Below are 114,781 nucleotides of genomic sequence, written 5' to 3'. Positions count from 1 at the left end.
AAGACCGAGGAGAAGGAATTCCTCGACATCTACGGCAGCGACGTGCTGGTCATCCCGACGAACCTGCCGGTCATCCGTCAGGACAGCGAGGACCTGATCTACCGCACCGTCGCCGGGAAGTACGCGGCCGTCGTGAAGGAAACGGTCGACATGTACGCCACGGGCCGCCCCGTCCTGATCGGGACGGTCAGCATCGACAGCAGCGAACTGCTGAGCCGCCTGCTGCACCAGGCGAACATCCCGCACAACGTCCTGAACGCCAAGTACGAGGCGCAGGAGGCGAGCATCGTGGCGCAGGCGGGCCGCAGCGGTCAGGTGACCATCGCGACGAACATGGCGGGCCGCGGGACGGACATCATGCTGGGCGGCAACGCGGAATTCATGCTCGGTGAACGGCTCGAAGCGATGGGTCTGTCGCGCTACGACCAGAACGTCGAGAACTTCGTGAAGTCCGTCATGCGGCGTGACGGGAACGCGCAGGCGCTGGGGGCGCTGCTGCCGGGCGTGACGCCGCAGTTCGTGGCGGAGGCCGAGGCGGCGCGCGACCACGCCGAAGCGGACCGCGCGAAGGTGCGCGCGGCGGGCGGCCTGCACATCGTGGGCACCGAGCGGCACGAGTCGCGCCGCATCGACAACCAGCTGCGCGGCCGTGCGGGCCGTCAGGGCGACCCGGGCAGCAGCCGCTTCTACGTGTCGTTCGAGGACGAGCTGATGCGTCTCTTCGCGAACGACCGCGTGGTCGCCATGATGGACCGCCTCGGGATGGACGACAGCCAGCCGATCGAGGCCCGGATGGTGACGGGCGCCATCGAGAAGGCGCAGGCGCGCGTCGAGGACCGGAACTTCAGCACCCGCAAACAGCTGCTGGAGTTCGACAACGTGATGAGCAAGCAGCGCGAGACGATCTACGCGCAGCGGCGCGAGGTGCTGCTCGGCGCAGACGCCGACGTCGAGGAGAGCACCGAGGGCATGATCGTGAACTCGGTGGACGCCCAGCTCGCCGAGCATCTGCCGCTCGAAGCGGACCCGGAGGCGTGGGACATCGACGCGCTGCGCGCGGCCCTGACGGACGCCATCCCGGCCCTGGAGACCTTCGACTTCGAGGGTCTGCGCACCCTCGCGCCCGCCGAAGCGCACCGCCGCGTCATTGAGGCTGTCGCGGACGCCTTCGACGCCCGCAAGGAGGAGCTCGGGCCGGAACTGCTGAACGGCGTGTCCCGCTACGTGCTGCTGCAGGTGGTGGACCAGCACTGGAAGGAGCACCTGCACGGCATGGACGTGCTGCGTCAGGGCATCGGGCTGCGCAGTTACGGGCAGCGCGACCCGTTCAGCGAGTACAAGTTCGAGGCGACGAACATGTTCAACGAGATGATCGACAACCTGCAGACCGAAGTGACGAAGTACATCTTCCGCATGCAGGTCGGAGGCGAAGCAGCCGTCTGATCGGGTTTTGAGCTGAACTCCAAGAGTTCGGCCGAGCGGCAGGCACACCAACAAGGACGGTCGGGAGGGGCTGGAAGCGGGCAGGCGTCCTGCAGGGCGTATCGTCGTGAACGGACACGGCTGGCCACTCCTCCCGTTCTGCCCAGGAAGCGGGCAGGCGTCCTGCAGGGCGTCCGTTCTGCCCAGGAAGGGATGTCGGCGCTGTTCCCGGCATCCCTTCCATCTCCTCCAAACCGTACTTTTTGGTACTCGCTCCGCTCGGCTGAACTCTAAAAGTTCAGCTCAAAACCGCATCAGAAGCGGCCGTTCCCGGAGTCGGGAACGGCCGCTTCAGTGGTCGTCGGGCTGGCCAGGGAGCGGACCGTTCAGCCGCGTCCAGGCTCAGGTGAAGAGCGGCAGGTGCCCGAGGGCCGTCACCTCGGGGCGTTCCTGCCCCTCGGTGAACACGGCGACGACGGCCGCGACTTCCCCGCCGACCTCCTCGATGATCTGACGCAGCGAGGCGAGCGTGCCGCCGCTGCTGACGACGTCGTCCACGATGGCGACCTTCTTGCCGCGGATCTTGGACACGTCCAGGCCGTCCAGCACCAGCAGTTGCGGTTTGCCGGTCGTGATGGACACGACCTCGCGCGCGACCGGGTCGATCATGTACGGTTTCTGCGTCTTGCGGATCACGATGTAGGGGCGTCTGCTCTCGCGGCTGAGGACGTGCGCGAGGCTGAGCGCCTTGACTTCCGGCGTGACGAGCACGTCGATGTCGGCGGGGAGGAGTCTGGCGAGTTCGATGCCGGCCGCTTCGGTGACGTCGGTGTCGCCGAGCATGTTGAACAGCGCCACGGAGACGCCGGGCGCGACTTCGACGATGGGCAGGTCGCGGGTCACGGTGCCCACCTGTACTTGATGTGTCTTCACGGTGAGCCATTGTAGCGGGTGGGAGGGGACGCCGTGCCCCCGACCCGCCCGCCGCGGGGACAGGCTATCCCGGCCTGCCCTGGACGCTCAGGGTTCAGCCGGGAACGGCGAGTGTCGGCACCTCTGCCAGACCGGTTCAGTCGATGACCTTGAAGCCGAGCGTTTCGGCCTGCTCGACGAAGAAGTTGATGTTCTCGGTGAGGGTCTGCGCGCCGAGGCTCTTGCGGTCGTACTCGCCGGTCGCGGCGAGGATGAGCGTCTCGGCGAGGCAGGCGGGCACCTGTCCTTCCCCGAAGTGCAGGTTGACCTGTGAGGTCATGTTGCCGGGCGGGCGGACGACGCCGCCCGGGATGACGCGCACGCCGGGGATCTGCGTGACGCTGTCGTCCACGTCGGCGGGGCGGCCCTCGTCGAAGATCCAGGTGCCTTCCTGCACGTGCTGCGGGAAGATGACGGGGTTGGGGTCGCTGGTCGCCGTGAAGATCAGGGACGCTTCGCGCAGCGCGTCGTAACTGGTGGTGGTGACGATCTCGGTGGTGGGGTTGGCGCGGCGCAGGGTGGTGGCGCTGCGTTCGAGGCGTTCGGCGTCCCGACCGACCATGATGACCTTCGCGACCTGCGGGGCGATGGTGCGGGCGATGCCGAAGGCGACGACGCCGTTCGCGCCGACCACGGCGGCCGTCGCGGCCCCCAGGTCACGGCCCGCGCCCTGGAAGTGCGCGAGGATGCCTGGAATGGCGGCCTTGATGGTGCCGGACGTGTACGCGCCGCCGTTCGTGACGGTGATGTCCGGCACGGCGGCCTGCACGTCCTGGCCCTTGTTGCCGACGACGCTCCAGAAGGCGCCGAGGCCGAACACGGACGCGCCGAGTTCCCGCGCGAGCTTCGCGCCCTCGATGGCGCGGCGCGTGGCGAGGTCGGGGTTGTCGCGGAACACGTCCGGCAGGAGCGGGCTGGAGATGAGGTACGCGCGGATCTGTTTGCCCTCGCGGGTGCGGATGCCGCTCAGTTCCCCGACCTTCATGGGGCGCAGGCTGTCGGCCATCTGGCGGACGGTCCCTTCGCTGATGATGCCTTTGTCCACCAGGGGTTTCATCCACGAGAAGCGGCGCGCCTGCCAGAAGTCGTCCAGGGTGAGCGGGTGGATCATGAAAGCGGCGACGACCACGTCGTCCTTCTTGCCGGCCATGGGGACGTCCTCACCGACGTGCGGCTCGGTCCGGTCGAGGACGCGGCCGAGGTTCTCCTTGAAGCGCCACGTGCCGGACAGCAGCAGCAGCAGTGCCGCGAGTTTCGCGGCGACGCCGAGCGGGCTGACGGCCACGAGGACCGCGAGCACGGCAAGTCCGGCGATGGTGGCGACGCTGACGTAGCCGCTCAGGCCCAGCACGGCGGCGTACGCGACGAGCGGCAGCAGCGTGATCCACAGGCTGACGCCGCCCGCGACGCTCAGCCCGGCCAGGATGCCGAGCAGCACGAGGTTCCCGCGTCCCCTGGGGAGGGTGTCTCCGTACAGGGCGCGCGGCGGGTTGAGGTGCCCGAGGTACGCGGCGAGGCCCGCGAGGACGCACAGTTCCGGCGCGTGCGCGTACCCGGTCTGCGCGATGCTGGAGGCCATCAGGACGGCCGTGAAGCCCTTGGCGGCGTCGAGGGCGGCACTGGTGAGGGCGGGGCCGGGCCCGACACGCAGCAGGACGTTCTCGACGCCGAGGTTGTATGCGCTGACGTTGCGGGTGTCCATGCCGAGGCGTCCGAGCAGCCAGTGCCCGAGCGGGAGGCTGCCCGTCAGGTACGCGAGGGCAAGGAGAAGGAACGAGAGAAACAGCATGCGGGCATTGTAGCGGGGAGGCCCGCGCGGACCGGAAGGCGCGTCATGATCCCGCCGCCCGGTCCGAGAATGTGGCGGCAGCAGAACGCCGCCCCGGCAGGTACCGGGGCGGCGAGGGATGGTGCGGTGGTGTCAGTCGGCGCGGAGGCGACGCGTCTCAGTCGGCGTGGAGGCGACGTGTCTCAGTCGGCGTGGAGGCGACGTGTCTCAGTCGGCGAGGCCGACGAGGCGTTCGCTGGCGCTCCACAGGGCGTCCGCGCGCTCCGGGTCGCGGGCGTACGGCATGTACCCGGTGAAGGGCGTGGCCGGGTCGTACGGCAGGGCCTCGCGCACGTCCTCCAGGTACAGGCCGCCGATCCCTTCGAGTTCCGGTCCGACGGCGGCCCACACGCTGGTCGCCGCGCCCTGCTGCGGGGACTTGAAGCCGGGGTTGACGTTGCCCTGCTCGTCCATCCAGCCCATCGCGATCTGCTCCTCGCGCGGGAGGAAGCGCTGCAGGTTGGTGAGGATGCCGCCGGGGTGCACGGCGTTCGCGGTCACGCCGCGGGCCGAGTAGCGGCGCGTCAGGCCAACCGCGAAGAGGGCGTTGGCGGTCTTGGACTGCCCGTACGCGTCCCACTTGTCGTAGGGGCGCTGCGCGTAGCTCAGGTCGTCCAGGTGCACGTCGCTGCGGCGGTGCCCGATGCTGCTGAGCGCGACGACACGGGCAGGCGCGGCGGCGAGCAGGGCGGGCATCAGGAGGGCCGTGAGCAGGAAGTGCCCGAGGTGGTTGGTGCCGAACTGCGTCTCGAAGCCGTCGGCGGTGTGGCCGTAGGGGGTGGCCATGGTGCCCGCGTTGTTGATGAGGAGGTGGATGCGGTTCGCGCGTTCGAGGATGTTCGCGGCGCTTGCCCGCACCTGCTCCAGCGACGCGAGGTCCAGTTCCACCACTTCCAGCTGTCCGGGGCGGGCGTCCACGCCCTGCAGGGCCGTGGCGGCCCGCGCCGGGTCACGGACCGCGACGATGACGCGCGCGCCCGCGGACACGAGTGCGCGGGTCGTTTCCAGGCCGATGCCGGACGCGCCGCCCGTGATGACGGCCGTGCGGCCCTGCAGGTCGTGCCCGGCGATCACGTCGGCGGCGGTCGCGTCACGGGTGAAGGGGGACGTGACGGTCACGCGCCCGCCTCCTCCCCGGCGGTGCCGGTCGCGGCCTGCAGGGCCGTGCGGGGCGCGAGGCCCTGGCGGGCCAGCACGTCCTGCAGGCCCTGCTCGCGCACCTCCATGCCGCCGCCCTTCGCGAAGTACCGGGCGAGCGTCTGCGCCCAGTCGCCGCGCGCCGTGATGGCGGCCATGTCGGTCTGCATGCCGTCCAGTTCGGCGGGTTCCGGTTCGCGGTAGCGGTTCTCGTGCAGCACGAGGGCCCGCTGGATACGGGGACGCATGGCGGGCGTCTCGGCGCTGCGGCCCAGCGTCAGGCCCGCGAAGGGCAGCACGCCTTCCGGCAGGCCGAGCAGGTCGACGAGGGCCTGCAGGTTGGTGAGCACCCCGCCGATCCAGCAGCCCTGGTACCCGAGGAGTTCCGCGGCGAGCAGCATGCTCTGCCCGGCGAGGACGGCGTCGCCCACCCCGAAGTGCACGGCGACGCCCGGCCACTCGCCGCGCTCGTACCCGTGGTGTTCGAGGAACACGTTGAGGCGGTGCACGTCGAGGCACACCACGAACGACACGGGCGCCGTCGCGAAGTGCGGGTTGACGGTCAGGTCCGCCACCTGCTGGCGCAGGGCGGGGTCCGTCAGGTGAATGAAGCTGTACATCTGCGCGGTCGCGTCGGTCGGGGCGCGCTGCGCGGCGTGCAGCACGGCGTCCAGGTGCTCCTGCGGCATGGGGTCGGGGAGGTACTGGCGCACGGTGCGGTGCGCGTCCGAGAAGGCGCGCAGCTGCTCGGCGCTGAGGAAGGCTCCGGGGAGGGTGGGGGTCGTCATGCGGTGAGTGTACGGGCGGGCCGGGCCGCGCCGGGCTGGCGAGACTCACAATTGCAGGGCAGGCCGGAGCGCGCCGGGCCGGGCAGCGGGGCGCGCAGGCACGCGTGACGGGCGCCTGCGCTGGCGCGTCCGGCTCAGGGACCCTGCCTGATCTTCGCTACTTTTCCTGAGTGCGTGCATGTTAAGATACCCGTCAAGAGGCCGGGGCCTCTGCCCGGCCACAGGCGCGGCAGTCCCTGTACCGTCCGCAGCAGGCCGACCCTAGACCCCACCGCTGGAGACCAACGACACCTATGGATTATTACGAGCTGCTGGGCGTGGCCAGAACGGCCGACGCCGACGAGATCAAGAGCGCCTACCGCAAACTGGCCCTCAAGTACCACCCGGACCGCAACAAGGAGCCCGGCGCGGCCGAACAGTTCTCGAAGATCAACGAGGCGTACGCCGTCCTGAGCGATCCCGAGAAACGCGCGCACTTCGACCGCTTCGGTTCCGCACCGGGCGCCGCCGGAGGCATGGGCGACCCCTTCGGCGGGCAGGGCTTCGACCCGATGGACCTGTTCGAGCAGCTGTTCGGCGGGGCGGGCTTCGGCCGTCAGGGCCGCCGGGGCCCGGCGCGCGGCGACGACCTGGAGACGGAACTGCGCGTCACGCTCGACCAGGCGCGTGAGGGCGCCGAGGTGTCCGTGCAGGTGGACCGCCTCACGAGCTGCGAGCACTGCCACGGCACGCGCAGCGAACCGGGCGGCAAGCCTCCCAAGACCTGCGGGACGTGCGCCGGGGCGGGCGTCGTGAACGCGCAGGCGCGCACCATCTTCGGGAACGTCATGACGCAGCAGCCGTGCCCCACCTGCCGTGGCGAGGGCGTCATCATCGAGGACCCGTGCACCGTGTGCCGTGGGCGCGGCCGCACCCTGAAGGGCGAGACCGTCACCGTGAAGCTCCCGAAAGGCATCGACGAGGGGTACCGGATCCGCGTGTCCGGCAAGGGCAACGAGGGTCCGGGCGGTCCCGGCGACCTGTACGCGCACATCGAGATGGAACCGCACCCGGAACTGCGGCGCGAGGCGGAACACCTCGTGTACGTGGCCCGCCTCCCCTACCCGCGCCTCGTGCTGGGCGGTCAGGTGAGCGTGCCTACCCTGGACGGCCCGCACGTGCTGGACGTGAAGGCGGGCACGCAGCACGGCGAGATGGCGCGCCTGCGCGGCCAGGGCATGCCGCGCCTGCAGGCGAGCGGCACGGGCGACCTCGTGGTGGTGTTCGAGGTGGACGTCCCCAAGCCCGGTCAGCTGAACACCGAGGCCAAGAACGCCCTGCGCGAGTACGCGGACCTGATCGGCGACGAGGTGCACGAGCACCGCGAGGGCTTCTTCGAGAAGATCGGCAAGGCCATTCGCGGCGAGTGATCCGGGCGCGGCCCCGGCCGCGTCACCTCACGGCAGGAACATTCAGGAGGCCCCCGCAGCGCTGTGCAGCGGGGCCTCCCGCCGTTCAGTGGGCGGGTTTCGCGAGTTTCGCTGCGATGAGGAGCGCCCCGACGTCCTTGCCCGCGAAACTCAGGGTGCCTTCCGGGTACGCGCCGGGCTTCAGGACCGTGAACTTCACGAGGGCGCCGGTGGGGATGGTCTTCTTGATCCATTCCATCGTGCCGGGCAGCGTCTGCACGCCCGTGAGCTTCCCGGCGAGGGTCTTGCCAACGCCCATCCCGCCGAGGTCCAGCAGGAAGGTGCCGCTGTCGTTGAAGAAGGTGATCTGGCCCTGCACGGTGAGCGGGGCGGACGCCGCGGCAAGGGCAGGCGGCACGGTCAGGGCGAGCAGGACGGCGAGGGCGTGCAGCGGTCTGGGCATCAGGGGTCTGGGCATCGGTGACTCCACGGGCGAGAGGGGCGGGGCAGGCGGGACGCGGCGCGCCCTGCGGCAGAGTTCATGGACGCGCGGTCCGGACCATTACTGAGTTGAGGTTCGCGGTCAGGATACCGGGCGTCCGGGGGGCGGGCTGCGAAGTACTTCACCGCCCTCCGGCGTGCCGTGCGGGGGTGTCACTCAGGCCGGGACGTCGCGTGCCGTCCGGAGGCGGTATGCTGCTCGCGTCACTTTCAGGCCGAGGCTTGATTCAACCCACCGTTCCCTGACCGCCGGAGGTCTACCGACGTGAACATCAACCGTGGCCCACTCCTGGTCTTCTCGGGGCAGAGCAACCGACCGCTCGCCGAGGAGATCTGTCAGCACCTGGGCATCTCGCTCGGCAAGAGCGAAACCATCAAATTCACCAACGACAACCTGATCGTTCAGTACGAGGAGTCCCTGCGCGAGGGGGACGTGTTCATCGTGCAGAGCTTCAGCACGCCCGTCTCGGACGCGATCATGGAACTGCTGCTGATGATCGACGCCGCGAAGAGTGCGTCGGCGGGCCGCGTGACGGCCGTCATCCCGTACTACAGCTATGCGCGAAGCGACAAGAAGGACGCGCCGCGCATCAGCATCGCGGGTCGCCTCGTGGCGGACCTACTGCAGTCGGCGGGCGCGGACCGCGTGCTCACCATGACGCTGCACAGCCCGCAGGTGCACGGGTTCTTCAAGGTGCCGGTCGATCACCTGTCGAGCGACCTCGTGATCGCGAACCATCTGCGCACCACCGTGCCGGACGCCGAGGAGGGCGTGGTGCTCGCGCCGGATTCCGGCAGCATCAAGCGGGCGAGCTCCATTGCGCGCCGCCTGAACTGCGGGCTCGCGTTCATCGACAAGCAGCGGCTCACGGACACGCAGGTCGAGTCGCGCGCACTGATCGGTGACGTGAAAGGCAAGAAGGTCTACATCATCGACGACGAGATCAGCACGGCGGGCAGTCTGGTCGAGGCCGTGAACTTCGCGAAGCGCATGGGCGCGGAGGAAGTGTACGTGGCCGTCACGCACGGCGTGTACACCGGCCCGGCCATCGAGCGGATCGCGGCGCTGGACGCCGTGCAGGTGGCGAGCTCCAACACGGTGCTCGTGCCGCAGTCGAAGATCGACGGGTCGGGCGGGAAGCTGCACGTGCTGTCGGTGGCGGAACTGTTCGCGAACGCCATCAGCAACATCCACACCGGCGAGAGCGTCAGCACCCTCTTCGAGTGAGCGTGGACGCCCCACGGCGATGCGGGGCGTAAGACAACCAGTGGAGGGCGGGCCGACCGGAGTGCCGGGTCGGCCCGCTTCCTCGTGTCGCCTGTGTCGTGTCGCCTGGGGGGTAAGCTTCATACGGTTTTGATCCGATTCCAGGGATGCCGGGAACAGCACCGACATCCCTTCTTGGGCAGGACAGCGCCCTGCAGGACGCTTGCCCGCTTCTTGGGCAGAACAGCGCCCATGACTGGCACAGCTCCGCAGGAGAGGACGCTTGCCCGCTTCCTGGGCAGAACGGGAGGAGTGGCGTGGCCAGCCGCGTCCGTTCACGACGACACGCCCTGAAGGACGCCTGCCCGCTTCCACCTCCTCAACACCGGACTTGTTGGTGCCCTTGTCGCTCGGCTGAACTCCAGAAGTTCAGCTCAAAACCGTATCAGGCCTGACCGACGGCGCGGATGGAGGTCTGCCACGCCTGGAATTCGCCGGGGGTACACAGGAGCAGCAGTTCGTCCCCGGCGGCGAGGCGCAGGTCGGGCGTGGCGAGGCGGGCCTGTCCGGCACGGACGACGCTGAGCAGTTCGATGCCGAGCGGCAGGGTGATGAGGTTCACGCGGGCGCCCTGCCAGCTGCGCGGCAGGTCGTGCCGGTACAGCTGGCGACGCTGCGGCACTTCCGCCTCGGGCGTGGCCGGGGAAGCGGGCGGGGCGTCGCCGGTGGCGGGTTCCGGCAGGGCGGGGCCGGATGTCATGGAGCCGGGTGTCCCTGGGATGGGCGTGCCGGTCGCGGCGCGCGTCAGGGCGGCGGCCTGCAGGGGGCGCAGGGGGGCGTTCACGCGGCCGAGGACGGTGGGGAGCGCGGCGGCGTGCGCGCGGGAGTCGCTGCGGCGGCTGACCTGTCCGGGCAGCAGGCTGGCCTCGCCGCTCAGGGAATGCGCGAGGGCCGTCGAGGCGAGCGCGGCGGGCAGGAGCGCGTCGCCGCCCCACGTGACGGCGAGGAGCGCGGCGGCGACCGGGACGTTCAGGGTGACGGTGAGGCAGCTGGCCGCCCCGATCAGGGCCGCGACGGGGAAGTCCACGTTCAGGCCCCACGTGCCGAGCAGCGACGCGAGACCCACGCCGAGCAGGCCGCCCATGCTGGCCGACACGAGCACGCCGCCCCCGAAGGCGAGCGGCATGCCGAGCGCGAGGAGCAGCCAGCGCCACGCGGCCATACCGCCGCTCTCCTCGCCGGTGAAGCCGCTCACGGACAGCTGCAGCCACCCGGCGCCGTCCCCGAGGACGGACGGGGTACTGCCGAGCGCGATGATGGCGACGGTCAGGCCGAACATCGCGCCGAGCAGGGCGCGCAGCGCGGTGGGGCGCCAGCCGCTCAGGCGGTCCTGCAGGCCGGTGTACAGGGTGTGGACGGACGTCGTGACGAGCGTCAGCACCCAGCTCAGGAGCGTAACGGTGGCGGCCAGCAGCAGGTACACGGGCAGCTGGCCGGCGGTCGGGGTGAGCGTGCCAGTCAGCGCGAACAGCGGGTCGAAGCCGCCGATGAGGCCCGACACGGCCGACGCGCACACGGCGGCCAGCACGCAGGGCATCAGGACCTCGAATTCGAACTCGAAGCGGCGGTACAGCACTTCGGCCATCAGGACGGCGGCGGCGAGCGGGGCGTGCAGCACGAGGCCGAGCGCGGCGGCGACGCAGGCGAGCGTCAGGATGCGCCGTTCGGCCGGGTCGAGGCGCGCGAGCCGCCCGAGGAGCAGCGCGGCGAGCCCGCCGAGGGCCGTGAAGGTGCTGTCCCGCCCGACGAGCAGGCCGCCCGCGTGGCCGGTCACGGTGGCGAGCAGGCCGCGCAGCTGCGGGAGGGGGCCGCCCCACTCGCCGCGCGCGTGGTACCCGGCGACCACCGCGTCGAGCGGGTCGGACTGACGCCCGCGCGGCATGAGCAGCGCGTACAGGGCCGCCAGGAGCGGCAGCACGAGCAGCACGGTGGGCGCGAGGTCCCCGAAGGCGATCAGCAGGCCGCCCTCCCCGGCCGTGCCGGGCGGCCGGTACCCGAGGAGGCGCGCGCCGAGGTTCAGGGCGCCTTCCAGCACGGGTCGCCACGCGCTGCCGAGCAGGCCGACGAGACCCCCGGCCAGCAGGCTGTACACCACGAGGCGGCCAGTCTCCAGTCGGATCAGGATGGTGCGGGGCAGCGGTGAGCGCACAGCAGGCAGTGTAGCAGCGTGTCCGCGCCAGCGGCGTGTCCGTCCTCCCGGCGCGCGGGTGCGCGTGCGGGGCGCTTGACACCCGTACGGGGCGTCCAGCATCCTGTTGCCAAATCTGCAGGCAACGCTTGACCCCTCGTTCAGGGACACGACCTTCCTTTCCTCACCGGCCGGAAGTCGTGTCCCTGCTTCCGTGCCGTCCTCCCGCCTGTCTTCAGGAGTTCCGCATGACCGTGTTCACCACCCTGCCCGCCCGTCACGACCACACGCCCACCTTCACGGACCGCCTCAGCGCGCCGCGCGGGGAGAGCGTCACGCTCCGCATGCACACCACCCTGCCCGTCACGGGGGTGGGGTTCATGGTGGTCCGCAGCGGAGAGCTGGAGGCGCACGCGGCGAGCGCGGTGCCTGGACGGCCCGGCTGGTTCGAGTACACCCTGACGCTGGAGCAGGACGTGACGCGGTACGCGTGGCAGCTGGCCCTGCCGGACGATCACGTGAACCTCACCATGAGCGGCCTGCACCGCACGCGCCGCGCGTTCCGCGACTGGTTCCAGTACCTCGCCGGGTACCGCGCGCCGGAGTGGGCGTGGGGGAGCGTGTTCTACCAGATCTTCCCGGACCGCTTCCGGAACGGAGACGAGACGAGTGACGTGCAGGACGGAGAGTACGAGTACGCGGGCGCGAGCGTCTTCAGGGTCCCGTGGAACACCGTGCCGGACCGGCGGGGCGACATTCACGGGCATTACGGCGGGGACCTGCAGGGCATCACGGAGAAACTGCCGTACCTGACGGAGCTGGGCGTGAACGCGCTGTGGCTCACGCCGATCTTCGTCAGTCCCAGCAATCACCGGTACGACATCAGCGACTACCGGCAGATCGACCCGCACCTGGGCGGGCAGGCGGCGTACGACGACCTGCTCGGCGCGTGCCGTGACGCCGGGGTGCGCGTGGTACTGGACGGCGTGTTCAACCACGTCGGAAACGAGAACGCGATCTTCCGGGCGGCGCTCGCGGACCCGGCCGCGCCGCAGCGCGCGATGTTCACGTGGCGTGAGGTGAACGACGCTTCCAGGCTCCTGCCGTACCACACGTTCATGGACGTGCCGACCCTCCCGAAACTGGATTACGCGTCCGAGGCGACCCGGCAGGAGTTCCTGGCGGGCGAGCTGAGCGTCGTGCGGCACTGGCTGCGCAGGGACGCGCGGGGCCTCTCGATGGACGGGTGGCGGCTCGACGTGGCGCACATGATCGGGTCGGGCGGCACCGACGACCAGAACCTCGAACTGCACCGCGAGCTGAAACGCGCGGCGCGGGAGGAGCGCGGGGACGCGTACGTGTTCGGGGAGCGCTTCTTCGACGCGGAGCGCGCCATGCAGGGCGACGGTGAGGACGGCGCCATGAACTACCACGGGTTCGGGCTGCCGCTCATGCAGTGGCTGAGCGGGCAGACGCACTTCTTCATGCCGAGCCGCCTGACGGGCGCGGAACTGGCCGAGCAGCTGTGGGACGCGTACCACGCGCTGCCGCCGCAGGTGGCGCTGAACATGTTCAACCTGCTGGACTCGCACGACACGCCGCGCGCCCTGTTCCAGCTGGGCGGGGACCGCGTGAAGCTGCGCGCCGCGCTGACGCTGCTGATGGGGTACCCGGGCGTGCCGTGCATCTATTACGGTACGGAGATCGGCCTGAGTCAGGAGGTGGCGGCCGCCATGCCGTTCTGCCGCGCGCCGATGCCATGGACGGACCACGGGGGCGACCCGGCCGCCTGGGATATGGACCTGCGCTCGGACGTGCAGCGCCTGATCGCGCTGAGGCGGGCGACACCGGCCCTGCAGCGCGGGTCGATGCGGGTCCTGGCCGCGCAGGACGACACGTTCGGGTACGTGCGCGAACTGGACGGGGTGAGCGTGGCGGTCCTCGCGTCGCGCGGCGCGGCGGAGCCGGTCACGGTGACGCTGCCGGCCGGGGAGTGGCGGGACGCGCTGAGCGGCGAGCCGGTCGGGTCGGGCGTGCAGGAGATCGTGCTGAACGCGGGCCGCATCCTGATCAGCGGCGACTGAACCGCCTGCGGGGCCACCACCTCAAGGACGCGCGGCGCACCGTGTGGTTCTAGACTTGAGGCATGCGCCTCCTGCTTCGTCTGCTGCTGACCGGTCTCGTGTGCCTTTCGCTGGCGGCGTGCGCGCCCGCTGCGCTGCGGGTGCAGCCGGGCGTGCCGTTCCTGGCGGGCACGACCTTCGACGTGCCGAGAGCGCCGGGCGGGCTGTTCCGGAAGCCGGGGCCGTCGTCCGTGCGGGTGGCCGCTCCGGCGGGGCTGTCGGTGGCGGTGCTGCTCCTCCCGCAGGGTGGTCCGGCGACGCTGCTGCAGGGTCGGGACGGGCTGTACCCGCTGCCGGTCCTGTCGCGGGACGCGGCGCTGTACACGGTCGCGAGTACTGTCCCGCTCACGTTCCCGCCGGAGGCGCTGGCGGGCGTGCGGTCGGACCGCGACCTGGGGAGCGTGCTGGAAGCCGCCACGCGGGACCTCCCGCCGCGCAGTTACAACGTCACGACGGACGACCTGACCGTGCGGCCCTTCGGGCAGGTGCAGGTGTACGCCGACCCGGTCGGGGCAGGGGTGCGGCTGGACGGCCGGGCGGTGGGGAACGCGCCGGTCGTGCTGGACGTTCCGGCAGACACGTACCGGCTGACGGTGGTGGCGTCCGGGTTCGTGCCTGAGGAACGGACGGTGAGGGTACAGGCGAACGGTCTGACGAGCGTGGACGTGCGGCTCGCGCCGAGGCCCGTCACGACCGGGCAGCTCGAGGTGTCGAGCAGCGTGCCCGCGCAGGTGAGCGTGAACGGGCAGCCGGTCGGGGGGACGCCCGCGTCCCTGACGCTGGACGCAGGCACGTACACGGTGACGGTCCGGGCGGGCACGGCGGCGGACACGGTGACGGTGTCCGTGCGGGCGGGCGCGACGCTGCGGGTGCGCTGCACGTCGGCCCCGGGCGGGCTGAGCTGCGGACTGTGACGCGGACGGCGTGAACGGGGCGCGGGTGGCCCGTGATCCGGCAGTTCATGGGCCGTGTGCGGTGCGTGGCGGGTCTCCCCTGCTAGACTTCTGGACGTGGCTGCCAAGCGCCAGAACGAAATCGTGACCGCCCCTCCGTCTGTGGACAGAATGCAGGAGGGTGGCCTGACGCGCCTGGAGGTGCGTCGCCTCGCCACCATCGAGCACCTGGACCTCGACCTGCGGCCCGGCTTCTCGGCCTTCACGGGCGAGACGGGCGCCGGGAAGAGCATCATCGTGGACGCGCTCGGCCTGCTGCTGGGACAGCGGGGCGGCGGCGACCTGATCCGCACCGGCGAGGACGACCTGCTCGTGACGGGCTTCGCGGGCGACCTGACCGCGTCGCGCCGCGTGACCACGCAGGGCCGCAGCACCGCCCGCCTGGACGGCGAGGTCGTCAGCCTGCGCGAACTGGGCGAATGGGCGTCCACGCACCTCACCATCCACTGGCAGCACAGCGCGCAGAGCCTGCTGAGCGCCGCACACCAGCGCCGCCTGCTGGACGCACGCCTGCCCGCCGAGAGCGAACGCTACGCGGCCGCGTACCGCGAGTGGCAGGCGGCCCGCACACGACTGGACGACCTGCGCCGCTCCGAACGGGAGCGCGCGCAGCGGCTCGACCTGCTGGACTTCCAGGCGCGGGAACTGCGGGAGGCGGCCGTGCAGCCGGGCGAGGAGGAACCGCTGCAGCTGGAACTGAACCGCCTCGCGAACCTGGAGAGCACCTCGCAGGGCGCGGCGGGCGCGCTGGAACTGCTGGCGGACGGCGAGGTGAGTGCCGTGCAGCTCATCTCGGAGGCCGTGCGGTCCCTGAACGCGGGCGCGAGGTACGACGAGACGTCCGCGCAGCTGCAGACCGAACTGCGAACCGCGCTGGAGGCCGTGCAGGCCGTGGCGGGCGAACTGCGGGGCCTGGCGGAGGACAGCGCGCCCGACCCGGAGGAACTCGACCGGGTGGAGACGCGCCTGAGTCTGCTCGCGCGCCTGCGCGGCAAGTACGGCCCGACGCTGGACGACGTGCTGACCTTCCAGGCGCAGGTGGAGGACGAGCTGCGCGGCGTGCTGCGCGACGAGCAGGACGCGGGCACCCTGGCGGCCGACGTGGACGCGCTGGAGGGCGCCGCGCGCCGCGAGGGCCTCGCGCTCGGCACGGCACGCCGCGCGCTGGCCGGACCGCTGGCAGAGGCACTGCTCGCCGTGATCCGTGAGCTGGGCATGCCGCACGCGCGCCTGAACTTCCAGTTCAGGGAGCTGGACACGCCCGGCCCGCACGGGCTGGAGGAGGCCACGCTGTACTTCGGGGCGAACCCCGGCGAGGAGGCCGGGCCGCTCGCGGACGTGGCGTCGGGCGGTGAGCTGTCGCGCGTGATGCTGGCCATCAGCACCGTGCTGGGCGCGACGACGCCCGCCGTGGTGTTCGACGAGGTGGACGCCGGGATCGGCGGCGCGGCGGCCCTGGCGGTCGCGGCACAGCTGTCGCGGCTCGCGCGGGAACGGCAGGTGCTGGTCGTGACGCACCTCGCGCAGCTCGCAGCCCGCGCGGACCACCACTACAAGGTCGAGAAGGCCCTGGAAGGCGGGCGCACCCTGACGCGCGTGCGCCTGCTGAGCGAGTCGGAACGGCTGGAGGAACTCGCTCGGATGCTGAGCGGCAACACCTCCGACGTGGCCCTGCAGCACGCGCGGGAACTGCTGCAGACGCGCGACTGACCCCACGCAGGGGCGGCCCGGGCAGGCATGCGCCCGGGTGCGCCCCGTCACATTCACGGAGCCTAAAGTTCCCTTCAGTCAGACGTCAGCCCGGACCGGTAGGCTGGCCTCATGAAGAAACGCGTAGCCGGAAGCCTGCTCCTCGGACTGGCCCTCATGACAGGATGCACCATGCAGACGCCCACCAACCTCTCCGTCCACGAGGCCCTCTTCTACGGCGGCAGCCAGCAGCGCGTCGCGTGGGTGTACGGCACGCTCGGCGGGAACGCGCAGGGCAGCGTCAAACTCGGTGACAAGGTCGTGACGCTGCGCCCGCAGGTGAGCGGCGACGCGCTCGGGCTGGACGGCACGCTCAGCGTGGACGGCAAGGCCACGTACTCCGGCACCACCTCGGCCACGGCCGCCCGCGTGAACGTCACGCGCGGCACGGGCGGGTACAGCGTGCAGGCGCTCGGGAACGTGGACGCCGTGTACGCCAGCGAGAACGGCATGTGGTACCGCCTGACGGGTCCCGTCACGCAGGGTCAGACGGTGCTCGCCACGCCTGCTCCCGCCAACGCACTGCGCGGCGCGGGCGACCTCACGGACGCCGAGGCCGACGCGCTCGGCACGCAGCTGAAGGCGCAGGGCCCGCTGATCGTGGCGGTCCTGCCGGACAGCTCCCTGCCGGACGCGGCCCTGAAGGTCGACCCGGACCAGAACCCGGACCGGCACACCCTGACGGGCCTGTACGTTCAGGCAGGCATCCCGCAGTCCCCCACCGCCCCGCCCGTGACGACCACGCCCGGCACGACCAGCCCCTCCACCGGCACGCCGGGCACGCAGGCGAGCGGCGCCGCGCGTCAGCTCGCGGGCGGTACCAACGCCTCCGCCGAGGGCTTCGCCGTGATCGTCGCCCGCGACAGCGGCTCGCTCGGTACGCTGTACGCCACCGCGTACGGCCGTCAGACGAACCGCCCCACGCCCCCCGCCCTCGCCAGCGGGCACAGTGCCGTCGGCGTGTTCCTCGGCCAGCGCCCCACCGGCGGGTACAGCGTGTCCCTGAACAATGCCCGCATCGTGGGCGGCGTGCTGGAACTGTCCCTGAACGTCAGCGCGCCCGGCGCGGGCACCATCACCACGCAGGCGCTCACCAGCCCCTGGATCATCGCGGACGTGACGGGCACCTTCAGCAGCGTCGTCGTGAAGGACGCCGCCACCGGCCGCCCCCTGAACGGCAACTGAACGGCACCGGGCGGGCGTCCCTGAGCGCCTGACCCGGCACCTTGCCCTGCCGCTTCTCCATGGGCCGGTCTGTCCGGACCTGCCCGCACCTTCAGGCTCCCGCTCCACGGGCACCGGCGCATAATGCCCCGGTGCCCGTCCTGCCGCCTGCCCCGCCCGCCCCCGCGCCTCCGCCCGAACGTGAACCCTGGGACCGCAACTACCGTCTGGGCGTCTGGAACGGGTGGCTGGTCGCGGTCGGCGACGGCTTCCTGACAGTGACGGTGGTGGTGGCGGGCTTCGCGTCGCGGCTCGGCGCGAGCAACGCCGTGATCGGCCTGCTGCCCGCCATCGCGCAGGGCGGGTGGATGCTGCCGCAGATTCTGGTCGCGTCGCGGGTGCGCGGCCTCGCGTACAAGCTGCCGGTGTACCGTTCGGCGGCCCTGGTCCGCACCCTGAGTTACGTGGCGATGGTGCTCGTGACGGCGCTGCTGTCGTCCCGCCCGGCACTGTGCCTGACGCTGTTCATCGTGGCGATGACTGTGAACGCGCTCGCGTCGGGCGTGTCGGGCCTGCCGTTCCTGGAGGTCACGTCGAAGATCGTGCCGCCCTACCGCCGCGCGGCGTTCTTCGGAACGCGGAACCTCGTGGGGGGCCTGCTGGCGTTCGTGGCGGGCCTCGTCGTCAAGTGGGTGCTGGCGTCGGGGTTGCCGTTCCCGTACACGTACGCGCTGGTGTTCCTGCTCGCGACCGTGTTCTACGTGACGGGTTACGCGACGTTCGGGCGGGTGACGGAACCGCCGGACGAGCCGCTCGCACCGACGAACGTGATGCAGGAACTGCGGCTCATTCCGGTGACGTTGCGCGCCGACCCGCACTTCCGGGCGTTCCTGGCGGTGCGGCTCACGCTGGCGTTCGCGTCGGTGGCCGACCCCTTCTACGCGGTGTACGCCCTGCGGTCGCTGGGCGTGCCGTCCAGTGAGCTGGGCGTGTTCCTGCTGGCACTGGCGGGCGCGGCGCCCCTGTCGAACGTGCTGTGGCGGCGCGTGGCGGAACGCAAGGGGTCGCGGCGCATCATCCGGTACTCGGCGGCAGCCGCGTGCGCCGCGCCGCTGCTGGCCCTGACGATCGGGCACGCTCAGGCGGGCGCGTACCTGCTGGTGTTCGTGGCGCTCAGCGTGGCCGCGCAGGGCTTCAACCTGGGGCACACGAATCACCTGCTGAACATCGCTCCGGCCGCGTCGCGCAGCCGCTACATCGGGAGCCTGAACACCCTGGTGGGGCTCGCGCTGTTCGCGCCGGTGCTGGGCGGCCTGCTCGCCGACCACTTCGGGTACCGGACGGTGTTCTGGCTGAGTGCGGCCCTGTACGCGGCCGCGTGGGCGCTCTGCAGTCAGCTGCGGCGCGACGCCTGACGCCGGACCTTGCCCGCGCGGCGGGACGGGCAGGCACGCTACGCTGGGCGCATGAACGCTCCCCTGGTATATCTGATCGGGTGGCCCGCCGTGGGGAAGTGGTCGGTCGCGCAGGAACTGGCGCGGGAACGCGGGTGGCAGGTGGTGGACAATCACCTCGTCGCGGACCCGATCTTCGCGGTGATCGGCGCGGACGGCGTCGCCCCGAAACCGCCGGGGACGGGCGCGCTGGTGCAGCGGGTGCGGGCGGCCGTGCTGGAGGCCGCCGCGACCCTGGCCCCGCCGGGTGTGGGGTTCGTGTTCACGAACGTGCTGTTCGACGAGCCGGAGGACCGGGAGACGTACTCGCAGGTGCGTGACGTGGCGGCCCGCCGGGGCGCGGTGTTCGTGCCGGTGGTGCTGCAGGCGCGCGACGAGGCGCTGCGTGAACGGATCGTGTCGCCGGGTCGCACCGTGAGGCGCAAACCGCGCAGCGGGCACGTGCTGGACCGTTACCGGGACCGGCCGCCGTTCGTGCCGACGCACCCGCACACGCTGGTTCTGGACACCACGGCCCTGAGCGTGCAGGACGCTGCGGGGCGCGTGCTGCGGCACGTGGACGCCTGCCTGGAGGCACGCGGCTGAAGTGCCGGGGACAGGTTCAGGCGAGCGGCAGGGCGTCCGACAGGCCGTAGATGTCCAGGTACCGCCGGACGCGCTGCTCCAGGGTGGGGAGCGGGGCGACCTCGCCGCACACCCAGTCGGGCGCGTAGCTGCGGCACACCTGCGGGCGCTGCTCGTAGATGCCGCACAGGCAGCCCAGGCCCGGCCGTTCCGGCTGCAGGTGCGTGCACGGCACGCCGAGCGGCTTGTGGAGCGCGGCGATGTCCGGCGCGGAGCAGCACGCGCCGCACGCGGTGCAGTCGCGCGTCAGGGCGGACCGTGCGGGCATCCCGGCAGGCACCGTGAACAGGTCGTGGGCGGGGGGGTGGTCAGGCACTGGCGTTCAGCTGCCGAAATTCCCGGCGCAGAAGGTGCCGGTCGCCTGGGTGTTCACGCCGCCCGCCGGGAAGAACGTCAGGCCGGTCGCGCGCTGCACCTCGTCCACCGTCGTCTCGTAGCGGGGGAAGCGGCTGGATTTCGGCACGGCGCGGTTCGGGATCAGGAAGGCGCGGGCCGAGTTGCCGCTCACGACGATCTTGTACAGGGAGCTGGGGACGGCCACGCGGTCCGGTCCGATGGTGCGGACGCGGCCCTCGAAGACGGGGCCGGTCAGGACGTACGCCTCGCCGAGGCTGCGCACGCAGGCGCGCGTGGCGTCCTCCAGGCCCGCCCAGAAGCCTCGGTTGAGTTCGCCGTTCTGCGGGACCATGTTGGAGAGGTAGAAGGACTGCGTCATCTGGGTGTCGCCGCCTACGAAGTCGGCGGCGGGCGCCATGTGGCCGCGGTCGTAGCCGGACGCGCGGTAGTCGGTGAGTTCGGCGCGTTCGCCGCTCTGCAGGTCGGGGTCGGGCGCGAAGTTGTCGCTGCGGGGCGTGTCGCCCTGCAGTTCGGCCACGGTGAGGTGCTCGCCGACCACCAGGGGCACCTTGCGGGCGGGGTCGTACACGCTTACGTAGTCCAGGCGGCACAGGACGCGCGTGCCGTCCACCCCGGCGGTGGGCTGTCCGGCGCGGAATTCGTCGGTGCAGCTCTGTGTGCCGCCCGTCTGTCCGCCCTGACGCTGGTTCTTGAAGCACCCGGCGACCGCCACCAGGATCACGACGGTGACGGACGCGAGAGAGCGGAGCTGACGCTGGTTCATGCCCCCAATCTAGCCTGCCGGGCGCGGCGAAAGGGCGCGGCCCGGCCCTCAGGGGAGGGGTCCGGGCCGCGCGAGCGTGCGGGTGACCGTGACTTCCGGGGTCAGGGGAGCGGGAAGCCGCCCGCGAAGGCGTGCACTTCGGCCTGCACGTCCTCGCCTTTCAGGGCGCGGTCGATGAGGCCCGCGATGGTCAGCATGTCGGCTTCCACCATGCCGCGCGTGGTGACGGCGGGCGTCCCGATGCGGATGCCGCCGCCGTGCAGGATCTTCTCGGTGTCGTACGGGAGGGTGCTCTTGCTGATGGTGATGTGCGCCGCGTCGAGCAGGCGGGTGGCCTTGGTGCCGTTGAGGCCCTGCGGGCGGATGTCGAGCACGAACATGTGGTTGTCGGTGCCGCCCGACACGACGCGGTACCCGAGGCGCTGGAATTCTGCGGCCATGGCGCGCGCGTTGTCGATGACCTGCTGGCTGTACACCCTGAATTCCGGGCGGAGTGCCTCGCCGAACGCCACGGCCTTGCCGGCGATGACGTGTTCGAGCGGACCGCCCTGGTGGCCGGGGAAGATCGCGCGGTCGAGTTTCGCGGCGATGTCGAGGTCGCTGGAGAGCAGCAGGCCGCTGCGCGGTCCGCGCAGGGTCTTGTGGGTGGTGCTGGCGACGACGTGCGCGTGCGGCAGGGGACTGGGGTGCAGGCCCGCCGCGACGAGGCCCGCGATGTGCGCGATGTCCGCGAAGAGGATGGCGCCCACCTCGTCGGCGATGGCGCGGAACGCGGCGAAGTCGATGACTCGGCTGTATGCGCTGGCCCCGGCGATGATCATCTGCGGGCGGTGTTCGAGCGCGAGGGCGCGGACGTTGTCCATGTCGATCAGTTCGGTGTCGGCGTTCACCTTGTAGCCGACGATGGTGTAGCCCTTGCCGGAGAAGTTGACGGGCGAGCCGTGCGTGAGGTGCCCGCCGTGCGAGAGGTCCAGGCCGAGGACGGTGTCGCCGGGCGTGAGGAGCGCGCCGTACACGGCGATGTTGGCGCTGCTGCCGGAGTGCGGCTGCACGTTGGCCCACTCGGCGCCGAACAGCTGCTTGGCGCGCTCGATGGCGAGGACCTCGACCTGGTCGACGATCTCGCAGCCGCCGTACCAGCGTTTGCCGGGGTAGCCTTCGGCGTACTTGTTGGTGAGGACGCTGCCGACCGCCTCGCGCACGGCGGCGGACGTGAAGTTCTCGGACGCGATGAGTTCCAGGCCGGTGCGCTGACGTTCGGCTTCCTGCGCGATCAGGTCGAAGACGGCGGTGTCACGCTCGGCGTTCGCGGGCTGGGCGGTGCGGGTGTCGGTGGCAGTCATGCTTCCAAAGTACCACCGGGCGGGGCGGGAGTTCCGCGACTGCCTACGCAGGTGTGGCGTGCTGGCCTACAGTGTGCGGCGCGTCCCTATACTCTGCTGTAATGTCAGAAGCCATTTCGTTTAGGGACACCATCGTGATTCGCAGTCGGCCGGATACGCTGTTCCGGCTGGCGCTCGACCCGCGTCGCCGGGAGAAGTGGGACCCGAGTTTCGCGAAGGCGGCGTTCGTGGGTGAGGAGAAGCTGGGGAACGGCGCGCAGGTGCGGTTCAAGCTGCCGGCGCGGCTGCTGGGCCTGAGTTTCGTGGCGCGGTACGGGAACTATCAGGCGCCGACGCGGGGCGGCTGGGAGAGCGTCGCGCCGTTCGGGCCGGTCGAGAAGTACGCTCAGGCGTGGTCCTTCAAGCCGATTCCGGGCGGGACGGAGGTGACGCTCACCACGAAGGCCAGCGTCCGGTACCGGTTCGTGGCGAAGCCGGTGGAGCGCGTGATGCGGCAGATGAGCGGGCAGGCGCTGCTGGAGTTGCAGCGGCAGGTGGACAGGCAGGGCGCGCAGCTGATGGAGGACACGGCGCGCGAGTACCAGCAGCAGCAGCGGGACGCGCAGAAGGCCGCGAAGGCCGCCAGGTCCAGGAAACGCTGACGCGCTCCGGTCGGTGGGCGCCCTCACCGCGCCCGCGGCTGGACGCACAGGAAGCTGCGGCGGCGTTACCGGGCCGGTTGCAAGGCTGGTCCGTCCGGGCCGGAACGCCCCGCCAGGGGGGCGGCGCGCGGGCCGGGCGGGCTGGCGCTGCCCGGGCGTGCCGTTCGTGATGGTCAGACTCGGCACACTCTGTACCGGGCGCGTTCGGCAAGCTCAGCACGGCAGGCCTGCACGTTCACGTCCTGACGTGAGGGGTGGTGAGGGCGGCGACGGAACGCTTATGATGCGTCGAGTCCGTTGATCCGGCCTGGAAGCACTTCCAGCGCCTTCGCGCCAGCAGGCAAACAGGAGAAGCATATGAGAATCGGCATGATCGGTCTGGGCAAGATGGGTGGCAACATGGTAACGCGTCTGCTTCAGGGCGGGCACGAGGTGGTCGGCTACGACCTCTTCCCCGCGAACGTCCAGGCGGCCCAGGACCGAGGCGCGCTGCCCGCGCACACCCTCGACGAACTCGTCGCGCAGCTGCCCGCGCCGCGCGCCGTGTGGGTCATGGTGCCCAGCGGCAAGGCCACCGAGGACACCGTGATGGCGCTCGCCGCGAAGCTCGAAGCGGGCGACACCATCATCGACGGCGGCAACAGCAACTACAAGGACACGCAGCGCCGCGCCGCGACCCTGGAAGGCATGGGGCTGCACTTCGTGGACGTCGGCACGTCCGGCGGCATCTGGGGCCTGAAGGAAGGCTACGCCATGATGATCGGCGGTCCCGAGGTGGCCGTGTCCGCGCTGCGCCCCGTTTTCGAGACGCTCGCCCCCACGCCCACCACCGGCTGGGACCGCATGGGGCCGAGCGGCTCCGGGCACTACGTCAAAATGGTCCACAACGGCATCGAGTACGGCATGATGCAGGCGTACGCCGAGGGCTTCGAGCTGCTGCACGCCAAGAAGGACTTCGGGCTGGACCTGGGGAACATCGCCGAACTGTGGCGGCACGGGTCCGTCGTCCGCAGCTGGCTGCTGGACCTGACGGCCGACGCCATGAAGGGCGACGCGGAATTCAACGACCTGTCCGACTACGTCGCCGACTCCGGCGAGGGCCGCTGGACGGTGCTCGACAGCCTGGAGCTGGGCGTGCCGACGCCCGTCATCACGCTCAGCGTGCAGATGCGCCTGCGCAGCCAGCAGGAAGTCAGTTACGCGGGCAAGATGCTGTCCGCGATGCGCCGCGCGTTCGGCGGGCACGCCGTCAAGAAGCTCGACGAGGCGGCCACCACCACCACCGTGCAGGAAGTCAAGCCGCACAGCGACCCGGAAGCGGGCCTGAGCGCGGACGCCGCGCCCGCCGTGAAGGGCGGCGACGAGGCCAGACAACTCGGTGAGACCGGGCAGCAGCCGGTCAAGGGAGACTGAGGGTGACGAAATCCACGAACGCCAGTGCCAGCAAGGCCGCCGCGAAGAGCGCCGCGCCCGCCGTGAAGGCCAGCGCGGCCCGCAAGACGCCCGCCAAGGCGACCGGCAAGGCCGCCACCACCACGGCCACTGATGCCGCGCCCGCCAAGGCCCCCAAGACTCCTCGCAAGGCGGCCAGCAAGGGCAAGGCGAGCGCCGCGCCGGAAACGACCGTGAACCCCTTCCGGAACGGCATGCGCCGCAGCCGCGCGCCCGAACCGGCCACCCTGGTGATCTTCGGAGCGACGGGCGACCTGTCTCGCCGCAAGCTGCTGCCCGCCGTGTTCGGCCTGTGGCAGGACGGCCTGCTCGGCAGCGCCTTCAACATCGTGGGCGTGGGCCGTCAGGAGATGACGGACGAGCAGTTCCGCGACTACGCGCTGGAAGCCCTGAAGACCAGCAAGGAGACGGACGCCATCCAGCCGGGTTCCCTCGAGAAGTTCCGGGACCTGCTGTACTACGAGTACGGTGACTTCGCGACGGACGAAGTGTACGACCGGGTCGGCAAGCAGCTCGACGAGGCCGAGAACGCGCACGGCGGCCGCAAGAACGCCGTGTTCTACCTCAGCACGCCGCCCAGCCTCTTCGAACCGATCAGCAACGGCCTGGGACGCCTGGGCCTGCAGGACGAGTCTGAAGGCTGGCGCCGCATCATCATCGAGAAGCCCTTCGGGACCACGCTGGAGAGTGCGCGCCGCCTGAACGACGTGATTCACGCCGTCTGGAACGAGTCGCAGGTGTACCGCATCGACCATTACCTCGGCAAGGAGACGGTGCAGAACCTGATGGCGATCCGGTTCGGGAACGCGATCTTCGAGCCGCTCTGGAACCGCAGCTACGTGGACCACATCCAGATCACGGCCGCCGAGGATCTCGGACTGGAGGGCCGCGCCGGGTACTACGAGGAGGCGGGCATCATCCGCGACATGCTGCAGAACCACCTGATGCAGCTGTTCACGCTCGTGGCGATGGAGCCGCCCGTCGCCTTCGACGAGGGCGCCATCCGCGACGAGAAGGTCAAGGTGCTGCGCGCCGTGAAGCCCATCCCCGCGAGTCAGGTCCGGTACTCCGCCGTGCGCGGCCAGTACGGGCCGGGCACGCTGGCGGGCGAGCGCGTGCCCGGCTACCGCGAGGAGCCGAACGTCGCGCCGCAGTCCAGCACGCCCACCTACGTGGCGATCAAGCTGGAGGTCGACAACTGGCGCTGGCAGGGCGTGCCGTTCTTCATCCGGACCGGCAAGCGCCTCCCCAAGAAGGTCACGGAGATCGCCGTGGTCTTCAAGCGCCCCCCGCTCGGCCTGTTCCCGGGCGGCCTGGAGCGCAACGTGCTCGCGTTCCGCATCCAGCCGGACGAGGGCGTCAGCCTGAAGTTCAGCAGCAAGACGCCCGGGCAGGAGAACCAGCTGCGCGAGGTGACGATGGACTTCCGCTACGACGCGTTCGGCGCCGGACTGGAAAGCCCGTACTCGCGCCTGGTGCTGGACGCCATGCTGGGTGACGCGACGCTCTTCCCGCGCGAGGACGAGGTGGATCACGCGTGGCAGCTCGTGACGGGCATGCTCGAAGCGTGGGAAGGGAAGCCCGCCGAGGAATTCCCGAACTACGCGGCCGGCAGCTGGGGTCCCGAAGCGGCCGACGAGCTGATGGGCCCGGACCGCCGCTGGAGAAGGCTCTAAAGCACGGGAAGCGGGGGCAGGAAGCGATGCGGCCTGCCCTCTGCCCTTCACGACACGAGGAGGACATATGCCAGAAGCCATCCAACTCCGGCCCCTGGGGCCGGTCCATACCGACGTGAGGCACGTCCAGACGGCGCTGGATACCCTCTGGGACGAAGCGCAGATCGAGACGCGCGCCTACACCGGCAACATCATCGCACTCACCACCAGCCGTCACCTGCGCCGCGTGCAGGACGCCCTGTCCGGCCTGGAGGGCCGTTACGCGGGCCGTCAGATCGTGGGCGTCATGGACGGCAACGAACTGATCGGCGTGCAGGTGAGCCTCGTGCCTCAGCAGGGCCTGTACGTGGAGCGCGTCATCCTGAACGCGAACCCCGAACAGCTGCAGGGCGCGATCCTGCCGCTCATGCGGCCCGCCACCATCAACCACGTGTGGTGGGCGGCCGACGACGCGCCGGGCGGCGCGCTGCTGCGCGAACTGAAGGACATCGCCGATCAGGTGATCGTGGACAGCCTGAGCCTCGACGTGCCGCCGTCCACGCACTACTCGCTGGCGGACCTCGGCTGGAGCCGCTCGGCCGGGTGGCGTGAGGCGCTCGCGCAGATCTTCGACAGCCCGGACGCGGCCGCGCAGCTTCGGCACATCCGGCAGCTGAAGGTCGCGTACGCCGGGGACAACGACCTCGCCGCGCGCCTGTTCGGCGGGTGGATCGCGCACACGCTCGGCTGGAAGGACCTGGGCCGCGTGGAGTTCGTGGCCGGGCACTGCCCGCGCGAGAACGGCGACCTGTGCCACGTGGAACTCACCGGGCCGGACGTGCGCTTCTCGCTGGAGACGGAAGGCAAGGAGATGTGCCGCATCCGCGCGGAGTTCAGCGGCATGGACCGGCAGACGGAGGTCGTCATTCCGCGCATGAGTCTCTCGGAGGGCCTGGAGCGCGTCATGAGTCACCCGGAGCGCGCCGTGGTGTTCGAGGCCGCTTGGAAGCTCGCGCACGCCAGCCTGGACGTGAAATGAAGGTCCTCGTCTCCCCCACCCCGGCCGACACGGCCCGCCTCGCGGCCGAGCACCTCGCGCGCGCGGCGGCGGCCGCCATCACGGAGCGCGGCGCGTTCAGCGTGGCCCTGTCCGGCGGCAGCACCCCGAAGCTCATGTACGCGGCCCTGCGCGACCTGAACGTCGACTGGTCACGGGTGCACGTGTACTTCAGCGACGAGCGCAGCGTCGGGCCGGACAGCGCGGACAGCAACTACCGCACCGCGAAGGACGGCCTGCTCGCGCACGTGAACGTCCCCGAGGCGCAGGTGCACCGCATGGAGGGCGAACGCGACCCGCATCAGGCGGCCGCCGACTACGCCGCGCTGCTGCCGGACCGGCTGGACCTCGTGCTGCTCGGCATGGGCGACGACGGGCACACCGCGAGCCTCTTCCCGGACACGGACGGCCTGAAGGCGGGCGGGCGCGTCACGGCCAACTGGGTGCCGAAACTGGACACGTGGCGCCTGTCGTTCACCTTCGAGGAGATCAACGCCGCGCGCGAACGCTGGCTGCTCGTGACGGGCGCAGGCAAGGCGGGCGTGCTGCGCGAGGTGCAGGACGGCATGGGCGGCGTGGACGGGCACCCGGTCGCGGGCGTGCACGACGCCGTGTGGTACCTGGACACGGCGGCCGCCGCACAGCTCAGCCTCTGAACTGACGGCGCACGCCACACCTTCCTCTTCACTTTCGGCTCCTGCCTTCCTCCGGCGGGAGCCGTTTGCTTTACACTTCCCCGCATGACGTCTGCCCGCGACCTCCTGTCGGCCCTGGCGCTGGAGCTGGGCTTCGAGGTGACCGGCTGGACGGACGCCGCCCCCCGCACCGGCGAGGTGGACGCGTACCGCGCGTGGCTGGACGGGGGGCGGCACGGGAGCCTGGAGTACCTGCCGCGCCAGCTGCCGCGCCGCGCGGACCTGTCCTCGTCGCTGGAGGGCGCGGGAAGCGTGCTGGTGCTGGGCGTGTCGCACGCCTTCGCGCCGCAGGAGGTGCCCCCGGGTGGGGTGCGGCTGGGGCGCGTGGCGCGGTACGCGTGGACGCCCGACTATCACGCGCAGCTGGAACCGCTGCTGGACGTGCTGCGCGCGGAGGCGCTGACGCTGGGCGTGCGGGCGCGCGGGTACGTGGATCACGGCCCGGTGCTGGAGCGGGCGCTGGCGGGCCGCGCGTTTCCCGGCTGGCAGGGCCGGTCGGGCATGCTGCTGTCCACGTCGCTGGGGGCGTTCACGACGCTGGCGGTCCTGCTGACGGACCTGAGCGCCCCGCCGCCCGCGCCCGCCCACCCGGACCGCTGCGGGCGCTGCACGCGCTGCGTCACGGCCTGCCCGACGGACGCCATCGGGCCGGACCGGCTGGTGGACGCGCGCGTGTGCCTCTCGGCGCTCACCATCGAGCAGCGCGGCCCCGTCCCGTGGGCGCTGCGGCCGCGTCTGGGCGAGTGGCTGTTCGGCTGCGACGTGTGCAGCGAGGTGTGCCCGTGGACGGTGCGGGCAGGCCCGCTCGCGCAGCTGTTCGTGCCGGACGCGGAGCTCGCGCACCCGGACCTCACGCGGTTCTTCGGGGTGTCGGAACGGGAGTTTCAGCGGCAGTACGGGCACACGGCGTTCTCACGGCCGCGCCGCAAGGGCATGGCGCGCAACGCCGCGTACGTGGCGGGCAACCACCCGGACCTGACGGGGCGGGCCGTCATGGACCTCGCCGCGCAGGATCCCGCGTGGGAGGTGCGCGAGGCGGCCGCGTGGGCGTACGGACGGCACGGGCTGATCTCCGGGCTGGAACACCTGCGGCACGACCCGCACGAGGACGTGGCGCGCGCCGCCGTCCGCGCACTGGAGGAACACGGTTAGTCAGGGATGCCGGAAACGGTGTCGCCGTCCCTTCCTGGGCAGAACAGCGCCCTGCGGAACGTCTGCCCGCTGCGGTCGCCTCAGGACCGTCATCTCTGGTGGTTGCGGCCGGGCGGCGGCTTCGCATTCAGCTCCGTCCGGAATGACCCGTGCTGCGGCGCCCGCCCGGCCGTTTCTCAAGCGTTCCGTAACGTTACCGGCCCGTTCGGCGGATGGCGGCCCGGCAGCCTGCCGCCTAGACTGGACGTGTGACCTCCCGCCTGCCCCTGCCCCTCCAGCTGCCGCTGCTGATCGTCGGTGCGGCGCTCGCCACGAGTGCCGCTCCCGCCACGAGCACCTCCATTCCCGTGTACCGGCCGACCGTCGTGACGCGCACGCCGCACGACCCGGCCGCCTTCACGGAGGGCTTCGAGCTGAACGGCGGCGTGCTGTTCGAGGGGACCGGGCTGGAGGGGCAGTCGGACGTGCGCCGCACCACCCCGGCGACCGGAGCCGTCACGCTCAGGCGCACGCCGCCGGTGGACGGCGTGTTCGGGGAAGGCATCACGGTGCTGGGCGGGCAGCTGTTCGAGCTGACGTGGCAGGACGGTCTGGCGTTCGTGTACGACGCCGTGACGCTCAAGGAGACGGGCCGCTTCCGGTACACCGGCGAGGGCTGGGGCCTCACGAACGACGGGTCGCGCCTCGTCATGAGCGACGGGAGCAGCACCCTGACGTACCGCGACCCGCGCACCTTCGCGGTGACGCGCACCGTGAAGGTAATGGCGGCGGGCATGCCGGTCGAACGGCTGAACGAACTGGAGTTCGCGGGCGGCTTCATCTGGGCGAACATCTGGCTCACGAACCGCATCGCACGGATCGACCCGAAGACGGGGCGGGTGACGGCGTGGCTGGACGTGTCGGAACTGAGCCGCGAGGCGGCGGACGACACCGTGAAGGCGGGGCGCACGCCGACCTTCGACGACATCCCGAACGGCATCGCGTTCAACCGGGCGCGCGGCACGCTGCTGCTGACCGGGAAACGCTGGCCGACCGTGTACGAGGTGCGCGTGCCGGGCCTCACGCCCGCTCCCTGACCACACAGGACGGGGGGGCCGGGAAGCGGTTCGCTCCTGGCCCCCTATCTGTTTATCCGGCGCCCCGGCCAGCCTTACGGCAGGTGAGGACCCACGGCGGCCCAGATGCGGTCCGAGATCTCCCCTTCCGGCCGGGTGGCGTCCAGCGTCAGGAAGCGTGCGGGATCCGCCTGCGCGAGCGCCTGGAAGCCCGCACGGACGCGCTCATGGAAAACGAGGCCTGCCGCCTCGATGCGGTCCGGCGTGCCGACCCGCGCGGCGCGCGTCAGGCCGGTGGCGGGGTCGAGGTCCAGCAGGACCGTCAGGTGCGGCAGCAGTCCGCCGGTCGCGGCGTCGCTCACGGCCCGCAGGTGCCGCAGGTCCAGGCCGCGCCCATACCCCTGGTACGCGTACGAGGAGTCCACGTACCGGTCGCAGACGACCACGCCGCCCGAGGCCAGGGTGGGGCGCACGACCTCACGCACGAGCTGCGCGCGACTCGCGCTGTAGATCAGGAACTCCGTCATGGGGTCCATCAGGCTGCGCGTGTCGAGCACCAGGGCGCGCAGCTGCGTGCCGATGTCGGTCCCGCCCGGCTCGCGCGTCAGGACGGGCGTGACGCCCGCCGCCTCCAGCCGCGCGGCGAGCAGGCGCAGCTGCGTGCTCTTGCCCGCTCCTTCCGGCCCTTCCAGCGTGACGAAGAGACTCACGCGGGCGCCCCGCACGCGCACGCAGGACGGGTGGGTGGTCGGCGCCTCACAGGCCGGTGGGCAGGTGCAGGAACTGCCACGGCAGACCGAACTGCTCCTCCAGCCTCGCGGCGAGGGCGCGCACCCCGAAGGTCTCCGTCTCGTAATGCCCGGCGTACACGACGTTGATGCCCAGCTCGAAGGCGTCGTGGAAGTGCTTGTGTTCCGGCTCGCCGGTCAGCAGGGTGTCGAGGCCCAGCTCGGCCGCCTGCGTGATGTACTCCGCGCCGCTGCCGCTCACGATGCCGAGCCGGTGCACGCCCGTCCCGCCGCCCCCGCCGTGCACGAGGCAGATCTCGCCCGTGAGTTTCTGCACGCGTTCCGCGAAGTCCTGCAGCGTCAGCTCGTACGGCAGTTCGCCCATCTGGCCGATCCCGAAGGCGGGCCGGGCGTTCTGCAGGCTGAGGGCGAACGCCATCATGGCGTTGTTCCCGACCTCCGGGTGGGCGTCCAGCGGCAGGTGCGAGGCGTAGATGCTGAGCCCGGCGTCCAGCGCGGCCTGCAGGCGGCGGCGGTGCGGTCCGGTCACCATGAGCGGCTTGTTCCAGAAGAGGCCGTGGTGCACGATCATCAGGTTCGCGCCGCTGGCGATGGCGTCCTCGATGCTGCGCTCGCTGGTGTCCACGCTGGCCGCGACGCGCGTGACGACACTGTTGCCTTCGACCTGCAGGCCGTTGTTGCTCCAGTCCTTGAAGTCGGCGGTCCGCAGGTACGTGTCGAGCCAGGCGGTCAGTTCGGTGAGCGGGACGCCGCGCTTGGCGGGCGTGGGGGTGTCCTGGGGGGTCGGGTCGGTCATGGCGCTGATTGTAGTGTGCGGGCCGCGCGCGTCACCGGGGCGCGGCTCCTGTTCTGGCGCGGGTGACGCGGCCCCACACGCGGGGCCGGAGTGCGGATCAGTGGCCGAGGATCTTGCTGAGGAACTGCTCGGCGCGCTCGTGGCCGGGGTTGGTGTAGAACTGTTCGGGCGTCGTGTCGACCACGATGTTGCCCTGGTCGAAGAACACGACGCGGTCGGCGACCTCGCGCGCGAAGCCCATCTCGTGCGTCACGACGAGCATGGTCATGCCGCTGCCCGCGAGGGTCTTCATGACGTCCAGCACCTCCTTGATCATTTCGGGATCGAGGGCGCTGGTCGGCTCGTCGAACAGCATGATCTTGGGGTCCATGGCGAGGGCGCGCGCGATGGCGACGCGCTGCTGCTGCCCGCCGGACAGCTGCGCGGGGTACTTGCCTGCCTGCTCCTCGATGCCGACGCGGCGCAGCAGTTCCAGGGCGCGCGCTTCCGCCTGCGCTTTCGGCTGCTTGCGGACGCGGGTGGGGGCCAGCATCAGGTTCTGCAGGACCGTCAGGTGCGGGAAGAGGTTGAAGCTCTGGAAGACCATGCCGACCTCGCGGCGGATCAGGTCGAGGTTCTGCCCGTCCTTGAGTTCCACGCCGTCCACGGTGATGGTGCCCTGCTCGTGCGGTTCGAGGCGGTTGATGGTGCGGATGAAGGTGCTCTTGCCGCTGCCGGACGGCCCGATGATCACGACGACCTCGCCCGCGCGGACGTTCAGGTTCACGCCCTTCAGCGCCTCGAAGCTCCCGTACCGCTTGTGGACGCCGCTCGCCACGATGATGTCGGGAGTGTCGGAAGGCAGTCGGGACGAAACGGGCTGGGTCATGGGCCAGAGTTTACCGCGGCGCGCGTCACGACGAAGCCCCCCGCCCATGAGGACGAGGGGCCGCCGGACGTTCGGAATCCCGGTCAGGTGCCGAAGCCGACCGGATGCGCGCCCTCCCAGCCGCCCAGGACGTGCACGTGCGTGTGGAACACCTCCTGCCCGCCGCCCGAGCCGACGTTCACGATCAGGCGGTAGTCGCTCAGGTGCTCCCGGGCGACCCGGACGGCCGTGAGCCACAGGCGGCCCATCTCGCCCGCGTCCGTGATCTCGTCGACGCGGGCGCTGACGTGCTTGGGAATGACGAGCAGGTGCACGGGCGCTTTGGGAGCGATGTCGCGGATGGCGATATAGTCGTCGTCCTCGTACACGATCTGGCTGGGGATCTCGCGGTCGATGATGCGCTCGAAGAGGGTCTTGTCGGGCATGAGGTCACTGTACAGGGAAGCGGGCGGCATGGACGCAGCGCGCGTGAGCGGCCCTTGTGAGGCGAGGCGCAGGGCGTGTGGACCTTGAGACAACCCTGAAGGAACCCTGAGGAAACCTTGCCGTGAACATCCGCCCGGCGCGCGGGCGCATATACCTGTGTGAGCAACGAAGCGGGCCCACGCATTCCCAGGCCCGCCACAAGGAGCACATCATGAGTCACGAACAGACCCCCCTGAACCGCCGCGCCGCGCTCGGCACCCTCACCAAACTCGGCCTCGGCACCGCCGCCCTGGGCCTCATGAACACGGCCGGGACCGCCGGTGCCGCGCCCGCCAAGGACATCGACCCGGCCGTGCTGAACTTCGCGCTGAACCTGGAGTACCTGGAGGCCGCGTTCTACCTGGCCGCCGTGGGCCGCATCGGTGAGCTGCGCAAGATCGGCGGCGACGCCCGCATCCTGCTGCCCGCCGGTCTGGACGAGAGCACCGGCATGATGTTCAAGGACAGCACCGTGCAGGCCTTCGTGAAGGACATCGCGGAGGACGAGCTGAGCCACGTGAAGTTCCTGCACGCCGCGCTCGGCAAGTCGGCCGTGGCGCGCCCCGTGCTGGACCTGAACAAGGCGTTCCTGGCGGCCGGTGAGGCCGCGTCGGGCGGGGCCATCAAGGGCTTCAACCCGTACCTGAACGAGCTGTTCTTCCTGCACGGCGCGTTCATCTTCGAGGACGTGGGCGTCACGGCGTACAACGGCGCGGCGACCCTCATCACGAACCCCGCGTACCTGCAGGCGGCGGCGGGCATCCTGGCGGTCGAGGCGTACCACGCGGGCGCCATCCGCACCCTGCTGTACCAGCAGCGTCAGGTGACGGCCGCGGCCGGCCTGTACGTCGGTCAGGTCGTCGGTGCGATCAGTGCGCTGCGCGCCAAGGTGGGCGGCGGCAAGGACGCGGGCCTGACGGACAACATGGGCGCCATCATCGCGCCCGCCGACAAGAACGGCGTCGCGTACGGCCGCAGCACGAACGAGGTGCTGAACATCGTGTACCTGGGCGGCAAGGGCAAGGGTGGCTTCTACCCGAACGGCCTGAACGGCGCGATCAAGTAAAACAGACGGATTCCGGGCAGGTGCGGCGCTGCCGTTCCCGTTCGGACCGACCTGAAATACCCCCCGTCCCTCGCTGGGATGGGGGGTATTTCGTGCCTGTGTACGGCGTGGTGGGTTCAGGGTTCGCCGCGCAGGAGGCGCTGCACGCCCTGCACAGGGGTGAGGGTGCCGTTCAGGACGGCGTCCCGGCAGTCCTGCAGGGTGCGGGGGTCGTGCCGGGCCTGGAAGGTGCGCCACGCGGCCTCGCGGAGCAGGTCATCGAACCAGCCGAGCAGTTGCGCCTGCCTGCGGTCTTGGAGGTGCGGGGCGGTGGCGGCGCGGTGGTCCTGCAGGGCGTCCCACAGTTCGGGGAGGCCCGCGCCGGTGAGGGCGCTGACCTGCACGGCGCGTGGCGTCCAGGTGGCGCCTCTGGGGGTGAGGAGGTGCAGGGCGGCGTTCAGTTCGCCCTGGGCGCGGTTGGCGGCGGCGGGGTCGGTGTCGGCCTTGTTGACGACGCACAGGTCGGCGAGTTCCATGATGCCGCGCTTGATGCCCTGCAGTTCGTCTCCGGCGTTGGGGAGGGTGAGGAGCACGAAGGCGTCGGTCATGGCGGCCACCTGCGTTTCGGACTGGCCGACACCGACCGTCTCGACGAGGATCAGGTCGTACCCGGCGGCCTCGCAGAGGGTGATGGCTTCGCGGGTGCGGCGCGTGACGCCGCCGAGCGTGCCGCCGGACGGGCTGGGGCGGATGAAGGCGCGGGGGTGCACGGTGAGGCGCGGCATGCGGGTCTTGTCTCCCATGATGCTGCCGCCGGTGCGGGCGCTGCTGGGGTCCACGGCGAGCACGGCGACGCGGTGTCCCCGGTCGGCGAGGAGCGTGCCGAGCGCCTCGATGAAGGTGCTCTTGCCGACGCCGGGCACGCCGGTCAGGCCGACGCGCAGGCTGCGGCCCGCGTGGGGGAGCAGGTCCGCGAGGAGAGATTGGGCCTGCGTTTCGTGGTCGGGGCGGGTGCTTTCCGCGAGGGTGATGGCCTGCGCGAGCGCGCGGCGGGAGCCCTGCAGGAGCGGCGCGGCCAGCGGGTGCAGCGAGGCGGTCAAGGGTGGTCCCGGCGCGTCAGGGCGCGCATCGTCCGGCCTTCACGGCGGCCGCGTCGCGCAGGAGGCGTTCGGCGGGCGTGGTGAAGAACTTCGCGCGGTAGCCTTTCTCGGTGAGGGTGTTGCCGCGCGCGGTAAGGGTCAGGTCGTACAGCAGGCCCACGAAGCCGCTCCCGGTGAGCTTCGCGCTCTGCAGGGCGCCCCTGGCGCTGTAGTACTGCGTCTGGCGGGCGGTGTTGTCGGGGATGAGGCGCACGTAGCGCAGGACGCGGAGGGTCCCGGCGCTGTCCTGCAGGGCGGTGTACCCGGCCTTCTGGCAGGCGGCGCCGAGCGGCAGGGGCCGCAGGACGGGCGCAGTGGCGGCAGTGGCGGTGCTGCCGAGCACGGCGGCGAGGGCGGCGGCGACGAGGCGGGAGGGTCGGTGACGCATGCGGTTCAGTGTTCCACACTCCTCTGTGACGCGGTGAGAGCGGCCCTCTTCAGGGGCAGGGGGCGGGCGCGTTGAATGCCACCTCGGGCAGCGGCGTGATCCACGTCCAGAACGGCGCGAAGGGGTAGCCGGGGCCTTTCACGCGGCGCTCGTCGGCCCGGAGGACGTTCCCGGCCGGGCCGAAGTACACGCGCGTCTCGACGGTGGTGCCGTTGGTGGCGCCCGCCTCGATGAGCGTGAAGGCGAGGCGCGTTTCGGGCGTGAAGTACTCGGTGACGGTGAGCGCCTGATCGCCGGTCCCGCCGGTGAAGGCGTACCTGCGGACGCGTCCGGCCGCGTCACGCCACAGGGTGCGCGTCCCGTCGGGCGCGCCGGGGCAGCTGAAGTCCCGCCGGAACTGCAGCAGCGCGCCCTGCGCGGCGAGGTTCACCACGTCCGCGTACGTCTGCCGCACGGCCTGGATGGCGGCGGGCGTGGCGTCGTACGTTCCGGCACGGGCCTCGCTGCCGCTCAGGATGGCGAGCAGCAGGGCGAGGCGGGCGGCGCGGCGCATGTCAGGCGTGGCGCTGCGCGAGCAGGTCCAGCACGGCGCGCGCGCTCGTGAGGATCGGCGTGCCGGGACCGAAGATGCCCGCCACGCCCTGTTCGCGCAGGAACGCGTAGTCCTGCTGCGGGATCACGCCGCCCGCGATGACGAGGATGTCGCCCGCCCCCTCGGCCTGCAGGGCGCGCACGAGGGCCGGGATGAGGGTCTTGTGGCCTGCCGCCTGGCTGGACACGCCGATGACGTGCACGTCGTTCTCGATGGCCTGCCGGGCGGCCTCCTCCGGCGTCTGGAAGAGGGGGCCCATGTCCACGTCGAAGCCGAGGTCCGCGAAGGACGTCGCGATGACCTTCGCGCCGCGGTCGTGGCCGTCCTGGCCCATCTTGACGACCAGCATGCGCGGGCGGCGGCCCTCGCGCTGCGCGAAGGTCGTGATGTCGCGCTGCAGGGCCTCGAAGCCCTCGTCGCCGTCCATGCCCTGCGCGAACACGCCGCTCACGGTGCGGATCTCGGCCGCGTGCCGTCCGTACACGCGTTCCAGCGCGCCGGACACCTCGCCGACCGTGGCGCGCGCCCGCATCGCCTCGACGCTGAGCGCGAGGAGGTTGCCCTCGCCGCTGCGGGCGGCGTCCTCCAGGGCCTGCAGGGTGCGCTGCACGGCGTCCGGGTCGCGTCCGGCGCGGATGCGGCCGAGCAGCGCGACCTGCGCCTCGCGGACGCTGTCGTTGTCGATGTCGCGCACCTCGGTGACAGTCACCTCGGTGGGCCGGTAGCGGTTCACGCCCACGATGACGTCCTCGCCCCGGTCGATGCGGGCCTGTTTGCGGGCGGCGCTCTCCTCGATCCGCAGTTTCGGCAGGCCGGACTCGATGGCGCGCGCCATGCCGCCCAGGCCTTCGACCTCGCGGATCAGGTCGCGGGCCTGCGCGGCGAGGTCGTGCGTGAGGCGCTCCATCATGAAGCTGCCGCCCCAGGGGTCGACGACGCCGGGAATGCCGGTTTCCTCCTGCAGGATGAGCTGCGTGTTGCGGGCGATGCGGGCGGACGTCTCGGTGGGCAGGCCGATCGCCTCGTCGAAGGAGTTGGTGTGGAGGCTCTGCGTGCCGCCGAACACGGCCGCCATCGCCTCGATGGCCGTGCGGACGACGTTGTTGTACGGGTCCTGCTCGGTGAGGCTCCAGCCGCTCGTCTGGCAGTGGGTGCGCAGGGCGCTGCTGAGGGGGTTCTGCGGCGAGAACTGCGCCATGAGTTCGGCCCACAGGAGGCGAGCGGCGCGGAGTTTGGCGACCTCGGTGTAGAAGTTCATGCCGATCGCGAAGAAGAAACTCAGGCGCGGCGCGAACTCGTCGACGTGCAGGCCCTTGCCGAGCGCGGCACGCACGTACTCCAGGCCGTCCGCGAGGGTGTACGCGAGTTCCAGTGCGCCGTTCGCGCCCGCTTCCTGCAGGTGGTAGCCGGAGATGCTGATGCTGTTGAATCTGGGCATGTGGCGGGCCGTGAATTCGATGATGTCCGCGATGATCCGCATGCTGGGCGCGGGCGGGTAGATGTAGGTGTTGCGGACCATGAATTCCTTGAGGATGTCGTTCTGGATGGTGCCGGACAGCTGGTCAAGCGCCGCGCCCTGTTCCTGTCCGGCCACGATGTACGCGGCGAGGACGGGCAGCACGGCGCCGTTCATGGTCATGGAGACGGACATCTCGCTGAGGGGGATGCCGTCGAAGAGGACCTTCATGTCCTCGACGCTGTCGATGGCGACGCCTGCCTTGCCGACGTCGCCGGTGACGCGCGGGTGGTCGGAGTCGTAACCGCGGTGCGTGGCGAGGTCGAAGGCGACGGACAGGCCCTTCTGTCCGGCGGCGAGGTTGCGGCGGTAGAAGGCGTTGCTTTCCTGCGCGGTGGAGAAGCCCGCGTACTGCCGGATGGTCCAGGGGCGGTGCGCGTACATGGTGGCGCGCGGGCCGCGCGTGTAGGGCGGCAGGCCCGGCAGGGTGTGGATGTCGAGGCCCGCGAGGTCCTCGGCGGTGTAGAGGGCCTTGAGGGTGAGGCCTTCGGGCGTGGCGCGGTTGAGCGTTTCGGGTTCCTGGCCGCGCAGGTCCTTGCGGGCGAGGGCTTTCCAGGCGGCGAGGTCCGGGCCGGGGGTGGGTCGGGTCGGGTCGGTGTGCGGGGCCGGGGGGGTGCTCGCGTCGCTGCGGGTCATGGGGCCTCCTGGGGGGCAGGGTTCGGTGGGTCGCGGGTGGCCGGGAGGCCGGGCGTGGCGCGGTGGGTCGGAGTACGGCCATCATAACGAACGTTCGGCGCGGGCCGCAGGTGCGGGGCGTGTTCCCGCGCGCGTGACCGCTGCGGTCCGGGCGACGGAAGCTGGATGGGGAACGGAAGCTGGATGGGGACTGGAGAAACCTTCACATTGTACGGTTTCACTCATCTGACCTGCAGGGTGGGCTCTTGAATGGTCGGGATTCAGCTCCCCGGTCCGCGCCTCCCTGTTGTGCACCTCATCTGCCTTCGGCCTTCGCCCCCTGTGCCCGGGTTCGCCCGTGGGCCCCCTGCGTCCTGATTCACCCTGGAGGTTCCATGAACAATGCCCTGAAGATCGCCGCTGTCGCCGGGAGTCTGCTGCTCGGCAGCTGCGCTCCTGCCCTGCAGGCTGCCACGACGGCTGCCGCTCCCGGTCGCCTGAGCGTCGCGCAGCCCGCGCCGGACGTGACGGCGGGCACCCTGAAGCTCAGCAGTCCGCAGTTCGCGGACGGCGCCGTGCTGCCGATGGAGCAGGTCGGGTCCGGCAACGGCTGCACCGGCATGAACGTCTCCCCCGCCCTGAACTGGAGCGGCGCGCCCGCAGGCACCGTGAGTTACGTGCTGACCACCTACGACCCGGACGCACCGACCGGCAGCGGGTTCTGGCACTGGGTGACGTTCAACATCCCGGCCACGGCGGCGGGCCTCGCGAAGGGTGCGGGTTCGGCGGGCGGGACCCTTCCGGCGGGCGCGGTCATGCTGAACAACGACGGCGGCACGTCCGGCTACACGGGCGCGTGCCCGCCGGTCGGGAGTGCCCCGCACCGCTACGTCTTCACGCTGTACGCGCTGAACCGGACGCTGGACCTGCCTGCGGGCGTCAGCCCGGCGTACGTGGGCTTCAACCTGAACGGGTCGACGCTCGCGAAGGCCAGCATCACCGCCACGTACAACCGCTGACCCTGTCCTGAATCCGTTTTCTGTCGCTGCCCGGCCGGTCTGGCCGGGCAGCGCTCTGTTCTGGCGGGCTGGGCCCTGGGGTGAGTGACGGTGAGCGTCTGGTGATTCCGGTGGGGGGGGTCGTCGCTGCAGGGGCAGTCGTCGAACATTAAGACCCGGATATGAATTAATTCACAGCTTTCGAACACAACCCAGACGCGCCTCATTTGACCGACAACGAAAGCTTTTGCGTGCATATCGCTGTCGTTTTGAAGGAAACTGCTGCATAACAAAAGTTGTCTAGATTGCTCGGCACGAGGACTCACAAAGCCCGTGCTATTCATATCCCCGTACAAATACGAACAGGTTTTGAAGTGCCCGCCCCGTTCCACGCCCCCGCCAGGGGACATGGACGGCCGCTCTGTTTCTCCATCATCCACTCCCCGGAGGCACCAGAATGAACGGACGCATCGCCAGCATTACCCTCGGACTCAGCCTGCTCCTCGCCGCCTGCGGTCAGTCCACCACGACCCAGACGCCCGCGCAGACCCCCGCCGCCCAGGCCCCCACCGCCGGCAGCGAAGTCAGCGCCGCCCGCCCCGCCCCGAGCGACAAGCTCATCACGGTCGACCCGGCCCGCGCTATCCCCGGACAGTACATCGTGGTGCTCGAAAAGAACGCCATGACCGGCAGCATCGGCACGCAGTCCCTGGCGGGCCTGAGCCTCGAAGCGCAGGCACAGCGTCTCGTCAGCACCCTCGGCCTCGACGCGCAGGGCGTCACCGTGCAGCAGGTGTACACCGAGGCCCTGAACGGCTTCGCGGGCCGCCTCAGCGCCCAGAACCTCGCCACCCTCAAGGCCGACCCGCGCGTCAGGTACATCGAGCAGGACCAGATCATGAAGGCCGACGCCACCCAGAGCGGCGCCACCTGGGGCCTCGACCGCATCGACCAGCGCAGCCTGCCGCTCGACAGCAGCTACACCTACCTGAACACCGCCACCAACGTCACCGCGTACATCGTGGACACCGGCATCAACGTCAGCAACACCGACTTCGGCGGCCGCGCCAGGGTCGGCAACGACCAGATCGGTGACGGCCAGAACGGCATCGACTGCAACGGCCACGGCACGCACGTCGCCGGAACGGTCGGCGGCAGCAAGTACGGCGTCGCCAAGGGCGTCAAGCTCGTCGCGGTGCGCGTCCTCGACTGCAGCGGCAGCGGCAGCAACAGCGGCGTGATCGCGGGCGTCAACTGGGTCGCCAGCAACGCCGTGAAGCCCGCCGTCGCCAACATGAGCCTCGGGGGCGGCGTCAGCCAGGCGCTCGACGACGCCGTGACCGCCGCCGTGAACAAGGGCGTGACCTTCGCCGTCGCGGCCGGCAACGACAACGTGGACGCCTGCACCAGCAGCCCGTCGCGCGCCGCCGCCGCCCTCACGGTGGGCGCCACCACCAGCACCGACGCGCGCGCCAGCTTCAGCAACTACGGCACCTGCCTCGACATCTTCGCGCCCGGCCAGAACATCACCAGCGACTGGATCGGCAGCACCACCGCCACCAACACCATCAGCGGCACCAGCATGGCGACCCCGCACGTCGCGGGCGCAGCCGCCCTCGTGCTCGGCGCGAACCCCGGCTACACGCCCAGCCAGGTCGCCACGACCCTCACCGGCAACGCCACCACCGGCAAGGTCACGGGCGCCGGAACGGGCAGCGTCAACCGCCTCCTGTACACCCAGGCGCTCAGCCTCCCTGCCAGCGGCGGCACCGGCACCACCACCACGTACACCGGCAGCCTGAGCGCCACCGGCAACGCCGCGTACGCCCCCAGCAGCAGCGGCTTCAGCTACGCGGGCGGCACCCTGACCGGCAAACTCACCGGCCCCAGCAGCGCCGACTTCGACCTGTACCTCCAGAAGCTCAGCGGCACCACCTGGAGCGACGTGGCCAGCAGCACCAACAGCGGCAGCACCGAGAGCGTCAGCTCCAGCGTCGCCAGCGGCACGTACCGCTGGCAGGTGTACAGCTACAGCGGCACCGGCTCCTTCAGCCTCACCGAAACCAAGTAATACGGTTTTGAGCTGAACTTTTAGAGTTCAGCCGAGCGAAGCGAGCACCAACAAGTACGGTTTGGAGGAGGTGGAAGGGATGTCGGTGCTGTTTCCGGCATCCCTGGAATCGGATCAAAACCGTATAACGACACATGCAGCAGGCGGGCCGCTCCGGACTGGGAGCGGCCCGCCTGCCTGTCACCCGGCAGGATCAGCGATCCGGTTTCAGGTGTTGGGGAGGGTGACGGTGAAGGTCACGGTGGCCTTGCCGTTCGTGGTGCCGCTGCGGGCGGGGACGTCCACCTTGACGAGGACGTTGCCTTCGGCGCTGCGCGTGACGGGGCCCGTCACGGTGCCGCGCCCGTCCACGCCGTACTCGGTGAGTTCGAAGCGGGTGGCGCGGTCCTTGGCGTTCTCCAGGGTGTACGTGACCTTCACGACGGTCGCCTCGGTCTTGGTGCCCTTGTTCTGCACGGTGGCGGTCGCGGCGCGCACGTACTTCAGGTCGGGGTCCGTGCCGAGGTTCAGGTCCACGGCCGTGTTCGCGGAGGTGGTGTCCACGTTCACCTGACCGACGAGGCGGCCGTCCTCGCGCACGGTGACGGGACCGGCGGGCAGTTCCGTGTCGGCCTTGAGGCGGTACCCGCGGTTCAGGTTGCCGCGCGCCCCGCCGGTCGAGAAGCCCATGCCCGCCACCCCGAAGCGCTCGAAGGTGGTGATCTTCGGGTTCAGGAACGGGAGGCTGACGCTGCCGTTGGCGGGCAGCAGGAACGCGCCGTCCAGGCCGTACCGGTACAGGCCGCGCATCTCGCCCATGCTGCTGACCTTCGGGGCGGGGGCGGCGCTCGCGGCCGCGGCCACGTCGAAGGTCTGCATGCGGGCCGCGTAGACGGGCATCTGGTTGCCTTCCAGCTGCACGTCCCCGGCGTACAGTTCGGCGGCGTTCACGTTGAAGGCCTGCTCGGACGCGTTGCGGATGTCGGCCAGGGCGCTCAGGGCGGCCGTGCTGCCCGAGAGCTTCAGGGTGTAGCGGGGCGTCCAGCTGAGGGCGCGCGTCAGGTACGTGAGGGTGGGCGTGCCGGTGGCCGCGCCGATCACGTTGAAGGTCGCCTGCCAGCTCGGGGAGAAGGGATTCTCGGGCGGCTGCACGTCGTACGCGAGGTTCTGCGCCTGCACGGTCCGGTACTGGCCCTGCGCGTCCCGCACGAGCAGGTCGCGGGCGCGGACGAGCGTGACGCGTTCCGTGCGGCCGTCCTCGCGCAGCGTGACTTCCTTGCCTTCCAGCGTGCCGAGCCAGTTGGCCTGCTGCACCAGGGAGCGCGACGAGACGTTCACGCCGTCCAGGTCGAGGGAGTCGGGCAGGACGGTGCCGTACAGGTTGGCGGGCAGGTTCACGCTCACCTGTCCGGCGGTGATGGTCGCCGTCTGCCGGACCTCCCCGAAGTTCGGGTAGATGCGCAGGTCGGCGGCCGTGGCGGTGCCTGCGGCGAGGAGGGCGGTGGTCGTGAGGGCCAGCAGTGACTTGGGCATACCTGGATTGTCTATCCCGCTGCCTGACGCGGCATGAGAGCCGGTCCCGGCATCATGCGGGCGTCAGCTTCACGCCCCCGCCCGGGGGGACGGGAGCGGGGCGGCGTCCGAAGGTCACGGACGCCGCCCCGCAGGGTGAGAGGATGCGGACTGCGCTTCAGACCTTGATGAATTCGTTGACGCCCAGCACGAACATCACCGCGCCGCCCACCGGCACCTCCAGCGGGTCCGCGACGAGGCCTTCGCCCTGCTCGCCCATCGGGACGCTGGGCGTGACGAGGCGCGTGCGTGCGCGGCAGGTCTTGCGGACGAGTGCTTTGAGGTCCTCCATCCGGTCGTCCTGGACGCCCAGCATCAGGGTGGTGTTGCCCTCGCGGAGGAATCCGCCGGTCGAGGCGAGTTTGGTGACGTCGAAGGCATTGTCGGACAGTGCCCGCATGAGCGACGCCGCGTCGGCATCCTGAATGACAGCCATCACGAGCTTCATGAGGGCAGTCTAGCAGACGCACGATTTCCGCCCGTTAGGGGCGCTCCCATCCGGCACTCAGCGTCCCGTGCCGTGCGTGCTCCGCCCGCACTGAAGTCAGCCTGCCATGCCATCCTTGCCGGTGTGGGTGGGCCATTCGCGGCGCAGCAGGTCGAAGCGCACCGAGTCGTACCGTTCACCCTGCCAGGACCGGGCCTCGCGCACGCGGGCGCATTCGCGGAACCCCAGGCGGCGGGCCGCGCCCAGCATGCGCGCGTTGCCGCTCCAGGTGGTGAGCGTCAGGACGTGCGCGGGCGTGTCGCGGAACGTGAGGTCCACCCAGCCGTGCAGGGCGCGCGTGCCGTACCCGCCGTTCCAGAAGGCGGGGTCGTGGATGACGATGCCGAGGTCCATCCAGCCGCCCTCCTGCGGGTCCTCCCAGGCGCGCGTGACGACGCCGCGCACCATCCCGCCGATCTCGATGACGTGCAGGTGCTCCGGCACGGGCCGGGCCAGGGCGCGCGCGGTGTACTCGGCGAGACCGAGCGGCGAGTGCGGGCCGTGGAAGTACGGGGCGTCCCAGCGTTTCCATTCCGGGTCGGGGATGCCGTGCGTCCAGCGCCACAGTTCGGGCAGGTCTTCGGGACGGCGGGGTCGCAGGACGAGGGGGAGGGTCACGGGGTCCAGTGTGCCGGACGGTCGGCGGGACCGGGGCCTCGGATGCCCCTGATGACCGGAATTGACGACGAGGTGCTGACGCTGGAGGACCTGGCGGAGCTGCTCAAGGTGAGCGACACCACCGCCTACGCCCTGGTGCGCAGCGGAGACCTGCCCGGCCGCAAGGTCGGACGCGAGTGGCGGTTCCTGAAGAGCCGCGTGTACGCATGGCTGGCCCAGGCGGGCCAGGAGGGAGACGGCATGGCGAACGGCGTGGTTCAGCGTGACGAGCACGGCGGCGAGTACAGGACCGAGAACGGACGCGAGTACATCGCCATGTGGCTGCCCATCACGCACGCAGAGAAGGCCGCGCAGCTCGCCAGAGCGGAGCGGGACGGCGTGAACGTCAGCGGCCTCGTCGCCCGGCACCTGCGCGAGTGGGTGAACGCCGACTGACCGACCCGGACTGGTCCAACCAGCCGTGAGCGGGAAGAGGGGCCGGGTGAGCAGTGCACGCGGCCCTTCCCCTGTCTGCCTCTCGCGGCGTCCTGGCCTACTCGCCGAAGGTGAAGGTGTGGCCGGTCGCGTCCACCGTGACGGTCCCGCCGCCGCTCAGGCGGCCGAACAGCATGAGGTCCGCGAGGGGTCGGCTGACCTCGCGTTCGATGACGCGGGCGAGCGGGCGCGCGCCCATCGCGGGGTCGTACCCGAGCTGTGCGAGGCGGGCGCGGGCGGCGGGGGTGACGGTCAGGGTCACGCCGCGTTCCGCGACCTGCGCGGCGAGGGCCGCGACGAACTTGTCCACCACCTGCCCCATCACGTTCCCGGCGAGGGGCCGGAAGGTGAGGATGCCGTCCAGGCGATTGCGGAATTCGGGCGTGAAGGTGCGCGTCACGGCCTCCATCATCTGCCCGTCCCGCGCGACGGGCGAGAAGCCTACGGCGGGGCGGGACGCGTCGGCGGCGCCCGCGTTGGTGGTGAAGAGGATGATCAGGCCGCGCCCGTCGACCTTCTTGCCGGTGTGATCGGTGAGGGTGCCGTGGTCCATGAGCTGCAGGAAGACGTTGTACACGTCCGGGTGGGCCTTCTCGATCTCGTCGAGGAGCAGCACGGCGTGCGGGTGGCGGGAGATGCCGTCGGTGAGGAGGCCGCCCTGGTCGAAGCCGACGTAGCCGGGAGGCGCGCCGATCAGGCGGGACGCGGTGTGCGCCTCCTGGTACTCGGACATGTCGAAGCGCAGCAGTTCCAGCCCGAGGCGTTCGGCGAGCGCGCGGCTCAGTTCGGTCTTGCCGACGCCGGTCGGTCCGGCGAGCAGGAACGCGGCCTGCGGGCGGCGCGGGTCGCGCAGTCCGGCGCGGGCGAGCTTCACGGCGCTCGCGATGGTTTCGGTGGCGGCGTCCTGGCCGTACACGCGGGCCTTGAGGTCGGTTTCGAGCGTGGCGAGGCTCTGCACCTCCTCGGCGCGGACGGTGCCGAGCGGGACGCGCGCCATGCGGGACACGGTCTCCTCGATGTCCTGCACGGTGACGGTCTTGCTGCGCCTGCTGCCCTTGCGGCGGGCGCTGTACGCGGCTCCGGCCTCGTCGATCACGTCGATGGCCTTGTCCGGCAGGTGGCGGCCGGTCAGGTGTCGGACGCTGAGCGTGACGGCGGCCTCCAGGCTCGGCGCGGGGTACTTCACGCCGTGGTGCTCGGCGTACCGTCCGGCGAGCCCCCGGAGGATCAGGAGGGCGTCCTCGGCGCTGGGTTCCGGCACGTCGACCGTCTGGAATCGGCGCCACAGGGCGCGGTCGCGTTCCAGGTGCCGGACTTCGGCGGGCGTGGTGGCGCCCAGCACGCGCAGGCGTCCGCGGGCGAGGGCGGGCTTGAGGAGGTTCGCGGCGTCCATGCTGCCGCCCTCGGTGGCGCCCGCCCCGACGAGGGTGTGCAGTTCGTCGATGAACAGGACGCTGTTCTGACCGTCGAGGGCCGCGAGGACCGCCTTGAGGCGCGCCTCGAAGTCGCCCCGGTAGCGGGTTCCGGCGAGGAGGGCGCCCATGTCGAGGGCGTACACCTGCGCGTCCTGCAGGAAGCCGGGCACGTCGCCGTTCACGATGGCCTGCGCGAGGCCCTCGGCGATGGCGGTCTTGCCGACGCCGGGTTCGCCCACCAGGACGGGGTTGTTCTTCGCGCGGCGCGCGAGGATGTGCGTCACGCGTTCCAGCTCGCGTTCCCGGCCGATGACGGGGTCGTAGCGGCCCGCGCGGGCGCCGTCCGTGAGGTTCTCGGCGTACTGCGCGAGCGGGTCCTGCACCTCGCCTTCCGCCTCGGTCGGCGTATCTGTTGCCGTGGCGGCGCCTTCGTCGGTGCCGCGCGTGCGGCGGGGCGCGTCGTGACCGGCGACTTTCGCGCGGCCGTGCGACAGGAACGCGAGCACGTCGAGCCGCGTGACGCCCTGCCGTTCGAGGGCGTAGCGGGCGGGGCTGTCCGGCACGTCCAGCAGTTCCGCGAGGACGCGTTCACCGCCGAGCGCCTCGCTGCCCTTCCCGGACGCCTGAAGCTGCCACATGGCTTCCTGCACGACCTGCTGCACCGCGAGCGAGAATTCCGGCGCGTCCCCGACCACCTCGAAGTCCTGCACGGCGCCGCGCAGGTCGCGGTCCAGGCGGGCGAGGTCCGTGCCGACGGCGAGCAGGGCCGCGCGCGTCTGCGGGTCGTCCGTGAGGGCAAGGAGCAGGTGTTCGAGCGTCACGAACTCGTGCCCGAGGTCGGCGGCGAGGTCCGCCGCGCGCTGCAGGGCGGCCTGCAGGGCCGCGCCGATCACGCGTCACCGTCCGGTTCGACGGTCAGCGCGAGCGGGTGCCCTTCCTGGCGGGCATGCGTGACGACCTGCGCGGCCTTCGTTTCCGCGATCTCGCGGGTGTACACGCCCGCCACGCCCTGCCCGCGCTGGTGGACGGCCAGCATCACGGCCTGCGCCTGCGCCTCGTCCTGCCGGAAGTACCGCCGCAGCACCATCACCACGAAGTCCATCGGGGTGTAATCGTCGTTCAGCAGCAGCACCCGGAACATGCGGGGACGCGCGAGGTCCGTGCGTTCCAGCGTCTGGGTGCCGCGTTGGGGGTTCTGCCGCGTCATGCAGGGATGGTAGCGCCTGCACCGGCGCGCGGCAGGGAGGACCGTCACGAAGCGCCGGACATTGAAAGCCAGCTCCCATGCGGGGCGCGGCGGGTGCGGTAGCGTCCCTGCATGAGCGACACCGCAGTCAACGTGCAGGCCATGATCGTCCCCAAGCCCGAGTTCGTGCAGGACGTGGAGCGTGAGATGCTCGCGATGGTGCAGGCGAGCCGTCAGGAGGAAGGCTGCCTGAAGTACGACCTCCTTAAGGAAGAAGCGGAGGGCGGCGTGCGCTACCACGTGCAGGAGCGTTACCGTGACATGACGGCCGTGCAGGCGCACCGCGACAGCGAGCACTACAAGGCGTACCGCGCGAAGGCCGGCGACTGGTTCGCGGCCGCGCCGGTCGTGGTCGTCCTGAAGGACGTGGACGTGCGCCAGGCCTGAATGCCGGACGCAGGGTTCACGAGGCCCGGACGGGGTGCGCCAGTTGGCGGATGCCGTCCGGGTTTCCTTGTCGCTACACTCCGCGCATGTCTTCATTCAGGATTCGTGCGGCGATCCCGGCCGACCTTCCGTCCCTGGTGACGCTGTTCAACGTGGCGTCGCCGGATCACCCGACGTCGCTGGAGCTGCAGCAGCACCGGGAGCGGCACCGCCGTCCGGACCTGCACTTCCGGCGCGTGGTGGCCGTCCAGGACGGGCCGTGGGGGCAGGAGGACGGCGGGATTCTGGGCGTGGCCACGAGTGCCGCGCAGGAGTGGTCCGGTGACGTGGGGCGGCTGGTGGTGGCCGTCACGGTCCACCCGGAGCGGCGCGGGCAGGGCATTGCCCGCGCCCTGTACGACGACCTGATCGGCGGCCTGCCCGGCGGGACGCGGCACCTGATGAGCGTGGTGCGCGAGGACCGCACGGACGCGCTGACCTTCGCGGCACGGCGCGGCTTTCAGGAGGTGGCGCGCGAACAGGACGTGGCGCTCGACCTGAAGGACCTGCGCAACGACGGGCGGGACGAGGCGTTCCGGCGGGCCGCGGCGGGCGGGTACGTGCTGGGGACCTTCGCGCAGCACGCCGCCCGGGTCGGGGCGGACCGCGCGTGGGAGGACCTGTACGCGCTGGACCTCGACGCGAGCCGCGACGTGCCGCTCGCGCCGGGCGACTCGCTGAACCACCCGCCGCTCGCCCGGTACCGCGAGACGCAGGAGGGCCGCCCGGACTTCGACCCGGACCTCGTCTTCGTGGCGGAGCGGGACGGGACGCTGGCCGCCCTGTCCGAACTGCACCCCTCCCCCACCCCGGACCGCATGGGGACCGGCTTCACGGGCGTGGGCCGCGAGCACCGGGGACACCGGCTCGCGTGGGCCCTGAAGTACCTCGCGCTCGAAGAGGCCGCGCGGCGAGGCGTGGCGCGCGTCACGACGACCAACGCCTCGGACAACCTCCCCATGCGGCGCATCAACGAGGGGCTCGGGTTCCGGCCGCTGCCCGCGCACCTCACGCTGCACGCCACGCTGCCCTGACCGCACGCGCCGGGAAAGGCACGGGCAGGGGCTATCCTTGGGGCCATGACCGAAGCGCGCCGCGATGCCCTGACCACCCTAGCCGCCCGAGCCGGAGAACTCGCCACGCCGAGCGTCACCGCGCCCCTCGTGGAGGCCATCTACCAGTCCACCGTGTACGCCTTCCCCGACCTGGACGCGCTGGAGGCCGGCATGGCCGGGCAGGCGGACGCGTACTTCTACTACCGCAACGCCACCCCGAACGGCACGACGCTGGAGCGCGCCGTGGCCGCCCTGGAAGGCACCGAGGCCGCCGCGTGCGCCGCGAGCGGCATGGCGGCCATCAGCGCGGCCCTGCTGAGCGTGCTCGGCGCGGGCGACCACGTCGTCACGGACGAACGCGTGTACGGCGTGACGTACGCCCTGCTGCGCGACGAACTCCCCAGGTTCGGCATCGAGGTGAGCTTCGTGGACGCCCTCGACCTGGACGCCGTGCGGGACGCCATGCGCCCGAACACGCGCGTCCTGCACGTCGAGAGCCTCACCAACCCGCTCATGACGGTCGCGGACGTGCCCGCCCTCGCGGAGATCGCGCACGCGCACGGCGCGCTGCTCAGCGTGGACAACACCTTCGCGTCCCCGGCCGTCTTCCGCCCGGCGGAGCACGGCGCGGACCTCGTCACGCACTCCCTCAGCAAGTACCTGAGCGGGCACAGCACCGCCTTCGGCGGGGTCGTCGCGGGCCGCGCGGACCTCGTCGCGGCCGCCCGCCTGAAACTCGTGCGGCTGGGCGGCACGGTCAGCGCCTTCGACGCGTGGATGACCATGCAGGGCCTCAAGACGCTGGGCCTGCGCATGCGGGCGCACAGCGGGAACGCGCAGGCCATCGCGGACGTGCTGCAGAACCACCCGCGCGTGAAACGCGTGTATCACCCGGGCCTGGAAAGCCACCCGCAGTTCCAGCTGGCGGACCGCCTGTACCCGGACGGGTTCGGCGGCATGCTGAGCCTGGAGGTCGAGGACGCCGCGCAGTTCGTGAAGCGCCTCGCGGGCCGCATTCCGCTCGCGCCGAGCCTCGCGGACGTGGTCAGCACCCTGTCTCACCCGTGGAGCACCAGTCACCGCGCCCTGAGCGAGGACGACCGCCGCCGCCTGGGCATCACGCCCGGCCTGCTGCGCTTCTCGGTCGGCATCGAGGACATCTCCGACCTGCTGGAGGACCTGGAACGCGCCCTGGAATGACCCCCGGGCCGTGACCTCTGCGGCCCCATGAACGGCGGCGGCCACCTCCAACCCAGGGTGGCCGCCGTGCTGTGACGTCAGGGTGCGGTGGTCTTCCAGTTCTTCTGGATGGCGCGCAGGTGCGCGAGGCGCTGCTGCTCTCCGGGGTGGCTGGCGAGCAGGTCGAGGACGCCGGAGGTCGGCCGGTCGTCGTCCTGCTCGATCAGGCGGCGCAGGATGTCCTGCAGGGGCGTGGTCGCGCCGTAGCGCTGCATCAGCCAGCGGCCCGCGTCGTCGTCCGCCTGCGTTTCCGCCTCGCGGGAGTACCCGCTCGTGAGGAGCAGGGCGGGGACGGCGGCCGCGACGGACGCGGCACTCGTGACGTCGCCCGCCACGACCGAGAAGGCGAGCGTGAGGCCGACACTCTGGTAGATCTGCCGCATGGCGTGCCGGTGCCGGACGTGCCCGAGTTCGTGCGCGAGCACGCCGAGCAGTTCGCGGTCATCACGCGCGAGGCTCACGAGCTGGTCCGTCATGAAGACCGTGCCGCCCGGCAGCGCGAAGGCGTTCGCGCCGACGAGGTCCCCGCCGTCCCGGAACAGGAGGCGGTACGTGTACGGGCCGCCCTGCTCCTTCGCCATCGCCGCGAACTCGCGCGTGAGGGCCTTCTGGCGCGCCGTGGAGAGGTGCGTGGGCTTCAGGTAGCGGGCGTCGATGGCGTTCACGGTTTCCGCGTCGAGGGTCGAGAGGACCGCGAGCGGCGTGACGCTGGCCGCGCCGCTCGCGAGGGCGGGCAGGCCGTAGCGGACGAAGCCCGCAAGGAACAGCAGCATGAACACCAGCGACGCGAGGGCCACGAGTGGCCGCGCTTCGAGGCGGCGCACGAGGCTCAGGCCGGTGTTGCGGCGCAGCTGGCGTTCGAGGGCGCTGACGGCCGCGTCGTCGTCCGTCTCCAGGCGGGCGCGGCCGGGGAGTTTCAGGACACGGCGGTGCCCGGACAGGGGCGGCTCGATGGTCACGTCGTTCAGCGCGAAGCTCACCTCCAGGCCGTCCGACTGGACGTGCAGGTGCGTGAGGGTGGCGTGCACGCTCGCCACGCGCTCCCGGGACGTGAGGCCGTCGAAGTACCGCGCCTGGAAGGTCGGCGGGACGGGGGGCTGCGGGGCGGGTGGGGTGGTCATCAGAAGCCCAGGTCGAAGTTGAAGAACTCGTGCGCCGCTTCCCCGAGGGCGCTCTCGGTGGGGGTGGAGTCGGCGCTGAAGTGGTCGAGGTCCGCGATGGTCTGCACCTGCACGCCGTCCAGCAGGTACCGGGTGCGGCGCACGACGGCCCAGGGCGTGAGGAGGCCCAGCGTGAACAGCTGCGCGAGGGTGTTCGTGACGTGAATCCACGCGAGGCGCGAGGGTCGGAAGGTGGTGTGCAGCCGCAGCGTCTCCCCGAAGTACAGGCCGTCGAGGCTGTAGCGCAGCACGGCCGCGTGCAGGTACTGCCCCACCCCGAGCACGAGCAGGATGTACCCCAGGTACAGTGCGCCGAACCCCAAGGCGACGGCGACGTAACTCCCGGTGGACAGGACTTCGAGCAACACCACATCCAGAAGGTCGGACAGGTCGCCGTTCAGGCCAGAACCGAGCGTCCAGACCAGCAGCAAGACGGCCAGCACGGCGAGGACGCCCACGCCGATCGCCACGCCGACCCCCTTGAGGTACGCGACGTACACCGGTCCCACGTCCTTGTTCCAGCGGGCGCGGGTGGTGCCGTACGCGAGGCCCTGCAGGATGTACCGGTGCTGCATCCAGCGGGCGAGGGGGTACGTGAGGCCGCCCGTGAACGGCAGGGTCAGCATGATGAACAGGTACGCGACGTACGCGGCGCCGGGCGTGCCGTGAAAACGGAAGTTCAGGCCGCGGTACACGGTGTTCGCGGCGTTGAAGCGCAGCGAGCGGTACACCAGCCACGGGTACGCGAGGCCGAACAGGGCGATCATCACGAAGCTGACCCACTGGAATTTCGGGAGCTGCTGCGACAGGGTGTACACCACGAACAGCGCGGCGACGATCAGGAAGCTGCGGAGCAGCGCGAGCGGCTGCGCGGTGTACTCGAAGGGGTGCCCTTCCAGGCGGGTGTGGCCGTAGAAGTACTGGCGGGTCCGGACGCGTGCCCAGGGGCTGTAGAGGCCGAGCGTGACGACGCTCAGGGCGACGTTCACGATCCAGATGCGGAAGTACTCGCGGGCGTCGCCGCTGAATTCCACCTGCAGCGTCCGCACCTCGGGCGTGGGCGGCGTGGCGGGCACGCGGCCCAGCTCGCGGGTGGGCGGGTCGCCGGGCTTGTGCAGGCTGATCGGCGCGGGCACGTCTGCGGGGGTGGGGGTGGGCGGCGACGCGTCGGTCATGGCTGCATGGTACAGGCACACACGGCCAGCATGAGTCGAATGTGAGGGGAGGGCGGTCCCGGCGTGCCGCGCCCTTCGGTATACTCGGTCCATGCAGAGGAAGGACCCCGCCGCGCCCCACGTCACCGTTCCCGGAGCCGGGGGGGTGGTGTTCGGCCCGGACGGACACGTGCTGCTCGTCCGGTACCGCAGCGGCGCATGGGCCTTCCCGAAAGGACACGTGGAGGCGGGCGAGAGTGACGAGCAGACGGCCGTGCGCGAGGTGCAGGAGGAGGGCGGCGTGCACGCGCAGATCGTGGGCGCGCTGCCGGACACGTCGTACACGAACGACCGGGGCGAGCGGCGCGTCATCCACTGGTTCGCCATGAGCACCGACGCGAGCGCCCCCGTGCTGGAGGACACCTTCGCGGAAGGGGGGTTCTTCGCGCCCGTGGAGGCCGTGCGGATGTTAAGCTACGCTGAAGACCGTAACCTGCTCCGCGAGGCCCAGTCCCTGCTGCTGTCCCTGCACGACGCCCGTTGAAGTCGCACCGAAGGTGAAGAGGCCCGCCGTCCGTTCCGGAGGATTCATGCCGCTGTACGCGCTCCTTTCAGACTCCCCGCTCCCAGGCTCTCCGGCGACCGACTCCCCCAGCCTCACGCAACCGGATCTCGTGCCTCACGTTCACACGTCGGCGTTCGTCGCGCCGAGCGCCGACCTGATCGGCCGCGTGAGCGTGGCGCGGAACGCGAGCGTGTGGTTCGGCGCGGTCCTGCGCGGCGACACGGAAGCCGTCACGGTCGGCGAGGGCAGCAACGTGCAGGACGGCGCGGTCCTGCACGCCGACCCCGGCTTCCCGTGCACGCTGCACGCGGGCGTCACGGTCGGCCACCGCGCCATCGTGCACGGCGCGACGTGCGGGGCAGGCAGCCTGGTCGGCATGGGCGCCGTCATGCTGAACGGATCACGGCTCGGGACGGGCGCCGTCCTCGGCGCGGGCGCCCTGCTCCCCGAGGGCCGCGAGGTGCCGGACGGCATGCTCGCGGTGGGCGTGCCCGCCCGCGTGAAGGGTCCCGCCGGAGCGGGCGGGCACGCCGAACGGTACGTGCAGAACGCCCGCCGCTTCCGCACCGAACTGACCCCCGTCCAGGACGGCCCCGGACCGCATCCCGCACCCGGCAGCGACACGGAGGCGACGTGACCCCCCCACCGGAACGCCCGGACCGCCCCTCCCGCCGAACACCGGCCGAACCCGCACGGCCCCCGACCCCCGCGCACGAGCCCCCCGCGACCCACGAAGAACCACCCGCCGACCCGGGCCCGGTCACGGCAGCAGTACCGGCCGAAGCGCACGAGGAACCCGGCGACCCGCTGCTCGTCATCCCGGAACTCGCCCCGATGTTCCCGAACAGTTCCCCCTTCCTCGCACGGTTCCTGCCCCAGGTGCCCGCCTCGGTCCTCGGCCTGAGCAGCGCCTTCTGCAACCTGCACGACTTCCTGCGGCACCTGCACGACGTCGGCTGGTACGGCTACCTGCACGCCGTGATCGGCGACCAGGCCGCGTACGTCCTCGTGTACGAGGGCCGCACCGTGGCCGCCGCCAGCCTCAGCAGCACCGGCGAACAGGCCCTCGGCGAACTCCTCAACCTGTACGAACAGGGCGCGCCCCTCAGCGCGTACACGCTCGCCCCGCACCTCGCGCACATCCTGTCCGGCGTCGGCAGCCGCGCCTGGAAATTCAACCTCACCGAGGACTTCACCGGTCTGCACGCCCGCCCTCGCGGCGCGATCTTCTACTCGCGCGGCGAGATCGTCGCCACCATGCCCGCCACCCTCCCCTACGAAGGTGCCTTCCCCGCCCCGCTCCGCCCGCAGACGCTCATCCTCCCGCGCAGCCTCGCCGGGTGGGCGCACGGCCAGTACGGCCTCACCCTGCGCGGCAAAGACGCCCTGAACGCCATCACGAACGTCCACCAGACGTTCCGCACGCAGCACGGCGCGCAGGGCCTCGCCTTCCTCAAGGCCCTCTCCGAGAAACTCTCACCCGCCGAGTACGCCATGCGCAGCGACGTCGCCCTGCACGACCTCGAACCCCTGCTCCAGGAATTCCTGAGGACCGGCGTCGCAAAGGAACAGCTGGCCGGAAGCTGACCCGTGACGCGCTCCCCGACTCGGCCGGGGATCACCGGCTGCTCGCGTGGGTGGACAGACGGGCACTGCTGGAGGCGGCGTGCGGGCGGAACATGCGGAACATGCGGAGCATGTTCGTGCTCACGCACGCGCACGACCTGCCCGCCGTGGCGTTCTGCGGCCGCACGGGAGCACGTCCGGAGAGGACGCGCGCGGCATCGTGCTAGTCGAGTACGGCGTGCCCGTCCGGTGAAGCGGGCGCCCGTCTCAGTCGACGACGGTCAGGTCCTTGGGCAGTGGCAGGAACTCGATCTCGGGGTGCTGGTCCTGGGTGTACTGCAGGTCGAAGTTGCTCCTGAACAGCATGACGGGGCGGCCCTGGTCGTCCTCGACGCTGCGGGCGAAACGGGCGACCTGGGAGGCGTCTCCGGCGAGCCAGCGGACCAGGGAGTAGGACGTGACGTGCATTTCGATGTCCACGCCGTACTCTTCCTGCAGTCGGGCCTGGAACACCTCGAACTGGAGGGGGCCGACCGCGCCGAGGTACGGGTCGCGTGCGCCGTCGGTGGGGTAGAAGACTTGGACGACGCCTTCCTCGGTGAGCTGTTCGAGGCCCTTGTGGAAGGCCTTGCGTTTGGTGACGTCGCGCAGGCTCATGGTGGCGAACACTTCGGGCGTGAAGCGCGGGAAGTCCGGGAGCTGCACTCTGGCGTCCACGCTGACGACGTCGCCGATGCGGAACACGCCGGGGTTGACGAGGCCGACGATGTCGCCGGGGTACGCGTCCTCGACCTTCTCGCGGTCCTGCGCGAAGAGGGTGTGGGCCTGGGAGAGGCGCAGTTTGCGGCCGGTGCGGGTGAGGGTGACGTCCATGCCGCGTTCGAAGTGGCCGCTGGCGACGCGCATGTACGCGGTGCGGTCGCGGTGGTTGCGGCTCATGTTGGCCTGCAGTTTGAAGATGAAGCCGGTGAAGCCCGCTTCGGGCGGGCGGACGCCCTGGGTGGTGCGGACGCTGCCGGGGGCGGGGGCGAGGTCCACGAAGGTGCTGAGGAAGTGCTCGATCCCGAAGTTGTTCATGGCGGAGCCGAAGAACACGGGGGTCAGTTCGCCTGCCAGGAACGCGGCGTGGTCGAAGGGCGGCATGGCGCCTTCGATGAGGGCGACGTCCTCCTGCAGTTTCTGGTGGAGGGCCACGCCGACGAGCGCGCCGAGTTCGGGGTCGTCGACGCTCTTGACGCTGACGGGCGCGCGGGATTTGCCTCTGGCGACGCGTTCGAACAGCAGGACCTGTTTGGCGACGAGGTCGTACACGCCGCGGAAGTCCGGGCCGTCCCCGATGGGCCACGTGAGCGGGATGGCGGTGATGCCGAGGGTGCTTTCGACCTGTTCGAGCAGTTCAAAGATGTCCTGCGCGGGCCGGTCGAGTTTGTTCACGAAGGTCAGGATGGGGATGCCGCGGTTGCGGCACACGGCGAACAGCTTCTCGGTCTGGGCCTGCACGCCCCTGGCGGCGTCAAGGACCATGAGGGCGCTGTCGGCGGCGGTGAGGGTGCGGTACGTGTCCTCGCTGAAGTCCTGGTGGCCGGGCGTGTCGAGGAGGTTGATGTGCCGTCCGAGGAACTCGAAGGTGAGGGCGCTGCTGGAGATGCTGATGCCGCGCTGCTGTTCGATGCTCATCCAGTCGCTCTTGGTGTGGGCGGTGCCGGCGTGCGCGGTGACGCTGCCGGCCTGCTGGATGGCGCCGCCGTACAGGAGGAGTTTCTCGGTGATGGTGGTCTTGCCGGCGTCGGGGTGGGAGATGATGGCGAAGGTGCGGCGGCGCGCGATCTCGTGTTCGAGGCGGGTCTGTTCGCTGCCCGTTCCGTTGGGGCCTACGTTGTGGGTGGTCATGCTTGCTCCGGCCGGGCGGCCCGGCTCACTGTGGGGTGGGGGTCCGGCGCTCGGTCCCGGGTGGACTGCGCTGGACGCTGGCGGTGGTGGGGGTGCACCTGCGACTCGGCCCGGCGTCAGTGGGGCGTGAGGAGGTGAGACATGAGGGTCAGTATATAGCAGGTGCGGTGCCGCCCGCACCCCCCGGTGGCGTCGCTCCTGCCCCCGCCGTGCCGGGCGACGCGGGCCGCTGCACGCTGTACCCTGGGCGCAGCGGGTTTCGTGACCGCGTGCATGGCCTGCCTCTTCCCTGTTCCTGCCTTCCCTTCAAAGGAGTTCCGCTCTTGTCGCTCACCCCTTCCGAACTGGCCCGTTACCTCACGGCTCTCGTCACGGCGGAACTGCCGCTCAGCACCATGATCTGGGGGCCGCCCGGCGTCGGCAAATCGAGCGTGGTGGCGCAGGTCGCGGCCGCGCACGGCCTGGAGTTCGTGGACGTGCGCCTCTCGCAGCTCGCGCCGACGGACCTGCGGGGCCTGCCGGTCGCGCAGGAGACGTCGGGCGGGCAGGGCGTGAGCCGCTGGTACCCGCCGGAGTTCCTGCCGACGGGCGGGCGCGGCATCCTGTTCCTGGACGAGGTGAACATGGCGCCGCCCACCATGCAGGGCATGGCGCAGCAGCTGATCCTGGACCGCCGCGTGGGCAGTTACGAGCTGCCGGACGGGTGGTTCGTGTGGGCGGCCGGGAACCGCAAGGAGGACCGCGCGAGCGTGTTCGACATGCCTGCCCCGCTCGCGAACCGCTTCCTGCACCTGACGGTCCGGGCGGATTTCGAGGCGTTCAGGGGGTACGCGCTGGGGCGTGGCCTGCACGAGCACGTGCTGGCGTTCCTGACGTTCCGGCCGGAGCTGCTGCACCGGCTCGACACGGCGCAGCCCGCGTGGCCCAGCCCGCGCGCGTGGGAGATGGCGGCGCGCCTGCACCGCGCGCGGCTGGACGTGTCGCCCGCCATCGGGGAGGCGGCGGGCGCGGAGTTCGCGGCGTTCGTGCGGCTGTACGAGCAGCTGCCCGACCTGGAGGAGGTGCTGGCCGGGCGGGTGGACGGGCTGCGGTTGCCGCAGGAGCCGAGCGTGCGGTACGCGGCGGTGGTGGGGCTGGCGGCGCGCGCGCAGGACGCGCAGCAGGGCTTTCATGCCTTCTCGTGGCTGGCGGGGCAGGCGAACGCGGAGTGGTTGCAGCTGTTCGTGGCGACGCTGGTGAGCAAGTTCCAGAGCCTCGGTCAGCTGGGCGAACTGGTGACCCTGATGGACCGCGATCCGCGTCTCGCGGAGCTGGTGCAGGGCGCGGCCGACCTGGCCGAAGGTTGACCGGCGCGTGACGGGCAAACCGGTGGGGCCGGGGCCGGAACCGGCGGAGTTCGGGGCGCTGCTGTCGGGCGCGCGGCTGCGGCTGCGGGGGCGCAGTGCGTTCTTCGCGACGCTGCTGCTGCACACGGACGTGCAGCCGTCGTCGGAGGTGGCGCTCGCCGCGACGGACGGGGACCGTGTGTACCTGAATCCGGTCGCGGCGGCGAGGCTCGCGCCGTCCGAGCTGGACGGCGTGCTGCTGCACGAGGTGCTGCACGCGGCGCTGTCGCACGTGGGTCGGCGCGGGCCGCGCGAGAAGAAACGCTGGAACCGCGCGGCGGACCTGATCGTGAACGGCATGGTGGCGCAGGCGGGCCTGCCGCTCGCGGAGGACGCGCCGCGCGACGATCACCTCGAGACGCTCAGCGTGGAGGAGGTGTACGCGACGCTGGAGCACCAGCAGCAGGACGAGGACCAGGAGGACGGGGACGGGGACGGCGACCTGCTGGACGGCCCGCCGTCCGACGTGCCGCCCCGGCAGGGACAGCGCAGGCCCGGCGAGACGGAGCGCCGCTGGAAGGGCACGCTGGAGCAGGCGCGGGCCTCGCAGAGCATGACCGGCAGGGGCAGCGACCCGCTCGGGCTGCACCGCGAACTGGCGCGCCTCGCCCCGGCCCGCCTCGACTGGAAGAGTCAGCTGTGGCGGTTCCTGGCGCGCACCCCGGTGGATTTCGGGGGCTTCGACCGGCGCTTCGTGGGGCGCGGCCTGTACCTCGAAGCGCTCGACGACGAGAGCCTGCAGGCCCTGATCGCGGTGGACACGTCCGGCAGCGTGGACGAGGCGGCCGTGCAGGCGCTCGTGGCGGAGGTGCAGGGCATCCTGGGCGCGTACCCGCACGTCCGCGCGGACCTGTACTACGCGGACACGGAGGCGTACGGCCCGTACCCGCTGACGGCAGGGTCGGACATCCCGCCGCCGCAGGGTGGGGGCGGCACGGATTTCCGTCCGGTGTTCGCGAAGGTCGCGGATCACGAGCCGGACCTGCTGGTGTACCTCACGGACGGCTTCGGGGACTTCCCGGACGTGCCGCCGCGCGTGCCGACGCTGTGGGTGGTGCCGCCCGGCGGCCTGGAGGACGCGGGCTTCCCGTTCGGTGAGGTGCTGCGCCTGGAGGAAGGCTGACGCCTGCTACGCTGGCGTCACGGCGCGCTGCCGCTCCCTCCCATGACCCATTCCTCCCCTGTTTCCGTTCCGCTGCCGTCTGACCTGACGGCCGACGCCCTCGCCCGCCTCAGTCAGTCCGTGGACGTGTCCGTGCGGGAGGCGGTCGCGCGGCACCCGAACGCGCCGGGCGACCTGCTGAACCTGCTGGGCGAGCATCACCCGCACGCGGTCCTCGCGAATCCGGCCCTGACGCTGCTGCGGCTCGCGCAGCCGGGCCTGCTGGGCGGCTGGTCCGGCGAGACGGTCGCGCGCCTCGCGGGCCTGCCGGACGCGCCCGCGTGGGTGCAGGACGCCGCGCTGCGGCACGAGAGCCTGCTGCCGCGACTCGCGGTGGCGGACCGCGCGGACCTGACGGAGCAGCGCATGCGCAACCTCGCGTGCAACGCGCAGTGGCAGCTGCGGGAGGCGATGGCGAAACGCCGTGACCTGCTGCCGGAACTGGTGGAGATGCTGGCCGCCGACGACGACTACGACGTGCGCAAGGCTGTCGCGGCGCGCGAGGACCTGCCGGGCGCGGCGGTGGAGCGCCTCGCGGCGGACGCGCACGCCTTCGTGCGGGCGGTCGTGGCGCGGCGGCTGGACCTGCCGCTCGCGCAGATGCTGGCCCTCGCGACCGACGACGATTACGACGTGCAGGCGAGCGTCGCGCGGCGGCACGACCTGCCGAGGGCGCTCAGGGAATCGCTCGCGGCGAGCGATCACCCGGCGGTGCGGGCGGCCGCCATGCAGGCGTGGCAGGTGCCGGACGCGTGGCTGGAGCGGGCCGAGCAGGACGCCGACCCGGAGGTCCGCGCGGCCCTCGCCCGCCGCCCCGCCCTGCCGGTCCCCGTGATGGAGCGCCTGGCGCGCGACCCGGCGGACACCGTGCGGCGCGCGCTGCTCGACCGGGACGACCTGACGGTGGACGCGCTGCTGGCGCTGCTGGCGTCGCCGGAGCAGGACGTGCGCCTGCACGTCGCGTCGGCGGCGGACCTGCCGGGCGCGGTGCTGGACGCGCTGCTGCTCGACCCGGACGCGACGGTCCGCACGGTGCTGTGCGTGCGGCCCGACCTGAGCGCCGAGCAGCTCGGACGGCTGAGCCTGGACGCGAGCGCCGAGGTGCGGCGCGGCGCGGCCCTGGCGGAACACCCGGGCGAGACGGTCCTCAAGCGCCTGAGCGTGGACGCGCACAGCGGCGTGCGCCGCGCGGCGGCGACGCACCCGGACCTGCCCGCAGGGGCGGCGCGGGCACTGGCGCGCGACCCGGACGCGGGCGTGCGGCTGGCACTCGCCACGCGCGGCGACCTGCAGCCCGACGTGCTGGACGTGCTGCGCCGCGACCCGGACGGGCACGTGCGCGCCGAGGTGGGCGCGTGAGCGTGGCGGCCTTGTGCCCGTGCGGGTCGGGTCGGCGGTACGCGGCGTGCTGCGGCACGGTCCACAGCGGCGCGCGGCCCGCCCGCACGGCCGAGATCCTGATGCGCAGCCGTTACAGCGCGTACGTGCTGCGGCTGGAAGCGTACCTGCTGCACACCTGGCATCCAGCCACGCGCCCCGAACGGCTGGACCTGCAGGACGACCCGGCGCGCTGGCTGGGCCTCACGGTGCGCTCCACCCGCGCGGGCGGCCCGCAGGACGACACGGGCGAGGTGAGCTTCACGGCCCGCTACAGGGTGGACGGCGAGTCGTTCCGTCTGGACGAGGACAGCCGCTTCGTGCGGCTGGACGGGTCATGGGTGTACCTGGACGGTGAGGGCGGCACCGGCGCACGCTGAAGGCAGGTCCCGTCCCGGCCAGGGGGCGGGACGCACGGCCGGGTTCCGGACGGATGCTCTAGACTGAGCGTCATGCGCGTCGTGCAGTTCGTTCAGGTGGTGGTCCTGCTGGGCCTGGTGGGGTACGGGGTGCTGGTGTACCTGCAGAATCCGGTGCTGCTGCGCCTGCCGCTGCTGTTCGCGGGCCGCGAGGCGGTCCTCCCGGCGGGCGTGGGGCTGGCGCTCGGGGTGCTGGTGGGGGCGCTGTACGCGGCCCTGCTGATCCTGCCGCGCTACGTCCGGCAGCGGGTGCTGCGCCGGACGGACCTGTCGCGCCGCCGGGACGCGGAGACGCGCCTGCAGGCGACCCTGCAGGCCGTGATCGACGGGGCCGCCGTGAACGACGCTGCGCCCGACGTGCTGGCCGAACCGGACGGGACGCCCGTGCAGGCGCAGGCGTGAGCGGCCACCCGGCAGGCGTGCCTGAAACGCGCTGGGAGCTCGCGCGGCCCGGCAGCCGTGAGGAGCTTCGCGCCATGATGGACGAGTTCGGTGTGTCGCCGATGCTGGCGCAGGTACTGCACACGCGCGGCCTGACGCGCGCTCACCTGTTCCCGCAGCGTCACCTCACCCCGAACCCCGGCATCCGCGAGGCGGCCCGGCGGCTGGTGCAGGCGATCCGGCACGAGAAGAAGATCCGCATTCACGGCGACTACGACGCGGACGGCGTGACCGCCACGGCGCTGCTCGTGCTGGGCCTGGAGCGCCTGGGGGCGGACGTGCACGGCTTCATCCCGCACCGCCTGAAGGAAGGGTACGGGCTGCACCCGTCGCGGGTCGCGGAGCACGCCGAACGGTGCGACCTGCTCGTGACGGTCGACTGCGGCGTCACCAACAACGCCGAGGTGGCCGCGCTGCTCGCGGCGGGCGTGGAGGTCATCGTGACGGACCACCACTCGCCCGGCCCGGACTTCCCGGACTGCCTGGTGGTGCACCCGCACCTCACCCCGAACTACGACCCCGGCGTGCACAACCTGACGGGCGCGGGCGTCGCGTACCACCTGCTGTGGGCCGTGCGGGAGGAACTGGGCGAGCCGGAACCGCTGGAGTACGCGCCGCTCGCGACGCTGGGGACGGTGGCGGACGTGGCGCCCCTGACGGGCGAGAACCGCGCACTGGTGCTGGCGGGCCTGAACCTGTTCCCGGAGACGACCCTGCCGGGCCTGCGCGTCCTGATGGACGGCAAGGCACTGAAGACCATCACGGCGCGCGACGTGGCGTTCATTCTCGCGCCGCGCATCAACGCGGCCGGGCGGCTCGGTGAGGCGGACATCGCGCTGGACCTGCTGACCACGCAGAACGCCCGCCGCGCCGAGGAGCTCGCCGTGTACCTCGAAACCCGCAACGGCGAGCGGCGCGTGCTGCAGGACAGCATGTACAGGCAGGCGCTGGAGCTCGTGGACCCTTCGGACCCGGCCATCGTGGTCACGCACCCGGACTGGCACGCGGGCGTGATGGGCATCGTCGCGGCGAAACTGCTGGAGCGCTTTCACCTGCCGGTGTACATCGTGGCGCAGGGCAAGGGCAGCGTCCGCAGCACGCCGGGCATCTCGGCGGTGGGTGGCCTGCGGCACAGCGCGGACCTCCTCGACCGGTTCGGCGGGCACCCGGCCGCCGCCGGGTTCGCGCTGCAGGAGGGGCGGTACGCGGCGCTGCGCGAGCGGCTGCACGGGTACGCGCGGCAGTTCCCGCGCCCCACGCCGACCCTCGCCCTGCACGGCGCGCTGCCCGCGCACGCGGTCGGCCGTCCCCTGTGGGACGAGCTGGAGGGCCTGGAACCGTTCGGTGAGGGCTTCCCGGAACCGGTGTGGCACCTGAGCGGCGAGCTGGACAGCCCGCGCATCGTCGGCAAGACCGGCACGACCCTGCAGTTCTCACTGGGCGGCGTGAAGGGCGTGAAGTACCAGGAGCCGCAGGTGGGGGCCGGACCGCGTGACCTGGCGGCGCGCGTGCAGCGCAGCGAGTTCAGGGGCGTGAGCCGCGTGGAACTCATGCTGGACGGCCTGCGCGCCGAGGGTCGCCTGCACCTGACGGGCGACGCGGGAGGCGTGGCGCACGCGCGCCTGAAACCGCTGGAGGCCATGCAGCACCTGCGGGCCGGGGCGAGCGCGTACGCGACCGGGGCGGTCGCCGCGTACCTCGGCGACAACATTCCCGGCGTGCGCCTGCTGAACCCGGGGGAGGCGCTGAGCGGCGAGGTGGTGCTGTACGCCCTGCCGCCCGAGGACGACCTCGCCGGGTGGGCCGCGTCGGGCCGGGTGAGCTTCGCGTGGGGACCGAAGACCCTCACGGAACTGGAGGCGGGCTTCACGGGCCGCGAGCGCGGTCAGGACGCACAGCTCGGCGCGTACCGCCGCTGGCAGTGGGCGCACGCGTACCGGCACCTGGACAACGAGGGCTGGAGCCGCGCCGTGAACGCCCTGCTGGGCCTGCAGGCCACGCCGGAACTGGCAGGCGTCGCCGACTGATCCGGCGTTGATCCGCTCCGGTGAGGACCAGGCATGGAGCGTCTCCCCTGTCCGGTCCTCGCGGCGCCCCTGGAATCGGATCAGCTGCGCGCTTCGATCTCTTCCTGCACGCGCGCCCAGTCGTCCATGCGGGCTTCCAGGCGGGTCTCCAGGTCGTGCGCGGCCTTGCCGAGCACCGCGAAGTCCGCGTCGGGGGCGGGCTGGGCGAGCGCGAGGTGCGCCCGTTCCAGTTCTGCCTCCAGCGTGGCGATGTCGGCCTCGATGGCTTCCAGGTCGCGGTTGAGCTGCCACAGGCCCTTGCCTTTCGGGGCAGGCGCGGCGCTCTTCGCGGGGGTGGGGGCGGGTTCGGGCGCGGGTCCGGCGGGCCGGTGCTTCTCCTGGTAGTACGCGTACCCGCCGGGGTACTCGTGGAACTGTCCGTCCTCGATGAGCCAGATGCGGTCGGCGAGGTTCTCGACGAGGCGGCGGTCGTGGCTGATCATCAGGAGGGTTCCGGCGAACTCGTCGAGTGCGCCTTCCAGCGTTTCGAGCATCTCGATGTCGAGGTGGTTGGTGGGCTCGTCGAGCACGAGGAAGTTGTGGTCCTCCTGCGCGAGCTTCAGCAGGGCGAGGCGGGCGCGTTCGCCGCCGGAGAGGGTGCTGACCTTCTTGTCGTGCTGGTCGTACGGGAAGAGGTACGTGCCGAGCAGGTCGTGCGCCTGCGCGTCCTTCTCGACGTACACGCGCGCCTCGTCGTAGAGGGTCGCGTGTTCGTCCACGCCGCGCAGCTGCTGGTCGTAGTACCCGAGGCTGACGCGGGCGCCCGTGCGGATCTGGGCGCGCGGGTCGTCGCTGGGCGTGAGGCCCAGCAGGACGCGCAGCAGGGTGGTCTTGCCCGCGCCGTTGCGGCCGATCAGGGCGACGCGCTCGCCGCGCCTGAGCTGGACGTTCACGTCCCGGAAGAGGCTGCGGCCAGACACGCTCTTGCTGAGGTGGCGGGCGTCCAGCACGAGGTCCCCGCTCTCCGGGGCGTGGAACACGATGTTCGACAGGCGGCGTTCCGGGGGTGGGGGCGGGGCGGTCGCGGCGGCCTTCATGCGGTCCACGCGGCTCTGCATGCTCTTGGCGCGCCGCGCGAGTTTGCTCATGCCCAGGCCCCAGATCTTCATGCGGTCCGCGCTGGCCTGCAGCGTCTGAATCTGTTTGCTTTCGATCAGGGCGCGTTGCCGCTGGCGTTCGAGGTCCGCTTCGAGCGCCTCGCGGAAGGTGCTGTAGTTGCCGGGGTAGACCTTGACGGTGCCGCCCGACAGGTACGCGGTTTCGGTGCTGACGGCGTCGAGGAAGGCGCGGTCGTGGCTGATGAGGAGCATCGCGCCGCGGTAGCCGCTCAGGAAGCGTTCCAGCCACTCGACCATCACGATGTCGAGGTGGTTGGTGGGCTCGTCGAGGAGCAGCACGTCGGGGTTCTCGACGAGGATCGCGGCGAGGCCGAGCCGGGTGCGTTCCCCGCCGGACAGGCCGCCGACCGGTTCGTGCTCGCGGTCACGGAACCCGAAGGCGAGCGTGACGCCCGCCTTGCGGCTGCGGCGTTCGTACCCGCCGCGCCGCGCGAAGTGTTCGAGGAGTTCGGCGTGCCGTTCGATGCTGGCGGGGTCGCCGCCCGTCATGTCGTGCGCGGCCGCGTCCAGCTGGCGTTCGAGTTCGTCGAGTTCGCTGAAGGCCGCTTCGAGCACCGAGTCGACGGTCGAGCCGTCCGGAAACGTGGGGTCCTGCGACAGCGCCCGGACGCGCACGCCGGGGCCTCGCACCACCTGTCCCGCGTCGGGCTGCAGGTCCCCGGTGAGCAGTTTGAGCAGGGTGCTTTTTCCGGCACCGTTCCGGCCCACGAGGGCCATCCGGTCGCCCGGTTCGACCCCCATGGTCACGCCATCGAGCACCGCGCGGGTCCCGAAATCCTTCACAACTTCCTGTAAGCCGACAAGCACGCCCCGCAGTATACGTTTTGTGACAAATCCGCCCTAAGATGAGATGGTGAGTGTGAAGGACTTCTCAGCCATCCCCGTTCAGGTGACCGTTCCGTCGGCCATCTCACCCCACGAGGCGCCGTCCGGCACGGCATGCAGCCGTGCCCGGCCCGCTGCGGGTCCGTTCCCGCTGCTCGTCACGGTGGCTCTGCTGGCAGGCGTCCTCGCCGGGCCGACCGGAACGGCGTCGGCAGAGACCGCTCCGGTCGGCCCGCTGAGCGTCACGCAGGCCGCCGGGAGCGTCGAGGTGCTCGGGACGGTATGGGCGCCCGTCAAGTCAGGCAGCGTCCTCGGGACGGCCCTGCGGACCGGCACGGGCCGCGCCGTCCTGAAGGAAGGGAGCGGCGGCACCCTGACGGTCGCGAGTTCCTCCACGCTGCGCGTGTACCAGGGACAGCCGGACCTGCAGAGCGGACGGTTCTACATCAGCGGGCCGTACCAGCTGTACGCCTTCGGAACGCACATGGTCAGCGAAGGCAAGGTCCGCCTCGACGCGGGCGCGTCCCTGCAGCGCGTCGCGGTGATCTCCGGATCGCTGCGCATCTCGCCGGGCGGGCGGGCCGTGACCCTGAAGACCGGACAGCAGTACGATTTCCGGTCCGGCAGGACGAGCGACTTCCGCGAGAACGACCCGTGGTACGACTCGCGCTTCGCGGGCGCGGGCGACGCGGTGCTGCAGGCGAGCCGCGGTACGGTCCTCAGCGGCCCGGACGCCGACCACCTGCGCCCCGCCGAGACGGGACTGGTGCTCGGCAGTGGCGACCGCCTGCGGACGGGCGCGCAGGCCTGGGCGGAGATCGGCTTCACGGGCGGCGGGTACCTGCGCCTGCAGGCCGAGAGCCAGTTGCGCGTGATGGGCGTCGAGAAGACCGACCGGGGCCGCGAGGTGCTGCTGCAGCTGGAGTCCGGCAGTGCGTGGAACGTCGTGCAGCGCAACCAGGGCGGGTACCAGCTGAGCACGCCGACCGTCACGACCGCCGTGCGCGGCACCGTGTTCCGCGTGGACGCCTCGGGCCTCGTGAAGGTCTTCGACGGGTCGGTGTCCATCCCGTCGCAGGGGGACGCGCTGCTCGCGCAGGGCCGCGAGCGCGCCACGACCGGGCAGGTCGCGCCGCTCACGACGGACGCGCAGGACAGCTTCAACATCGCCCGTGACGCCGAACGCGCCCGCAGGACCGTGCTGCAGGTCCCGACCCTCCGCAGCCTCCCGGACCTGAAACTCGCCCTGAAGAGCAACCCGGACGCGGTCGTGACCGTCAGCATCGGCGGTCACGATTACGTCGTGACGGGCCAGGACGGCGCGTACTCGCTGCAGCAGACGCTGCCGGAAGGCCGCTACACGCTCTCCGTCCGCGCTGCGCGCACGGCAGGAAGCGTCAGCATCAACCAGAGCGTCGTCATCGACCGCACCCCGCCCGAACTGACCGTCACGTCCGTCCGCACCACCGGGCACCTCCTGACCGTCACCGGCACCGTCCGGGACGCCTTCACGGCCCGGCCGCTCCTGCGGGCGACCCTGGATGGGCAGACGTACAGCCTGCACGCCACGGGCGCATTCACGTGGACGCTTCCGGTCTCGGGCACCGGCACGCCCACCCTGAGCGTGACGGCGCAGGACGACACCGGCAACAGGAGTTATGCGAAGCTCCCCTGACCAGACCGTGTCAGGGACCGAGACCCTCACCCGACTGACGGCCGGGCGACGCTACCCGCCCACCTTCACCCGCTGGATGCTGGTGGCGGCGGTTCTGCTCGCCATGCTCTGCGCCCTCGGCTCGCCTCTCAACGGCGCGTTGTGGGACGCACTGAACCGCTCGCTGCCCGCCCCCCCCGACCCGCGCATCGTCGTGATCGGCATCGACGACGCCACCGTCCGCGACTACGGACGCCTCGACACCTGGGACCGCAGCCTGTACGCCCGCGCCCTCAACACCCTGGACCAGGCGGGCGTGCGTGCCGTCGCGCTCGACATCCTCTTCCAGGGACGCGCGAGCGGCGACGATCAGCTCGCGCCCGTCCTGCACCGCCCGAACGTCGTGCTCGCCACCACGCCCGAAGACCCGCAGGGCACGGGCTTCGGGCCGCGCACCGGGACGCGCGCCGTGTACGGCCTGTCCGCCCTGAACATCGACCCGGACGGCGTGGTCCGCAACTTCCAGCGCAACTACCTGCTGCAGGACGGCACGGCCGCCCCCAGCCTCAGCGAGCAGCTCGCGCGGGCCGCCGGCATTCCCGCGCAGGACAGCGTGCGCCCCATGACACTGCGCTACGTGCAGACGGACCGCAGCACCCTGCCGGTCCTCTCGTTCCGGGACGTCATCAACGGCAACATCCGCTACTCGCAGCTGCAGGACAAGCTCGTCATCATCGGCCTGACCGCCACCGGCTCGCAGGGCTCCAGTTACCTGGACGTGGCGCACCAGCCGGTGCCGGGCGTGATCCTGGAGGCGCGCGCCGTGTCGTCCCTGCTGTCCCCGCCCTTCCGGAACCTGCCCGCGTGGACGGGCGTGCTGCTGTGCGTGCTGGCCGCTGTGGCGGCCGTGCTGCTGCGCGGCCTGTGGGGTTTCGTGATCGCGCTGGGCGCGGTGGGCCTCGCCGTGCCGCTCTGGCTCGCGAACACGCAGTTTCCCGGCGCGACCGTCTCGCTGAGCGCCGTGATGGGCCTGCTGCTCGTCGCGGCGGAACGCTGGTGGCAGCTGCGGCACCTCGGGACCGTGGACCCGCTCACCGGGCTGGGCAACCGCCTCGCCTTCACGCGCGCCGTGGAGCACCGCTGGCAGTCCCGTGCCGAGCGGCCCATCGGCCTGCTGCTGGTGGACCTGACGGGCTTCCGCAGCGTCAACGACCGCCTCGGGTACCAGGCCGGAGACGCGCTGTTGCAGCACCTGGCCGGCACCCTGCGCGGCAACAAGCGCCGAGCGGACGTCGTGTTCCGCTGGGGGTCGGACGAGTTCGTGCTGCTGGTGGACGACACGGACCCGCAGGAGCTCGCGCGCTTCGCGAGCCGCCTGCAGGTGGCGCTGTCGGAGGTGGGCGGCCCGGACGGCAACGTGCGCGCCAGCATCGGGCACGCCATGACCGGCCCCGACATCCGCACACCGAACGAACTGATCGAACGGGCGTCCCGCATGCGCTACCGCAACAAGTACCGCGAAGAGTAATCCCAGATTGAGCTGAACGCGAAGCTGCCGCCCGGCCGCGAGCAACAACACGTACAGTCTGGAGGAGATGGGAGCGGGCAGGCGTCCTGTAGGGCGTCCGTTCTGCCCAAGAAGGGATGGCGGTGGTGTTCCCGGCATCCCCGGAATCGGATCAACACCGGATGACCTTTGCAAGCGAGAACAGGGGAAGGCGCGGACCGAAGATGAACTCGGTCCGCGCCTTCCAGGTGGTCTTCTTTTCGTGTGTCCCGTCACGTTGACGGCAGTAATCTGGGGGCCGGGTCAGGTTCCGGCGAGGCTAGTCCAGATGCCGGGGTACGCCACCCAGGCGTACGCGAGGTTCGGGAGGATCCCCAGGACGGTCACGCCGACCACGCCGAGCGCGACGCTGAAGGTGGTGGCGGTGCGGGTGCCGGGATACTCGCGGGCGGGCGTGCGGTCCGGAAGGAACAGCAGGGCCGCGACGCGCATGTAGTACACGAACGCCGCGATGCTGGTGAGGGCCGCGACGACCGCCACCCACGCGTACCCGTTCTGGAAGGCCGCCTGGAACGCCATGTACTTGGCCATGAAGCCCGCGAAGGGCGGGAGGCCCGCGAGGCTCGCGAGGCAGATGGACAGCGCGGCCGCGTAGCCGGGGTGGCGGTAGTACAGGCCGCGCATGTCGCTGATCTCCAGTCCGGCTTCGGTGCGCTGCAGGGCTGCCACGATGGCGAGCGCGGCGGCGGTCGTGAGGGTGTACACGAGCAGGTAGTACGCGAGGGCGGGGCCGCCCGTCTCGGGCCGTCCGAGGAGCGTCAGGGCGAGGAAGCCGGTCTGAGCGACGGCGGAGTACGCGAGGAGGCGTTTGAAGTTCGTCTGGAAGAGCGCGGCGAGGTTCCCGACGACCAGCGTCACGGCGGTCAGGACGGCGAGCACGTCCAGCCATGCGGGCGCGTTGTGGAGGGCGCCGCTGAACACGCGCAGCATCCCGGCGAACGCGGCGACCTTGACGACGGTGCTGAGGAACAGGCTGACGACGGTGGGCGAGCCGCCGTACACGTCCGGCGTCCACTGGTGGAAGGGGGCGAGCGCCACCTTGAAGCCGAAGCCGCACAGGAGCAGCAGTGCGCCCGCGACGAGCAGCGGCCCGTTCTGCACGGCGAGGCCCGACGCGGCCCCGGCGATGCCCGCGTAGTTGAGGCTGCCGGTCGCGCCGTACACGAGCGCGATGCCGTAGATGAGGATGGCGCTGCCGGTCGCGCCGAGCAGGAAGTACTTGACACCCGCTTCCTCGCTCTCGCGGCTGTCCTGCAGGGTGGCGAGCACGTAGCCGCTGAGGCTCATGACTTCCAGGCCGATGAGCATGGTGACGAGGTCGCCGGAGAACGCGATGACGAGCGTGCCCGTCACGGCGAACATGAGGACCGCGTCGAATTCCGGGAAGTTCAGGCGGGCGCGTCCGGCCGTGTCGAGCGACACGAGGACCGCGATGGCCGACCCGAGCAGCAGCACCATGCCGAGCGCGATGGCGGCGTTGTCGGCCTGCAGGGAGCCGCCGAAGGCGCTCAGGCCCCGGTCCCAGAGGGTGCCCATGCTGACGGCGGACAGGGCGAGCGTGAGGAGGGAGATGATGGCGACCGTTCGGCGCGGCACGAAGAACCCGAGGACCGTGGCGGCCACCGCGCCCAGCAGGGTGAGCAGGACGGGCAGCATCGGGGCGAGCGTGACGTCGGGCAGGGTGAGGGTGGTCATGCGCCGCCTCCGAGGATGGCCCGGACGACGGGCTGAATGAGGTGGAGGGCCGGGCCGGAGTACACGCCGAACACGACGCACACGGCGAGCGGCACGCCGAGCACCAGCCACTCGGTGCCGCGCAGGTCCCAGGCGGTCACGGCACCGGCGGGCCGCGCCTGCCAGTACGTGGTCTGGTACGCGCTGAGGGCGTACACGGCGGCCGCGATGGTCGAGAGGCCCGCCGCGAACGCCAGCCACGGGGACACCTGATACGCGCCGAGCAGGACGCTGAATTCACCGATGAAGCCCGCGAGGCCCGGCACGGCGATGCTCGCGAACCACAGGCTCATGGTGACGCCGGACAGGATGGGCGCCTGGATCATGACGCCGCCCACACGGGTGCTGAGGCTCCCCACGCGTTCCTGCAGCATGCCCGCCGCGAGGAACAGCGCGCCCGTGTACACGTTCTGGAACGCCAGGAGGTACAGGGCGCCCGTCATGGCGGTGGGCTGCAGGCTGAAGATGCCGAGCCCGACGAGGCCCATGTGACTCAGGCCCGCGTACGCGAGGAGGCGTTTCCAGTCGCTCTGCCGGAACGCGATCCATGCGGCGTAAATGGCTGTGAACGCGGCGAGGCCCATCAGGAGCGGGCGGAGTTCCAGGCTCGCGTCCGGGAAGAGCGTCATGCCGAACCGGAACAGGCCGTACGCGCCGACCTTGTACAGGGTGCCCATGACGTCCGCGACGCCGCTGTCGTGGTTCTGCTCGTGGAAGTCCGGCAGCCACGCGTGCAGCGGGAACAGCGGGAGTTTCACGGCCATGGCGGCCAGGAAGCCCAGGTACAGCCACGTCTGCGCGGCGCCCGTGACGGGGTGGCGCAGCAGGTCCGGCAGCGCGAAAGTCGGGGAGCCGCCGATGGCCTTCACGCCGATGATGCTGACGAGCATCAGCATGCTGCCGAGCAGGGTGTACGCGCCGAACTTGACGAGGGCCGCCATGCGGTGCGTCTTGCCGTAGAAGGCGAGCATCAGCAGGGCCGGGATGAGCGCGTCCTCGAAGAACACGTAGAACAGCACGAGGTCCCGCGCGGCGTAGATGCCGAGCAGGCCCGTCTCCATCGCGAGGATCAGGGACAGCATGGTGACGGGGTTCGGGATGCGGCGCGCGGTGTACACGACCGCGACGAGCGTCATGAGGGCCGTGACGAGCGCGAGGAGCAGCGACACCCCGTCGAGAGCGACGGAGTACGTCACGCCGAGCGCCGCGATCCACGGGACGCTGACGAGGTCCGCACCGCCCCCGCGCCACAGCAGCACGCCCAGCGCGAGGGTGACGGCCGCCGCGAAGGCCGCGACCTCCTCGCGCCAGCGGACGGGCGTGACGAGCAGCAGCAGGCTGGCGAGCATGGGAACGAAGACGAAGAAGTGAATCACGCGAGGCCTCCCAGCGCCTTGAGGGCCCAGTACCCGAGGATGACGGTCGTGCCGAGCAGCATGCTGACGGCGTACGAGCGCACGAAGCCGCTCTGCCAAAAGGTGACGGCGCGCCCCACGGCGGAGACGTTCATGCCGATGCCCTCGACGGTGCCGTCCACGCCCCGGTCGATGGTGTCGAGCGTGCCCGCGAGTGCGGCGGCGGGCGCGTTCACGGCGCTGCCGTACAGCGCGTCGAGGTACAGCGAGTTGAGGCTCGCGGCGCGCAGGGCGGGCGGGCCGTCCGTGAGCTGCGCGCGGCGGTGCAGCGCGTACGCGAGGCCCAGACCGAACACGCCCGCCAGGACGGCCGTGACGGTCAGGCCCCACTCGGTCGCGGTGGGCAGTTCTGCCGCACCGAGCGGGAGGACCGCGCCGAGCCACGTGTCGAGGCCGTGCCCGCCGCCCAGGAACGCGGGGACGTTCAGGAAGCCGCCCAGCGTGGCGAGCGCGGCGAGCACGCCGAGCGGCACGTTCAGGACCGGGCCGCCCTCGTGCGGGTGCGCGCTCCCACGGTACGTGCCGCGCCACACCAGGAAGTACCAGCGGCCCATGTAGAAGGCCGTCAGGAGCGCCACGCTCAGCCCGATCAGGTACAGCCACGCGCTGTGCTCGAACGCGGCCGTCAGGATGGCGTCCTTCGAGAAGAACCCGCTCCAGATCGGGATGCCGCTGATGGCGAGTACACCGACGGCCGACACGGCGTGCGTGAACGGCATGGAACGGTTCAGGCCGCCCATGCGGCGCACGTCCTGCTCCTCGTGCAGCGCGTGGATGACGGCGCCCGCCGCGAGGAACAGCAGCGCCTTGAAGAACGCGTGCGTGAGCAGGTGGAACACGCCCGCCGTATACGCGTGCAGGCCGACCGCCATGAACATGTACCCCAGCTGCGACACGGTGCTGTACGCGAGGATCTTCTTGATGTCGTACTGGTTGAGGGCCGAGACCGCGCCGTACAGCGCCGTCAGGCCGCCCACCCACGCGACCCAGGTGCTGGCGGTCGGCGCGAGGTCGTACAGGAAGTGCGTCCGCGCGATCAGGTACACGCCCGCCGTGACCATGGTGGCCGCGTGAATGAGGGCCGAGACGGGCGTGGGGCCTGCCATCGCGTCGGGAAGCCAGGTGGTGAGCGGCAGCTGACCGGACTTGCCGACCGCGCCGACCAGCAGGAACAGGCAGATCAGTTCGGTGACGTTGCGGCCCGCCTGCGCGAGCGCGCCGCCCATCGCGGCGAGGTCCGGGATGACGAGCGTCCCGTACGCCCTGTAGATCAGGAACATGCCGAGCATGAAGCCCAGGTCCCCGACGCGGTTCATGATGAAGGCCTTGCGGGCGGCGTTGCTGTTGCTGACGCCCTCCTGCGGGTGCGCGTCGCGGTGCCCGGCGAACCAGAAGCCGATCAGCAGGTAGCTGGCGGTGCCGACGCCCTCCCAGCCGACGAACATCAGCGGGTAGCTGTCGGCCATCACGAGGATCAGCATCATGGCGACGAAGAAGTTCAGGAACGCGAAGAACCGCGTGAAGCGCGCGTCGCCCTTCATGTACCCGATGGAGTACGCGTGGATGAGCGTGCCGACGCCCGTGATGATGAGCGTCATCAGGGCCGTCAGGCGGTCCAGGTACAGGCCGACAGGGAGGTTCGCGTGCTGCGTGAGGCTGCCGGCCATGTCAGGCAGCCACGTCCACAGCACCTCGTGGACGGGGGCGGTCAGGTTCAGGGCGTTCACGAGCGCCGCCACGAAACTCAGGGCGACCGTGGCCGTGCCGATCACGCCGCCCAGCGCGCCCCGGAACAGCCGCCCGAAGCAGATGAGCAGCACGAACCCCACGAGCGGGAACAGCGGCAGGAGGTACAGGGGCATGGTGTCAGCCCCTCATCGCGGCGAGGTCGTCCACGTTGGTGGTCTCGCGCTTGCGGAAGATGGCGACGATGATGGCGAGCCCGATGGCGACCTCGGCCGCCGCGAGCGTCATCACGATGAACACGGCCGTCTGCGCGGTCAGGTCGCCCCATGCGCGAGCGAACGCCACCAGCGACAGGTTCGCGGCGTTCAGCATGAGTTCCACGCTCAGGAACACCATCACGGCCGTGCGGCGCGTCAGGACGCCGAACATCCCCACCGCGAACAGGATGCCGGACAGGGCGATGTACGAGCCGGTGGACACCATCATTGACCTCCAGTGAACGGGAAACGGACGGTCCTGCCCGCAGCGGTCACGCACGCGGGAGGGGTCATGCCTGCACCTCGCGCGCGTCGCCGCTGCGCTGCCCTTCGGCCTGCGCGGCCGGGTCCGGCTGCTGCGCCGGACGCTGCACGAGCGCCACCGACCCGACCACCGCGACCAGCAGCAGGATGCTGACCGCCTCGAACGGCAGCAGGAAGCGCGTCAGGAGCGTCTCCCCCACCGGGCCGGGCGCGCCGTTCTGCAGTTGCGCGGCCGCCTGCGCGAGCGGCCTGGGGTCCCGGAACGTGAAGGCCATCACCACGAACGCTGCCGCGAGCAGCGAACTGCCGACCGCGGCGATCTCGGTGATGTACGGCAGCGGGTCACGGCCCGAGATGGGCCGGTTCGCGTCCAGCAGCATGATCACGAACAGGAACAGCACCATGATCGCGCCCGCGTACACGATCACCTGCACGGCACTCAGGAACGAGGCGTTCATGGTGGCGTACAGGCCCGCCACGCTCAGCAGCGTGCCCACCAGCGCCAGCGCGGCATGCACGGCGTTCCGGACCGTGACCGTCAGCACGGCCCCCGTCACGGTCAGCAGGGCCAGGATCAGGAAGGCGACCTCACTCACGCGCCACCCCTGCCGGGCCTGCACCAGCGGTCCCGCACGTGTTGATCCGGTGTCCGTTCATTCGTACTTCACCCCTTCCAGTTCGGCCCTCGGCCCGCCCTCGACCGTGAAGCCCAGCCGCACCGGCCTGCCCGCCCGGCCCGCCTCGCGGCGCTGCGGGACGCTGCCGTTCACGCCGACCAGCATGTCTTCCTTGCCGTACACGAAATCCCGGTACCGGTAATCGGCCATCTCGAACTCGTTGCCCATCACGACCGCGCCGGTCGGGCAGGCCTCCTCGCACATCCCGCAGAAGATGCAGCGCAGCATGTTAATCTCGTACACCTTCGCGTACCGCTCGCCGGGACTGGTGGGGTGCTGCGGGTCGTTCTCGGCCGCTTCCACGTAGATGGCGTACGCGGGGCACGCGGCGGCGCACAGGCTGCACCCGATGCACTTCTCCAGACCCTGCTCGCCCGGCCCGCCCGGGTGGCGCGTCAGGACGTGCCGCCCACGGAAGCGCGGCTGGATGGTGGCCCGCTGCTCCGGGTAGCTCACGGTCACGGGTTTCTGGAACAGTTTGGAGAGCGTGACACCCATGCCCCTCCCGATTTCAAGTACGCCCATAAGCCCCTCCTGCGGTGGAATGAGTCATCAGTCGCCGCCTGCGATTCGCGTCCTGCTGCGTGGGGTACCGGTGTCGTCCAGCACGCGCACGCCCGGCTTGTTCCAGAGCGGCCGGACACGGTCGCTCCCGGCGATCAGTGCGGCGACGCCCAGCACGCCTGCCACGCCGAGCGGCCAGAGGCCCCAGCCTTTCAGGTACGCGAGGTAGAAGGCGGTGAACATGGTGTTGGCGAGCGCGAGCGGGAACAGCAGTTTCCAGCCGAAGCGCATGAGCTGGTCGTAGCGCAGTCTGGGGAGGGTGGCGCGCACCCAGATGAAGATGAACAGGAACACGGCGATCTTCAGGATCAGCCACACGAAGGGCCACTCGCTGATGCCGGGGATGATGCCGTTCAGGAACTGCGGTCCCCTGTACCCGCCGAAGAAGAGGGTACTCATCAGCGCCGAGGCGGTGATCATGTTGACATACTCGGCCATCTGGAAGAGCGCCCATTTGATGGCGGAGTACTCGGTGAGGTAGCCGGCCACGAGTTCCTGTTCCGCTTCGGGCAGGTCGAAGGGTGTGCGGTTCGTTTCCGCGAAGCTGCTGATGAAGAACGTGACGAAGCCGAGCGCCTGGAAGAGGATCAGCCAGCCGTGCGTGCCCTGCCAGCCGACGATGGCGCGGAAGGAGGTGCTGCCGACCAGCATGAGCAGGCCGAGCAGGGAGAGGCCCATGCCGAGTTCGTAGCTGATGATCTGCGCGGCGCTGCGCAGACCGCCGAGCAGCGGGTACTTGCTGCCGGACGCCCAGCCGCCCAGGAAGATGCCGTACACGCCCATGCTGCTGAGCGCGAGGAGCACGAGGACACCCACGTCGAGGCTGTACACCCAGGGGTTCGCGCCGAAGAAGCTGTTGGGCGGTCCGGCGGGCAGGCCGCCGAAGGTGGCGAGCGCGCAGGTGATGGCGACGAGGGGCGCGAGGGTGTACACGAACCTGTCGGACATGGTGATGCGGAGGTCTTCCTTGAAGATGCTCTTGATGGCGTCGGCGGCGGGTTGCAGCAGGCCGTTCGGGCCGACGCGGTTCGGTCCGATGCGGATCTGCATGCGGGCCAGGAGGCGACGTTCGACGAGCGTCATGTACGCGAAGGTGGTGAGGAGCGCGAAGGCGACGCCGACGCCCTTGAGGATCACCACGAGAAGTTCCGCGAGCCAGTGCGGCATCAGTCGTCCCCTCCGGCGAAGCCGCGCCCGGCGGGGGTGGGGGGCGTGACGGTGAGCGCCTGCGAGGGGGTGCCCTGGCCGGTGGTGTCGCCGGGCGCGCCTCGGGCGTCCGGGCGGCGCATGCGTTCGCGCCACAGGCGCGGCGTGACGGGCGCGGCGGGAGATTCGTGGCGCGCGCCGAGCGGCGCGACGAGTCCGCGTTCCGGGAGGGCCGCGAAGTCCAGTCCGAAGCGTTCGCCGAGGAGCGTCTGGGCACTGCGCAGGCCGCGCACGCGGGTCTTCAGGCCGAGCGCCTCGCTGAGCGCGGCGAGCGCGCGGATGAGGTCGGCGCTCTCGCCCGCATCGATGGCGGCCTGCGCGAGCGGCTGCAGGCGGCCTTCGAGGTTGACGACAGTGCCGCGCTTCTCGTAGCCGGTGGTGGCGGGCAGGACCACGTCGGCCTGCCGGGCGGTGGCGGTCAGGTGCGAGTCGTGCACGACCGTGAAGCGCGCGGCGCGTGCGGCGCGGCCGTCGGCGGCCGGATCGAGGCGGCTGATGAACGCGGCGGGGGTGCGTTCCAGCGCGGCGTACCCGTGGCCGTGCGCGTCCGGCGTGAGCGGCAGGTGCGCCAGCCCGCGCGAGTTCGCGGCGGCCGGGACGGCCAGCACGGCGACGCGCGCTTCCAGGGCCTCCAGGGTGCGCAGGGCGGCCGGGCCGAGGTTCAGCACGTCCGCGCCCACGATCAGCACGGGGCGTTCGGCGCCGCGCAGCAGCTCTGCCGCCTGCGCGAGCGTGCCGCTGGCGGGGCCGCCCGCGAGGGCCGCGAGGACGGTGGCCGGGGCGTCGTGGCCGCTCAGGCCCGCGTGCCCGGCGAGGCGGGTGGGGCGCGCGTGGAACACCGCGAGCCGTTCGCGGCGGCGGGCGGGGCGTTCCACGAGGCGCAGGTCGGCGATGGCCGTCCCGTGCGTGAACTCGGTGGGCAGGATGCCGCCGCGCAGCATCTCCTGAATCCGCAGCTCCAGCACGGGCGCCTCCTGTTCCAGGTCCGCGCCGACCACGATCACGGCGTCCGCCTGCGCGACCTGCGTCAGGGTGGGCGGGACGCGCTCCAGGCCGCCCGGGAAGCGCGGCGCGTGATCCACGCTGCCGGTTCCGGCGAGCGTGGCGAAGGCGGTGGCGGCCATGCCTTCCTCCAGGGTGCTGTCGGCGTGCAGGTACACGCCCACGTCGCGGGCGTTCACGCCGCTCAGTCCGGCGCGCATGGCGGTGATCGCGTCGTCCCAGCTGGCGGGCGTCAGGTCGCCGTCCGCGTTCCTGACGAGCGGCGTGGTGAGGCGGTCGGTGCTGGCGAACACGTGCCCGAACCGGCCCGCGTCGCAGATCCACGCCTCGTTCACGTCGCGGTTCTCGCGCGCCACGACGCGCTCCAGTCGCCCGCCGCGCGCGTCGGCGGTGATGCTGCACCCGACGGGGCACAGGGTGCAGGTGGTGGCGGCGTGGTCGTACTCCCAGTTGCGGCCCCGGAAGCGGGCGACGTTGTCGAGCAGCGCGCCGACCGGGCAGATGTCCGTGATGTTGCCCGCGAAGCCCTCGGGAAGCGTGCCCTCCTGCGTGTCGATGAAGGTGTGCCCGCCCCGCTCGATGAAGTCCAGCACCTCCTGTCCCGGCACCTCCTCGAAGTACCGCACGCAGCGTTTGCAGTGAATGCAGCGTTCCTGGTCGAGGATCACGTGTTCGGACAGCGGGTAGTGCTTGTCGGCGTGACGGCGGTCGAAGCCGAAGCGGCTCATGCCGTACCCGTACTCGTACGCGCGGTCCTGCAGTTCGCACGCGCCGCCCTTGTCGCAGGTGGGGCAGTCGAGCGGGTGGTTCAGGAGCGTGAACTCCATCATGCCCGCCTGCCCCTTGCGGACGGCGGGCGTGGCGCTGCGGATGTGCATGCCCTCGGTGGCCTGCAGGGTGCAGGACGCCATGGGTTTCGGGAACCAGAAGATCTTGGGCCGGGCCGCTTCCCCTTCGCCCTCCATGATGAAGGTCCCGTCCGCCCCTCTGCGAGGCGTGCCGGCCTCCACGAGGCACATGCGGCACGCGCCGACCGGGGAGAGGTACGTGTGCGCGCAGAAGTACGGCACGTCCCCGCCTGCCGCGAAGACCGCGTCGATGGCGGACGTTCCGGCGGGCAGGTCGAGTTCGGTTCCGTCAACGTGAACTTTCATTTCCGCTCCTGGTGGCGAGGAAGTGCAGGGCGTGGCAGGGTGGAGGCTGATGGTCCGGGTGTCCGGACGTGCCTGCGGTGCTCGCGTCGTGGCCGCTTCATTCGTCCCTCCAGCGCTTCCGTGCCGGGTACAGCGGCCTGCCGGTGTTCGCGAGCGCGTCGTACTCCTCGCGGAACAGGCGGACGCTGCTCAGGACGGGGCCCAGGCAGGCGTCCGCGAGGGCGCAGAAGCTCTTGCCGCCGATGTTGTCGCTCATGTCGAGGATCAGTTCCACGTCGCCCGGCTGGCCGCCGCCGCGCACGAGCTTCTCGTACATGCGGGTCATCCAGCCGCTGATGCCTTCGCGGCAGGGCGTGCACTTGCCGCAGCTCTCGTGGCCGTAGAAGCGCACCAGGTTCCACGTGGCGTTCACGATGCAGTCGGCGGTGGGGACGAGCGTGACGCCGCCCGTGCCGAGCATGCTGCCCGCAGCCGCGACCGATTCGTAATCCATGGGCGTGTCGAGAATCCGGTCACTGAAGGGCATCATCGGGCAGCTGCTGCCGCCGGGAATGATCGCCTTGACGGGCTCGGTCGGGCCGCCCGCCCAGTCGTGGATCAGTTCGCGGAAGGTCGTGCCGAGCGGCAGTTCGTACACGCCGGGCCGCGCGACCGGACCGGAAATCTGGAAGAGTTTCATGCCCCTGCTCTTCTCGGTGCCCATGCCCGCGTGCCACGCCCAGCCGTAACGCAGGATCTGCGTGGCGGCGCAGAACGTCTCGACGTTGTTGATGGTGGTGGGCAGGCCGTACAGGCCCGCCGCGGCCGGGAAGGGCGGCTTGAGGCGCGGGTTGGCGCGCAGGCCCTCCAGCGAGTTCATCAGGGCGGTCTCCTCGCCGCAGATGTACGCGCCCGCCCCGCGGTGAACGTGCAGCTGGAAGTCGAAGCCGCTGCCGAGCACGTCCCGGCCGAGCAGTCCGGTGCGGCGGGCCTCCTCGATGGCGGCCTGCACGCGCTGCGCCGCGAGGACGTACTCGCCCCGGATGTAGATGTACCCGACGCTGGCGCGCATGGCGAAGCCCGCGATGATCATGCCCTCGATGAGCTGGTGCGGGTCCTCGGACAGCAGGTAGCGGTCCTTGAAGCTGCCGGGTTCGGACTCGTCGGCGTTGCAGACGATGTAGTGCGGTCGGCCGTCATTCAGCGGCATGAAGGACCACTTGAGGCCCGTCGCGAAGCCCGCGCCGCCCCGGCCGCGCAGCCCGGACTTCTTGACCTCGTCGATCACGGCGTCGTTCCCGAGGCTGAACGCGCGCCGGACGGCCGTGTACCCGCCCGACTGCAGGTACGCGTCCAGCGTCCAGCTGTCCGGTCGGCCCACGCGGGCGTACAGGGTCGGCGCGAACCTCGGGTCGAGGCCGCTCGTGATGGCTTTCGGGGCGGGGTCGGCGACCGTCACGGCTGCCCTCCCACGACCTGCCCGGCAGGCACGAGGGTGCCCGCGCCCGTCCCGGCCGCCCGGCCGTCCGCCGTGACCTGCCGACCGTCGGCGTTCACGGTGACCGGCACCGGCTGGTCGAAGGGCGGGACGACGCCCGCACGCAGCTGCGCGAGCAGGTCGTGGCAGCGGCGCGGCGTGACGCGCTCGTAGTACCCGTCATCGTTCAGCTGCACGACGGGCGCGGTGCCGCAACTGCCGAGGCACTCGACGCGCTGCACGCTGAACGTCCCGCCCGCGCTCACCTCGCCCGGCTGCACGTCGAGCTGCGTGACGAGTTCGTCCCACAGTTCGTCGCTGCCCGCCTGCGCGCACATCAGGGTGCTGCACACCTGCAGGTGGTACCGGCCGGTGGGGACGGTGCTGTACGTGCTGTAGAAGCTCATGACGCTGCGCACCTCCGTGGCGGTGCTCCCGATGAGGCGCGCGATCTCCTCCATGTGCGACGCGGACACGTACCCGTGCGCGTCCTGAACCTCGCGCAGCAGCGGCATGAGGGCCGACCTCCTGCCCTGCGGCGTGCCCGGGTAGCGGCTGAAGATCTCCTGAAGCAAGTCCTGCCTGTCGTCGAAGTGACCCACTCATTCCCTCCAGATTGACCACGTTGACGCGGCCAGCCGATTCAGAGTTCCTTCCTTACGCCCGCCCTGCCTGAGCAGCACGGTGGCCCGGCGCGTGCCGCTCACCGGTCCACGTCGCCCAGCACCGGATCGACGGTGGCGAGCACCGTGATCAGGTCCGCGAACTGCCCGCCCACGCACGCGTACTCCAGGGCCTGCAGGTTCACGAAGCTGGGCGCGCGGATCTTCACGCGGTACGGCATGCTGCCGCCGTCCGACACCACGTAGTACCCGACCTCGCCGCGCGCGGACTCCACGGCGGCGTACACCTCCCCGACCGGCGGGTGGAAGCCCTCCGTCACGAGCTTGAAGTGGTGGATGACGGCCTCCATGCTCGTCTCCAGTTCCTCGCGCGGCGGGAGGCTGATCTTGCGGTTCGGGTCCTTGACGGGGCCGGGCCGCAGGCGCGCGAGGGCCTGGTGGATGATGCGTGCGCTCTCGCGGAACTCCTGCAGGCGCACCGTGAAGCGCGCGAGCGAGTCGCCCGCCTGGCTGGTCGGCACCTCGAAGTCGAAGGTCTCGTACCCGCAGTACGGGGCGGCCTTGCGCAGGTCGAGCGGGACGCCGCTCGCGCGGAGGTTCGGGCCGGTGAGGCCGAGATCCAGCGCGAGGTCGGCCGGAATGACGCCCACGCCCGCCGCCCGGTCGAGGAAGATGGGGTTCGCCTGGAACATCGCGGCGTACTCGTCCACGTGCCGTTCGAAGGTCTCCACGAAGCGCTGCACGCGGTCCGTCCAGCCGTCCGGCGCGTCCTTGCTGAGGCCGCCCACCCGGAAGTACCCCTGGTTCATGCGGTACCCGCAGATGCCCTCGAAGAGGTTCTGGACCTCCTCCTTCTCGCGGAAACAGTAGAAGAACAGCGTGATGGCGCCCAGGTCCATCAGGGCCGTGCCGAAGAACACGAGGTGACTGTGGATGCGGCCCAGTTCGTGCAGGATGACGCGCAGCAGCGTCGCGCGTTCAGGCACGTCGGCCGACAGGAGCTTCTCGACCGCGAGGACGTACGCGAGCTCGTGCGAGAAGCTGTGCAGGTAGTCGGTGCGGGGCGCGTACGTGACGCCCTGCTGGTACGTGCGGGCCTCGAAGGTCTTCTCGAAACCGGTGTGCAGGTACCCCATGTGCGGCGTGACCTTCACGACGTACTCGCCGTCCATGTCCACCACGAGGCGCAGGACGCCGTGCGTGCTGGGGTGCTGCGGCCCGACGTTCAGGCTCATGATCTCGGTGTGCAGCAGCGACGGCTGCGCGGCGGGGGCGTTCCTGCCCGCCGGGGTCACGGTGCGGTCCTTGAGGTCGGTCATTTCGGCCCTCCTTCCGGCATCACGGGCGGCAGCGGCGAACCGTCCGGTCCGGCATCACCGCGCCTCAGCGCGCCGCGCCAGCCGGTCAGGCCTGCGCTCTGCCCGCCCAGGCCCGCCCGGAACGCGGCCGGGTCCAGGAACCTCCCGTCGCGGAACAGGGTGGGCGTCTCCCCCACCGGGAAGTCCTTGCGGAGCGGGTGGCCTTCCAGGTCGTCGGGTGTCAGGACCTTGCGCAGGTCCGGGTGGTCCGTGAACACCACGCCCATCAGGTCGTACACCTCGCGCTCCAGGTAGTTCGCGGCGCGCCACACCGGGTACAGGCTCGGCAGCTCGCCGCCCTGCGGGACGTACACGCGCAGGAACAGGCGACGGTGATCGTACGGGTGAAAGACGTTGTGCAGCACGCAGAACCGCTCGGGTCGCCGCTCCGTGTACCGCGAGTAGTCCACGCCGACGCTGTCGAGCAGCATGAACCCGTCGCGTTTCAGGAGGGCCGCCACGCGCAGCAGGTCGGCGGCGTCCACCACGGCGGTCGGTTCGGCACTGTCGTCCGGACGCACGCCCAGCGACGCGAGCCAGTCCGCGAACTGCGGCGTGAGCGGATCACGGCGCGGATCAACGAAGGTCACGGCCCTCACCTCCCGCCCGGCACGGCGTCAGCGCGTCCATGCGTCCACCATCGGCAGCGGCGTGCCGTCACTGTCGAAGGCCTCGCCGCGCACCTTCTTCTGCAGCTGCATCACCGCGTAGATGAGCGCCTCCGGGCGCGGCGGGCAGCCCGGCACGAAAATATCCACCGGGACGACGCTGTCCACGTTCTGCACGACCGCGTAATTGTTGAACATCCCGCCGCTGCTCGCGCACGCCCCCATGCTGATCACCCACTTCGGGTCCGGCATCTGGTCGTACACGCGCCGCATGACGGGCGCCATCTTCTTGCTCAGCCGCCCGGCCACGATCATCACGTCCGCCTGACGCGGCGACGCGCGGAACACCTCCGACCCGAACCGCGCCAGATCGTTCCGGCCGTCCGTGCTGCCCATCATCTCGATCGCGCAGCACGCCAGCCCGAACGTCGCGGGCCACAGGCTGTTGCTGCGCCCCCACGCCACCAGCTTCTCCAGGCTGGAGAACAGCACCCCGCCCGACTCCAGCTCCTGCCAGTCCCGCTCGAACAGCTCCTTAAGCGCCACGGCCCACCCCCGATCGCAGGACCGGACTCGGCCGCGCATCGTCGGACACACAGGTCCGTGCTGGCAGGGCGGCCCGCCCTCCTGCCAGATTCGGCAGCGCGTCTCTGGATGTGTTTGGCCGTTCGGGCAGGGCGGCCTGCCCTCCTTCTAGATTCGGCAGCGCGTCTCTGGATGTGTTTATGCCCATTCCAGTACCCCTTTCCTGAGGATGTAGTAGTACCCGACGAGCACCAGGGCCACGAAGCTGACCGTCTCCCAGAAGGCGAAGGTGCCGAGCTTCTGGTACGCGACGGCGATCGGGTAGAAGAACGCCGTCTCGATGTCGAACACGATGAACAGCATCGCCACGAGGTAGAAATGCACCGGGAAGCGCTGGCGGGCGTCGCCGCCCTCGGGGTCGTTGCCGCTCTCGTACGGCATGAGTTTGGCGCGGCTGGGCTTCTTGGGGCCGAGCAGCAGGCTGACGACGACGGCCAGCACGCCGATGCCGCCCGCGATCAGCAGCATGATGACCAGATTCAGAATCTCGATACGTGCCCCCTTTTCGGACCCGCCACCCCCAGAACGTGCATTAATTCACGAGCTGGAGGCCGGACGTGCTCCTCTGAGTGATGACCCTTTCCGGACTTCCTGAAACCCTGCTCAAGAGAACGAAGCTGGTACAACTTCCGACTTGTGTGATACACGGTAGTTTTAGCACACTCCGGCACGCGCCGCACGTCCAGCACGCGAAAGAGGCGCACACCGCACCCAAAAGCACACGAAAACGCCGCCCAGCACGCAGCCGGGCGGCAGGAGACCTGCAACGAATTCGGATGCAGGACCGTGATTTACAGGTCACGTACCTTCAGGGAAGGAGGCCAGGACACTGCCGCAGTGCCGTTCCGGAGCGGCAGGAGCGTCAGATCAGCAGGTCGGCGAAGTCGTCGTCCTCGGTGTCCATCTCCATCGGGAGCGAGAAGAAGAAGCTCGCGCCCTGTCCGCGCACCGACTCCACCCAGATGCGGCCCCCGTGTCCCTCGACGGCCAGTTTGCAGAAGGCCAGGCCCATGCCGGTGTCGAAGCGTCCGTGCAGCGTGAGGCGCGACACTTCGAAGGCCGCGAACAGGTTCGGGAGGTCCTCGGCAGGGATGCCTTCGCCGTCGTCACGGACGGTGCACAGCAGTTCCGCGCCCTGCGGTACGGCACGGACCGTGATGACGCCGCCCGTCGTGGTGTGCTTCAGGGCGTTGGACAGCAGGTTCGCGTAGATGCGCCGCAGGATTTCCGGGTCGGCGGACAGGGCCGGGATCTCCTGCGGCAGTTCGATGCGCAGGTGGCGGTCCTTGAGGCCCACGCCCACGTCTCCCCTGGCCTGCTCCACGATCTCCGCGAGCTGCGGCGCGAAGATGAACTCGGGCTTGAGTTTCATCTTGCCGGCCTGGATCTTGCGGACATCAAGCATGTTGACGGACAGGTGCAGCAGGTGGTGCGTCTCCTCGCGCGCCATGCGGAGCAGGTCGCGGGATTCCTGCGTGATGGTTTCGTCGTCCTCCACCACTTCCAGCAGACCCATCACGGCCGAGATGGGGTTCTTGAGGTCGTGGACGAGCATGTGCACCAGCTGGTCACGCACGCGTTCCTCGTGCTCCCAGGTGTCCAGGCGGCGCTGCAGGCTCGCCACGCGTTCCGTCTGCTCGCGGGACGCGCGGGAGCGGTCCAGCAGGGTCCGCAGCTGGTACGTGATGGCTTCGGTGGAGGTCGTGTCGCTCATCAGGGCGTCGGCACCTGCCTGCAGGAGCGGTCCGAGGCCCTGTGTGCCCATCGCGACCCAGCGGGTGTGGACCAGTTCGGAGCGTCCGCGCAGCATGGTGAGTACCTCGCCCAGCGCGACCTTGCTGGGCAGGTCCGTGTACACCATCACCACGTCCGGCGACACGAGGTGCGTTTCGCGCAGCAGGGCCTCGGCGTCCCCGACATGGCGGACGTCAGCGCCCTGGAGCGCATGTTCGAGCGACATGGCCCTTGCGGGATCGCGGGCGGCCACGAGGATGACGGGCTTCTCAAGCATTCGTGGCCATCATACCTGACGCGCCCTGCAGGGCACGCACGAAATCTGACAGTGGCGCCCGTGCCGGGCCGTCGGGCGTGGGGCGGTCAGGCGAGGCCGCTGCGGCGCAGGAGGGCGGAGGGGTCGGGCTCGCGGCCCATGAACTCCCCGAACAGCGTCTCGGGCGGGGCGCTGTTGCCGCGCGACAGGACGGCGTCCACGAAGGCGCGGCCCGTGTCGCGGTTCAGCACGCCTTCCTGCTCGAAGCGGGTGAAGGCGTCCGCGTCGAGCGTCTCGGCCCACTTGTAGCTGTAGTACCCGGCGGCGTACCCGACGGGGCTGGCGAACAGGTGCCCGAAGTTCGCGAGGCGCGCGTCGTCGCTGAGCGGCGCCACCGGCATGAACGTGGCGGACACCTCGCGCGCGCGCTCCATCAGGGTGTCGTCCACCGGGATGCGGCCCGTGTGCAGCGCGAGGTCCACCGTCCCGAAGCTGTACTGCCGCATCGCGAAGTTCGCGGCGCGGAAGTTGCGGGCGCGCAGCATGCGGTCGTACAGGTCGTCCGGCAGGGGCGCGTCCGTGCGGTAGTGCCGGGCGAACAGGGCGAGCGTCTCGCGGTTCCACGTCCAGTTCTCCATGATGTGCGACGGGAGTTCCACGAAGTCCCAGGCGACGCTCGTGCCGGACAGTTCACGGACGGGCACGCGCGACAGCGAGTGGTGCAGCAGGTGACCGAACTCGTGGAAGACCGTTTCCACCTCGTCGTGGCTGAGCAGGGCGGGCAGGTCACCGGAGGGGGGCGTCATGTTGCCGCACATCAGGCCCAGGTGGGGGCGGAAGCCGTCGCCGTCCGGACCGCCGACCTTGAGGGGGTTCATCCAGGCGCCGCCGCGTTTGCCTTCGCGGGGGAACCAGTCGGCGTAGAAGCTCGCGACGTGCGTGCCCTCCTCGTCGTGCATGTCGTAGGTCCGAACGTCCGGGTGCCACACGGGCGCGCTGGCGGGCGTGACCTTCACGCCGAACAGGCGGCGCGCCACCTCGAACAGGCCGTCCAGCACGCGGTTCACCTCGAAGTACGGGCGGAGCTCCTCGTCGTCGAGGTCGTACAGCGCGGCGCGCTGCTTCTCGGTCCAGTACGCGAGGTCCCACGCGGCCAGGGGCGGCGCGTCCGGCCCGGCCTGCTCGCGGTAGAAGGCCTCCAGTTCGGCGTTCTCACGCTCGAAGGCGGGGCGGGTGCGGTCCGTGAGGTCCTGCTCGAACCGCACGGCGCGCTCCCCGGTCTTGGCCATGCGGTCCTCCAGCACGAAGTCCGCGAAGGTGGCGTACCCGAGCAGCGCGGCCTTCTCGTGACGCAGGTTCAGGATCAGGGGCAGCAGGGCGCGGTTGTCGCGGCCCTCCCCCACCCCGGCGGCGTTGAAGGCGCGGAACAGTTCCTCGCGCAGCGTGCGGTCGTCGGCGTACATCATGACGGGCATGAAGGTCGGGGCGTGCAGCGTCAGGCGGTGCTGGCCCGCGTGCTCACCTTCCGTGACGAGCGTCGCCTGCTTCACGCGGTCCGGCAGGCCCGCGAGGCGCTCTCCCGGCACGTGCAGGCTGTACGCGGTGATGCCGTCCATGCTGTTGCTGCCGTAGCGGCTCGTCACCTCGCTCAGTTCGACGTTCAGGGCGCGCAGGCGCTCCTGACCTTCCTGCGGGAGGTCCGCGCCGGAGCGGCGGAACTCGTCGAGGCTGAGGTTCAGGTAGCGGGCACGGACCGGGTCGAGCGTCTGCGCTTCGGGCGTCTGCGCGTACGCCTTGAGGGCCGCGTGCAGGCCCGCGTGCATGCCGAGGTCCGTGAAGAAGGCGCTGACGGCGGGCAGCATGGCGTTCTTGGCGGCGCGCCACGCGTCGTCGGACACGACGCCGTCGAGGTGCGAGACGATGGTGTGGACCTGCTGCAGCGTGACGGTCAGGGTATCGAGCCGGTCGAGAAAGCCCGCGAAGCCCTCCTGCGGGGCGCGTGCAAGGTCGTCGAGGGCAGCGCGGGCCTGCGCGATGAGGTGCTCGGTGGCGGGCTGCACGTGCTCCGGCCGGATACGGTCGAAGGGAATCCAGAAGGTGTCCGCCAGGAGCGGGTTGCTGCTCAGGGCGCTGTCCTGCACGGAAACGGAACCGGTCTCGGGCTTGGTCATGCCCGGGAGTATAGAACGCTGCGCGCGTCCGGGCGCGTGCGTGTGCCCACGGACGAAATGCCCGCACCTCGCGGCGGCACAGAACGAGGCCCGCAGGGACGCTCCTCCCTTCGGGCCAATGGTAGAACAGCTTCCGCCGCCCTCACGGCGGGTCAGGTGGGCGTTACTGCTCGGGGGTGGGCGGGTCGGCGTTCTCGTCCGTCACCTGCTCCCAGTACCCTTCCTTGTCCTCGGCGGGCGGGTCTTTGGGGGTGCCGGTGTCCCAGTTGGCGTTGTCCTGCACCTGCTCCTGCGGGACGTTCTCCTCGAACTGCTGCTCGACCGGCTGATCTCCTGTGGTGCCGCTTTTCGTCATGCTGACCTCCGTGGGGCCGGGGGCGCGCGTGGCGTCCGGCGTGCTGTGGCGTGGGTGACGAGGTCATTGTGCGTCGCGCCCGGCCGGGCGGGGATGTGGAGAGGGCCAAGCGACCTTTGGAAGCGGAACGTGACCCCCCTCCCACTTGTTGTCCTGAGCAGGGGGACACCGACCCCCGCTCGGCAGGTGCGGTCCCTCCAGTACGCGGCACGCCCGCACCCCGATGTTCCCACTCCGGTAACGGCACGCGGCGCACCGACTCACCCCGGCAGGCACGCCCGAGCAGGTATCATGAAGCCCTGACCGTTTCGCCACTCCAGCGCGAGTGCCCCGTATGCGGACGGTCCGGCCCCACACCACCCCGGTGCTGCAAGCCGGACCAGGAGGGAAGTCATGACCCAGAACACCAACGCCCAGAACCTGTTCGGCGCACGCGACGTGCTCACCGAGAACGCCGGACAGAAGGTCTACTACTACCGCCTCGACAAACTCAAGGACCTCGGCCACGACATCGACCGCCTCCCCGTCAGCGTCAAGGTGCTGCTGGAGAGCGTGCTGCGCGAAGCGAACGACTACGACGTCCGCCAGGAGGACGTCAAGGCCGTCGCGAACTGGCAACCCCAGCCGGGCGAGATCGAGATTCCCTTCAAACCCGCCCGCGTCATCCTGCAGGACTTCACCGGCGTGCCCGCCGTCGTGGACCTCGCCGCGATGCGCACCGCCATGGTCGCCCTGGGCGGCGACCCCAAGAAGATCAACCCGCTGATCCCCGTCGACCTCGTCATCGACCACAGCGTGCAGGTCGACGAGTACGGCACCGACAAGGCCCTGCTCGACAACATGGCCCTGGAGTTCGAGCGCAACAACGAACGCTACGAGTTCCTCCGCTGGGGCCAGCAGGCCTTCGACAACTTCGGCGTCGTACCGCCCGCCAGCGGCATCGTGCACCAGGTCAACCTCGAGTACCTCGCCAAGGGCGTCCAGAGCCGCCCCGAGGACGACGGCGTCGTCGTGTACCCCGACAGCCTCGTCGGCACGGACTCCCACACCACCATGATCAACGGCATCGGCATCGTCGGCTGGGGCGTCGGCGGCATCGAGGCGGAAGCCGTCATGCTCGGCCAGCCCATCTACATGCTGATGCCCGAAGTGGTCGGCTTCAAGGTCACCGGCGCGCCCCGCGAGGGCGTCACCGCGACCGACGTGGCCCTCACCGTCACCGAGATGCTCCGCAAGGCGGGCGTCGTCGGGAAGTTCGTGGAGTTCTACGGTGCGGGCCTGAGCAACATGACGCTCCCCGACCGCGCCACCATCGCCAACATGGCCCCTGAGTACGGCGCCACCATGGGCTTCTTCCCGGTGGACGACGAGGCGCTCCGCTACCTGCGCCGCACCGGCCGCCTCCCGCACGAGGTGGAACTCGTCGAGACGTACTACAAGGCGCAGAACATGTTCCGCACCGACGAGACGCCCGACCCCGTCTTCACCAGCACCATCGAACTGGACCTCGGCACGGTCGTCCCCAGCCTCAGCGGCCCCAAGCGCCCCCAGGACCGCGTCAGCCTGACCGACATGAAGCAGGTGTACCAGGAAGCGCTGACGGCCCCCGTCAAGGCGCGCGGCTTCGAGCTGCCTGGATCGGCGCTCGCCAACACCGGCACCATCACCGGCACCGACCACAAGATCGGGCACGGCGCCGTGGTGCTGGCCGCCATCACCAGCTGCACCAACACCAGCAACCCCAGCGTCCTGATCGCCGCGGGCCTCGTCGCCAAGAAGGCCGTGGAGCTCGGCCTGGACAGCAAGCCCTGGGTCAAGACCAGCCTCGCGCCCGGCAGCCGCGTCGTCACCGAGTACCTCGAAGCGGCCGGGCTGCAGACGTACCTCGATAGAATCGGCTTCAACACCGTCGGGTACGGCTGCACCACCTGCATCGGCAACAGTGGCCCGCTGCCCGAACCCACCGTGGACGCCATCAAGGAAGGCGACCTCGTGGCCGCCAGCGTCCTCAGCGGCAACCGCAACTTCGAGGGCCGCATCAACCCGTACATCCGCGCGAACTACCTCGCGTCGCCTCCCCTGGTCGTCGCGTACGCGCTGGCCGGCACGGTCGACAAGGACCTCAGCACCGAGGCGATCGGCACCGGCAAGGACGGCCAGCCCGTGTACCTGAAGGACCTGTGGCCCAGCAACGCCGAGATTCAGGAAGTGATGGACGCCGCCATCAACGCCGACATGTTCGCCCGCGTGTACAACGGCATCGAGCAGAGCAACGCCCAGTGGAACGCCATCCCCGTGTCCGGCGGCGACCTGTACGCCTGGAACGAGGACAGCACCTACATCCAGAACCCGCCCTTCTTCGACAACCTCGCGGGCGGCCCCAGCGAGATCGTGGACATCCGTGGCGCGCGCGCCCTGGTGAAGGTCAGCGACAGCGTCACCACCGACCACATCAGCCCCGCCGGGTCCTTCGGGGCGGGCAGCGCCGCAGGCAAGTACCTGCTGGAGCGCGGCGTGCCGCAGCGTGACTTCAACAGCTACGGCAGCCGCCGCGGCAACGACCGCATCATGACGCGCGGCACGTTCGCCAACATCCGCCTCAAGAACCAGCTCGCGCCTGGCACCGAGGGCGGCGTCACCACCGACTACACCACCGGCGAAGTCACGAGCATCTACGACGCCTCGCTGAACTACAAGGCCGCAGGCATCCCGCTGGTCGTCCTGGCCGGCAAGGACTACGGCATGGGCAGCAGCCGCGACTGGGCCGCGAAGGGCACCTTCCTGCTCGGCGTGAAGGCCGTCATCGCGGAGAGCTTCGAGCGCATCCACCGCAGCAACCTCGTCGGCATGGGCGTCCTGCCCCTGCAGTACAAGGACGGTCAGAACGCCGACACGCTCGGCCTGACCGGCGAAGAGACCTTCGACTTCATCCTGCCCAGTGGCCTCAAGCCCCGCGAGGACGTCACCGTCCGCGTGACCGCTCCCGGCGGCCAGACCCGCGAATTCACCGCCATGTGCCGCATCGACACGCCCGTCGAGATCGACTACTACAAGAACGGCGGCATCCTGCAGACCGTGCTGCGCGGCATCCTCGCCAAGAGCCAGGGCGAAGTCAAAGCCTGAGCTGAGCAGAACCCCCTGACGTGCTGGCCCTGAACGGCCCACACGGAACGCTCCCCGCCCGGACACCTGGGCGGGGAGCGTTGCTGTCACCGCGTGCAGCACGGGCGGCAGCGCCCGCAGGCCGGTTCCGGCACGCTATGGTGACGGCATGGGCCGTAAGGATCGGGAGCAGGCGACATGGGAAGCGGAAGGACAGGGGCAGGCGCCCGAGGTGTGCGTGCTGTGCGGGCGTGAGGCGCCCAGCATGACGGACCATCACCTCATCCCCAAATCGCAGGGGCGGCGGCAGGGCGTGAACCTTGGCGAGATCCCCACCGTGAAGATGTGCGCCGCCTGCCAGGGGTACCTCAGCAAGACGTACAGCAACGCGGAACTCGCGAACGAACTGAACACCGTGGAGGCCATCCTGGCGCGCGAGGACGTGCAGAAGTTCGTGAAGTGGGTGCAGAAGCAGCCGCTCACCAAGGGCGTCCGCGTGCACTGAAGGATAGACGAAGGGCGCGGGCCGACCCCGGTGAAAGGGTTGGCCCGCGCCTTTTCCTGCGTTGGGGCCTGTAAAACGGACGCTGCGCTGAGGAACGGTCTGTTCCAGCTGTGTTTCCTCGGTTGGGCCTGTGCTGCGGCCGTCATACGGTTTTGAGCTGAACCTGTAGAGTTCAGCCGAGCGAAGCGAGCGCCAAAAAGTACGGTGTTGAGGGGGTGGAAGCGGGCAGGCGTCCTGTAGGGCGTCCGTTCTGCCCAAGAAGGGATGTCGGTGCTGTTCCCGGCATCCCTGGAATCAGTCGGTGGTGGCGAGGACCGTGGCGGTGAGGGCTCGGCCAGTGCAGGCGTGCATCAGGTCGTTCGGGTGCAGGCGGTCGCTGGCGATCAGGTCGTCGCCGTTCAGGCCGCCTCGTTCCACGAGGGTGCGGCCGAGCGCGTAGCGGGAGACGAGGGGAACGCCTGTGGTGTGGGCAACGTCGCGGGTGGCGCGGATGATGCTCTGGTATTCGCCTGAGCCGAGCTGGTCGGGAATGTACTGGTTGTCGATCAGGACGACGTTCAGATGGTGACGCTGCAGGTCCTTCACGAAGGTGCTGAGGTCGTGCCGGTACTGGGCGGGCGGAATGCCCTGGCGGGCGTCGTTGGTTCCCGTCTGCAGGACGACGAGGTCGGGGTGCTGGGCGTACACGTCACGTCCGGCGCGGCGGATGATGTCGGTGAGGACGTTCCCGCCGACGCCCTTGTTGATGACTATGGCGTGCGGCGCGTGTGCGAGCAGCTGGTCGCGGAAGCGGTTGACGTACGCGTACTGCGGGCGGCTGGCGCCTGCGCCGGCGGTGGAGGACGACCCGATGACGACTACGCGCAGGTGGTCGTTCAGCTCCGGCAACACCGAATGAGAATCGTGAGCGTAGTCGGGTGCGCTCGCGTCACACAACCGGGCAAGCGTGGGATCCAGGACCGGCAGGGACTGCGGTGACGCCACCGTCATCGTGGCGGTCAGCAGCACCATGATGCCGCCGAGCGTGAGTGGGAGGGCCTGAACCTGCATGCGGCCAGTATGGTGGACGAAACATATCAATCTTCTGACGGGCGCCTGTGTCACGACCACAGCAGAATGTGAACTCATGGGTTCTTTAATCGCCTCCTTACGATCACACATGACACGCCCATGTCACGCCTGCTCCACTAAGCTTTGAGCTCGATGAAGGCCAACGATCTGCCCGCACTGAATCTCCTTCGTTTCGTGGCCGCCCTGTACATCGTGCTGTTCCACTTCGATCACACCTTCGTGCCGCCCGCACTCCATGGCCTGCTCTCACGGGGTCCGTCCGTCACCAGCCTGTTTTTTGTGCTGTCGGGCTTCCTGCTGATGCACGTGTATGGCCGGCGAACGCTCGACGATGCCGGGCAGCGCCGCTTCGTCGGGCGGCGACTGGCGCGGATCGTGCCCCCCAACCTGCTCGGGCTCGCCCTGTTTCTCTTGATTCAGGCTGGGATGGGCTCCACCACCGTTTCCATGAACGACGTGCTCCAGGCCGGGCTGCTCATCCAGACGTGGACAGTCGGAGCTTCGCACATCCTGAACGCCCCCGCATGGTCCATGTCATGCCTGCTCTTCTTCTACCTGTGTTTCCCGGTCCTCGCCCCCCGACTGACGCAGCTGCGAACGCGGACACTCGCAGCCCTCATGACGGCCCTGTGGCTGGTGGGTGCGGGCCTGCCCCTGCTGCTCGCGGGTTTGCCGGGCGTGTTCCTGCCGGACGACTGGACCACGTACCTGCACAATGCTCCCCTGCTGCGCCTCCCTGCCTTCGTCGCCGGAATGGGTCTGGCCGTCCTGTACGCCCGGCACGGCGGGATACCGGCACGGTGGGGGGCCGTGACGGTGCTGGGCACGCTGGCGCTGATGGTGATCCTCCCTCAGGAAGCACTGCGCGTGAACAACGAGGTATTCCTGCCGCTGGTGCTGCTCGTGGTGCTGGCCTTCGCGAACCCCGGCAGGCGAATCGGACGACTGGGCAACTCGCGGACGGTGAGGGCCCTGGCGAACGCGAGCATCTGCATTTACATGGTTCACTTCTCGGTGCAGGGGTGGCTCACGCAGCAGGCCCTTCCGCACCTGGGGCTCACCTGGAGCGCGTGGACGATCCTGGCGTACCTGCTGATCGTCGTGACAGGATCGGTCGTGGCTGACCGCTGGCTGTGCCGCCCCCTGACGCGCCTTCTCACCCGAACGGCGTCCGTGCCGCCGCACCTGCCCGTACCGGCTTCCATCCTGCACCCGAACTGCAGCCTTCCAACCTTGACGACCAGCCTGGCCGAGCCGATCATCCCGGAAACGGTGCGCTCGACCGCCTGAACCCCTGCAGGGCAGGGCGCGGGCCGACCCCGGTGAAAGGGTCGGCCCGCGCTTTTTCCTGCGTTGGTATCAGTTCAGTTCGCCGGTCTGGAAGGTGAAGTGGTCGTCCTGCAGGTCGACGTTCAGGGTGCTGCCGTCGTGGACGTGGCCGGACAGGATTTCGCGGCTGAGGGGCGTTTCGATCTCGCGGCTGATGGTGCGGCGCAGGGGGCGCGCGCCGAAGGCGGGGTCGTACCCGAGTTGCGCGAGGCGGTCGAGGGCGGCGGGCGTGACGTGCAGGCTGACGCGGCGGTCGGCGAGGCGTCTGCGGAGGCCGCCGAGCTGGATGTCGACGATGCGGCGCAGGTCGGTGGGGCGCAGCGCGTCGAAGACGATGATGTCGTCCACGCGGTTGAGGAATTCGGGCCGGAAGTGCCGCTGGAGTTCCTGCAGGACGCGCGCCTGGATGGTTTCGGCGTCCTCGCCCTGCGCCTGCGCTTCGAGGATGAGGGGCGAGCCGACGTTGCTCGTCAGGATGATGATGGTGTTGCGGAAGTCCACGGTGCGGCCCTGGCCGTCGGTGAGGCGGCCGTCGTCGAGGACCTGCAGCAGCACGCTCCACACGTCGGGGTGGGCCTTCTCGATCTCGTCGAGCAGCAGGACGCTGTAGGGGCGGCGCCGGACGGCTTCGGTGAGCTGGCCGCCTTCCTCGTACCCGACGTATCCGGGGGGCGCGCCGATGAGGCGCTGCACACTGAATTTCTCCATGTATTCGGACATGTCGAGGCGGATCATGGCGTCCTGCGTGTCGAACAGGAATTCGGCGAGGGCCTTGGCGAGTTCGGTCTTGCCGACGCCGGTCGGGCCGAGGAACATGAAGCTGCCGAGGGGCCGGTCGGGGTCGTTCAGGCCGCTGCGGGCGCGGCGCACGGCGTCGGACACGCTGACGATGGCGCGGTCCTGCCCGATCACGCGGGCGTGCAGTTCCTGCTCCATGCGGAGCAGCTTGTCGCGTTCGCCTTCCATGAGGCGCGTGGCGGGGATGCCGGTCCAGCGGCTGACGACGGCGGCGATGTCGTCCTCGGTGACCTGCATGTGCGCGAATTCGGCGGTCTTGAGGCGGCTTTCGAGGACGGCGACCTCGCTTTCCAGGGTGGGGATGACGCCGTTCTGGAGTTCGCCGAGGCGCGCGTAGTAGTTGGGGAGTCCGGCGTCCTCGCGGCTCACGCGTTCGTACTCGGTGCGGGCCGCGTCGAGCGCTTCGCGTTTGTCGCGCAGCTGTGAGACTTCCTCGCGTTCACCTTCCCAGCGGGCCTTGATGCTGCCGAGTTCGTCGGTGAGGGTTTTGAGGGTGGTGTCGATGTCGAGGAGGCGGTTCTGGGAGTCGGTGTCCTTCTCGCGTTTGAGGGCCTCGCGTTCGATTTCGAGCTGCAGTTTGCGGCGTTCGAGGGCGTCGATGGCTTCGGGGCTGCTTTCGAGCGCCATGCGGAGGCGGGCGGCGGCCTCGTCGATGAGGTCGATGGCCTTGTCCGGCAGCTGCCGGTCGGCGATGTAGCGGTGCGAGAGGGTGGCGGCGGCGACGAGGGCGGGGTCGGTGATCTCGACGTTGTGGTGCAGCTGGTAACGGTCGCGGATGCCGCGCAGGATGCTGATGGTGTCCTCGACGTTCGGTTCGGCGACCGTGACGGGCTGGAAGCGGCGTTCGAGGGCGGCGTCCTTCTCGATCTGGCGGTACTCGTCGAGGGTGGTCGCGCCGATCAGGTGCAGTTCGCCCCTGGCGAGGGCGGGTTTGAGCATGTTTCCGGCGTCGGGGCTGCCTTCGGTCTTGCCTGCGCCGACGATGGTGTGCAGCTCGTCGATGAACAGGATGACTTCGCCTGCGCTCTGCACGACTTCCTTGATGACGCCTTCGAGGCGTTCCTCGAACTCGCCGCGGAATTTCGCGCCGCTCAGGAGGCTGCTCATCTGGAGGGTGACGATGCGTTTGCCTTTCAGGCCGTCCGGCACGTCGCCCTTGACGATGCGGGTGGCGAGGCCCTCGGCGATGGCGGTCTTGCCGACGCCGGGCTCGCCGATGAGGACGGGGTTGTTCTTGGTGCGGCGCAGGAGGATCTGCATGGTGCGGCGGATTTCCTCGTCGCGGCCGATGACGGGGTCGAGTTTGCCTTCGCGGGCGCGGGCGGTGAGGTCCAGGCCGTACTTTTCGAGGGCGTCGAACTGGTTCTCGCTGGTTTTGCTGGTCACGGTGTTCCCCTTGCGGATGCTGGTGAGGGCCGCGTCGAGGGCCGCGCGGGTGGGGAGGCCCTGGAGTTTCGTTTCGGCGGCGGTGGCGATCAGGAGGATATCAGCGGCGACGAAGCTGTCGCCGTGCTGGCGGGCGAGCGTGTCGGCCTGCTGGAAGGCGCGGCCGAGGGCGGGGTCGGCGTACAGCTGGCCGTCGCCGCCCTGGACGCGCGGGAGTTTCTGGAGGTTCGCGGTGATGCTCTCCTGCAGGGCGGGCAGGTCGGCTCCGGCGGTCTGCAGGAGGCGGGCGGCCTGGTCCTGCGTGAGGAGGGCCTGGAGGAGGTGGGTGGGGGTGAGCTGCTGGTGTCCGGCGGTCTGCGCGTTCTGTTGTGCGTTGGCGACGGCCTGGAGGGCGGATTCGGTGAGTTGGTCTGGGTTCAAGTTCGGCTCCTGTTCTCGGTCCGGGGTGGGGTGGAACGCAGATGGTGGTGCTTGACCCCATTCTGTAACTTGAGTGTAGTCATGTCAAGTTTATTGAGCCTTAAACTGGCGTGGACCGGGCCGCCCGCTTGACCGCCCCCTCACCTGCCCGTGCGACCATGAGAGCAGTCATGCCCCGCCCCCTCACGCTGCTGATCCCTCCCCTGCTGCTCCTGACATCCCCCCCGGTCATGGCCGCCAGCACCACCACACCCTCCCTGCGCCACGTGTACGTGATGGTGCTGGAAAACCACAGCCTGCGCGACACCATCGGCAACCCCGCCATGCCCACCCTGAACCGCCTCGCGCGCACGTACGGCTACGCCGCCGACTACACCGGCGTCGCTCACCCCAGCCTCCCCAACTACGTCGCCATGATCGCCGGCAGCACCATGAACCTCACGAACGACGACCCCAACAGGCACTTCAGGGGCGACAACCTCGCCCTGCAGCTCACGCGCGCGGGCCTCACGTGGCGCGCGTACATGCAGGGCCTCCCGCACGACGGCTCCACCGCCAACGCTGCAGGCGCGTACGGCAAGAAACACAACCCCTTCCTGCTCAGCGACGACCTGCTCGCCGACCCCGCCCAGATCGCCAACGTCCGCACGCTCGCCGCGCTCGGCCCGGACCTCGACGCGGGCCGCTCCCCCAGCCTCGCGTTCATCGTGCCGGACGTGTGCCACGACATGCACGGCGCGCCCGAATGCCGCGACCGCCGCGCCCTCGACCGGGACGGCGACACCTTCGTGAACGTCTGGACGAAACGCATCATGGCCTCCCCCGACTGGAAGGCCGGGTCGGCCATCGTGATCACCTTCGACGAGGGCGGCGGCGGTGACACGCTCGGCGGCGGCGGACGCATCGCCACGGTCGTCGTCACGCCGGACGGCCCGCGCGGCACGGTCAGCCGCACCCCCTACAACCATTACTCCCTGCTGCGCACCCTGCAGGAAGGTTTCGGCCTGCCGCTCCTGCGCGGCGCGAAGACCGCCACCCGCATGGCGGACCTCTTCGCGCGCTGAAGGCACGTCAGACAGAAGAAGGGCCGGAGCGCATCTGCTCCGGCCCCTTCTCTCGCTCCTTCAGGTCAGTTGCGGCGGCCGCCCGCGAACAGCTGCAGCAGGAACAGGAACATGTTGATGAAGTCCAGGTACAGCTGCAGCGCTCCGTAGATGGCGCCCTTCTCGGCCGCCTCGCCCTGCATGCCCGTCAGGGCCATCTGGCGCAGGCGGTTGGTGTCGTACGCGGTCAGCGCCGCGAACAGCAGCACGCCCACGATGCTGATCGCCAGGGACAGGCCCGCACTGTGCAGGAAGAAGTTCACGAGCATCGCGACGACCACGCCGATCAGGGCGTACATCAGGAAGCTGCCCATCGCGGAGAGGTTGCGCTTGGTGAGGTACCCGTACAGGCTCATGGCGCCGAAGGTGACGGCGCTCGTGGCGAAGGCGGCCGTCACGTCCGCGCCCGTGTAGCGCTGCAGGATCAGGCTGAAGGTCATGCCGGTCACGGCGGCGTACGCCATGAACAGCACGCCCGCCACGAGGCTGTTCACGCGCTGGATGGCGAAGCTGAGGAACATCACGACGCCGAACTGCACCAGGATCAGCACGAGGCTGTTGCGGTACGCGAAGTCGAGCGCGGCGGGGTTGCTGGCGGTCAGGGCGGCGATCACGGCGGTCAGGACGAGTCCGGCCGTCATCCAGGAGTACGTGCGGCCCATGAAGCTGCGGACCACCGATTCAGTCGCCACCGTAGATGGAGCGTATGAGTTCATGGCTCTACTGTACGTCGGACGGATGAATCGGGGGTGGGCAACTGCTCAGCCCACCCCCGAAGGTCTTTATGTTTTGCCGTGCTGGAGGGCCTCCCCCGTTCGGGGGTGCCACACCCTGGCGGTGAGGCCCGGGGACACGGCCGGGTTCAGGGTTCGCGCAGGAGCAGGGCGAGCGGGAAGGTCGCGAAGAGCCGTGCGAGCGGCAGCTTGCGGCCCCGCACGGTGTGCACCTCGCCGGTCAGGGCGTTGCGGTACGTGCCGGGCGCGGGCAGCGTCAGTTCGCGGCGTCCCCACACGTCGCCCGTCGCCCACGCCTGCTTCTCGCGGGTCAGGGTGTACGCGAGGCGCGGCGCGGCCACGACGACCACCTGCCTGCCCAGCGTGCGGCTGAACGCGAGCAGGAACTTGCCGGTCTCGATCGGCTGATAGTCGCCGTGCATGAACAGGTCCGGCGCGGCCTGCCGGGCCTGCAGGGCCACCCAGGTCGTCAGGAGTTTCACGTCGCCGTCGTGGTAGCGGGCCAGCACGTCCTGCGCGAGCGCGGCGGGGTCCGTGGCGTGCGCGGCCTGCAGGCGCGTCAGGCGGCGCTGCAGGTCCGGGTAGTCCACAGGGCGGCGGTTGTCGGGGTCCACCAGCGACTGGTTCCAGACCTCGGAGCCCTGGTACGTGTCGGGCACGCCGGGCGCGGTGAGGCGCACGAGGGCGGTGCTCAGGCCGTTCTGCGCGCCGTACGGGGAGAGTCTGGCGTGCAGTTCGCGGACGCTGCCCACGAATTCCGGGCTGGCGAGCAGGCCACGGATGAGGCCCGCGAGCCTCGACTCGTAGTCGGCGTTCGGGGCGGCCCAGGTGGTGTGCAGTTTCGCCTCTCTGGCGGCCTTGTGCGCATACGCGGTCAGGCGGTCCGCGAAGGCGTCCGGGTCGCGCTCGAAGCTCCCGTCGAGCGGCCACGCGCCCAGAATCGTCTGGAAGAGCGCGTAGCTGTCCGCGAAGCTGGGGGAGCGTTTCGGGCCGCGTCCGCCCTGATCGTAGAACTCGTAGGGGCGGCTGAGGCGCGACCAGACGCTCAGGTACGCGGCCCACGTCTGCGGCATCTCGCTCAGCACGGCGATGCGGGCGCGGGTGTCCTCGCCGCGTTTGGTGTCGTGCGTGCTGGTGCTCAGCATCGCGTGCGGCCAGTGCGCGGCGCGCGCCCGCGCCTGCGTGTGGTACGTGTGGAGCGGCGTGCCGAACAGGGCCGGGTCGCCGCCCACCTCGTTCAGGGTCAGGAGGCGCACGTAGCGGTAGAAGGCGGTGTCCTCGGCGCCCTTCGCGGTGACGGGGCCGGTCAGCTGCTGGAAGCGCAGCGCGAAGTCCCCGTACGCCTGCGCGGTCAGCGGGTCCTGGGTACGGACCGTCAGGAGTTCTTCGAGGAAGTCGAAGACGGTCGGGTCGAGTTCACGGTTCAGGAGTCTGGCGTCCGCGATGGCCCGCCCGATCTTGCCGTCGTCGCCGCGTTCGCGCCGCCCGTCCTGCCGGACGTACGTGCGGTACACGGGGAAGCACGCAATCACTTCGCGCAGCGCGGCGCGCAGCGTGGTGAGCGTGAAGTCCCGCCAGCGCAGGTCGCGTTCCGCGAGGCGTTCGAGGCGTTCGGCGAGGCCGTACAGTTCGGACGACAGGCTGGTCCGCAGGATGAGTTCCTTGGTGTCGTGCAGCGTCTCGCCGTACTCGGTGCGGTCGCCGGTGAAGCGGCGGTAGATGGCCGTCACCTCCTCCTCGCCCGTGTCGGGCACGAAGGTCCCGCCGAGCTGCGCGAGGAAGTCGTAGCCGGTCGTGCCGTGGATGGGCCAGCTGTCCGGCAGCGTCTCGCCGGGTTCGAGGATCTTCTCGGCGACGACGTACATGGGCAGGGCCGCGCGGGGACCGCCCGGCTCGTAGGCGCGGCCCGTCGCGGCGGCCGCGCCGTCCTGCAGCTGTCCGAAGTACCCGGCGGGGTCGTACAGGCCGTCGGTGTGGTCGAGGCGGATGCCCTGCACCCTCCCCTGCCGCACGAGGTCGAACAGCAGCGCGTGCGCCCAGGTGAACACGCGCGGGTCCTCCATGCGGAGCGCGGCGAGGTCGTTGATGTCGAAGAAGCGCCGGTAGTTGATCTGCTCGGACGCGACGCGCCAGTAGCTCAGGCGGTAGTTCTGCTCGCGGATCAGGCGGTCGAGCGCCTCCTGATCCATGTTCACTTCACGCACGGCGGCGTCCAGGCCGCGTGGGATGGCGGGGCTCTGCGCGGTGAGGGCCTGCAGGCGGCGGGCGATGACGGCCGTCTCGCGGGCGCGGGCGAGGCGTTCGAGGTTGCTGAGCGCGTCCGTGCTGCGCGGCAGGTTCCCGGCCTGCACGGCGAGCGAGTACAGTTCGCCGCGCAGGTCGTTCTCGTCCGACAGGCGCGTCAGGTCTGCCGCACGCTGCAGCAGGCCCGCCACGCTGCGCGGCGAGAGCGGGAACGTCCGGTCGTAGTACCGCAGGCCGAACTTGCCGGCGCGGCCCTCGTGCTCGTACTCCTCGCCGAGCCGCACGACCTTCAGCTGGCCCTGTTCCAGCACGCGGCCGTACAGGTCGCCCAGGACAGGCAGCAGGACCTTCCCGGCCAGAGCGCGTTTCAGCGGCTCCCAGTCGATGTCGAAGAAGTGCGCGTAGCGGGACGCCTGCCCGTGCTCCAGCACGTCCTCCCAGTAGCGGTTGTGGCCGCCGCCGACCCCCATGTGGTTCGGCACGAAGTCCAGCAGGACGCCCAGGCCGCGCTCGCGGGCCGCGTCGGTGAAGCGCGTGAAGCCGCCCTGCCCGCCGAGTTCCGGGTTGATGCGGGCGTGGTCGGTCACGTCGTACCCGTGCGTGCTGCCGGGACCGGCCTGCCAGATGGGCGACAGGTACGCGTCCGACACGCCGAGCCGTTTCAGGTATTCAAGGACGCGGGTGGCGTGCGCGAAGTCGAAGCCGGGGTGGAGTTGCAGGCGGTACGTGGCGAGCGGGATGCGCGGCTCGCCCGCCGCGTCGTGCGGCGGTGCCGTATCGGTGTCGTTCCGGGCGGCGTCCGTCATGCGCTTCCCAGCAGCAGCGCGTGGTGCTGGCCGAGCGTTTCCGGCAGTCCGGCGTGCCCTTCGCTGTGCAGCAGCACCCTGGGCGGCAGCGGGATCGGCAGGCCCGGCAGGTCGTGCAGGCGGACGGGTTCACCGAGGTTCCACAGCAGCAGGCGCTCGCCGTGCGGGTCGCTGCGCCTCACCCACAGCACGTCGCCCGCGTGCCCGGCCGTGAGGGTGTCCCGGCGGCTGTCGCGCAGCACGGCGTCCTCGCGGCGCAGGGCCAGCAGCGCGCGGTACAGGTCCAGGGTGCGGGCGTGCTCGCCGTCCTGCAGTTCCGTCCAGTTCAGGCGGCTGTTCAGGAAGGTGCGTTCGTCCTGCGGGTCCGGCACGTCGCCCGTGAAGCTCTCGAAGTGCCCGAACTCGCGGCGGCGCCCCTCGGAGACCGCCTCGCCCAGCGCGCCGTGATGGTCGGTGAAGAACTGGAAGGGCGTGCTGGCGGCCCACTCCTGCCCCATGAACAGCAGCGGCGTCATCGGCAGCGTGAGCAGCAGCGTGCTCGCCGCGCGGAACGCTTCGGGCGTCACACCGGGGAAGTGGTGCACGCGGTCGCCGGTGGCACGGTTCCCGATCTGGTCGTGGTTCTGGATGAAGTACACGAAGCTCGGCGCGTCGAGCGCGTCGGCGGGCTGGCCGCGCGGCCGGTCCTCGAGCGGCCACGTCTGCCCCTCGTACACCCAGCCGCGCGTGATGGCGTGCGCGAGGGCCGCCGCGCCCCGCTCGAAGGGACCGTAGTACCCGTCGCGTTCGTCCGTCAGGGTCACGCGGACCACGTGGTGGAAGTCATCCACCCACATGCCGTCCAGGTGGTCCTCGGTGACGAGGGTGGGGAGGTTGCGGTAGTCCTCGGCGAGCATCAGGTGCCGCACGCCGAGCTCCGAACCGAGGGCGTGCACCTCGGAGGCCAGTTCGCGCAGGATGTGCACGTCGCTGTCGTCCTGCATCGCCTGCGTCGCGTCGAGGCGCAGGCCGTCCAGGCGGTACTCGCTGAGCCACATGCGGGCGTTCTCGGTGATGAGGCGGCGCATGTGCGGCTCGTGGTAGTCGAGGCCCGCGCCCCAGGCGCTCTGGAAGCGGTCCGTGAAGTACTCGGGGCTGTACGCGGCGAGGTACGTGCCGTCCGGCCCGAAGTGGTTGTACACCACGTCCAGCAGCACGGCGAGACCCAGGCCGTGCGCGGCGTCCACGAAGGCCTTCAGGTCCTCCGGGCGGCCGTACGGGGCGTAGGGGGCGTAGAGGGCCGCGCCGTCGTACCCCCAGCCGCGCTCGCCCGGGAAGGCGGCGAGCGGCATGAGTTCGATGGCGGTGACGCCCAGGTCCTTCAGGTACGGGAGGCGCTCCATGGCGCTGCGGTACGTGCCGCCGGGCGTGAACGTCCCGACGTGCAGTTCGTAGAACACGCACTCGTGCAGCGCGAGGCCCTTCCAGTCGGTGTGCGTCCACGCGTACTCGGGCGAGATGACTTCGGCGTCGCCGTGCACGCCGTCCGGCAGGAAGCGCGCGTACGGGTCGGGCATGGTGACGCCGTCCAGGACGAAGCTGTACCGGGCGCCTGGAGGGGCGGCGCGCGTCACCTCGTACAGGCCGGGCGAGACGCGCGTCATGGGGACGAGCTGACCGTCGAGGCAGAGGGAAACCTGCGCGGCGCGGGTGCTCCAGGCGCGGAAGATGGTGCCGTCGGGCGTGGGAAACGCCCCGAGGTTCGGGGCGGGGGGCGTGATGGGCGGGTGTGCCATGGGGACCTCCAGGCGGGGAGTGAGGGCGGAGGGCCGAACCGGTCGTGGTGGTGCGGGCCGGGAGGCGTGACGCCCGGCCCCGAGAAGTCTGGCCCGCTCCGGTGAGGGGCGGGCCAGTGGGCGTCAGTCGCGCTTGCAGCGGTACAGCTGCACGCTTCTGGCGGTGAGGTTCACCTCGGTGCCGGCCGTGACGCGTTTCGCTTCGCTGCCGTCGCGTCCGGCCGCGTCGTCGTCCGTGTCGAGCAGCACTTCCCACTCGTTGCAGCCGCCGAGTTCGGGGAGCACGAAGGGCAGGTCCACGTGGCTGGCGCTGCACAGCATCAGGAGGTGGTCGTCGCGGAGCGGCTCGCCCATCCGGTCCTGGTCGTTCAGGCCGTTGCCGTCGAGGAACATCCCGAAGCTCTGCGTCTGGTTGTTGTTCCAGTCCTGGTCGTCCATCTGCTGGCCGTCGTGGCGCAGCCAGACGATGTCCGTCACCTCGCCCCGGATTGGGCGGCCGGAGAAGAACTTGCGGCGGTGCAGGGCCGGGTGGTCGCGGCGCAGCTGGATCAGGCGGCGCGTGAAGTCCAGCAGGGCGGTGTCCTGCGACTGCCAGTCGAACCACGACAGTTCGTTGTCCTGGCAGTAGGCGTTGTTGTTGCCCTGCTGGGTGCGGCCGAACTCGTCGCCGCCCAGGATCATGGGCGTGCCCTGCGAGAGCAGCAGCGTGGCGAGGATGTTGCGCTGCTGGCGGGCGCGCAGGGCGTTGATCTCGGGGTCGTCGGTGGGGCCTTCGGCGCCGCAGTTCCAGCTCTGGTTGTCGTTGTGGCCGTCCTGGTTGTTCTCGCCGTTGGCGTCGTTGTGCTTGTCGTTGTAGCTGACGGAGTCGCGGAGCGTGAAGCCGTCGTGGGCGGTCACGAAGTTGATGCTGGCGTAGGGGGCGCGGCCGTCGTCCTTGTACAGGTCGCTGCTGCCGGTCAGGCGGTAGCCCATGTCGCTGGCGAGTCCACCTTCACCTTTCCAGAACTTGCGCATGTCGTCGCGGTAGATGCCGTTCCATTCCGCCCAGTGGATCGGGAAGTTCCCGACCTGGTACCCGCCCTCGCCCACGTCCCACGGTTCCGCGATGAGCTTCACGCCGCTGATGATCGGGTCCTGGTGAATGATCGTGAAGAAGCTCGACAGCTGATCCACCTCGTGCAGGCCGCGCGCGAGCGTGCTGGCGAGGTCGAAGCGGAACCCGTCGACGTGCATCTCCTGGATCCAGTACCGCAGGGAATCCATGATGAGCTGCAGCGTCTGCGGGTGCCGGACGTTCAGGCTGTTGCCGGTGCCGGTCGTGTCGTAGTAGAAGCGAGCGTTGTCGCCGACCAGGCGGTAGTAGGTGGGGTTGTCGATGCCCTTGAAGCTGAAGGTCGGCCCCATGTGGTTGCCTTCGGCCGTGTGGTTGTACACCACGTCGAGGATCACTTCGATGCCGGCACCGTGCAGGGCGCGCACGAGTTCCTTGAACTCGCGGACCTCGCCGCCGATCTCGCCGGTCCCGTCGCCACGGTTCGCGTACGCGCTGTACCGTACGTCCGGCGCGAAGAACGCGAGGCTGGAGTACCCCCAGTAGTTCGTGAGGCCCTTGTCGAGCAGGAAGGGATCGTCGACGTGCTGGTGGACGGGCATCAGTTCGATGGCCGTGATACCGAGGTCCTTCAGGTAGTTCAGGACCGGTTCGGTCGCCATGCCGGCGTATGTGCCGCGCAGGTGTTCGGGCACGTCGGGGTGCAGCATGGTGAGGCCCTTGACGTGCGCCTCGTAGATGACGCTCTGATGGAAGGGCACGTCGGGGAGGGCGTCGCCCTGCCAGTCGAAGTTGTCGTCCACCACGACCGCTTTCGGCGCGCCGTGCTGGTCGTCCTGCGCCATCTCGTAGTCCTCGTTGCCGCCCATGGCGTACGCGAAGACACCCTGGTCGAACTGTTCCGTCCCGGCGAGCGAGCGGGCGTAGGGGTCGGTCAGGACGACGCTCGGGTTGAAGCGCAGGCCCGCGTCGGGGTTGTACTCGCCGTTCACGCGGTAGCCGTAGCGCTGGCCGGGACGGACGCCGGGGACGTAGCCGTGCCACACGAACGCGGTGCGCTCCGTGAGCGGGTACTGGGTTTCCTGGCCCGCGTCGTCGAAGAGGCAGAGGGTGACGCCGGTGGCGTTCTCGCTGTACAGCGCGAAGTTGGTGCCCTGGCCGTCCCAGCGGGAGCCGAGCGGAGACGGGTGACCTGGACGCAGGCGGGGGGTGCTGTTCGTCATGTGCGCTCCTGTTGGCCGGAACGGCACGCGTGTGGTGCCGTTCCGGCTCGGTCCTGCCCGTGTGGGCCGGACGGGTGGGTGAAGGGTTCGCCTTGTCGTGCGGGCGGGGAGGGCGCTGGCGTATGGCCGCTTCCCCGAGTGTGACTCCTGAAGGTGGGCGTGACTGCCTGAGGTGCGACAGTCGGTCCGGCACTGATGATGACCGCGTGAGTCCCGCAGCAAGGCGGGTCCGCTGGAAGTGCTTCCAACATGAGTGGACCCGGCACTTATGATGCCGGGCCAGCGTCCGGCGTCTGCTCAACACGGACTTATGAAGGGTTAATCTCTCACGCGCCCGCCCCGGCATCCCCCCCACAGCACGCAGGGAGGGGCCGGAACACCTGCGTTCCGGCCCCTCCCATACTGTCCAGTTCCAGTTCGCCGTGCTGAACCCCTGGCGTTCAGCACGGCCTGAGATCAGTTCAGCTTCATCCAGTACCAGTCGTGCCGCCCGATGGTCAGGTGGTACGGGGCGTCCGTGATGGGCGGGAAGGCCGCGCCGCCCGTCAGCGTGACCGGCGTGCGGTGGTTGTACGCGGACAGGTCCAGCTGCGCCGACTGCGCGTTCGCGGCGAAGTTCGCCACGACGAGCAGCGTCTGTCCCTCGTGCTCGCGCGTGTACGCCAGCACGGCCTCGTTGCCGGTCTCCACGAAGGTCAGCCCACCGAGCGCGAAGGCCGGGTGTGCGCGCCGCAGTTCCAGCAGGCGGCGCGTGAACAGCAGCAGGCTGCCGGGGTCGCGTTCCTCGGCGTCCACGTTCACGCGCTGGTAGCCGTACACCGTCTCCTTGACGACCGGGAAGAACAGCTGTTCCGGCAGTGCCGTCGAGAAGCCCGCGTTGGGGCTCGCGTCCCACTGCATCGGGGTGCGGACACCGTTGCGGTCCGCGAGCGACAGGTCGTCGCCCATGCCGATCTCGTCGCCGTAGTACAGGATGGGGCTGCCCGGCAGGGACAGCAGCACGGCGTTCAGCAGTTCGATACGGCGGCGGTCGTTGTCGAGCAGCGGCGCGAGGCGGCGGCGGATGCCGACGTTGATCTTCATGCGCGGGTCCGGCGCGTACGCGGCGTACATGAAGGCCCGCTCGTCGTCGCTGACCATTTCGAGCGTCAGTTCGTCGTGGTTGCGCAGGAAGGTCGCCCACTGCCCGAAGCTGGGCGTGGCGGGCAGGCGCGCCATGATGTCGCGGATGCTGGTGGTGTCCTCACGCTTGAGGCTCATGTACAGGCGCGGCATGACCGGGAAGTTGAAGCACATGTGGAACTCCGGCTCCTCCTCCGTCCCGAAGTACTGCGCGACGTCCTCCGGCCACTGGTTCGCCTCGGCGAGCAGCAGGCGGCCCGGGTACTCGTCGTCCACGAGCTGCCGCATGCGTTTCAGGATGTCGTGCGTTTCGGGGAGGTTCTCGCAGTTCGTGCCCTCGCGCTCCACGAGGTACGGTACGGCGTCCACCCGGAAGCCGTCCACGCCGAGGTCCAGCCAGAAGCGCGCGGCGCGCAGCATCTCCTCGACCACTGCGGGGTTGTCGAAGTTCAGGTCCGGCTGGCTGCTGAAGAAGCGGTGCCAGTAGTACTGTCCGGCCATGTCGTCCCACGTCCAGTTGCTCGTCTCGGTGTCCGTGAAGATGATGCGGGCGTCGGCGTACTCGGTGCCGGTGTCGCTCCAGACGTAGTAGTCGTGGTAGGGGTTGGGCGTGCCGTCCGGCAGGGTCTTGCCCTTGCGGGCCTCCTGGAACCACGCGTGGTCGCTGGAGGTGTGGTTCGTGACGAGGTCCCCGATCACGCGGAGGTTGCGGGCGTGCGCTTCGCGCAGGAAGACCTTGAAGTCGTCGAGCGTGCCGAGGTCCGGGTGGATCCCGGTGTAGTCGGCCACGTCGTACCCGTCGTCGCGCAGCGGGCTGGGGTAGAAGGGCAGCAGCCACAGGCAGTCCACGCCGAGTGCCCGCAGGTAGTCGAGGCGGGCCGTCAGGCCGGGGAAGTCGCCTTTGCCGTCGCCGTTCCCGTCGTTGAAGGTCCGGACGGACAGTTCGTAGAACACCGCCGTCTTGTACCACTCGGGAGTGAGCGGCGCGGTGGGCGCGAGGGGGGCCGTCTGAACCGGTTCAGCCTGGGTCATGGTTAGAGTGTAGTACGGATGATGAGCCGCCCATTTCAGGACGGTGCAGGCGCATGCGCGTCACCACGGAGGCCGCCCGTGCGTGCCGGGCGGCCTCCGTGGTGACGCGGTGATCCCCGTGGGGGTCAGAGCAGGGTGGCTTCGTGGACGATCTCGACGTTGCCCTTCATAACGCCGCTCAGGGGGCACATGTCGGCAGCCTTGGCGACGTACGACTCGAAGGTCGCCTGATCGATGCCCTCGACGCTGCCGGTGACCTTCAGGCGCATGGTGCTGACCTTGAAGCCGGGGCCGGAACGGACCATCTCGCAGGTCGCTTCGGTGTCCACGCCCTGGGGCGCGTGACCGTCGCTGGCGAGCAGCGCGGAGAGCTGCATGGTGAAGCAGCCCGCGTGCGCCGCCGCGAGAAGCTCCTCGGGGTTGGTGCCGGTCCCCTGCTCGAAGCGGGTCTTGAAGCTGTACTGGGCGTCCTTGACGGTGCCGCTCTCGGTGCTGACGGTGCCGACGCCTTTGGCCAGGTCTCCGGACCAGTGGGCGCTTGCCTTACGTGCGATGTCTGCCATGTTGGAACCTCCGCCCTCAAGTTAAGCATATTTTGCACAACCGAAATTCCATCCGGCCTTGACCGGACGCTCATACAACCCCGCCCCTACACCCACACGCCCGCCCGGCCGCCCACCCGGAACATGCTTTACTGGACCATGCCCACCCCCAGCCCGTGGCCCGTCACGGTCAGCGTCCCCGTCCGCACCTTCCTGTGGCCCGCCGCCACCCCCCGCGCGAACATCCTGCTCACGCACGGCTTCGGCGAGTACAGCGGCCGCTACCACCGCCTCATCACGGCCCTCAACGACGCCGGGTACAGCGTGTACACCTACGACCACCGCGGCCACGGCCACAGCGAAGGCCCCCGCGCCGTGAACGACGTGGCGCTCCTCGTGCAGGACCACATCGCCCTGCGCGAATCGCTGCGCGCCCTCCCCCTCCCCCTCTTCGCCTTCGGACACAGCCTGGGGGGGCTCGTCACCGCCGCCTCGTACCTGCAGGACCCGCGCGGCGTGGCAGGCGTGGTGCTGTCCAGCCCCGCGCTGCTGGTGGGCGTGAACGAACCCGGCTGGCTGAAAGCCGCAGGCCGCGTCCTGGCCCGCGTGGCCCCCGCCCTGCCGCTCACCGTCCTGCCCACCGGCGGTCTGTCGCGGGTGGCCGAGGAAGTGACCGCCTACGAGCAGGACCCGCAGATGTACCACGGCAAAGTGCCGGTGCTGACCGCCATCAGCATGCTGAACGTCTCGGAAGGGCTGTGGGCGAAGGTGCCCGCCTGGACGCTGCCCACCCTGATCGTGCACGGCGACGCCGACAAACTGACCGACGTGAACGGCTCCCGCCGCTTCGCGAAAGAAATTGCCAGCACCGACCGGACCTACACCGAAGTGCCCGGCGGATACCACGAACTCTTCAACGACACCGTCCGCGACGAGATGACCTCCGCCCTCATCGGGTGGCTGAACGCCCGCACCTGAACCTGCAACCCGCGCCTCGGAAGAGAACGGTCGGGCGTTCAGTGGGGCGCGGGCAGGTCGGTGATGAGTTCGGCGTAGTCGGCGTGGTCGGGCCTGATCCCGAGGGGCCACGGGCCGAGCCGGAAGATGTAGTCCTGGGCGGTGTCCGTCCCAACGCTGTCCGTGGCGGCCCCGCTGGCGGCACGGTGCCGGGTGACGCGCACGTGCCCGAGCGGGCGCGTGAAGCCCAGGGGCGTGCCGAACAGCCGGACGCGGACGGTGTCGCCCTGCACGGCGACCACCTGGAACGTCACGAGGCACTGCAGGGCCACGAGGGCCGTCCAGGCGGCCATGAACCGGATGGACGGCAGGTGATTGTAATAGGACGGGGTGCAGCACGCTCCGGCCGGCTGGCGCAGTTCGGTGAAGAGTTGCCACGCGCCGGAGGTGAGGAGCGCGGCGAGCACCACGCCGTTCAGGACGGGCGGGCGGAATTCCAGGGGGCGCGCTCCGGGTGGCCTGGACGGCAGGCGGAGGTGCCGGGCTGGGTCGGCCATGCCCGCAGTGTAGTCCGGCGGTCGTGGGTGGCGGCGCCGGGATGCGGGTGCGGTGCGGGTAACCCTGAAGGGTAGCGAATGTGTGGGCGTGGGTACGTGAGATCAGCGCCTTGCCATCCTGCCCCGGGGTGCTAAACTGCCCTGTTGAGTCAAGAAGCACGGGTCTGAAATCTGCAGGCAACAGAAGACGCCCACCGGTACTTTCCCTTGAAGGAGCTACGACCTTGCAGAACCAGAACCTGATCGTGCGCGGGGCGCGGGAACACAACCTCAAAAACGTGACCGTCGAACTGCCCCGGAACAAATTCGTGGTCATCACGGGCGTGTCGGGCAGCGGCAAGAGCACGCTGGCCTTCGACACCATCTACGCCGAAGGGCAGCGCCGCTACGTGGAAAGCCTGTCCGCCTACGCCCGGCAGTTCCTGGGCCTGATGGAGAAACCCGACGTGGACGGCATTGAGGGCCTGAGCCCGGCCATCTCCATCGACCAGAAGACCACCAGCCACAACCCGCGCAGCACCGTGGGCACCGTGACCGAAATTCACGATTACCTGCGGCTGCTGTACGCCCGGGTCGGCACGCCGTACTGCCCCATCTGCGGCCGCAAGATCGAGCGGCAGAGCCCGTCGGAGATCACCGACAAGCTGCTCAGCCTGTACGAGGGTCAGCGGGCCATCCTGCTCGCGCCGGTCGTGCGTGGCCGTAAAGGCGAGTACCGCAAGCTGTTCGGGGACCTGAAACGCGAGGGCTTCGCGCGCGTGCGGGTGGACGGCACCATCTACGAGATGGACGAGGCCGAGAAGCTCAAGCTGGAGAAGTTCGAGAAGCACGACGTGGACGTGGTCATCGACCGCATTTCGGTGAAGGAGTCGGACCGTTCGCGCATCGCGGAGAGCGTGGAGCTGGGCCTGCGGCGCGGCGAGAGCCTGCTGCGCGTGCTGTTCCCCGACTCGGGCGCCGAGGAACTGTACAGCGAGAAGTTCGCGTGCCCGGAGCACGGGAGCGTGCTGGAGGAACTGGAACCCCGCTCGTTCAGCTTCAACAACCCCTACGGGGCGTGCCCGGACTGCACGGGCCTGGGGCACAAGAACGAGTTCTCGCCGGAACGCGTGGTGGACCCGAAGCTGTCGCTCGCGGAGGGCGCCATCCTGCCGTGGAGCAAGAAGGGCACGGGCGGCGGCGTGTACTACTGGGACAAGATCAAGGCGCTGGCCGAACACATGGAGTTCGACACCAAGACGCCCTGGGGCGAACTGCCGAAGAAGGTGCAGGACGCCGTCCTGTACGGTCCCGGCAAGCCGTTCGAGGTGGTGTACCGGCGCGGCGGGAAGGAAACCATGCGCTTCGAGACGGAGTTCGAGGGCGTGCTCGTGAACTTGGAGCGCCGCTACGCGGAAACCGAGTCGGAATTCATGCGCGAGAAGATGGAAGAGATGATGGAGCTCCGCCCGTGCCCCACCTGCGGCGGCACGCGCTACAAGCCGGAGATCCTGGCGGTCCGCGTGGGCGGCCTGAACATCGCGCAGGCGAGCCACATGAGCGTGCTGGACGCCGACCGGTACTTCGGCGGTCTGGAGGCCGGGACGCTCGACCACGCGGCCATCGAGCCGTACCTGAAGTCCGGGCTGGGCGGCACACAGGCCGCGCACGCCCCCACCCGCTACGAGTACGGGCTGGGCGAGTTCGGCACGCAGGTCGCCGCGCCGATCGGGCGGGCCATCCGCACGCGCCTGAAGTTCCTGGTGGACGTGGGCCTGGATTACCTGTCGCTGGACCGCGCGGCGAACACCCTGTCGGGCGGCGAGGCGCAGCGCATCCGGCTCGCCACGCAGGTCGGGTCGGGCCTGACGGGCGTGCTGTACGTGCTGGACGAACCCAGCATCGGCCTGCACCCGAAGGACAACAACCGCCTGATCGGCACGCTGAAGCACCTGCGTGACCTGGGCAACACGCTGCTGGTGGTGGAGCACGACGAGGACACCATGATGGAGGCCGACCACCTCGTGGACATGGGGCCGGGCGCGGGCATCCACGGCGGCAACGTCGTCGCGCAGGGCACGCCGGAGGAAGTCAAGGCGGACGGGAACAGCCTGACCGGCAAGTACCTGCGCGGCGAACTGAAGATCGACGTGCCCGCCGCGCGCAGGCGCGGGAACGGCAAGCGCCTCTCGGTGCGCGGCGCGACCGAGAACAACCTGCAGAACGTCTCGATCGACATTCCGCTCGGCACGATGACGGTCGTCACGGGACCCAGCGGGTCCGGCAAGAGCACCCTGATTCACGACATCCTGCACGCCACGCTGGCCCGCGACCTGAACGGCGCGAAGACCAGCCCCGGCCGCGCCGAGGCGATCGTGGGCATCGATCACCTCGACAAGGTCATCGAGATCGACCAGTCGCCGATCGGGCGGACGCCGCGCAGCAACCCGGCCACGTACACGGGCGTGTTCACGGAGGTCCGCGACCTGTTCACGCGCACCGCCGAGGCGCGCAGGCGCGGGTACCAGGCGGGGCGCTTCTCGTTCAACGTGAAGGGCGGCCGCTGCGAGAACTGCAAGGGCGACGGCGTCATGAAGATCGAGATGAACTTCCTGCCGGACATCTACGTGCCGTGCGAGGTGTGCAAGGGCGCGCGCTACAACCGCGAGACGCTGGAAGTGAAGTACAACGGCAGGAGCATCAGCGACGTGCTCGACATGACCGTCGAGGACGCCCGTGACTTCTTCGAGAACATCCCCACCATCGAACGCAAGATGCAGCTGATGTGCGACGTGGGCCTGGGGTACATGAAGGTCGGTCAGCCGAGCACGACCCTGTCGGGCGGCGAGGCGCAGCGCATCAAGCTGGCGTCGGAACTGAGCAAGCGCGCGACGGGCCGCACCATCTACATCCTCGACGAGCCGACGACGGGGCTGCACTTCGAGGACGTGCGCAAGCTGATGGAGGTGCTGCAGCGTCTGGTGGAGGGCGGCAACACCCTGCTGATCATCGAGCATAATCTGGACGTGATGAAGTGCGCCGACTGGATCATCGACCTGGGACCCGAGGGGGGCGTGCGTGGCGGAACGGTCGTCGCGACCGGCACGCCGGAGCAGGTGGCCGCGCACGAGAGCAGCCACACGGGGCATTACCTGGCGCGCGTGCCCGGCATCGTGCCGGAAGGCCGCCCGGAGAAGGAGAAGGAGCTGGCCGTGGCCGGTGACGCGAAGCCCAGGAAGGGCCGCAAGAAGACCGCGTGACCGCGCCCGGCCCGGTCCCCAGGCCTGCCGAGCCACGGCCGCGCCCGGCGGCGGGCGTGCCGCTCACGCCCGCCCGCCGCCGCCGCATCCGCGACCGGAACCTGACGCTCCTGCGCCTCGCGTGGGGGTTGATGGCGCTGGCGCTCCTGGCGTTCACGCTGTGGCAGCCGGGCGACTGGCCCGTCAAGCTGGGCGCGTGGGTGCTGCTCACGCTGCTCGCCGACGAGTCGGGCGGCTGGTACGGGTACCTGGGGACGGCGCTCGGCGTCCTGCCGTACTTCAGCAGTCACGCGCCGCCCGCTCAGTGGCTGGTGATCCTGCCGCTGGTCGGCGCGGCCCTGATCGCGGGACTGATCGTGAAGCACGCGGGCGGCCCGCTGGTGCTGCCGTTCGCGTTCGCGGCGTTCGCGCTGCCGATCCTGCTCACGGAACGGCTCGGCCCGTCGCTCGACACGACGCTCACCCTGCCCTCGAACGCGCAGTTCCGCGCGTCGTCCCTGGGGCTGGCCGCGGCGGCCCTGGCCTTCAGTTTCGTGCGGCAGGCGCTCGGCATCTATCTGCGCCGCCGGGCGGAACAGCCGCACCCGGTCAGCGCGCCGCCCCTCCCGGACGCGGGCCTGCCGGACGCCTGAACCCCTGTCCCCTCGCCTGTTCACGGCGCCCGCCTTCAAGGCCGGGCGCCGTTTCCGTTGCCGCACGCCGGGACGCTCTCCCCTGCCGTTTCCTTCATGTCGCGGGCTACACTGCCTGCATGACTCGCCTGAACGCCAACTCCTCCAACCGGAACATCCTCCTGATCGGCACGGTGATCGCCGTGGTGCTCATCGGGCTCGTCGTCTTCGCCGTGCGGCCCGGCGGGAGCGCCAACACCAAGAGCTTCAACCTGGACGGCCAGCCGATGCTGGGTCAGGCGAGCGCGAAGGTGACGATGGTGGTGTTCGAGGACTTCAAGTGCCCGAACTGCAAGAACTTCGAGGCGACCATCATGCCGACCCTGCAGAGCAAGTACATCGACACCGGCAAGGCCAAACTGTACAAGATCAACTTCCCGTTCATCGGGCCGGACAGCACCACCGCCGCCGAGGCCGCCGAGTGCGTGTACCTGCAGAAGGGCGACGCCGGGTACAACCAGTACGCGACGCTGCTGTTCCGCGCGCAGAAGGACGAGAACACCCAGTGGGCCACCAAGCCCGTCCTGGAGGACCTGGGCACCTACGTGGACGGCCTGGACGCCGCCAAGTTCAAGGACTGCCTCGACAACGACCGCACCAAGCCCCAGGTGGACGCCGACAACGCCCAGGCGACCAAGGCGGGCGTGAACGCCACGCCGAGCGTATTCGTGAACGGCCAGCTGATTCAGGACTACTCCGCCGAGAAGGTCGGTGCGGCCATCGACAAGGCGCTCCAGTAACGTGAGCCGCGACAACCGCCTGTACCTCGCGTGGGTCGTGGCCCTCGTCTCCACGATGGGCAGCCTGTACTTCAGCGAGGTGCGTCACTTCGTGCCGTGCGTGCTGTGCTGGTTCCAGCGGATCTGCATGTACCCGCTGGTGATCGTGCTGGGCGTCGCGGCGTTCCGCGCGGACCTCGCGGGTCGCGTGTACGCCCTGCCGCTCGCCGTGATCGGGTGGCTGGTGGCGCTCGTGCAGAACCTGGAGGGCTGGGGCGTCATCCGCACCCTGAAGGTGTGCGGGGTGGGGCAGACGACGGTCGGCTGCGACGCGAAGTGGCCGGTCTTCGGGGACAGCCTGACGGGTCTGTCGAACGTCGTCACGATCCCCGTGCTGGCGATGGTGGCGTTCACGCTCGTGATCGCGCTGCTCAGCTGGCGCCGCTGACCCGGCCCTTCTCCTCTCCCGCCTCCCGGCCCGCCCTGCGCGGGCCGGTCTCGTCTGTGCTGGCGTCCGGCCCGCGCTGGGGTGTACCATCGGGGCAACAACGTCTCCTCCGTCGTCGATCGGGCGCGGCCAAGCGTGGCCGCGAGGGCTTCCGCGCGGGTTGGGTGGGGAGGGGACGCATGAACAGCACGAGGTGGATGGGCCTGGGGTTCGGTGGGGTGTTCGCGGCACTGACGGTGGGGGTGCTGCTCACGGGGGTGCTGCCCACGGGGGTGCTGGCGCAGGGGACCGCGCCGGGCGGGACGGCCGTGCCGACGCTCGACCCGTCGAAACTTCCGGCAGGCGACGCCGCGAACGGCCTGAAGCTGTCCGCCACCTGCACCGGGTGTCACGGTCCGGCGGGCGTGAGCGAGACGGCGAAATTCCCGAGACTGGCGGGACAGCACGCGTCGTACCTCGCGCCGCAGCTGCTGATCCTGCGGGCGGGCATCCGGCCGAGTCAGATCATGAACCGCGTGGCGGGCAAACTCAGCGATCAGGACATCGCGGACCTCGTGGCGTACTTCAGCGCGCAGAAGGTAGGGGACGCATGGGCCGGGCAGGACGCGGCGCTCGTGGCGGAGGGCGCGAAGCTGTACGGGGGCGGCGCGCCGGAACGGAACGTCATCGCGTGCGTGGTGTGTCACGGCGCGGCCGGGCAGGGCGTGGCGGACGTGGGGATCGCGCTGGTGCGGCACCAGTCGCCGGAGTACGCGGTGGAGGTCATGCACGAGTTCCAGAAGCTCGGTACGACCGGCACGCCGCTCTCCACCGCGATGTACCTGGAGATGAAACCGCTCAGCGATCATGAGCTGGACGCCCTGGCCGCATACCTCGCGGCGCTCCCCTGACGCGGCATCAGGGCCGGACCGGGTCAGACGGGTTCGTCTGGGAGGGGCGTCTCCTGCTGTTCGGCGTGCGTGGGCGCGTCGGGCACGGCGAGGCGTTCGACGTGGCTGAGGCGGGCCACGTCCACCCGCAGGTGTCCGGCGGCGTCCTTGCTGTGGATGGGGCGGAAGCGGGCGTTCCAGAC

General features: G+C 70.4%; 97 protein-coding genes (2 of these 97 only partly in view). 44 read left to right on the top strand and 53 right to left on the bottom strand.

Annotated features, from left to right (window positions below; all coding sequences use genetic code 11):
* Window positions 1–1,443 carry the 3' portion of a preprotein translocase subunit SecA gene (secA, locus tag IEY33_RS01770; RefSeq protein WP_188960500.1) on the top strand. 1,170 nt of this gene lie to the left of the window's left edge, so only the last 1,443 of its 2,613 coding nucleotides appear in the window; the start codon falls outside the window, past its left edge; the stop codon is at window positions 1,441–1,443.
* 381 nt (window positions 1,444–1,824) lie between these two features.
* On the opposite strand, the gene IEY33_RS01765 is transcribed toward secA, so the two are convergent.
* The 4 genes from IEY33_RS01765 to IEY33_RS01750 form a co-directional block, all read right to left on the bottom strand.
* A complete protein-coding gene (locus IEY33_RS01765; RefSeq protein WP_188960499.1) occupies window positions 1,825–2,355 on the bottom strand; it encodes a phosphoribosyltransferase family protein in 531 nt (176 codons plus the stop codon).
* A 136-nt stretch (window positions 2,356–2,491) separates the two neighbouring features.
* Window positions 2,492–4,183, bottom strand: a complete 1,692-nt coding sequence (locus tag IEY33_RS01760; protein WP_188960498.1) for a glycerol-3-phosphate acyltransferase — start codon at window positions 4,181–4,183, stop codon at window positions 2,492–2,494.
* A 207-nt stretch (window positions 4,184–4,390) separates the two neighbouring features.
* The gene (locus IEY33_RS01755) at window positions 4,391–5,341 is read right to left on the bottom strand and encodes an oxidoreductase (RefSeq protein ID WP_188960497.1); all 951 of its coding nucleotides are present in this window, start codon (window positions 5,339–5,341) and stop codon (window positions 4,391–4,393) included.
* Window positions 5,338–6,147, bottom strand: coding sequence for a nitroreductase family protein (locus IEY33_RS01750; protein WP_188960496.1), 810 nt, complete (start codon window positions 6,145–6,147; stop codon window positions 5,338–5,340). Before IEY33_RS01750 ends, IEY33_RS01755 begins: the two co-directional genes overlap by 4 nt.
* Before the next feature lie 293 nt (window positions 6,148–6,440).
* Here IEY33_RS01750 and dnaJ point away from each other — a divergent pair, with 293 nt between their 5' ends.
* Window positions 6,441–7,556 carry a molecular chaperone DnaJ gene (dnaJ, locus tag IEY33_RS01745; protein ID WP_188960495.1) on the top strand — a complete coding sequence of 372 codons (1,116 nt, stop codon included), beginning with the start codon at window positions 6,441–6,443 and terminating at the stop codon, window positions 7,554–7,556.
* A gap of 85 nt (window positions 7,557–7,641) precedes the next feature.
* On the opposite strand, the gene IEY33_RS01740 is transcribed toward dnaJ, so the two are convergent.
* Window positions 7,642–8,013 carry a hypothetical protein gene (locus tag IEY33_RS01740; protein WP_188960494.1) on the bottom strand — a complete coding sequence of 124 codons (372 nt, stop codon included), beginning with the start codon at window positions 8,011–8,013 and terminating at the stop codon, window positions 7,642–7,644.
* 288 nt (window positions 8,014–8,301) lie between these two features.
* Between IEY33_RS01740 and IEY33_RS01735 the strand changes: the two genes are divergently transcribed.
* A complete protein-coding gene (locus tag IEY33_RS01735) occupies window positions 8,302–9,264 on the top strand; it encodes a ribose-phosphate diphosphokinase (protein ID WP_229670674.1) in 963 nt (320 codons plus the stop codon).
* 424 nt (window positions 9,265–9,688) lie between these two features.
* Here IEY33_RS01735 and IEY33_RS01730 read toward each other — a convergent pair whose 3' ends face one another.
* A complete protein-coding gene (locus IEY33_RS01730; RefSeq protein ID WP_188960493.1) occupies window positions 9,689–11,452 on the bottom strand; it encodes a chloride channel protein in 1,764 nt (587 codons plus the stop codon).
* A 227-nt stretch (window positions 11,453–11,679) separates the two neighbouring features.
* Between IEY33_RS01730 and IEY33_RS01725 the strand changes: the two genes are divergently transcribed.
* The 6 genes from IEY33_RS01725 (at window position 11,680) to IEY33_RS01700 (ending at window position 19,459) form a co-directional block, all read left to right on the top strand.
* Entirely contained in the window at window positions 11,680–13,515 is a 1,836-nt protein-coding gene (locus IEY33_RS01725) for an alpha-amylase family glycosyl hydrolase (RefSeq protein ID WP_188960492.1), read from the top strand.
* A gap of 62 nt (window positions 13,516–13,577) precedes the next feature.
* A complete protein-coding gene (locus IEY33_RS01720; protein ID WP_188960491.1) occupies window positions 13,578–14,468 on the top strand; it encodes a PEGA domain-containing protein in 891 nt (296 codons plus the stop codon).
* Window positions 14,469–14,618: 150 nt separating this feature from the next.
* A complete protein-coding gene (locus IEY33_RS01715) occupies window positions 14,619–16,217 on the top strand; it encodes a DNA repair protein RecN (protein WP_188960933.1) in 1,599 nt (532 codons plus the stop codon).
* Between the two features lie 111 nt (window positions 16,218–16,328).
* Window positions 16,329–17,441, top strand: a complete 1,113-nt coding sequence (locus IEY33_RS01710) for a protease complex subunit PrcB family protein (protein WP_188960490.1) — start codon at window positions 16,329–16,331, stop codon at window positions 17,439–17,441.
* A gap of 140 nt (window positions 17,442–17,581) precedes the next feature.
* The gene (locus tag IEY33_RS01705) at window positions 17,582–18,835 is read left to right on the top strand and encodes an MFS transporter (protein ID WP_373287961.1); all 1,254 of its coding nucleotides are present in this window, start codon (window positions 17,582–17,584) and stop codon (window positions 18,833–18,835) included.
* Window positions 18,836–18,886: 51 nt separating this feature from the next.
* A complete protein-coding gene (locus IEY33_RS01700) occupies window positions 18,887–19,459 on the top strand; it encodes a P-loop nucleotide/nucleoside kinase family protein (RefSeq protein ID WP_188960488.1) in 573 nt (190 codons plus the stop codon).
* A 16-nt stretch (window positions 19,460–19,475) separates the two neighbouring features.
* Here IEY33_RS01700 and IEY33_RS01695 read toward each other — a convergent pair whose 3' ends face one another.
* From IEY33_RS01695 to glyA, 3 genes are all read right to left on the bottom strand, one after another.
* Window positions 19,476–19,766 carry a YkgJ family cysteine cluster protein gene (locus tag IEY33_RS01695; RefSeq protein WP_188960932.1) on the bottom strand — a complete coding sequence of 97 codons (291 nt, stop codon included), beginning with the start codon at window positions 19,764–19,766 and terminating at the stop codon, window positions 19,476–19,478.
* A 54-nt stretch (window positions 19,767–19,820) separates the two neighbouring features.
* Window positions 19,821–20,618, bottom strand: a complete 798-nt coding sequence (locus tag IEY33_RS01690; RefSeq protein WP_188960487.1) for a DNA/RNA non-specific endonuclease — start codon at window positions 20,616–20,618, stop codon at window positions 19,821–19,823.
* A 101-nt stretch (window positions 20,619–20,719) separates the two neighbouring features.
* A complete protein-coding gene (gene glyA, locus IEY33_RS01685) occupies window positions 20,720–21,961 on the bottom strand; it encodes a serine hydroxymethyltransferase (protein WP_188960486.1) in 1,242 nt (413 codons plus the stop codon).
* Between the two features lie 101 nt (window positions 21,962–22,062).
* On the opposite strand from glyA, the gene IEY33_RS01680 reads away from it, so the two are divergent.
* The 7 genes from IEY33_RS01680 (at window position 22,063) to IEY33_RS01650 (ending at window position 29,689) form a co-directional block, all read left to right on the top strand.
* Window positions 22,063–22,602: an SRPBCC family protein gene (locus IEY33_RS01680; RefSeq protein ID WP_188960485.1), complete on the top strand. Its 540-nt coding sequence runs from the start codon at window positions 22,063–22,065 to the stop codon at window positions 22,600–22,602.
* A gap of 357 nt (window positions 22,603–22,959) precedes the next feature.
* Complete coding sequence (gnd, locus tag IEY33_RS01675) at window positions 22,960–24,015, top strand: phosphogluconate dehydrogenase (NAD(+)-dependent, decarboxylating) (RefSeq protein WP_188960484.1); 1,056 nt, start codon at window positions 22,960–22,962, stop codon at window positions 24,013–24,015.
* 212 nt (window positions 24,016–24,227) lie between these two features.
* A complete protein-coding gene (gene zwf / locus IEY33_RS01670; RefSeq protein ID WP_229670740.1) occupies window positions 24,228–25,730 on the top strand; it encodes a glucose-6-phosphate dehydrogenase in 1,503 nt (500 codons plus the stop codon).
* 67 nt (window positions 25,731–25,797) lie between these two features.
* Entirely contained in the window at window positions 25,798–26,748 is a 951-nt protein-coding gene (locus IEY33_RS01665; protein WP_188960482.1) for a glucose-6-phosphate dehydrogenase assembly protein OpcA, read from the top strand.
* A complete protein-coding gene (pgl, locus tag IEY33_RS01660; RefSeq protein WP_188960481.1) occupies window positions 26,745–27,422 on the top strand; it encodes a 6-phosphogluconolactonase in 678 nt (225 codons plus the stop codon). Before IEY33_RS01665 ends, pgl begins: the two co-directional genes overlap by 4 nt.
* Before the next feature lie 84 nt (window positions 27,423–27,506).
* Window positions 27,507–28,613, top strand: a complete 1,107-nt coding sequence (queG, locus tag IEY33_RS01655; RefSeq protein ID WP_188960480.1) for a tRNA epoxyqueuosine(34) reductase QueG — start codon at window positions 27,507–27,509, stop codon at window positions 28,611–28,613.
* Window positions 28,614–28,861: 248 nt separating this feature from the next.
* Window positions 28,862–29,689 (top strand): glutaminyl-peptide cyclotransferase, encoded by an 828-nt coding sequence (locus IEY33_RS01650; RefSeq protein WP_229670672.1) that lies wholly within the window; start codon window positions 28,862–28,864, stop codon window positions 29,687–29,689.
* 74 nt (window positions 29,690–29,763) lie between these two features.
* Here IEY33_RS01650 and tmk read toward each other — a convergent pair whose 3' ends face one another.
* From tmk to IEY33_RS01630, 4 genes are all read right to left on the bottom strand, one after another.
* Entirely contained in the window at window positions 29,764–30,378 is a 615-nt protein-coding gene (gene tmk, locus IEY33_RS01645) for a dTMP kinase (RefSeq protein ID WP_188960479.1), read from the bottom strand.
* Window positions 30,379–30,424: 46 nt separating this feature from the next.
* Window positions 30,425–31,213, bottom strand: coding sequence for a Nif3-like dinuclear metal center hexameric protein (locus IEY33_RS01640; protein WP_188960478.1), 789 nt, complete (start codon window positions 31,211–31,213; stop codon window positions 30,425–30,427).
* A gap of 97 nt (window positions 31,214–31,310) precedes the next feature.
* Complete coding sequence (locus IEY33_RS01635; protein WP_188960477.1) at window positions 31,311–32,081, bottom strand: amino acid ABC transporter ATP-binding protein; 771 nt, start codon at window positions 32,079–32,081, stop codon at window positions 31,311–31,313.
* 83 nt (window positions 32,082–32,164) lie between these two features.
* Complete coding sequence (locus IEY33_RS01630) at window positions 32,165–32,506, bottom strand: histidine triad nucleotide-binding protein (protein ID WP_188960476.1); 342 nt, start codon at window positions 32,504–32,506, stop codon at window positions 32,165–32,167.
* A gap of 212 nt (window positions 32,507–32,718) precedes the next feature.
* On the opposite strand from IEY33_RS01630, the gene IEY33_RS01625 reads away from it, so the two are divergent.
* A complete protein-coding gene (locus IEY33_RS01625; RefSeq protein ID WP_188960475.1) occupies window positions 32,719–33,612 on the top strand; it encodes a ferritin-like domain-containing protein in 894 nt (297 codons plus the stop codon).
* Window positions 33,613–33,728: 116 nt separating this feature from the next.
* Here the strand turns inward: IEY33_RS01625 and meaB are convergent, their stop codons facing one another.
* The 4 genes from meaB to scpA are packed head-to-tail and all read right to left on the bottom strand — an operon-like array spanning window position 33,729 to window position 37,862.
* The gene (gene meaB / locus IEY33_RS01620) at window positions 33,729–34,691 is read right to left on the bottom strand and encodes a methylmalonyl Co-A mutase-associated GTPase MeaB (protein WP_188960474.1); all 963 of its coding nucleotides are present in this window, start codon (window positions 34,689–34,691) and stop codon (window positions 33,729–33,731) included.
* 16 nt (window positions 34,692–34,707) lie between these two features.
* On the bottom strand, window positions 34,708–35,118 hold the full coding sequence (locus IEY33_RS01615; protein WP_188960473.1) for a hypothetical protein: 411 nt from the start codon (window positions 35,116–35,118) through the stop codon (window positions 34,708–34,710).
* 49 nt (window positions 35,119–35,167) lie between these two features.
* Window positions 35,168–35,671, bottom strand: coding sequence for a hypothetical protein (locus IEY33_RS01610; RefSeq protein ID WP_188960472.1), 504 nt, complete (start codon window positions 35,669–35,671; stop codon window positions 35,168–35,170).
* Between the two features lies 1 nt (window position 35,672).
* Window positions 35,673–37,862: a methylmalonyl-CoA mutase gene (gene scpA / locus IEY33_RS01605; RefSeq protein WP_188960471.1), complete on the bottom strand. Its 2,190-nt coding sequence runs from the start codon at window positions 37,860–37,862 to the stop codon at window positions 35,673–35,675.
* A 374-nt stretch (window positions 37,863–38,236) separates the two neighbouring features.
* Between scpA and IEY33_RS01600 the strand changes: the two genes are divergently transcribed.
* Entirely contained in the window at window positions 38,237–38,860 is a 624-nt protein-coding gene (locus IEY33_RS01600; RefSeq protein ID WP_188960470.1) for a YbhB/YbcL family Raf kinase inhibitor-like protein, read from the top strand.
* A 436-nt stretch (window positions 38,861–39,296) separates the two neighbouring features.
* A complete protein-coding gene (locus IEY33_RS01595; RefSeq protein WP_188960469.1) occupies window positions 39,297–40,910 on the top strand; it encodes a S8 family peptidase in 1,614 nt (537 codons plus the stop codon).
* 207 nt (window positions 40,911–41,117) lie between these two features.
* Here the strand turns inward: IEY33_RS01595 and IEY33_RS01590 are convergent, their stop codons facing one another.
* From IEY33_RS01590 to IEY33_RS01580, 3 genes are all read right to left on the bottom strand, one after another.
* On the bottom strand, window positions 41,118–42,422 hold the full coding sequence (locus IEY33_RS01590; protein WP_188960468.1) for a hypothetical protein: 1,305 nt from the start codon (window positions 42,420–42,422) through the stop codon (window positions 41,118–41,120).
* A gap of 157 nt (window positions 42,423–42,579) precedes the next feature.
* Window positions 42,580–42,909, bottom strand: a complete 330-nt coding sequence (locus IEY33_RS01585) for a cyclic-di-AMP receptor (RefSeq protein WP_188960467.1) — start codon at window positions 42,907–42,909, stop codon at window positions 42,580–42,582.
* A 96-nt stretch (window positions 42,910–43,005) separates the two neighbouring features.
* Window positions 43,006–43,566: a GNAT family N-acetyltransferase gene (locus tag IEY33_RS01580; protein ID WP_229670671.1), complete on the bottom strand. Its 561-nt coding sequence runs from the start codon at window positions 43,564–43,566 to the stop codon at window positions 43,006–43,008.
* 51 nt (window positions 43,567–43,617) lie between these two features.
* On the opposite strand from IEY33_RS01580, the gene IEY33_RS01575 reads away from it, so the two are divergent.
* Window positions 43,618–44,001: a helix-turn-helix domain-containing protein gene (locus tag IEY33_RS01575; protein ID WP_188960466.1), complete on the top strand. Its 384-nt coding sequence runs from the start codon at window positions 43,618–43,620 to the stop codon at window positions 43,999–44,001.
* Between the two features lie 97 nt (window positions 44,002–44,098).
* Here the strand turns inward: IEY33_RS01575 and IEY33_RS01570 are convergent, their stop codons facing one another.
* Window positions 44,099–46,348 carry an AAA family ATPase gene (locus IEY33_RS01570; RefSeq protein ID WP_188960465.1) on the bottom strand — a complete coding sequence of 750 codons (2,250 nt, stop codon included), beginning with the start codon at window positions 46,346–46,348 and terminating at the stop codon, window positions 44,099–44,101.
* Window positions 46,345–46,662, bottom strand: coding sequence for an ATP-dependent Clp protease adapter ClpS (clpS, locus tag IEY33_RS01565; RefSeq protein WP_188960464.1), 318 nt, complete (start codon window positions 46,660–46,662; stop codon window positions 46,345–46,347). Before clpS ends, IEY33_RS01570 begins: the two co-directional genes overlap by 4 nt.
* A gap of 111 nt (window positions 46,663–46,773) precedes the next feature.
* Between clpS and IEY33_RS01560 the strand changes: the two genes are divergently transcribed.
* The 3 genes from IEY33_RS01560 to IEY33_RS01550 all read left to right on the top strand — a co-directional run bounded on the left by IEY33_RS01560 (window position 46,774) and on the right by IEY33_RS01550 (window position 49,382).
* Window positions 46,774–47,088, top strand: coding sequence for a putative quinol monooxygenase (locus IEY33_RS01560; protein ID WP_188960463.1), 315 nt, complete (start codon window positions 46,774–46,776; stop codon window positions 47,086–47,088).
* 86 nt (window positions 47,089–47,174) lie between these two features.
* On the top strand, window positions 47,175–48,161 hold the full coding sequence (locus IEY33_RS01555) for a GNAT family N-acetyltransferase (RefSeq protein WP_188960462.1): 987 nt from the start codon (window positions 47,175–47,177) through the stop codon (window positions 48,159–48,161).
* 45 nt (window positions 48,162–48,206) lie between these two features.
* A complete protein-coding gene (locus IEY33_RS01550; RefSeq protein WP_188960461.1) occupies window positions 48,207–49,382 on the top strand; it encodes a trans-sulfuration enzyme family protein in 1,176 nt (391 codons plus the stop codon).
* Between the two features lie 77 nt (window positions 49,383–49,459).
* Here the strand turns inward: IEY33_RS01550 and IEY33_RS01545 are convergent, their stop codons facing one another.
* Window positions 49,460–50,542, bottom strand: coding sequence for a M48 family metallopeptidase (locus IEY33_RS01545; RefSeq protein WP_188960460.1), 1,083 nt, complete (start codon window positions 50,540–50,542; stop codon window positions 49,460–49,462).
* Window positions 50,542–51,756 carry a YjgN family protein gene (locus IEY33_RS01540; protein ID WP_188960459.1) on the bottom strand — a complete coding sequence of 405 codons (1,215 nt, stop codon included), beginning with the start codon at window positions 51,754–51,756 and terminating at the stop codon, window positions 50,542–50,544. Before IEY33_RS01540 ends, IEY33_RS01545 begins: the two co-directional genes overlap by 1 nt.
* Before the next feature lie 91 nt (window positions 51,757–51,847).
* Here IEY33_RS01540 and IEY33_RS01535 point away from each other — a divergent pair, with 91 nt between their 5' ends.
* The 3 genes from IEY33_RS01535 to IEY33_RS01525 are packed head-to-tail and all read left to right on the top strand — an operon-like array spanning window position 51,848 to window position 53,887.
* Window positions 51,848–52,279: an NUDIX hydrolase gene (locus tag IEY33_RS01535; RefSeq protein WP_188960458.1), complete on the top strand. Its 432-nt coding sequence runs from the start codon at window positions 51,848–51,850 to the stop codon at window positions 52,277–52,279.
* A 46-nt stretch (window positions 52,280–52,325) separates the two neighbouring features.
* Window positions 52,326–52,937, top strand: a complete 612-nt coding sequence (locus IEY33_RS01530) for a gamma carbonic anhydrase family protein (protein ID WP_188960457.1) — start codon at window positions 52,326–52,328, stop codon at window positions 52,935–52,937.
* Window positions 52,934–53,887: a hypothetical protein gene (locus IEY33_RS01525; protein WP_306415587.1), complete on the top strand. Its 954-nt coding sequence runs from the start codon at window positions 52,934–52,936 to the stop codon at window positions 53,885–53,887. The genes IEY33_RS01530 and IEY33_RS01525 overlap by 4 nt, the downstream gene beginning before the upstream one ends.
* 246 nt (window positions 53,888–54,133) lie before the next feature.
* Here IEY33_RS01525 and IEY33_RS01520 read toward each other — a convergent pair whose 3' ends face one another.
* Window positions 54,134–55,756, bottom strand: a complete 1,623-nt coding sequence (locus IEY33_RS01520; protein WP_188960456.1) for a peptide chain release factor 3 — start codon at window positions 55,754–55,756, stop codon at window positions 54,134–54,136.
* A gap of 323 nt (window positions 55,757–56,079) precedes the next feature.
* Here IEY33_RS01520 and IEY33_RS01515 point away from each other — a divergent pair, with 323 nt between their 5' ends.
* The 6 genes from IEY33_RS01515 to IEY33_RS01490 all read left to right on the top strand — a co-directional run bounded on the left by IEY33_RS01515 (window position 56,080) and on the right by IEY33_RS01490 (window position 62,567).
* On the top strand, window positions 56,080–57,102 hold the full coding sequence (locus IEY33_RS01515) for an AAA family ATPase (protein WP_188960455.1): 1,023 nt from the start codon (window positions 56,080–56,082) through the stop codon (window positions 57,100–57,102).
* Between the two features lie 7 nt (window positions 57,103–57,109).
* Window positions 57,110–58,264 (top strand): vWA domain-containing protein, encoded by a 1,155-nt coding sequence (locus tag IEY33_RS01510; RefSeq protein ID WP_229670669.1) that lies wholly within the window; start codon window positions 57,110–57,112, stop codon window positions 58,262–58,264.
* Window positions 58,265–58,306: 42 nt separating this feature from the next.
* Window positions 58,307–59,662 (top strand): hypothetical protein, encoded by a 1,356-nt coding sequence (locus IEY33_RS01505; RefSeq protein WP_188960454.1) that lies wholly within the window; start codon window positions 58,307–58,309, stop codon window positions 59,660–59,662.
* A complete protein-coding gene (locus IEY33_RS01500) occupies window positions 59,659–60,060 on the top strand; it encodes a YchJ family protein (RefSeq protein ID WP_188960453.1) in 402 nt (133 codons plus the stop codon). The genes IEY33_RS01505 and IEY33_RS01500 overlap by 4 nt, the downstream gene beginning before the upstream one ends.
* Before the next feature lie 72 nt (window positions 60,061–60,132).
* Entirely contained in the window at window positions 60,133–60,501 is a 369-nt protein-coding gene (locus tag IEY33_RS01495) for a hypothetical protein (protein WP_188960452.1), read from the top strand.
* 77 nt (window positions 60,502–60,578) lie between these two features.
* Complete coding sequence (locus IEY33_RS01490; protein WP_188960927.1) at window positions 60,579–62,567, top strand: single-stranded-DNA-specific exonuclease RecJ; 1,989 nt, start codon at window positions 60,579–60,581, stop codon at window positions 62,565–62,567.
* Window positions 62,568–62,647: 80 nt separating this feature from the next.
* On the opposite strand, the gene IEY33_RS01485 is transcribed toward IEY33_RS01490, so the two are convergent.
* Window positions 62,648–64,531, bottom strand: a complete 1,884-nt coding sequence (locus IEY33_RS01485; RefSeq protein ID WP_306415586.1) for an ABC-F family ATP-binding cassette domain-containing protein — start codon at window positions 64,529–64,531, stop codon at window positions 62,648–62,650.
* Between the two features lie 82 nt (window positions 64,532–64,613).
* Between IEY33_RS01485 and IEY33_RS01480 the strand changes: the two genes are divergently transcribed.
* On the top strand, window positions 64,614–66,224 hold the full coding sequence (locus tag IEY33_RS01480) for a FecR domain-containing protein (protein ID WP_229670668.1): 1,611 nt from the start codon (window positions 64,614–64,616) through the stop codon (window positions 66,222–66,224).
* Window positions 66,208–67,731, top strand: a complete 1,524-nt coding sequence (locus IEY33_RS19520; RefSeq protein ID WP_306415585.1) for a CHASE2 domain-containing protein — start codon at window positions 66,208–66,210, stop codon at window positions 67,729–67,731. Before IEY33_RS01480 ends, IEY33_RS19520 begins: the two co-directional genes overlap by 17 nt.
* A 282-nt stretch (window positions 67,732–68,013) precedes the next feature.
* On the opposite strand, the gene IEY33_RS01470 is transcribed toward IEY33_RS19520, so the two are convergent.
* The 17 genes from IEY33_RS01470 to IEY33_RS01390 all read right to left on the bottom strand — a co-directional run bounded on the left by IEY33_RS01470 (window position 68,014) and on the right by IEY33_RS01390 (window position 86,875).
* Window positions 68,014–69,465, bottom strand: coding sequence for an NADH-quinone oxidoreductase subunit N (locus IEY33_RS01470; protein ID WP_188960450.1), 1,452 nt, complete (start codon window positions 69,463–69,465; stop codon window positions 68,014–68,016).
* Window positions 69,462–70,880: an NADH-quinone oxidoreductase subunit M gene (locus tag IEY33_RS01465; RefSeq protein WP_188960449.1), complete on the bottom strand. Its 1,419-nt coding sequence runs from the start codon at window positions 70,878–70,880 to the stop codon at window positions 69,462–69,464. Before IEY33_RS01465 ends, IEY33_RS01470 begins: the two co-directional genes overlap by 4 nt.
* Window positions 70,877–72,781, bottom strand: a complete 1,905-nt coding sequence (gene nuoL / locus IEY33_RS01460) for an NADH-quinone oxidoreductase subunit L (protein ID WP_188960448.1) — start codon at window positions 72,779–72,781, stop codon at window positions 70,877–70,879. The genes IEY33_RS01465 and nuoL overlap by 4 nt, the downstream gene beginning before the upstream one ends.
* Before the next feature lie 4 nt (window positions 72,782–72,785).
* Window positions 72,786–73,088, bottom strand: coding sequence for an NADH-quinone oxidoreductase subunit NuoK (nuoK, locus tag IEY33_RS01455; RefSeq protein ID WP_188960924.1), 303 nt, complete (start codon window positions 73,086–73,088; stop codon window positions 72,786–72,788).
* Window positions 73,089–73,152: 64 nt separating this feature from the next.
* Complete coding sequence (locus tag IEY33_RS01450) at window positions 73,153–73,722, bottom strand: NADH-quinone oxidoreductase subunit J family protein (RefSeq protein WP_188960447.1); 570 nt, start codon at window positions 73,720–73,722, stop codon at window positions 73,153–73,155.
* A gap of 57 nt (window positions 73,723–73,779) precedes the next feature.
* Window positions 73,780–74,328, bottom strand: coding sequence for an NADH-quinone oxidoreductase subunit NuoI (gene nuoI / locus IEY33_RS01445; protein ID WP_188960446.1), 549 nt, complete (start codon window positions 74,326–74,328; stop codon window positions 73,780–73,782).
* Between the two features lie 27 nt (window positions 74,329–74,355).
* The gene (nuoH, locus tag IEY33_RS01440; RefSeq protein WP_188960445.1) at window positions 74,356–75,534 is read right to left on the bottom strand and encodes an NADH-quinone oxidoreductase subunit NuoH; all 1,179 of its coding nucleotides are present in this window, start codon (window positions 75,532–75,534) and stop codon (window positions 74,356–74,358) included.
* The gene (gene nuoG / locus IEY33_RS01435) at window positions 75,534–77,729 is read right to left on the bottom strand and encodes an NADH-quinone oxidoreductase subunit NuoG (protein WP_188960444.1); all 2,196 of its coding nucleotides are present in this window, start codon (window positions 77,727–77,729) and stop codon (window positions 75,534–75,536) included. Before nuoG ends, nuoH begins: the two co-directional genes overlap by 1 nt.
* Before the next feature lie 97 nt (window positions 77,730–77,826).
* Window positions 77,827–79,167, bottom strand: a complete 1,341-nt coding sequence (nuoF, locus tag IEY33_RS01430) for an NADH-quinone oxidoreductase subunit NuoF (RefSeq protein WP_188960443.1) — start codon at window positions 79,165–79,167, stop codon at window positions 77,827–77,829.
* Window positions 79,164–79,787 carry an NADH-quinone oxidoreductase subunit NuoE gene (gene nuoE, locus IEY33_RS01425; RefSeq protein ID WP_188960442.1) on the bottom strand — a complete coding sequence of 208 codons (624 nt, stop codon included), beginning with the start codon at window positions 79,785–79,787 and terminating at the stop codon, window positions 79,164–79,166. Before nuoE ends, nuoF begins: the two co-directional genes overlap by 4 nt.
* A gap of 101 nt (window positions 79,788–79,888) precedes the next feature.
* Window positions 79,889–81,043, bottom strand: coding sequence for an NADH dehydrogenase (quinone) subunit D (gene nuoD, locus IEY33_RS01420; protein WP_229670735.1), 1,155 nt, complete (start codon window positions 81,041–81,043; stop codon window positions 79,889–79,891).
* An 80-nt stretch (window positions 81,044–81,123) separates the two neighbouring features.
* Complete coding sequence (locus IEY33_RS01415; protein ID WP_229670667.1) at window positions 81,124–81,756, bottom strand: NADH-quinone oxidoreductase subunit C; 633 nt, start codon at window positions 81,754–81,756, stop codon at window positions 81,124–81,126.
* 27 nt (window positions 81,757–81,783) lie between these two features.
* The gene (locus IEY33_RS01410) at window positions 81,784–82,320 is read right to left on the bottom strand and encodes a NuoB/complex I 20 kDa subunit family protein (protein ID WP_188960439.1); all 537 of its coding nucleotides are present in this window, start codon (window positions 82,318–82,320) and stop codon (window positions 81,784–81,786) included.
* A gap of 177 nt (window positions 82,321–82,497) precedes the next feature.
* A complete protein-coding gene (locus IEY33_RS01405) occupies window positions 82,498–82,827 on the bottom strand; it encodes an NADH-quinone oxidoreductase subunit A (protein ID WP_188960438.1) in 330 nt (109 codons plus the stop codon).
* Between the two features lie 394 nt (window positions 82,828–83,221).
* Entirely contained in the window at window positions 83,222–84,370 is a 1,149-nt protein-coding gene (locus tag IEY33_RS01400) for an ATP-binding protein (RefSeq protein ID WP_188960437.1), read from the bottom strand.
* Window positions 84,371–84,456: 86 nt separating this feature from the next.
* Window positions 84,457–86,520 (bottom strand): M3 family metallopeptidase, encoded by a 2,064-nt coding sequence (locus tag IEY33_RS01395; RefSeq protein WP_188960436.1) that lies wholly within the window; start codon window positions 86,518–86,520, stop codon window positions 84,457–84,459.
* A gap of 163 nt (window positions 86,521–86,683) precedes the next feature.
* Entirely contained in the window at window positions 86,684–86,875 is a 192-nt protein-coding gene (locus tag IEY33_RS01390; RefSeq protein WP_188960435.1) for a hypothetical protein, read from the bottom strand.
* 393 nt (window positions 86,876–87,268) lie between these two features.
* On the opposite strand from IEY33_RS01390, the gene acnA reads away from it, so the two are divergent.
* A complete protein-coding gene (acnA, locus tag IEY33_RS01385; protein ID WP_188960434.1) occupies window positions 87,269–89,998 on the top strand; it encodes an aconitate hydratase AcnA in 2,730 nt (909 codons plus the stop codon).
* Between the two features lie 148 nt (window positions 89,999–90,146).
* The gene (locus IEY33_RS01380) at window positions 90,147–90,482 is read left to right on the top strand and encodes an HNH endonuclease (RefSeq protein ID WP_188960433.1); all 336 of its coding nucleotides are present in this window, start codon (window positions 90,147–90,149) and stop codon (window positions 90,480–90,482) included.
* Window positions 90,483–90,776: 294 nt separating this feature from the next.
* Here the strand turns inward: IEY33_RS01380 and IEY33_RS01375 are convergent, their stop codons facing one another.
* Window positions 90,777–91,532 (bottom strand): SGNH/GDSL hydrolase family protein, encoded by a 756-nt coding sequence (locus tag IEY33_RS01375; protein ID WP_188960432.1) that lies wholly within the window; start codon window positions 91,530–91,532, stop codon window positions 90,777–90,779.
* 153 nt (window positions 91,533–91,685) lie between these two features.
* On the opposite strand from IEY33_RS01375, the gene IEY33_RS01370 reads away from it, so the two are divergent.
* Window positions 91,686–92,843 (top strand): acyltransferase family protein, encoded by a 1,158-nt coding sequence (locus tag IEY33_RS01370; RefSeq protein WP_188960431.1) that lies wholly within the window; start codon window positions 91,686–91,688, stop codon window positions 92,841–92,843.
* A gap of 69 nt (window positions 92,844–92,912) precedes the next feature.
* Here IEY33_RS01370 and clpB read toward each other — a convergent pair whose 3' ends face one another.
* Entirely contained in the window at window positions 92,913–95,486 is a 2,574-nt protein-coding gene (gene clpB, locus IEY33_RS01365) for an ATP-dependent chaperone ClpB (RefSeq protein ID WP_188960430.1), read from the bottom strand.
* Window positions 95,487–95,656: 170 nt separating this feature from the next.
* Between clpB and IEY33_RS01360 the strand changes: the two genes are divergently transcribed.
* Window positions 95,657–96,550 (top strand): alkaline phosphatase family protein, encoded by an 894-nt coding sequence (locus IEY33_RS01360; protein ID WP_188960429.1) that lies wholly within the window; start codon window positions 95,657–95,659, stop codon window positions 96,548–96,550.
* A 65-nt stretch (window positions 96,551–96,615) separates the two neighbouring features.
* Here IEY33_RS01360 and IEY33_RS01355 read toward each other — a convergent pair whose 3' ends face one another.
* The 6 genes from IEY33_RS01355 to IEY33_RS01330 all read right to left on the bottom strand — a co-directional run bounded on the left by IEY33_RS01355 (window position 96,616) and on the right by IEY33_RS01330 (window position 107,139).
* Complete coding sequence (locus IEY33_RS01355) at window positions 96,616–97,281, bottom strand: Bax inhibitor-1/YccA family protein (protein ID WP_306415584.1); 666 nt, start codon at window positions 97,279–97,281, stop codon at window positions 96,616–96,618.
* A 170-nt stretch (window positions 97,282–97,451) separates the two neighbouring features.
* Complete coding sequence (gene treY, locus IEY33_RS01350) at window positions 97,452–100,373, bottom strand: malto-oligosyltrehalose synthase (RefSeq protein WP_188960427.1); 2,922 nt, start codon at window positions 100,371–100,373, stop codon at window positions 97,452–97,454.
* Window positions 100,370–102,148 carry a malto-oligosyltrehalose trehalohydrolase gene (treZ, locus tag IEY33_RS01345; protein ID WP_188960426.1) on the bottom strand — a complete coding sequence of 593 codons (1,779 nt, stop codon included), beginning with the start codon at window positions 102,146–102,148 and terminating at the stop codon, window positions 100,370–100,372. Before treZ ends, treY begins: the two co-directional genes overlap by 4 nt.
* Before the next feature lie 123 nt (window positions 102,149–102,271).
* A complete protein-coding gene (glgX, locus tag IEY33_RS01340; protein ID WP_188960425.1) occupies window positions 102,272–104,422 on the bottom strand; it encodes a glycogen debranching protein GlgX in 2,151 nt (716 codons plus the stop codon).
* 456 nt (window positions 104,423–104,878) lie between these two features.
* Entirely contained in the window at window positions 104,879–106,576 is a 1,698-nt protein-coding gene (gene treS / locus IEY33_RS01335; RefSeq protein ID WP_188960424.1) for a maltose alpha-D-glucosyltransferase, read from the bottom strand.
* Window positions 106,577–106,701: 125 nt separating this feature from the next.
* Entirely contained in the window at window positions 106,702–107,139 is a 438-nt protein-coding gene (locus IEY33_RS01330; protein ID WP_188960423.1) for an OsmC family protein, read from the bottom strand.
* 138 nt (window positions 107,140–107,277) lie between these two features.
* Here IEY33_RS01330 and IEY33_RS01325 point away from each other — a divergent pair, with 138 nt between their 5' ends.
* The gene (locus tag IEY33_RS01325) at window positions 107,278–108,096 is read left to right on the top strand and encodes an alpha/beta hydrolase (RefSeq protein ID WP_188960422.1); all 819 of its coding nucleotides are present in this window, start codon (window positions 107,278–107,280) and stop codon (window positions 108,094–108,096) included.
* 38 nt (window positions 108,097–108,134) lie between these two features.
* On the opposite strand, the gene IEY33_RS01320 is transcribed toward IEY33_RS01325, so the two are convergent.
* Window positions 108,135–108,632: a hypothetical protein gene (locus tag IEY33_RS01320; RefSeq protein WP_188960421.1), complete on the bottom strand. Its 498-nt coding sequence runs from the start codon at window positions 108,630–108,632 to the stop codon at window positions 108,135–108,137.
* A 224-nt stretch (window positions 108,633–108,856) separates the two neighbouring features.
* Here IEY33_RS01320 and uvrA point away from each other — a divergent pair, with 224 nt between their 5' ends.
* The 5 genes from uvrA to IEY33_RS01295 all read left to right on the top strand — a co-directional run bounded on the left by uvrA (window position 108,857) and on the right by IEY33_RS01295 (window position 114,599).
* Window positions 108,857–111,871, top strand: coding sequence for an excinuclease ABC subunit UvrA (uvrA, locus tag IEY33_RS01315; protein WP_188960420.1), 3,015 nt, complete (start codon window positions 108,857–108,859; stop codon window positions 111,869–111,871).
* A complete protein-coding gene (locus IEY33_RS01310) occupies window positions 111,868–112,503 on the top strand; it encodes a hypothetical protein (RefSeq protein WP_188960419.1) in 636 nt (211 codons plus the stop codon). Before uvrA ends, IEY33_RS01310 begins: the two co-directional genes overlap by 4 nt.
* 119 nt (window positions 112,504–112,622) lie before the next feature.
* Entirely contained in the window at window positions 112,623–113,282 is a 660-nt protein-coding gene (locus tag IEY33_RS01305; protein WP_188960418.1) for a DsbA family protein, read from the top strand.
* 1 nt (window position 113,283) lies between these two features.
* Complete coding sequence (locus IEY33_RS01300; RefSeq protein ID WP_188960417.1) at window positions 113,284–113,709, top strand: disulfide bond formation protein B; 426 nt, start codon at window positions 113,284–113,286, stop codon at window positions 113,707–113,709.
* Between the two features lie 179 nt (window positions 113,710–113,888).
* Window positions 113,889–114,599: a c-type cytochrome gene (locus IEY33_RS01295; protein WP_188960416.1), complete on the top strand. Its 711-nt coding sequence runs from the start codon at window positions 113,889–113,891 to the stop codon at window positions 114,597–114,599.
* 23 nt (window positions 114,600–114,622) lie between these two features.
* Here IEY33_RS01295 and IEY33_RS01290 read toward each other — a convergent pair whose 3' ends face one another.
* A protein-coding gene (locus tag IEY33_RS01290; RefSeq protein WP_229670666.1) for an ion channel crosses the window boundary here: on the bottom strand, window positions 114,623–114,781 show its 3' portion. It continues 933 nt past the right edge of the window; 159 of the gene's 1,092 nt are visible here — the last part of the coding sequence; its start codon lies off the right edge, out of view; it ends in the stop codon at window positions 114,623–114,625.

The organism is Deinococcus aquiradiocola (assembly GCF_014646915.1).
Classification (GTDB): domain Bacteria; phylum Deinococcota; class Deinococci; order Deinococcales; family Deinococcaceae; genus Deinococcus; species Deinococcus aquiradiocola.
The sequence above is the reverse complement of the archived record's forward strand: the minus strand, read 5'-3'. Positions and strand labels throughout refer to the sequence as shown.

What these genes read in the sequence shown, in the direction of transcription:
- IEY33_RS01760 (WP_188960498.1), bottom strand. Translation starts at nt 4,183, where the DNA reads ATGCTGTTTCTCTCGTTCCTTCTCCTTGCCCTCGCGTACCTGACGGGC.
- IEY33_RS01750 (WP_188960496.1), bottom strand. Translation starts at nt 6,147, where the DNA reads ATGACGACCCCCACCCTCCCCGGAGCCTTCCTCAGCGCCGAGCAGCTG.
- dnaJ (WP_188960495.1), top strand. Translation starts at nt 6,441, where the DNA reads ATGGATTATTACGAGCTGCTGGGCGTGGCCAGAACGGCCGACGCCGAC.
- IEY33_RS01740 (WP_188960494.1), bottom strand. Translation starts at nt 8,013, where the DNA reads ATGCCCAGACCCCTGATGCCCAGACCGCTGCACGCCCTCGCCGTCCTG.
- IEY33_RS01725 (WP_188960492.1), top strand. Translation starts at nt 11,680, where the DNA reads ATGACCGTGTTCACCACCCTGCCCGCCCGTCACGACCACACGCCCACC.
- IEY33_RS01720 (WP_188960491.1), top strand. Translation starts at nt 13,578, where the DNA reads ATGCGCCTCCTGCTTCGTCTGCTGCTGACCGGTCTCGTGTGCCTTTCG.
- IEY33_RS01715 (WP_188960933.1), top strand. Translation starts at nt 14,619, where the DNA reads ATGCAGGAGGGTGGCCTGACGCGCCTGGAGGTGCGTCGCCTCGCCACC.
- IEY33_RS01710 (WP_188960490.1), top strand. Translation starts at nt 16,329, where the DNA reads ATGAAGAAACGCGTAGCCGGAAGCCTGCTCCTCGGACTGGCCCTCATG.
- IEY33_RS01700 (WP_188960488.1), top strand. Translation starts at nt 18,887, where the DNA reads ATGAACGCTCCCCTGGTATATCTGATCGGGTGGCCCGCCGTGGGGAAG.
- IEY33_RS01695 (WP_188960932.1), bottom strand. Translation starts at nt 19,766, where the DNA reads ATGCCCGCACGGTCCGCCCTGACGCGCGACTGCACCGCGTGCGGCGCG.
- IEY33_RS01690 (WP_188960487.1), bottom strand. Translation starts at nt 20,618, where the DNA reads ATGAACCAGCGTCAGCTCCGCTCTCTCGCGTCCGTCACCGTCGTGATC.
- glyA (WP_188960486.1), bottom strand. Translation starts at nt 21,961, where the DNA reads ATGACTGCCACCGACACCCGCACCGCCCAGCCCGCGAACGCCGAGCGT.
- IEY33_RS01680 (WP_188960485.1), top strand. Translation starts at nt 22,063, where the DNA reads ATGTCAGAAGCCATTTCGTTTAGGGACACCATCGTGATTCGCAGTCGG.
- gnd (WP_188960484.1), top strand. Translation starts at nt 22,960, where the DNA reads ATGAGAATCGGCATGATCGGTCTGGGCAAGATGGGTGGCAACATGGTA.
- IEY33_RS01665 (WP_188960482.1), top strand. Translation starts at nt 25,798, where the DNA reads ATGCCAGAAGCCATCCAACTCCGGCCCCTGGGGCCGGTCCATACCGAC.
- pgl (WP_188960481.1), top strand. Translation starts at nt 26,745, where the DNA reads ATGAAGGTCCTCGTCTCCCCCACCCCGGCCGACACGGCCCGCCTCGCG.
- queG (WP_188960480.1), top strand. Translation starts at nt 27,507, where the DNA reads ATGACGTCTGCCCGCGACCTCCTGTCGGCCCTGGCGCTGGAGCTGGGC.
- IEY33_RS01640 (WP_188960478.1), bottom strand. Translation starts at nt 31,213, where the DNA reads ATGACCGACCCGACCCCCCAGGACACCCCCACGCCCGCCAAGCGCGGC.
- IEY33_RS01635 (WP_188960477.1), bottom strand. Translation starts at nt 32,081, where the DNA reads ATGACCCAGCCCGTTTCGTCCCGACTGCCTTCCGACACTCCCGACATC.
- IEY33_RS01630 (WP_188960476.1), bottom strand. Translation starts at nt 32,506, where the DNA reads ATGCCCGACAAGACCCTCTTCGAGCGCATCATCGACCGCGAGATCCCC.
- IEY33_RS01625 (WP_188960475.1), top strand. Translation starts at nt 32,719, where the DNA reads ATGAGTCACGAACAGACCCCCCTGAACCGCCGCGCCGCGCTCGGCACC.
- IEY33_RS01615 (WP_188960473.1), bottom strand. Translation starts at nt 35,118, where the DNA reads ATGCGTCACCGACCCTCCCGCCTCGTCGCCGCCGCCCTCGCCGCCGTG.
- IEY33_RS01610 (WP_188960472.1), bottom strand. Translation starts at nt 35,671, where the DNA reads ATGCGCCGCGCCGCCCGCCTCGCCCTGCTGCTCGCCATCCTGAGCGGC.
- scpA (WP_188960471.1), bottom strand. Translation starts at nt 37,862, where the DNA reads ATGACCCGCAGCGACGCGAGCACCCCCCCGGCCCCGCACACCGACCCG.
- IEY33_RS01600 (WP_188960470.1), top strand. Translation starts at nt 38,237, where the DNA reads ATGAACAATGCCCTGAAGATCGCCGCTGTCGCCGGGAGTCTGCTGCTC.
- IEY33_RS01595 (WP_188960469.1), top strand. Translation starts at nt 39,297, where the DNA reads ATGAACGGACGCATCGCCAGCATTACCCTCGGACTCAGCCTGCTCCTC.
- IEY33_RS01590 (WP_188960468.1), bottom strand. Translation starts at nt 42,422, where the DNA reads ATGCCCAAGTCACTGCTGGCCCTCACGACCACCGCCCTCCTCGCCGCA.
- IEY33_RS01585 (WP_188960467.1), bottom strand. Translation starts at nt 42,909, where the DNA reads ATGAAGCTCGTGATGGCTGTCATTCAGGATGCCGACGCGGCGTCGCTC.
- IEY33_RS01575 (WP_188960466.1), top strand. Translation starts at nt 43,618, where the DNA reads ATGACCGGAATTGACGACGAGGTGCTGACGCTGGAGGACCTGGCGGAG.
- clpS (WP_188960464.1), bottom strand. Translation starts at nt 46,662, where the DNA reads ATGACGCGGCAGAACCCCCAACGCGGCACCCAGACGCTGGAACGCACG.
- IEY33_RS01560 (WP_188960463.1), top strand. Translation starts at nt 46,774, where the DNA reads ATGAGCGACACCGCAGTCAACGTGCAGGCCATGATCGTCCCCAAGCCC.
- IEY33_RS01555 (WP_188960462.1), top strand. Translation starts at nt 47,175, where the DNA reads ATGTCTTCATTCAGGATTCGTGCGGCGATCCCGGCCGACCTTCCGTCC.
- IEY33_RS01550 (WP_188960461.1), top strand. Translation starts at nt 48,207, where the DNA reads ATGACCGAAGCGCGCCGCGATGCCCTGACCACCCTAGCCGCCCGAGCC.
- IEY33_RS01545 (WP_188960460.1), bottom strand. Translation starts at nt 50,542, where the DNA reads ATGACCACCCCACCCGCCCCGCAGCCCCCCGTCCCGCCGACCTTCCAG.
- IEY33_RS01540 (WP_188960459.1), bottom strand. Translation starts at nt 51,756, where the DNA reads ATGACCGACGCGTCGCCGCCCACCCCCACCCCCGCAGACGTGCCCGCG.
- IEY33_RS01535 (WP_188960458.1), top strand. Translation starts at nt 51,848, where the DNA reads ATGCAGAGGAAGGACCCCGCCGCGCCCCACGTCACCGTTCCCGGAGCC.
- IEY33_RS01530 (WP_188960457.1), top strand. Translation starts at nt 52,326, where the DNA reads ATGCCGCTGTACGCGCTCCTTTCAGACTCCCCGCTCCCAGGCTCTCCG.
- IEY33_RS01520 (WP_188960456.1), bottom strand. Translation starts at nt 55,756, where the DNA reads ATGACCACCCACAACGTAGGCCCCAACGGAACGGGCAGCGAACAGACC.
- IEY33_RS01505 (WP_188960454.1), top strand. Translation starts at nt 58,307, where the DNA reads ATGACCCATTCCTCCCCTGTTTCCGTTCCGCTGCCGTCTGACCTGACG.
- IEY33_RS01495 (WP_188960452.1), top strand. Translation starts at nt 60,133, where the DNA reads ATGCGCGTCGTGCAGTTCGTTCAGGTGGTGGTCCTGCTGGGCCTGGTG.
- IEY33_RS01490 (WP_188960927.1), top strand. Translation starts at nt 60,579, where the DNA reads ATGGACGAGTTCGGTGTGTCGCCGATGCTGGCGCAGGTACTGCACACG.
- IEY33_RS19520 (WP_306415585.1), top strand. Translation starts at nt 66,208, where the DNA reads ATGCGAAGCTCCCCTGACCAGACCGTGTCAGGGACCGAGACCCTCACC.
- IEY33_RS01470 (WP_188960450.1), bottom strand. Translation starts at nt 69,465, where the DNA reads ATGACCACCCTCACCCTGCCCGACGTCACGCTCGCCCCGATGCTGCCC.
- nuoL (WP_188960448.1), bottom strand. Translation starts at nt 72,781, where the DNA reads ATGCCCCTGTACCTCCTGCCGCTGTTCCCGCTCGTGGGGTTCGTGCTG.
- nuoK (WP_188960924.1), bottom strand. Translation starts at nt 73,088, where the DNA reads ATGGTGTCCACCGGCTCGTACATCGCCCTGTCCGGCATCCTGTTCGCG.
- nuoI (WP_188960446.1), bottom strand. Translation starts at nt 74,328, where the DNA reads ATGGGCGTACTTGAAATCGGGAGGGGCATGGGTGTCACGCTCTCCAAA.
- nuoH (WP_188960445.1), bottom strand. Translation starts at nt 75,534, where the DNA reads ATGCCGCACTGGCTCGCGGAACTTCTCGTGGTGATCCTCAAGGGCGTC.
- nuoG (WP_188960444.1), bottom strand. Translation starts at nt 77,729, where the DNA reads ATGAAAGTTCACGTTGACGGAACCGAACTCGACCTGCCCGCCGGAACG.
- nuoD (WP_229670735.1), bottom strand. Translation starts at nt 81,043, where the DNA reads ATGAGCCTGAACGTCGGGCCGCAGCACCCCAGCACGCACGGCGTCCTG.
- IEY33_RS01405 (WP_188960438.1), bottom strand. Translation starts at nt 82,827, where the DNA reads ATGCTGCTGATCGCGGGCGGCATCGGCGTGCTGGCCGTCGTCGTCAGC.
- IEY33_RS01400 (WP_188960437.1), bottom strand. Translation starts at nt 84,370, where the DNA reads ATGCTTGAGAAGCCCGTCATCCTCGTGGCCGCCCGCGATCCCGCAAGG.
- IEY33_RS01395 (WP_188960436.1), bottom strand. Translation starts at nt 86,520, where the DNA reads ATGACCAAGCCCGAGACCGGTTCCGTTTCCGTGCAGGACAGCGCCCTG.
- IEY33_RS01390 (WP_188960435.1), bottom strand. Translation starts at nt 86,875, where the DNA reads ATGACGAAAAGCGGCACCACAGGAGATCAGCCGGTCGAGCAGCAGTTC.
- acnA (WP_188960434.1), top strand. Translation starts at nt 87,269, where the DNA reads ATGACCCAGAACACCAACGCCCAGAACCTGTTCGGCGCACGCGACGTG.
- IEY33_RS01380 (WP_188960433.1), top strand. Translation starts at nt 90,147, where the DNA reads ATGGGCCGTAAGGATCGGGAGCAGGCGACATGGGAAGCGGAAGGACAG.
- IEY33_RS01375 (WP_188960432.1), bottom strand. Translation starts at nt 91,532, where the DNA reads ATGCAGGTTCAGGCCCTCCCACTCACGCTCGGCGGCATCATGGTGCTG.
- IEY33_RS01370 (WP_188960431.1), top strand. Translation starts at nt 91,686, where the DNA reads ATGAAGGCCAACGATCTGCCCGCACTGAATCTCCTTCGTTTCGTGGCC.
- IEY33_RS01360 (WP_188960429.1), top strand. Translation starts at nt 95,657, where the DNA reads ATGCCCCGCCCCCTCACGCTGCTGATCCCTCCCCTGCTGCTCCTGACA.
- treY (WP_188960427.1), bottom strand. Translation starts at nt 100,373, where the DNA reads ATGACGGACGCCGCCCGGAACGACACCGATACGGCACCGCCGCACGAC.
- treZ (WP_188960426.1), bottom strand. Translation starts at nt 102,148, where the DNA reads ATGGCACACCCGCCCATCACGCCCCCCGCCCCGAACCTCGGGGCGTTT.
- glgX (WP_188960425.1), bottom strand. Translation starts at nt 104,422, where the DNA reads ATGACGAACAGCACCCCCCGCCTGCGTCCAGGTCACCCGTCTCCGCTC.
- treS (WP_188960424.1), bottom strand. Translation starts at nt 106,576, where the DNA reads ATGACCCAGGCTGAACCGGTTCAGACGGCCCCCCTCGCGCCCACCGCG.
- IEY33_RS01330 (WP_188960423.1), bottom strand. Translation starts at nt 107,139, where the DNA reads ATGGCAGACATCGCACGTAAGGCAAGCGCCCACTGGTCCGGAGACCTG.
- IEY33_RS01325 (WP_188960422.1), top strand. Translation starts at nt 107,278, where the DNA reads ATGCCCACCCCCAGCCCGTGGCCCGTCACGGTCAGCGTCCCCGTCCGC.
- IEY33_RS01320 (WP_188960421.1), bottom strand. Translation starts at nt 108,632, where the DNA reads ATGGCCGACCCAGCCCGGCACCTCCGCCTGCCGTCCAGGCCACCCGGA.
- IEY33_RS01305 (WP_188960418.1), top strand. Translation starts at nt 112,623, where the DNA reads ATGACTCGCCTGAACGCCAACTCCTCCAACCGGAACATCCTCCTGATC.
- IEY33_RS01295 (WP_188960416.1), top strand. Translation starts at nt 113,889, where the DNA reads ATGAACAGCACGAGGTGGATGGGCCTGGGGTTCGGTGGGGTGTTCGCG.